At 67.1% G+C, this 107,011-nt stretch carries 118 protein-coding genes, 4 tRNA genes and 1 other RNA gene (2 of these 123 running past the window's edge); 72 read left to right on the forward strand and 51 right to left on the reverse strand.

Annotated features, from left to right (window positions below):
• From DEQ67_RS13685 to nasA, 5 genes are all read right to left on the reverse strand, one after another.
• A protein-coding gene (locus DEQ67_RS13685) for a thiolase family protein (RefSeq protein ID WP_144858351.1) crosses the window boundary here: on the reverse strand, positions 1 to 310 show its start. 824 nt of this gene lie to the left of the window's left edge; only the first 310 of its 1,134 coding nucleotides appear in the window; the start codon lies at positions 308 to 310; its stop codon lies off the left edge, out of view.
• Positions 311 to 437: 127 nt separating this feature from the next.
• Complete coding sequence (locus DEQ67_RS13690; RefSeq protein WP_115861202.1) at positions 438 to 641, reverse strand: hypothetical protein; 204 nt, start codon at positions 639 to 641, stop codon at positions 438 to 440.
• Positions 642 to 643: 2 nt separating this feature from the next.
• The gene (locus DEQ67_RS13695) at positions 644 to 2,392 is read right to left on the reverse strand and encodes a nitrite/sulfite reductase (protein WP_424020137.1); all 1,749 of its coding nucleotides are present in this window, start codon (positions 2,390 to 2,392) and stop codon (positions 644 to 646) included.
• A 265-nt stretch (positions 2,393 to 2,657) separates the two neighbouring features.
• Positions 2,658 to 3,290: a molybdenum cofactor guanylyltransferase gene (locus tag DEQ67_RS13700; protein WP_004062986.1), complete on the reverse strand. Its 633-nt coding sequence runs from the start codon at positions 3,288 to 3,290 to the stop codon at positions 2,658 to 2,660.
• Between the two features lie 58 nt (positions 3,291 to 3,348).
• Complete coding sequence (nasA, locus tag DEQ67_RS13705; protein WP_115861206.1) at positions 3,349 to 5,490, reverse strand: assimilatory nitrate reductase NasA; 2,142 nt, start codon at positions 5,488 to 5,490, stop codon at positions 3,349 to 3,351.
• Between the two features lie 322 nt (positions 5,491 to 5,812).
• Here nasA and DEQ67_RS13710 point away from each other — a divergent pair, with 322 nt between their 5' ends.
• The 3 genes from DEQ67_RS13710 (at position 5,813) to DEQ67_RS13720 (ending at position 8,331) form a co-directional block, all read left to right on the forward strand.
• Positions 5,813 to 7,231 carry an ATP-binding protein gene (locus DEQ67_RS13710; RefSeq protein ID WP_008608504.1) on the forward strand — a complete coding sequence of 473 codons (1,419 nt, stop codon included), beginning with the start codon at positions 5,813 to 5,815 and terminating at the stop codon, positions 7,229 to 7,231.
• Positions 7,232 to 7,297: 66 nt separating this feature from the next.
• The gene (locus DEQ67_RS13715; RefSeq protein WP_115803256.1) at positions 7,298 to 8,122 is read left to right on the forward strand and encodes an MBL fold metallo-hydrolase; all 825 of its coding nucleotides are present in this window, start codon (positions 7,298 to 7,300) and stop codon (positions 8,120 to 8,122) included.
• Positions 8,119 to 8,331, forward strand: a complete 213-nt coding sequence (locus tag DEQ67_RS13720) for a hypothetical protein (protein WP_004062991.1) — start codon at positions 8,119 to 8,121, stop codon at positions 8,329 to 8,331. The genes DEQ67_RS13715 and DEQ67_RS13720 overlap by 4 nt, the downstream gene beginning before the upstream one ends.
• A 4-nt stretch (positions 8,332 to 8,335) precedes the next feature.
• Here the strand turns inward: DEQ67_RS13720 and DEQ67_RS13725 are convergent, their stop codons facing one another.
• Entirely contained in the window at positions 8,336 to 9,319 is a 984-nt protein-coding gene (locus DEQ67_RS13725) for a DUF5787 family protein (RefSeq protein ID WP_115803257.1), read from the reverse strand.
• A gap of 225 nt (positions 9,320 to 9,544) precedes the next feature.
• Between DEQ67_RS13725 and DEQ67_RS13730 the strand changes: the two genes are divergently transcribed.
• The 12 genes from DEQ67_RS13730 (at position 9,545) to DEQ67_RS13785 (ending at position 17,515) form a co-directional block, all read left to right on the forward strand.
• Positions 9,545 to 10,252 carry a hypothetical protein gene (locus DEQ67_RS13730; protein ID WP_004041783.1) on the forward strand — a complete coding sequence of 236 codons (708 nt, stop codon included), beginning with the start codon at positions 9,545 to 9,547 and terminating at the stop codon, positions 10,250 to 10,252.
• Between the two features lie 237 nt (positions 10,253 to 10,489).
• Positions 10,490 to 11,725, forward strand: a complete 1,236-nt coding sequence (locus DEQ67_RS13735; protein WP_424020138.1) for a translation initiation factor IF-2 subunit gamma — start codon at positions 10,490 to 10,492, stop codon at positions 11,723 to 11,725.
• 22 nt (positions 11,726 to 11,747) lie between these two features.
• On the forward strand, positions 11,748 to 12,116 hold the full coding sequence (locus tag DEQ67_RS13740) for a hypothetical protein (protein ID WP_004062994.1): 369 nt from the start codon (positions 11,748 to 11,750) through the stop codon (positions 12,114 to 12,116).
• 7 nt (positions 12,117 to 12,123) lie between these two features.
• Positions 12,124 to 12,696 (forward strand): DNA-directed RNA polymerase, encoded by a 573-nt coding sequence (locus DEQ67_RS13745; protein ID WP_004041780.1) that lies wholly within the window; start codon positions 12,124 to 12,126, stop codon positions 12,694 to 12,696.
• On the forward strand, positions 12,696 to 12,893 hold the full coding sequence (gene spt4 / locus DEQ67_RS13750) for a transcription elongation factor subunit Spt4 (protein ID WP_004041779.1): 198 nt from the start codon (positions 12,696 to 12,698) through the stop codon (positions 12,891 to 12,893). The genes DEQ67_RS13745 and spt4 overlap by 1 nt, the downstream gene beginning before the upstream one ends.
• 13 nt (positions 12,894 to 12,906) lie before the next feature.
• Positions 12,907 to 13,446, forward strand: a complete 540-nt coding sequence (locus DEQ67_RS13755; RefSeq protein ID WP_115803259.1) for a GTP-dependent dephospho-CoA kinase family protein — start codon at positions 12,907 to 12,909, stop codon at positions 13,444 to 13,446.
• A 68-nt stretch (positions 13,447 to 13,514) separates the two neighbouring features.
• Entirely contained in the window at positions 13,515 to 13,820 is a 306-nt protein-coding gene (locus DEQ67_RS13760; RefSeq protein ID WP_004041777.1) for a 30S ribosomal protein S24e, read from the forward strand.
• A 33-nt stretch (positions 13,821 to 13,853) separates the two neighbouring features.
• Positions 13,854 to 15,512, forward strand: coding sequence for a bifunctional N(6)-L-threonylcarbamoyladenine synthase/serine/threonine protein kinase (locus tag DEQ67_RS13765; protein ID WP_115861208.1), 1,659 nt, complete (start codon positions 13,854 to 13,856; stop codon positions 15,510 to 15,512).
• 62 nt (positions 15,513 to 15,574) lie between these two features.
• Entirely contained in the window at positions 15,575 to 15,853 is a 279-nt protein-coding gene (locus DEQ67_RS13770) for a DUF5808 domain-containing protein (protein WP_115861210.1), read from the forward strand.
• Positions 15,854 to 15,907: 54 nt separating this feature from the next.
• A complete protein-coding gene (locus tag DEQ67_RS13775; RefSeq protein ID WP_115861212.1) occupies positions 15,908 to 16,540 on the forward strand; it encodes a non-canonical purine NTP pyrophosphatase in 633 nt (210 codons plus the stop codon).
• Between the two features lie 160 nt (positions 16,541 to 16,700).
• Positions 16,701 to 17,108, forward strand: coding sequence for an ACT domain-containing protein (locus tag DEQ67_RS13780; RefSeq protein ID WP_115803261.1), 408 nt, complete (start codon positions 16,701 to 16,703; stop codon positions 17,106 to 17,108).
• Between the two features lie 233 nt (positions 17,109 to 17,341).
• Positions 17,342 to 17,515 carry a hypothetical protein gene (locus DEQ67_RS13785; protein WP_004041771.1) on the forward strand — a complete coding sequence of 58 codons (174 nt, stop codon included), beginning with the start codon at positions 17,342 to 17,344 and terminating at the stop codon, positions 17,513 to 17,515.
• A 59-nt stretch (positions 17,516 to 17,574) separates the two neighbouring features.
• On the opposite strand, the gene DEQ67_RS13790 is transcribed toward DEQ67_RS13785, so the two are convergent.
• A complete protein-coding gene (locus DEQ67_RS13790) occupies positions 17,575 to 18,051 on the reverse strand; it encodes a PIN domain-containing protein (protein WP_004063000.1) in 477 nt (158 codons plus the stop codon).
• Positions 18,052 to 18,282: 231 nt separating this feature from the next.
• On the opposite strand from DEQ67_RS13790, the gene DEQ67_RS13795 reads away from it, so the two are divergent.
• From DEQ67_RS13795 to DEQ67_RS13805, 3 genes are read left to right on the forward strand one after another with little or no spacing between them, the layout of a single operon-like run.
• A complete protein-coding gene (locus DEQ67_RS13795) occupies positions 18,283 to 19,311 on the forward strand; it encodes a substrate-binding domain-containing protein (protein ID WP_115803262.1) in 1,029 nt (342 codons plus the stop codon).
• A gap of 24 nt (positions 19,312 to 19,335) precedes the next feature.
• Positions 19,336 to 20,034: an ABC transporter permease gene (locus DEQ67_RS13800; protein WP_004063002.1), complete on the forward strand. Its 699-nt coding sequence runs from the start codon at positions 19,336 to 19,338 to the stop codon at positions 20,032 to 20,034.
• Positions 20,031 to 20,897, forward strand: a complete 867-nt coding sequence (locus tag DEQ67_RS13805) for a phosphate ABC transporter ATP-binding protein (protein WP_115803263.1) — start codon at positions 20,031 to 20,033, stop codon at positions 20,895 to 20,897. Before DEQ67_RS13800 ends, DEQ67_RS13805 begins: the two co-directional genes overlap by 4 nt.
• A 309-nt stretch (positions 20,898 to 21,206) precedes the next feature.
• Here the strand turns inward: DEQ67_RS13805 and DEQ67_RS13810 are convergent, their stop codons facing one another.
• Both DEQ67_RS13810 and DEQ67_RS13815 read right to left on the reverse strand, forming a co-directional pair.
• The gene (locus tag DEQ67_RS13810; protein ID WP_004041766.1) at positions 21,207 to 21,860 is read right to left on the reverse strand and encodes a potassium channel family protein; all 654 of its coding nucleotides are present in this window, start codon (positions 21,858 to 21,860) and stop codon (positions 21,207 to 21,209) included.
• 40 nt (positions 21,861 to 21,900) lie between these two features.
• Complete coding sequence (locus DEQ67_RS13815) at positions 21,901 to 22,518, reverse strand: hypothetical protein (protein ID WP_004063005.1); 618 nt, start codon at positions 22,516 to 22,518, stop codon at positions 21,901 to 21,903.
• Between the two features lie 98 nt (positions 22,519 to 22,616).
• Here DEQ67_RS13815 and DEQ67_RS13820 point away from each other — a divergent pair, with 98 nt between their 5' ends.
• Positions 22,617 to 23,228 (forward strand): metal-dependent hydrolase, encoded by a 612-nt coding sequence (locus DEQ67_RS13820; RefSeq protein WP_186372488.1) that lies wholly within the window; start codon positions 22,617 to 22,619, stop codon positions 23,226 to 23,228.
• 242 nt (positions 23,229 to 23,470) lie between these two features.
• Positions 23,471 to 24,475, forward strand: a complete 1,005-nt coding sequence (locus DEQ67_RS13825; RefSeq protein WP_424020139.1) for a pectinesterase family protein — start codon at positions 23,471 to 23,473, stop codon at positions 24,473 to 24,475.
• Between the two features lie 83 nt (positions 24,476 to 24,558).
• Here the strand turns inward: DEQ67_RS13825 and DEQ67_RS13830 are convergent.
• Positions 24,559 to 24,630: transfer RNA gene (locus DEQ67_RS13830), tRNA-Thr, on the reverse strand.
• 246 nt (positions 24,631 to 24,876) lie between these two features.
• Here DEQ67_RS13830 and DEQ67_RS13835 point away from each other — a divergent pair.
• Positions 24,877 to 25,941: a hypothetical protein gene (locus DEQ67_RS13835; RefSeq protein ID WP_170076680.1), complete on the forward strand. Its 1,065-nt coding sequence runs from the start codon at positions 24,877 to 24,879 to the stop codon at positions 25,939 to 25,941.
• 20 nt (positions 25,942 to 25,961) lie between these two features.
• Here DEQ67_RS13835 and DEQ67_RS13840 read toward each other — a convergent pair whose 3' ends face one another.
• Together DEQ67_RS13840 and DEQ67_RS13845 are read right to left on the reverse strand one after the other, a co-directional pair.
• Positions 25,962 to 27,161, reverse strand: coding sequence for a tyrosine-type recombinase/integrase (locus DEQ67_RS13840; protein WP_170076679.1), 1,200 nt, complete (start codon positions 27,159 to 27,161; stop codon positions 25,962 to 25,964).
• A gap of 302 nt (positions 27,162 to 27,463) precedes the next feature.
• A complete protein-coding gene (locus DEQ67_RS13845; protein WP_004063012.1) occupies positions 27,464 to 28,141 on the reverse strand; it encodes a DUF7114 family protein in 678 nt (225 codons plus the stop codon).
• A 60-nt stretch (positions 28,142 to 28,201) separates the two neighbouring features.
• On the opposite strand from DEQ67_RS13845, the gene DEQ67_RS13850 reads away from it, so the two are divergent.
• Entirely contained in the window at positions 28,202 to 28,897 is a 696-nt protein-coding gene (locus tag DEQ67_RS13850) for an enoyl-CoA hydratase/isomerase family protein (protein WP_424020140.1), read from the forward strand.
• A gap of 49 nt (positions 28,898 to 28,946) precedes the next feature.
• Here DEQ67_RS13850 and DEQ67_RS13855 read toward each other — a convergent pair whose 3' ends face one another.
• Positions 28,947 to 29,777 (reverse strand): NAD+ synthase, encoded by an 831-nt coding sequence (locus tag DEQ67_RS13855; protein WP_115803265.1) that lies wholly within the window; start codon positions 29,775 to 29,777, stop codon positions 28,947 to 28,949.
• Positions 29,778 to 30,052: 275 nt separating this feature from the next.
• On the opposite strand from DEQ67_RS13855, the gene DEQ67_RS13860 reads away from it, so the two are divergent.
• Positions 30,053 to 30,123: transfer RNA gene (locus DEQ67_RS13860), tRNA-Gly, on the forward strand.
• 193 nt (positions 30,124 to 30,316) lie between these two features.
• On the opposite strand, the gene DEQ67_RS13865 is transcribed toward DEQ67_RS13860, so the two are convergent.
• The 3 genes from DEQ67_RS13865 to DEQ67_RS13875 all read right to left on the reverse strand — a co-directional run bounded on the left by DEQ67_RS13865 (position 30,317) and on the right by DEQ67_RS13875 (position 31,875).
• Complete coding sequence (locus tag DEQ67_RS13865; protein ID WP_004041759.1) at positions 30,317 to 30,496, reverse strand: hypothetical protein; 180 nt, start codon at positions 30,494 to 30,496, stop codon at positions 30,317 to 30,319.
• A 50-nt stretch (positions 30,497 to 30,546) separates the two neighbouring features.
• Positions 30,547 to 30,843: a DUF7577 domain-containing protein gene (locus tag DEQ67_RS13870; protein ID WP_004063015.1), complete on the reverse strand. Its 297-nt coding sequence runs from the start codon at positions 30,841 to 30,843 to the stop codon at positions 30,547 to 30,549.
• A 114-nt stretch (positions 30,844 to 30,957) separates the two neighbouring features.
• Positions 30,958 to 31,875, reverse strand: a complete 918-nt coding sequence (locus tag DEQ67_RS13875) for an acyltransferase (RefSeq protein WP_115803266.1) — start codon at positions 31,873 to 31,875, stop codon at positions 30,958 to 30,960.
• Between the two features lie 189 nt (positions 31,876 to 32,064).
• Between DEQ67_RS13875 and DEQ67_RS13880 the strand changes: the two genes are divergently transcribed.
• The 3 genes from DEQ67_RS13880 (at position 32,065) to DEQ67_RS13890 (ending at position 33,838) form a co-directional block, all read left to right on the forward strand.
• Positions 32,065 to 33,138 carry an aldo/keto reductase gene (locus DEQ67_RS13880; protein ID WP_163489256.1) on the forward strand — a complete coding sequence of 358 codons (1,074 nt, stop codon included), beginning with the start codon at positions 32,065 to 32,067 and terminating at the stop codon, positions 33,136 to 33,138.
• A complete protein-coding gene (locus tag DEQ67_RS13885; RefSeq protein WP_004041755.1) occupies positions 33,138 to 33,308 on the forward strand; it encodes a hypothetical protein in 171 nt (56 codons plus the stop codon). Before DEQ67_RS13880 ends, DEQ67_RS13885 begins: the two co-directional genes overlap by 1 nt.
• Before the next feature lie 281 nt (positions 33,309 to 33,589).
• A complete protein-coding gene (locus DEQ67_RS13890) occupies positions 33,590 to 33,838 on the forward strand; it encodes a hypothetical protein (protein WP_115803335.1) in 249 nt (82 codons plus the stop codon).
• Positions 33,839 to 34,019: 181 nt separating this feature from the next.
• Here the strand turns inward: DEQ67_RS13890 and DEQ67_RS13895 are convergent, their stop codons facing one another.
• The 3 genes from DEQ67_RS13895 to DEQ67_RS13905 all read right to left on the reverse strand — a co-directional run bounded on the left by DEQ67_RS13895 (position 34,020) and on the right by DEQ67_RS13905 (position 38,079).
• Positions 34,020 to 35,543, reverse strand: a complete 1,524-nt coding sequence (locus DEQ67_RS13895) for a heme-binding protein (RefSeq protein ID WP_424020141.1) — start codon at positions 35,541 to 35,543, stop codon at positions 34,020 to 34,022.
• A 117-nt stretch (positions 35,544 to 35,660) separates the two neighbouring features.
• Positions 35,661 to 37,445, reverse strand: coding sequence for a site-2 protease family protein (locus tag DEQ67_RS13900; RefSeq protein ID WP_006601107.1), 1,785 nt, complete (start codon positions 37,443 to 37,445; stop codon positions 35,661 to 35,663).
• 148 nt (positions 37,446 to 37,593) lie between these two features.
• Positions 37,594 to 38,079 carry a hypothetical protein gene (locus DEQ67_RS13905; protein ID WP_006601106.1) on the reverse strand — a complete coding sequence of 162 codons (486 nt, stop codon included), beginning with the start codon at positions 38,077 to 38,079 and terminating at the stop codon, positions 37,594 to 37,596.
• 130 nt (positions 38,080 to 38,209) lie between these two features.
• Between DEQ67_RS13905 and DEQ67_RS13910 the strand changes: the two genes are divergently transcribed.
• The gene (locus DEQ67_RS13910; protein WP_008574805.1) at positions 38,210 to 38,749 is read left to right on the forward strand and encodes a hypothetical protein; all 540 of its coding nucleotides are present in this window, start codon (positions 38,210 to 38,212) and stop codon (positions 38,747 to 38,749) included.
• A gap of 51 nt (positions 38,750 to 38,800) precedes the next feature.
• Here the strand turns inward: DEQ67_RS13910 and lysS are convergent, their stop codons facing one another.
• Entirely contained in the window at positions 38,801 to 40,468 is a 1,668-nt protein-coding gene (gene lysS / locus DEQ67_RS13915; protein WP_424020143.1) for a lysine--tRNA ligase, read from the reverse strand.
• 1 nt (position 40,469) lies between these two features.
• A complete protein-coding gene (gene pyrH / locus DEQ67_RS13920; protein WP_004041748.1) occupies positions 40,470 to 41,183 on the reverse strand; it encodes a UMP kinase in 714 nt (237 codons plus the stop codon).
• 93 nt (positions 41,184 to 41,276) lie between these two features.
• Here pyrH and DEQ67_RS13925 point away from each other — a divergent pair, with 93 nt between their 5' ends.
• From DEQ67_RS13925 to DEQ67_RS13940, 4 genes are all read left to right on the forward strand, one after another.
• Positions 41,277 to 41,621 carry a hypothetical protein gene (locus tag DEQ67_RS13925; RefSeq protein WP_115861222.1) on the forward strand — a complete coding sequence of 115 codons (345 nt, stop codon included), beginning with the start codon at positions 41,277 to 41,279 and terminating at the stop codon, positions 41,619 to 41,621.
• A gap of 24 nt (positions 41,622 to 41,645) precedes the next feature.
• On the forward strand, positions 41,646 to 42,431 hold the full coding sequence (locus DEQ67_RS13930; protein WP_115861224.1) for a molybdopterin synthase: 786 nt from the start codon (positions 41,646 to 41,648) through the stop codon (positions 42,429 to 42,431).
• A 306-nt stretch (positions 42,432 to 42,737) separates the two neighbouring features.
• Complete coding sequence (locus DEQ67_RS13935) at positions 42,738 to 42,983, forward strand: DUF7123 family protein (RefSeq protein WP_008574797.1); 246 nt, start codon at positions 42,738 to 42,740, stop codon at positions 42,981 to 42,983.
• 467 nt (positions 42,984 to 43,450) lie between these two features.
• On the forward strand, positions 43,451 to 44,590 hold the full coding sequence (locus DEQ67_RS13940; RefSeq protein WP_006601102.1) for a site-2 protease family protein: 1,140 nt from the start codon (positions 43,451 to 43,453) through the stop codon (positions 44,588 to 44,590).
• A gap of 39 nt (positions 44,591 to 44,629) precedes the next feature.
• Here the strand turns inward: DEQ67_RS13940 and thiL are convergent, their stop codons facing one another.
• A complete protein-coding gene (gene thiL / locus DEQ67_RS13945; RefSeq protein ID WP_115861226.1) occupies positions 44,630 to 45,523 on the reverse strand; it encodes a thiamine-phosphate kinase in 894 nt (297 codons plus the stop codon).
• A 151-nt stretch (positions 45,524 to 45,674) separates the two neighbouring features.
• Between thiL and DEQ67_RS13950 the strand changes: the two genes are divergently transcribed.
• From DEQ67_RS13950 to DEQ67_RS13995, 10 genes are all read left to right on the forward strand, one after another.
• On the forward strand, positions 45,675 to 46,703 hold the full coding sequence (locus DEQ67_RS13950; protein ID WP_115861228.1) for a lysylphosphatidylglycerol synthase transmembrane domain-containing protein: 1,029 nt from the start codon (positions 45,675 to 45,677) through the stop codon (positions 46,701 to 46,703).
• A 114-nt stretch (positions 46,704 to 46,817) separates the two neighbouring features.
• The gene (locus DEQ67_RS13955; RefSeq protein ID WP_004041740.1) at positions 46,818 to 47,273 is read left to right on the forward strand and encodes a 30S ribosomal protein S19e; all 456 of its coding nucleotides are present in this window, start codon (positions 46,818 to 46,820) and stop codon (positions 47,271 to 47,273) included.
• Between the two features lie 105 nt (positions 47,274 to 47,378).
• Positions 47,379 to 47,741 (forward strand): DNA-binding protein, encoded by a 363-nt coding sequence (locus DEQ67_RS13960; RefSeq protein ID WP_004041739.1) that lies wholly within the window; start codon positions 47,379 to 47,381, stop codon positions 47,739 to 47,741.
• Between the two features lie 3 nt (positions 47,742 to 47,744).
• The gene (locus DEQ67_RS13965) at positions 47,745 to 48,335 is read left to right on the forward strand and encodes a DUF7411 family protein (protein WP_004063031.1); all 591 of its coding nucleotides are present in this window, start codon (positions 47,745 to 47,747) and stop codon (positions 48,333 to 48,335) included.
• Between the two features lie 106 nt (positions 48,336 to 48,441).
• Positions 48,442 to 49,347: an EamA family transporter gene (locus DEQ67_RS13970; RefSeq protein ID WP_004063032.1), complete on the forward strand. Its 906-nt coding sequence runs from the start codon at positions 48,442 to 48,444 to the stop codon at positions 49,345 to 49,347.
• A 54-nt stretch (positions 49,348 to 49,401) separates the two neighbouring features.
• The gene (hisS, locus tag DEQ67_RS13975; RefSeq protein WP_008606374.1) at positions 49,402 to 50,697 is read left to right on the forward strand and encodes a histidine--tRNA ligase; all 1,296 of its coding nucleotides are present in this window, start codon (positions 49,402 to 49,404) and stop codon (positions 50,695 to 50,697) included.
• A 122-nt stretch (positions 50,698 to 50,819) separates the two neighbouring features.
• Complete coding sequence (locus DEQ67_RS13980) at positions 50,820 to 51,266, forward strand: universal stress protein (protein WP_008606373.1); 447 nt, start codon at positions 50,820 to 50,822, stop codon at positions 51,264 to 51,266.
• Positions 51,267 to 51,336: 70 nt separating this feature from the next.
• The gene (truA, locus tag DEQ67_RS13985; protein WP_115803274.1) at positions 51,337 to 52,188 is read left to right on the forward strand and encodes a tRNA pseudouridine(38-40) synthase TruA; all 852 of its coding nucleotides are present in this window, start codon (positions 51,337 to 51,339) and stop codon (positions 52,186 to 52,188) included.
• A gap of 87 nt (positions 52,189 to 52,275) precedes the next feature.
• Positions 52,276 to 52,923 carry an HAD family hydrolase gene (locus tag DEQ67_RS13990; RefSeq protein ID WP_004063036.1) on the forward strand — a complete coding sequence of 216 codons (648 nt, stop codon included), beginning with the start codon at positions 52,276 to 52,278 and terminating at the stop codon, positions 52,921 to 52,923.
• Between the two features lie 111 nt (positions 52,924 to 53,034).
• Positions 53,035 to 53,361, forward strand: coding sequence for a hypothetical protein (locus tag DEQ67_RS13995; RefSeq protein ID WP_115861230.1), 327 nt, complete (start codon positions 53,035 to 53,037; stop codon positions 53,359 to 53,361).
• Positions 53,362 to 53,370: 9 nt separating this feature from the next.
• On the opposite strand, the gene DEQ67_RS14000 is transcribed toward DEQ67_RS13995, so the two are convergent.
• Entirely contained in the window at positions 53,371 to 54,708 is a 1,338-nt protein-coding gene (locus DEQ67_RS14000; RefSeq protein ID WP_008608377.1) for a M28 family metallopeptidase, read from the reverse strand.
• Between the two features lie 146 nt (positions 54,709 to 54,854).
• On the opposite strand from DEQ67_RS14000, the gene DEQ67_RS14005 reads away from it, so the two are divergent.
• On the forward strand, positions 54,855 to 55,010 hold the full coding sequence (locus DEQ67_RS14005) for a DUF7563 family protein (protein ID WP_013035426.1): 156 nt from the start codon (positions 54,855 to 54,857) through the stop codon (positions 55,008 to 55,010).
• Between the two features lie 84 nt (positions 55,011 to 55,094).
• Positions 55,095 to 56,894: an oligoendopeptidase F gene (gene pepF, locus DEQ67_RS14010; RefSeq protein ID WP_115803278.1), complete on the forward strand. Its 1,800-nt coding sequence runs from the start codon at positions 55,095 to 55,097 to the stop codon at positions 56,892 to 56,894.
• Positions 56,895 to 57,281: 387 nt separating this feature from the next.
• Here pepF and DEQ67_RS14015 read toward each other — a convergent pair.
• Positions 57,282 to 57,355, reverse strand: a tRNA-Lys gene (locus tag DEQ67_RS14015).
• A gap of 86 nt (positions 57,356 to 57,441) precedes the next feature.
• Between DEQ67_RS14015 and DEQ67_RS14020 the strand changes: the two genes are divergently transcribed.
• Positions 57,442 to 58,686: a M20/M25/M40 family metallo-hydrolase gene (locus DEQ67_RS14020; protein ID WP_424020146.1), complete on the forward strand. Its 1,245-nt coding sequence runs from the start codon at positions 57,442 to 57,444 to the stop codon at positions 58,684 to 58,686.
• On the opposite strand, the gene DEQ67_RS14025 is transcribed toward DEQ67_RS14020, so the two are convergent.
• Together DEQ67_RS14025 and DEQ67_RS14030 are read right to left on the reverse strand one after the other, a co-directional pair.
• Positions 58,674 to 59,348: a DUF7119 family protein gene (locus tag DEQ67_RS14025; protein ID WP_004063041.1), complete on the reverse strand. Its 675-nt coding sequence runs from the start codon at positions 59,346 to 59,348 to the stop codon at positions 58,674 to 58,676. The two genes, DEQ67_RS14020 and DEQ67_RS14025, sit on opposite strands and share 13 nt — an antisense overlap.
• Positions 59,349 to 59,444: 96 nt before the next feature.
• Positions 59,445 to 59,615, reverse strand: coding sequence for a hypothetical protein (locus DEQ67_RS14030; protein ID WP_188148408.1), 171 nt, complete (start codon positions 59,613 to 59,615; stop codon positions 59,445 to 59,447).
• 304 nt (positions 59,616 to 59,919) lie between these two features.
• On the opposite strand from DEQ67_RS14030, the gene DEQ67_RS14035 reads away from it, so the two are divergent.
• The 4 genes from DEQ67_RS14035 (at position 59,920) to DEQ67_RS14050 (ending at position 63,700) form a co-directional block, all read left to right on the forward strand.
• A complete protein-coding gene (locus tag DEQ67_RS14035) occupies positions 59,920 to 60,243 on the forward strand; it encodes a hypothetical protein (RefSeq protein WP_004041667.1) in 324 nt (107 codons plus the stop codon).
• Positions 60,244 to 60,331: 88 nt separating this feature from the next.
• Positions 60,332 to 62,110: a nitrite/sulfite reductase gene (locus DEQ67_RS14040; RefSeq protein WP_115861234.1), complete on the forward strand. Its 1,779-nt coding sequence runs from the start codon at positions 60,332 to 60,334 to the stop codon at positions 62,108 to 62,110.
• A gap of 66 nt (positions 62,111 to 62,176) precedes the next feature.
• The gene (locus tag DEQ67_RS14045) at positions 62,177 to 62,461 is read left to right on the forward strand and encodes a DUF6360 family protein (protein WP_004063046.1); all 285 of its coding nucleotides are present in this window, start codon (positions 62,177 to 62,179) and stop codon (positions 62,459 to 62,461) included.
• Positions 62,462 to 62,779: 318 nt separating this feature from the next.
• Positions 62,780 to 63,700: a DMT family transporter gene (locus DEQ67_RS14050; protein ID WP_013035554.1), complete on the forward strand. Its 921-nt coding sequence runs from the start codon at positions 62,780 to 62,782 to the stop codon at positions 63,698 to 63,700.
• Between the two features lie 42 nt (positions 63,701 to 63,742).
• Here the strand turns inward: DEQ67_RS14050 and DEQ67_RS14055 are convergent, their stop codons facing one another.
• The gene (locus DEQ67_RS14055) at positions 63,743 to 64,690 is read right to left on the reverse strand and encodes a DMT family transporter (RefSeq protein WP_004063048.1); all 948 of its coding nucleotides are present in this window, start codon (positions 64,688 to 64,690) and stop codon (positions 63,743 to 63,745) included.
• A 202-nt stretch (positions 64,691 to 64,892) separates the two neighbouring features.
• Here DEQ67_RS14055 and DEQ67_RS14060 point away from each other — a divergent pair, with 202 nt between their 5' ends.
• On the forward strand, positions 64,893 to 65,381 hold the full coding sequence (locus DEQ67_RS14060) for an Lrp/AsnC family transcriptional regulator (RefSeq protein WP_004041677.1): 489 nt from the start codon (positions 64,893 to 64,895) through the stop codon (positions 65,379 to 65,381).
• A 44-nt stretch (positions 65,382 to 65,425) separates the two neighbouring features.
• Positions 65,426 to 65,701: a hypothetical protein gene (locus DEQ67_RS14065; protein ID WP_115861236.1), complete on the forward strand. Its 276-nt coding sequence runs from the start codon at positions 65,426 to 65,428 to the stop codon at positions 65,699 to 65,701.
• Between the two features lie 15 nt (positions 65,702 to 65,716).
• Here DEQ67_RS14065 and DEQ67_RS14070 read toward each other — a convergent pair whose 3' ends face one another.
• Positions 65,717 to 67,825, reverse strand: a complete 2,109-nt coding sequence (locus DEQ67_RS14070; RefSeq protein WP_115861238.1) for a PAS domain-containing sensor histidine kinase — start codon at positions 67,823 to 67,825, stop codon at positions 65,717 to 65,719.
• A gap of 241 nt (positions 67,826 to 68,066) precedes the next feature.
• On the opposite strand from DEQ67_RS14070, the gene DEQ67_RS14075 reads away from it, so the two are divergent.
• The gene (locus tag DEQ67_RS14075) at positions 68,067 to 68,450 is read left to right on the forward strand and encodes an SHOCT domain-containing protein (protein WP_004063051.1); all 384 of its coding nucleotides are present in this window, start codon (positions 68,067 to 68,069) and stop codon (positions 68,448 to 68,450) included.
• Between the two features lie 149 nt (positions 68,451 to 68,599).
• Complete coding sequence (locus DEQ67_RS14080) at positions 68,600 to 68,740, forward strand: hypothetical protein (protein ID WP_004063052.1); 141 nt, start codon at positions 68,600 to 68,602, stop codon at positions 68,738 to 68,740.
• A gap of 49 nt (positions 68,741 to 68,789) precedes the next feature.
• Here the strand turns inward: DEQ67_RS14080 and DEQ67_RS14085 are convergent, their stop codons facing one another.
• Positions 68,790 to 70,022, reverse strand: a complete 1,233-nt coding sequence (locus tag DEQ67_RS14085) for an MBL fold metallo-hydrolase (RefSeq protein WP_115861240.1) — start codon at positions 70,020 to 70,022, stop codon at positions 68,790 to 68,792.
• Between the two features lie 111 nt (positions 70,023 to 70,133).
• On the opposite strand from DEQ67_RS14085, the gene DEQ67_RS14090 reads away from it, so the two are divergent.
• Positions 70,134 to 70,526 (forward strand): hypothetical protein, encoded by a 393-nt coding sequence (locus DEQ67_RS14090; RefSeq protein WP_186372493.1) that lies wholly within the window; start codon positions 70,134 to 70,136, stop codon positions 70,524 to 70,526.
• A gap of 84 nt (positions 70,527 to 70,610) precedes the next feature.
• Here DEQ67_RS14090 and DEQ67_RS14095 read toward each other — a convergent pair whose 3' ends face one another.
• The 4 genes from DEQ67_RS14095 to rnpB form a co-directional block, all read right to left on the reverse strand.
• Complete coding sequence (locus DEQ67_RS14095; protein ID WP_115803285.1) at positions 70,611 to 71,843, reverse strand: digeranylgeranylglycerophospholipid reductase; 1,233 nt, start codon at positions 71,841 to 71,843, stop codon at positions 70,611 to 70,613.
• Positions 71,844 to 72,084: 241 nt separating this feature from the next.
• The gene (locus tag DEQ67_RS14100; protein WP_004063056.1) at positions 72,085 to 72,417 is read right to left on the reverse strand and encodes a hypothetical protein; all 333 of its coding nucleotides are present in this window, start codon (positions 72,415 to 72,417) and stop codon (positions 72,085 to 72,087) included.
• Positions 72,418 to 72,500: 83 nt separating this feature from the next.
• Positions 72,501 to 73,646, reverse strand: a complete 1,146-nt coding sequence (locus tag DEQ67_RS14105; RefSeq protein WP_115861244.1) for a zinc-dependent metalloprotease family protein — start codon at positions 73,644 to 73,646, stop codon at positions 72,501 to 72,503.
• 91 nt (positions 73,647 to 73,737) lie between these two features.
• Positions 73,738 to 74,165, reverse strand: an RNA gene (gene rnpB, locus DEQ67_RS14110) — RNase P RNA component.
• Positions 74,166 to 74,315: 150 nt separating this feature from the next.
• On the opposite strand from rnpB, the gene DEQ67_RS14115 reads away from it, so the two are divergent.
• Positions 74,316 to 74,918 carry a TIGR00296 family protein gene (locus DEQ67_RS14115; RefSeq protein ID WP_004041686.1) on the forward strand — a complete coding sequence of 201 codons (603 nt, stop codon included), beginning with the start codon at positions 74,316 to 74,318 and terminating at the stop codon, positions 74,916 to 74,918.
• A gap of 90 nt (positions 74,919 to 75,008) precedes the next feature.
• On the opposite strand, the gene DEQ67_RS14120 is transcribed toward DEQ67_RS14115, so the two are convergent.
• The 5 genes from DEQ67_RS14120 to DEQ67_RS14140 form a co-directional block, all read right to left on the reverse strand.
• On the reverse strand, positions 75,009 to 76,166 hold the full coding sequence (locus tag DEQ67_RS14120) for a nicotinate phosphoribosyltransferase (protein ID WP_115861246.1): 1,158 nt from the start codon (positions 76,164 to 76,166) through the stop codon (positions 75,009 to 75,011).
• Positions 76,167 to 76,243: 77 nt separating this feature from the next.
• Positions 76,244 to 76,564 (reverse strand): hypothetical protein, encoded by a 321-nt coding sequence (locus DEQ67_RS14125; RefSeq protein ID WP_115861248.1) that lies wholly within the window; start codon positions 76,562 to 76,564, stop codon positions 76,244 to 76,246.
• 37 nt (positions 76,565 to 76,601) lie between these two features.
• Positions 76,602 to 78,035, reverse strand: coding sequence for an Hvo_1808 family surface protein (locus tag DEQ67_RS14130; protein ID WP_424020147.1), 1,434 nt, complete (start codon positions 78,033 to 78,035; stop codon positions 76,602 to 76,604).
• Positions 78,036 to 78,079: 44 nt separating this feature from the next.
• Positions 78,080 to 78,517 carry a hypothetical protein gene (locus DEQ67_RS14135; RefSeq protein ID WP_115861252.1) on the reverse strand — a complete coding sequence of 146 codons (438 nt, stop codon included), beginning with the start codon at positions 78,515 to 78,517 and terminating at the stop codon, positions 78,080 to 78,082.
• Positions 78,518 to 78,613: 96 nt separating this feature from the next.
• The gene (locus tag DEQ67_RS14140) at positions 78,614 to 80,044 is read right to left on the reverse strand and encodes an Hvo_1808 family surface protein (protein WP_115803290.1); all 1,431 of its coding nucleotides are present in this window, start codon (positions 80,042 to 80,044) and stop codon (positions 78,614 to 78,616) included.
• Positions 80,045 to 80,143: 99 nt separating this feature from the next.
• Here DEQ67_RS14140 and DEQ67_RS14145 point away from each other — a divergent pair, with 99 nt between their 5' ends.
• The gene (locus DEQ67_RS14145; RefSeq protein WP_006601083.1) at positions 80,144 to 80,716 is read left to right on the forward strand and encodes a cysteine hydrolase family protein; all 573 of its coding nucleotides are present in this window, start codon (positions 80,144 to 80,146) and stop codon (positions 80,714 to 80,716) included.
• 78 nt (positions 80,717 to 80,794) lie between these two features.
• Here DEQ67_RS14145 and DEQ67_RS14150 read toward each other — a convergent pair whose 3' ends face one another.
• Entirely contained in the window at positions 80,795 to 81,280 is a 486-nt protein-coding gene (locus DEQ67_RS14150; protein WP_004041693.1) for a PaaI family thioesterase, read from the reverse strand.
• A gap of 237 nt (positions 81,281 to 81,517) precedes the next feature.
• Here DEQ67_RS14150 and DEQ67_RS14155 point away from each other — a divergent pair, with 237 nt between their 5' ends.
• Both DEQ67_RS14155 and DEQ67_RS14160 read left to right on the forward strand, forming a co-directional pair.
• Positions 81,518 to 84,097 carry a PAS domain S-box protein gene (locus DEQ67_RS14155; protein WP_424020148.1) on the forward strand — a complete coding sequence of 860 codons (2,580 nt, stop codon included), beginning with the start codon at positions 81,518 to 81,520 and terminating at the stop codon, positions 84,095 to 84,097.
• 60 nt (positions 84,098 to 84,157) lie between these two features.
• Positions 84,158 to 85,285: a hypothetical protein gene (locus tag DEQ67_RS14160; protein WP_115861258.1), complete on the forward strand. Its 1,128-nt coding sequence runs from the start codon at positions 84,158 to 84,160 to the stop codon at positions 85,283 to 85,285.
• Between the two features lie 199 nt (positions 85,286 to 85,484).
• On the opposite strand, the gene DEQ67_RS14165 is transcribed toward DEQ67_RS14160, so the two are convergent.
• Complete coding sequence (locus tag DEQ67_RS14165; RefSeq protein ID WP_424020149.1) at positions 85,485 to 86,168, reverse strand: helix-turn-helix domain-containing protein; 684 nt, start codon at positions 86,166 to 86,168, stop codon at positions 85,485 to 85,487.
• A 222-nt stretch (positions 86,169 to 86,390) separates the two neighbouring features.
• Positions 86,391 to 87,302 carry a hypothetical protein gene (locus tag DEQ67_RS14170; protein ID WP_115861260.1) on the reverse strand — a complete coding sequence of 304 codons (912 nt, stop codon included), beginning with the start codon at positions 87,300 to 87,302 and terminating at the stop codon, positions 86,391 to 86,393.
• Between the two features lie 54 nt (positions 87,303 to 87,356).
• Between DEQ67_RS14170 and DEQ67_RS14175 the strand changes: the two genes are divergently transcribed.
• Together DEQ67_RS14175 and DEQ67_RS14180 are read left to right on the forward strand one after the other, a co-directional pair.
• Positions 87,357 to 88,043 (forward strand): lipoate--protein ligase family protein, encoded by a 687-nt coding sequence (locus DEQ67_RS14175; protein ID WP_115861262.1) that lies wholly within the window; start codon positions 87,357 to 87,359, stop codon positions 88,041 to 88,043.
• Positions 88,044 to 88,179: 136 nt separating this feature from the next.
• The gene (locus DEQ67_RS14180; protein ID WP_115861264.1) at positions 88,180 to 89,469 is read left to right on the forward strand and encodes a dihydroorotase; all 1,290 of its coding nucleotides are present in this window, start codon (positions 88,180 to 88,182) and stop codon (positions 89,467 to 89,469) included.
• Positions 89,470 to 89,501: 32 nt separating this feature from the next.
• Here the strand turns inward: DEQ67_RS14180 and DEQ67_RS14185 are convergent, their stop codons facing one another.
• Positions 89,502 to 89,954 (reverse strand): hypothetical protein, encoded by a 453-nt coding sequence (locus tag DEQ67_RS14185; RefSeq protein WP_004063072.1) that lies wholly within the window; start codon positions 89,952 to 89,954, stop codon positions 89,502 to 89,504.
• A gap of 126 nt (positions 89,955 to 90,080) precedes the next feature.
• On the opposite strand from DEQ67_RS14185, the gene DEQ67_RS14190 reads away from it, so the two are divergent.
• Positions 90,081 to 90,608, forward strand: coding sequence for a DUF7529 family protein (locus DEQ67_RS14190; RefSeq protein ID WP_006601078.1), 528 nt, complete (start codon positions 90,081 to 90,083; stop codon positions 90,606 to 90,608).
• A 65-nt stretch (positions 90,609 to 90,673) separates the two neighbouring features.
• Here the strand turns inward: DEQ67_RS14190 and DEQ67_RS14195 are convergent, their stop codons facing one another.
• Complete coding sequence (locus tag DEQ67_RS14195) at positions 90,674 to 91,426, reverse strand: DUF5806 family protein (RefSeq protein WP_424020150.1); 753 nt, start codon at positions 91,424 to 91,426, stop codon at positions 90,674 to 90,676.
• 120 nt (positions 91,427 to 91,546) lie between these two features.
• On the opposite strand from DEQ67_RS14195, the gene DEQ67_RS14200 reads away from it, so the two are divergent.
• The gene (locus DEQ67_RS14200) at positions 91,547 to 91,915 is read left to right on the forward strand and encodes a universal stress protein (protein ID WP_004041703.1); all 369 of its coding nucleotides are present in this window, start codon (positions 91,547 to 91,549) and stop codon (positions 91,913 to 91,915) included.
• Complete coding sequence (locus tag DEQ67_RS14205) at positions 91,912 to 92,466, forward strand: GNAT family N-acetyltransferase (protein WP_008574696.1); 555 nt, start codon at positions 91,912 to 91,914, stop codon at positions 92,464 to 92,466. The genes DEQ67_RS14200 and DEQ67_RS14205 overlap by 4 nt, the downstream gene beginning before the upstream one ends.
• 51 nt (positions 92,467 to 92,517) lie before the next feature.
• On the opposite strand, the gene DEQ67_RS14210 is transcribed toward DEQ67_RS14205, so the two are convergent.
• Positions 92,518 to 92,973, reverse strand: a complete 456-nt coding sequence (locus DEQ67_RS14210) for a universal stress protein (protein WP_004041708.1) — start codon at positions 92,971 to 92,973, stop codon at positions 92,518 to 92,520.
• Between the two features lie 101 nt (positions 92,974 to 93,074).
• Between DEQ67_RS14210 and DEQ67_RS14215 the strand changes: the two genes are divergently transcribed.
• Both DEQ67_RS14215 and DEQ67_RS14220 read left to right on the forward strand, forming a co-directional pair.
• Positions 93,075 to 93,536, forward strand: coding sequence for a universal stress protein (locus DEQ67_RS14215; RefSeq protein ID WP_186328097.1), 462 nt, complete (start codon positions 93,075 to 93,077; stop codon positions 93,534 to 93,536).
• A 103-nt stretch (positions 93,537 to 93,639) separates the two neighbouring features.
• Complete coding sequence (locus DEQ67_RS14220) at positions 93,640 to 94,929, forward strand: DHH family phosphoesterase (protein WP_115803299.1); 1,290 nt, start codon at positions 93,640 to 93,642, stop codon at positions 94,927 to 94,929.
• A gap of 45 nt (positions 94,930 to 94,974) precedes the next feature.
• On the opposite strand, the gene DEQ67_RS14225 is transcribed toward DEQ67_RS14220, so the two are convergent.
• The 3 genes from DEQ67_RS14225 to DEQ67_RS14235 are packed head-to-tail and all read right to left on the reverse strand — an operon-like array spanning position 94,975 to position 96,321.
• The gene (locus tag DEQ67_RS14225; RefSeq protein ID WP_004041714.1) at positions 94,975 to 95,403 is read right to left on the reverse strand and encodes a DUF5807 family protein; all 429 of its coding nucleotides are present in this window, start codon (positions 95,401 to 95,403) and stop codon (positions 94,975 to 94,977) included.
• A gap of 54 nt (positions 95,404 to 95,457) precedes the next feature.
• Positions 95,458 to 95,895 (reverse strand): DUF7112 family protein, encoded by a 438-nt coding sequence (locus DEQ67_RS14230; RefSeq protein ID WP_004063077.1) that lies wholly within the window; start codon positions 95,893 to 95,895, stop codon positions 95,458 to 95,460.
• Between the two features lie 24 nt (positions 95,896 to 95,919).
• Positions 95,920 to 96,321 (reverse strand): 30S ribosomal protein S6e, encoded by a 402-nt coding sequence (locus DEQ67_RS14235; protein WP_004041717.1) that lies wholly within the window; start codon positions 96,319 to 96,321, stop codon positions 95,920 to 95,922.
• Between the two features lie 154 nt (positions 96,322 to 96,475).
• Here DEQ67_RS14235 and DEQ67_RS14240 point away from each other — a divergent pair, with 154 nt between their 5' ends.
• Complete coding sequence (locus DEQ67_RS14240; RefSeq protein ID WP_004041718.1) at positions 96,476 to 96,778, forward strand: rubrerythrin-like domain-containing protein; 303 nt, start codon at positions 96,476 to 96,478, stop codon at positions 96,776 to 96,778.
• A gap of 96 nt (positions 96,779 to 96,874) precedes the next feature.
• Here DEQ67_RS14240 and DEQ67_RS14245 read toward each other — a convergent pair whose 3' ends face one another.
• Positions 96,875 to 97,969, reverse strand: a complete 1,095-nt coding sequence (locus tag DEQ67_RS14245; RefSeq protein WP_163489211.1) for an aminopeptidase — start codon at positions 97,967 to 97,969, stop codon at positions 96,875 to 96,877.
• Positions 97,970 to 98,060: 91 nt separating this feature from the next.
• On the opposite strand from DEQ67_RS14245, the gene gnd reads away from it, so the two are divergent.
• The 6 genes from gnd (at position 98,061) to DEQ67_RS14275 (ending at position 103,641) form a co-directional block, all read left to right on the forward strand.
• A complete protein-coding gene (gnd, locus tag DEQ67_RS14250; protein WP_004041720.1) occupies positions 98,061 to 98,960 on the forward strand; it encodes a phosphogluconate dehydrogenase (NAD(+)-dependent, decarboxylating) in 900 nt (299 codons plus the stop codon).
• Between the two features lie 180 nt (positions 98,961 to 99,140).
• Positions 99,141 to 99,722, forward strand: a complete 582-nt coding sequence (locus tag DEQ67_RS14255; protein ID WP_049896652.1) for a 2Fe-2S iron-sulfur cluster-binding protein — start codon at positions 99,141 to 99,143, stop codon at positions 99,720 to 99,722.
• Positions 99,723 to 99,909: 187 nt separating this feature from the next.
• Positions 99,910 to 101,376: an MATE family efflux transporter gene (locus DEQ67_RS14260; protein WP_304999731.1), complete on the forward strand. Its 1,467-nt coding sequence runs from the start codon at positions 99,910 to 99,912 to the stop codon at positions 101,374 to 101,376.
• Between the two features lie 62 nt (positions 101,377 to 101,438).
• Positions 101,439 to 101,511: transfer RNA gene (locus DEQ67_RS14265), tRNA-Arg, on the forward strand.
• A 173-nt stretch (positions 101,512 to 101,684) separates the two neighbouring features.
• Complete coding sequence (locus DEQ67_RS14270; protein WP_008610516.1) at positions 101,685 to 101,921, forward strand: DUF7563 family protein; 237 nt, start codon at positions 101,685 to 101,687, stop codon at positions 101,919 to 101,921.
• Between the two features lie 88 nt (positions 101,922 to 102,009).
• A complete protein-coding gene (locus DEQ67_RS14275; protein WP_405001732.1) occupies positions 102,010 to 103,641 on the forward strand; it encodes a MarR family transcriptional regulator in 1,632 nt (543 codons plus the stop codon).
• 256 nt (positions 103,642 to 103,897) lie between these two features.
• Here the strand turns inward: DEQ67_RS14275 and DEQ67_RS14280 are convergent, their stop codons facing one another.
• Positions 103,898 to 104,443, reverse strand: coding sequence for a hypothetical protein (locus DEQ67_RS14280; protein ID WP_144858780.1), 546 nt, complete (start codon positions 104,441 to 104,443; stop codon positions 103,898 to 103,900).
• Positions 104,444 to 104,770: 327 nt separating this feature from the next.
• Between DEQ67_RS14280 and DEQ67_RS14285 the strand changes: the two genes are divergently transcribed.
• Positions 104,771 to 104,998, forward strand: a complete 228-nt coding sequence (locus tag DEQ67_RS14285) for a hypothetical protein (protein ID WP_049967636.1) — start codon at positions 104,771 to 104,773, stop codon at positions 104,996 to 104,998.
• A 52-nt stretch (positions 104,999 to 105,050) separates the two neighbouring features.
• On the opposite strand, the gene DEQ67_RS14290 is transcribed toward DEQ67_RS14285, so the two are convergent.
• Together DEQ67_RS14290 and DEQ67_RS14295 are read right to left on the reverse strand one after the other, a co-directional pair.
• Entirely contained in the window at positions 105,051 to 105,950 is a 900-nt protein-coding gene (locus DEQ67_RS14290) for a DUF6414 family protein (RefSeq protein WP_081606167.1), read from the reverse strand.
• Positions 105,951 to 106,067: 117 nt separating this feature from the next.
• Positions 106,068 to 107,011 carry the 3' portion of a hypothetical protein gene (locus DEQ67_RS14295; RefSeq protein ID WP_152419052.1) on the reverse strand. 85 nt of this gene lie beyond the right edge of the window, so only the last 944 of its 1,029 coding nucleotides appear in the window; the start codon falls outside the window, past its right edge; its stop codon occupies positions 106,068 to 106,070.

Genomic DNA, 107,011 nt, shown 5'->3' on the forward strand with positions numbered 1-107,011 from the left:
CGATGGCGTCGGACGCGGAGATGATGGCCTGCATCGAGGAGGCGCACCAGCGGTTGATGCTCGTCGCGGGCGTCCCCTCCCCGAGGGCCGACAGGAGCGCGATGACGCGGGCGACGTTGTTGTCCTGTTCGGCGCGCTGCTGGGCGACGCCCCACATCAGGTCCTCCACGTCGTCGGGGTCGACGTCGTGTTCGTCGAGGATGTGGTCGATGAGCGTGACCGAGAGGTCCTCGCTTCGAACGTCTTCGAACACGCCGCCCGCCTTACCGAACGGCGTGCGGTACGCGGCCGCGATGACTGGCTCTGGCATGGCACAGCATCGGGGTTCGAACACCATAAATAGTTTAGAACTCGCTATTCGTCGTGACGAGTTGTTCATCGGGTCGAAAAACGCCGAGAGAGCGGAAACGTGGAAACGACGGCCCGACTCTCGGAACTCAGGAACTGGTGGCGGAGTCGCTGTCCGGCCGACCGGGGGTTCCGCCGGTACCCGCGTCGGCAGCCGTTGGTTCCGCCGGGAAGAGCTCCGGCGCGACATCCGCCGAGGCGTGCTCGAACGGCGCGTCGTCGACGCGGGTGTCGGCGTCGGCGACGGCCTCGGCGTCGTCAGCCGGGTCGTCGTGGGCGCTGCGTTCGGTCATGCTCAGTCGCTCGTGACCGCCTGTTCGGACTGCGCTTCGTCCTCGGCGAACGGGTACCACGACTGCTTCGCGTCGTGCATGTACGGCGCTTCGAACTCCGTCTCCTCGGGCACGCAGTACTCCGTGACCGCCTCGGTCCCCTCGGCGTCGACCCACTCGCGGAACGTCTGTCCGGGCTCGCGGCGCTCCGCGAACGCCTCCACGAGCGACGCGATTGCGCCCGGCACTTCGTCGGCCGGGACGCGCTGTTGAATCCAGTCGACGAACGACGGCTCCTCACCGATGCCGCCGCCGACGCCGATGTCCATCGCCTCGACCATCTCGCCGTCCTTCTGGGCGCGCATGCCGAACAGGCCGATGTCGGCCGTGTTCGCCTGCCCGCAGTCGGCGGTGCAACCGGAGTAGTGAATCTTCAGTTGGCTCACGTCGTCGGGCACGTCCACGTTGTCGCGGAGCCACCGGAGCATCCGGGCGGTCCGGGCTTTCGTCTCCGTGAGCGCGAGCGAGCAGAACTCCGTGCCGGTACAGGCGACCGTGCCGCGCTGGAACGGGTTCGGGACGGGCGTGTGTTTTCCGAGGAGCGGCTCTGCGAGCAGGTCGTCGAGCTTCTCCTCCGGCACGTCCATCAGAAGCGGGTTCTGGCGGCGAGTGAGCCGTATTTCGCCGGAACCGTACTCGTCGGCGATGTCGGCCAGTTCGATGGCGTCCGACGCCGTGAGCCGACCGACCGCGACGCTGAGGCCGACGTAGTAGTCGCCGTTGGCCTGCTCGTGGACGCCGATGTGGTCGTGTTTCCCGTCGGACTCCGGGCGACCCGCGTTGTAGGTGTACTCGTCGCGGATGTTCTCGCCCGCAGACCGGAGTTCGAAGTCGACGTACTCCTCCTGAAGCAGGTCGCGAATCTTCTCCGTGCCCCACTCGTCGACGAAGAAGCGACTGCGGGCCCGAACGTCGCGGTTGCCGTGTTCGTGGTAGAGTTCGACGAAGCCGCGGACGACCTCGTAGGCGCGCTCTTCGTCGGCGACGAAGATGTCGAGGTCGCGGGCGACGCGCGGCTTCCGGGAGCCGAGGCCGCCGCCGACGCGGACGTTGAAGCCGGTGACGGTCTCGCCGTCGATTTCTTTGGTCGCGGGTTCGAGCCCCACGTCGTTTATCGAGTCCTGCGCGCAGCCCTCCCGGCAGCCGGTGACGCTGATGTTGAACTTCCGCGGCATGTTCGACAGCGCGTCGTTCCCGCGGAGGTCCTCTTGGAAGCGGTCGAGAAGCGGCTGGGATTCGACGAGTTCGTGCTTGTCGCGGCCGGCGACCGGACAGCCGGTGATGTTCCGCATCGTGTCGCCGCCCGCAGAGCGCGAGGAGACGCCCGCCGCTTCGAGCCTCTCCCAGACCTCGGGGATGTCTTCGAGTTCGAGCCAGTGGAGCTGAATCGACTGGCGGGTCGTCAGGTCGATCCACGCGTCTCCGAACTCGGGGTTCTCGACGGGGCCGGAGGCGTAGTCGCGCGCGACCTCACCGATGGCGCGAAGCTGCCCCGGTTCGAGGACGCCGTTGGCGTTCGTCAGCCGCATCATGAAGTACGAGTCCTGACCCGTCCGCTGCTGGAAGACGCCCCAGAACTTGAAGCGAGTGAACCACTTGTCTCGCTCCTCTTCGGGGATGGCGTCAACCCCCTTTTCCGCGAACTCCTCGATTTTGTCGCGGACCGCGTCGCCGTAGAGCTCCGACTTCCAGGCTTCCTTCTTACTCGCCATTACCGACCACCAGTGGGCAATCGTCCACTATCCGTGTGCGTTTGGTTGCGAACTTGGTCATGTTTCGTGATAACACGACTCGATAGAAGTTGATAAGCGTATTCGTTGATAATGTGTAGAAATAGGCCTTATGTTCACTATTCGTCCATTTTATAACCAAATATTCCGAATATAAGGGCGTATTCTGGGCAGAAAGCCGGCTGTTTATTCGACAATCTAAACCCACTATAATGAACGATAGTGTAGTATGTGCCTCGAACGCGGCTCACCGGCGAGGGGTGAGCGCGCGCAAGTCGTCGAAGGAGTTCACGTTGTGAAACGCGTGCGTCCCGGCGTGAGCCTCCACTTCGCGGTCGTCGAGGACGGTCACGTCGAGCGCGGACATCACGGTCTGGAGGCGCTCGTCGCCGTCGCGGATAGTGTCGGTGCAGGCGACTTCGGCGGCGCGGCAGTGAACGACCGCGGGGAGCGGTTGGGTCGTCTCGGAGACCCGCGGGACGACGCCGGCGCTGCCCTGCAAGCGGCCGAAGAGGTGCGAGATGAACCCGCTCGGGACGAGCGGCATATCGCACGGGAGGACCGCCGCGTACTCGGCGCTCGTCGCCCGCAGGGCGGTTCGCAGGCCGAAGACGGGTCCTCGGTCGGGATGCGAGTCCTCCGCGAACCGGATATCGAAGTCCAAGAGTGCGCCGGCGAGGGAGTCGCGCTGTTCGGCGCGGCAGTTGACGACGAGTTCGTCGACGACGGGGTCGAGCGAGGCGGCGACTCGGTGAATCATGGGCTGGCCGCCGACCGTAGCCGTCGCCTTGTCGATGCCGCCGAATCTGGTCGAGCGGCCGCCGGCGAGGATGATGCCCGCGCGGCCGGTGTCGAGGTGTGGGTGCGACGCGTCTGCCATTCTCAGGCGGCGGTGGGTTCGAGTTCGCGGGACCGTCCGCCGGCGGCGACGAACGCCATCAGTCGCTCACCTCGGCGGCGAGGCGGTCGGAGGCGGCTGTCGTCTCGGGGTGTTCGAGGCGGACGGCGCACTGCTTGAAGTTCGGTTCGTTCGACTGCGGGTCGACCGCAGGGCTTGTAAGTCGGTTTGTCATGGGATGGTGAATAGAGAGCCAGACGAGGCCCGGCGGGACGGCGTCGTCGGGGTCGAGCGTCGCCGGGACCGACGCCCGACGGGAGACGACGGTGGTTCGGCGGTCGCCCTCGGGGTCGACGACCGCGTCGCAGTGCGCGTCGATAGTGTCGGGATGCGCGCGGGCGACCGGCTGGTCCGGCGTGTCGCTCCGCGTGCGGACCCCGGTGTTGTACCCGTCGGCCTCGCGGCCGGTCGTGAGCGTCAGCGGGTACGACTCGTCGGCGGGTTCGGGGAGCGACGACCCCGAGAGCGCGCTGAACTGGGCCTTCCCGGACGCCGTCGGGAACGACCACGTCGGGTCGTCCGACTCCCCGTCGGCGTCGTCGTAGTAGCGGTATCCGCCCTCGCTCGTCGGGTCCGGCGCGGGCCAGCGGACAGCGCGCTCGCCGTCGAGTCGCGTGTACGACAGCCCCGAGCAGTCGGCGTCGGTCCCCTCGGTGAGCGCGGCGAACTCGTCGAACAGTTCGCTCGGTGAGACCGACGGTCTCGGGAGCAACCCGGGCGCGACGCGGGCGGCCACGTCGGCGATGATGTCGAGGTCCTGCCTGACGCCCGGCGGCGTCTCCGTGGCCGGGCGGACCCGCGAGACCGTCCGCTCCATGTTCATCGTGGTCCCCTCGGACTCTCCCCACGTCGCCGCGGGGAGCACCACGTCCGCGAGTTCGACCGTCTCCGACCGGAAGGCGTCCTGCACGACGAGGAACGAGTCGTCGAGGACCTCGCGGGCGGTCGTCGCGTCCGGGAACCCGACGAGCGGGTTGGTGGCGACGGTCCAGATGACCGACGGCGACGACTCGAACATGCCGACCGGTCCCGGGCCGTTGTCGTCGGGGAGCCGAGAGACGGGCACGTCCCACGCCTCGGCGACGGTCCGGCGGTGGTCCGGGTGTTCGAACGGTCGGTGGCCGGGCCACGTCCCCTTCGAGGAGACCACGCGGGTGCCCATCGAGTTCGCCTGCCCGGTGAGCGAGAAGGGGCCGGACCCGGGGCCGAGGTTGCCGGAGGCGAGACAGAGGTTCACGAGCGCGCCGGCGGTCGCGGTGCCCCGGACGCTCTGGTTGACGCCCATGCCCCAGTAGACGAGCGTGGGCGCGTCGAGGAGCGACGCCAGTTTCTCGACCTCGTCGAGGGTGACGCCGGCCTCCGACGCCGCCTCCTCGACCGGGGGGAGTTCGTCGACGACGCGGTCGAACCCCTCGGTATGTTCCTCGACGAACGCCTCGTCAACGCGGTCGGTCTCGACGAGGTGTCCGAGAATCGCCTGCGCCAGCGCGAGGTCGCCGCCGGGGTCGATGGCGACGTGGTCGTCGGCGACGCTCGCGGTCTTCGTCTCGACGGGGTCGACGACGACGAGGTCGCCGTCGTCGGCCGACTGGCGAATCCACCGGAACATCACCGGATGGGCGACCGCCGGGTTCGCCCCCCAGACGAGGTGCGTCTCCGCCTCGGGGATGTCGTCGTAGGTCGGCGGCGGCGCGTCGCTCCCGAAGGCGCGGTAGTAGGCCGTGACCGCGCTCGCCATGCAGAGCGTCGTGTTCGCGTCGTAGTGTCTGGTGCCGATACCGCCGCGAGCGAGTTTTCCGAGGGCGTAGGCGGCCTCGTTCGTCTGTTGGCCGCTGCCGAGGACGGCGACCTCGTCGGGGTCGTCGGCCATCGCGTCGCTGATAGCGTCTCCCGCGCGCGAAAGCGCGTCCGACCACGAGGTCTGCCGGAGTTCGCCGTTCTCCCTGACGAGCGGTCGCGTGAGCCACGAGCCGTCGGGGTCGGCCGACTCGCGGATGCCGCGACCGCAGGCCAGCCCGTTGTTCACGGGATGCGAGGGGTCGCCCCGGACCGCGTCGAGACCGTACGCCGTATCGGAGCCGAGGTGGACGTGGCCACAGCCGACCGCACAGCGCATGCAGGTCGTGGGGACTTGTTTCGCCACGCGACTCACCACCCACCGCTCGCGTCGAATGTACCGCATTCGGGCATATATCCCGTGCCGTTCGTGAATATCATTTCACTTTCTTGGCTCACAGTGGCGGAAGATAACCATAAAGACCTAATCGTTTAATAACGGATATTTTCCCCACGTGTTCCGAATAAAGACACAATATACAATCGAATGAAAGGAATATAATCGCGTAAATCCCCCAATTTAAAATATGTTTTTTGATTGTTTTTCTGAAATTAATGTCTGACGGCGGTTCCGGACCGCGTTCCGTGCCATCGAGGCCGGTCGGTCGCGCGCGGCACCCGGCGGCGCTCCGACGCTCTTATGCGTCTCCCCGGGCAATTTCTGGGGGATGAGTGAACGGGCGCTCGAGGTTGTCGAGTTTCTGCTGACGGCCCACCTCTACACTGACGACCGAACGCTTGACGAAAACGACCTTCCCCCGCGGTATCGACGCGTCTTCTGGGCGGACGCCGAGGACGACGGCGACGAGGACGACTCGTCGGCCGCCGGCATCGAGCGACCGCTCGTCGTGACCGAGTCCGTCGCGCGGAAGGCGACCGGCGTCGAACACCCCTGGGACGCGATTTCCGACCTCATGTTCACCCAACGTGAGGAGTTCTCCGGCCGCCTCTCGCTGACGCAGCCCAAGATGGCGCTGGAGTGGTTCGTCAAGCGAGCCGACTACGACCGGCTCGTGACGAACCCGACGGTGGCGAAGTCGGTCGAGGACCGCGACGACGTGGACGTGACCCACGCGGACGCGAGAGAACAGACCCGGCCGATTCACGCCGACCGCGTGTGGATAGACAGCCTGCTCGACGAGTACTTCGACGACGAGGACGACGCCGAGATGCTCGACCTCGTGCAGGTCCGCGCGCCCGAGGAAATCGAGATGACGCTCGACGACCTCGTGCTCACGACGGACCAAGAGGGCGAGATTCACAAGCTGATGAAGGCCATCGAACACCGCGAGTACCTCGCGGACATCGGCCTCCGCGAAATCGGGAAAATCCTGTTCGTCGGACCGCCGGGGACCGGCAAGACCACCGTCTCGCGGGCGCTCGCCCACGAACTCGGCCTGCCGTTCGTCGAGGTGAAGCTCTCGATGATTACGAGCCAGTACCTCGGCGAGACGGCCAAGAACGTCGAGAAGACGTTCGAGGTGGCGAAGCGCCTGTCGCCGTGTATCCTCTTTATCGACGAGTTCGATTCGGTCGCCAAGACCCGCCGGTCGGACGAGCACGCGGCGCTCAAGCGCGCGGTCAACACGCTGCTCAAGAGCATCGACGACATCTCGCTGATTCGCGACGAGGTCATCCTCATCGGCGCGACCAACCACCCCGACCAGCTCGACTCGGCGGCGTGGCGGCGCTTCGACGAAATCGTCAACTTCCCCAAGCCGGACCGCGGGATGCGCGCCGACATCCTCCGCGTCATCACGAACCGGATGGACATCGACGAGTTCGACCCCTCGGCCATCGCGGACGTGACGGAGGGCCTGACCGGCTCCGACCTCCGACTCGTCCTCCGCGAGGCCGTCCTCGAAGCGCTCACCGAAGAGCGGATGGAACTCACGCAGGACGACCTGCTCGAGGCCGTCGCGGACTTCGAAGAGCGCGACAACCTGAAGAACCTCGACATGATGTCCGACTCGTCGGAACTCGTCGCGGGGTCGGAGTCCGGAGACGGTCACGACCACAGTCACGACCACGACCACGCGGACGAACACGAAGGCGAGACGCAGAAGGACGCCGGCGCGGCGCAGTAGGCGGGCGACGGGAGCGCCCGCCGCCGTCGGCCACGTTTATACCTCGCCGCCCCCGTGGTTGAATCAATGCGCGTGACCCTCCTCGGGACCGGCGACACGACCGGAACGCCCACCGTCGGGTGCGACTGCGAGACCTGCCTCGCGGCCCGCGAGCGAGGCATCGAGCGGACGCGCTTTTCGGTCCACGTCGAAAACGAGCGGACCGGCGAGTCGCTCCTCGTGGACTTCAGCCCCGACTTCCGCCACCAGTTTCTCACGCAGGACGTGCCGCTTCCCGACGAGGCCTTAGTAACTCACATTCACTTCGACCATCTCGACGGCCTCGGCAACGTTTACCGCCTCCTCGACGACCTCGCGGTCCACGCGGCCGACGAGGTCGACCCGGTCACGGGCGAGAGCGTCGCCGACGCGATTCGCTCGAAGTTCGACTACCTCGACCGCATCTCGGTCGAAGACCGGACGCCGTTCGAGTCGTTCCGCGCCTGCGGCCTCGACGTGACGTTCGTGCCGGTCGTCCACCCGCCGCTGGTCTGTTACGGCGTCGCCATCGAGGACCCCGAGACGGGTGCGAAGCTCTCGCTTTCGGGAGATACGACCTACGCGATTCCCGAGGCGTCCCGCGACGTGCTCCGGAATCCCGACCTGCTTCTCGCCGAGGCCATCGTCCCCGCGTCGGTCTGCGAGTACCACCCCATCGGCGGCGACGACTACGACGAAAACGGGGTCGCGCGGACCTTCGGCACGAAGCACATGACCCGCGAGGGGGCCATCGCGCTCGGCGAAGAACTCGACGCCGACGAGACCCGCCTCGTCCACGTCGCCCACTACTATCCCGCCGACGAGGCGTTCGAAGAGCCGCTGGCGGTCGACGGCGAGGTGTACGACCTGTGAAGCTGCGAGCCGTCGCCGAGGACACGGCGTTCAGATATCTCATGGTCGCCGGCGTCGTCGCGGCCGCGGGAAACTTCGTCCTGACGTACGTCGACACGGGTCGGCTAGACCTCGTCGGCGTCGTCGTCCAAGTCGTCTTCGTCGCCGTCATCGGCGTCGCGCTCGTCGCCTACTGGAACTACATGGAGCGGCGGGCGGACGCGGAGTGAGGCGTCAGCGATACCGGTCGAGTCCCGACTGTCTGCGGACCGCGCCGGGCGGGTCAGCGACCCAGTCCGTCCGCGACTCGCGGAGGCCGTCGCGGTCCAGTTCGGGCGGGTCGGCCGCCTCGAACGCCGGGCAGTCCGTGCCGCACTCCGAACCGGGGTCGACGACGTGGTCGAAGTGGTCGCAGACCGGGCGGCCGTCGGCGTCGACGCGGGCGCGGGCACAGCCCGGCAGGTCGTAGGCGCGCCATCCCTTGCCGTAGGCGCGCTCGGCGAGTCGGAGGCGCGCGGTTCGCTTTTCTGCGGGCGAGACGAGCGCCACGTCGGTGTGCAGCGAGTGGTACTCGACGGGTTCGACGCCGGTCGAGTCGGGCGAAAGCGGGCGAGGCTCGCGGACCACCTCGCGGTCGCCGGTGTCGGGGTCGAAGCGCCAGACGCCGACTTCCTCCGGAATGCGGTTGAGGTGCGCGCCGGTAACATAGCTCTCAGTCGTGAGAATCACTTCGTCGAAGACCGCGAGGCTCACGTCGAGGCGAAGCTGTCTGAGCAGGTCGCCGGGGCTTCCGAGGTCGGGTTTGTTCTCGATGCCGACGAGCCGGGCGAACCAGTCGTCCGGGTAGCGGGCGGCGCGGCGGACGTACTCCCTGCTCCGGCGGCGCTCGGACTCGAAGAAGCCGACCTCGACGGCGCGGTCGGTGGCGCGCCGGGCGCGACCGGGGTGGCAGTCGAAGCCGTCGCGCCAGAAGACGGCGCTGCCGGCTCCCACGTCGCTCTCGATGGCCGCCGCGGGAATCGCGCGGTCGGTGATGCGGGCGCGGTCGTCGAACCCCGGCCCCGGGACGACGGCGCACACGTCGATGATGCGGCTCCCCGGCGAGGCGACGGACGCGCCGAGTTGGCGCGCGGGGAGCCAGTCGGTCGTCTGTTCGAGGCGGGCGCAAAGCGCCAGTTCGAAGGCGAACTCCGAGGGCGACGACGCCGGAACGGGCACGTGACACGCTCGGTGGCGGAGCGGCAAAAAGGTCGCTCCCACGGCCGTCGGGTCGTGTCGGTGTTCTCGTATCTGATTTTCGGGGGGGTACCTATTTGAGACAGAGCGCGGCAGTACTGACCGATGAAGGGGGAAAACAACGAAACCCACAGTATCAGGCGGAGAGCGTACCTCGGAATCGCGGCCAGCGCGGGACTCGCAGGTCTCGCCGGTTGTAGTTCCGGAATGACCGCGAGCGCCGCGCGGGCACCGCCGCAGGTTCCCGAGGCGGCGCTCGAAGCCGGCGGCTGGGAGTACATCGGGGGACACTCCTTAGACCCGGCCTTCGAGCAGTCGGTCGGCCCGGCGAGCGTCTCCGCGGCGTTCGAGACGCTCGTCTACGAGGACATGGACCTCTCGGAGACGCTGAAGGAGAAGACGCTCGGACAGGCCGAGGGGCAGTTCTCGCTGTTCTTCGCGACGCGCGTGACGCTCGACCCGAGCCTGTCGAACCTCCCGAAAGCGGCCCGCGGGACGGTCGTCGACGTGGTCGAAGAACACGCGCGGGCGAACTACGAGGGGCAGTTAGAGGACGTGGATGTCACGGACATCGAACAGACGGGCACGCGGTCGACGACGGTCGACACCGGCGAGTCGGCGCGCGTGACCGAGTACGAAGCCACCATCGCCTTCGACGAGATTACGTTCCCGTTCACCGAGGAAAAGGAGTTCACCATCGAGGGACAGGAGTTCGACGTCAGCGGGATGCTGGCCGTCTGGGAGCACGACGGGACGATTCTCGTCGCCGGCGGCGCACACCCCGGCGAGAACATCGAACTCAGCGTGACCAAGGAGCCGACCGAGGCCATCGAGGTCTCGGTCGACATCGACCTCGGCCTCACGCCCGACGCCTACCGCGAGGAGCTTCAGTCGCTCGTCGCGGGCGTCGAATAACCGGCAACGCCCGGAGCCGACAGCGATTCGAGGGGTTACTCGAATCGGTCCACGAACCGTCGTGCCGGGGGGCACGACCACCCATTTTTCGAGCCGTCGCCGGGACCGGGAGACGCCGCTGAATCGCCGCGCGCGGTGTGTGACCGCCCGACGCGGCCACAGCGTCGCCGCTCCGAGAACAGCACCTTTATCAGTCGTTCGGAGCCAAGTTCACGCAAGATTACTCTCAGGAGGTCAATGGTGACGAAAAACCCACAACAACCGGAGGTGAACATCGGACTCGTCGGTCACGTCGACCACGGAAAGACGACGCTCGTTCAAGCGTTGTCCGGCTCGTGGACGGACCAGCACTCGGAGGAGATGAAGCGCGGTATCTCCATCCGACTCGGGTACGCCGACGCGACGTTCCGTCAGATTCCCGGCGTTGACGCGCCGGAGTGTTACACGGTCGAAGAGGAGACGGAAGACGGCGAGGAGACGGACGTACTCCGCACCGTCTCGTTCGTCGACGCGCCCGGCCACGAGACGCTCATGGCGACCATGCTCTCTGGTGCCGCCATCATGGACGGTGCCATCCTGCTCGTGAGCGCGACAGAGGACGTGCCGCAGGCCCAGACGGCCGAGCATCTGATGGCGCTCGACATCATCGGCATCGAGAACATCGTCATCGCGCAGAACAAGGTCGACCTCGTCGACCGCGAGCGAGCCGTCGACAACTACGAACAGATACAGGAGTTCGTGGAGGATACGGTGGCCGAAGACGCGCCCATCGTCCCTATCAGCGCCCAGCAGGAGGTCAATCTCGACCTCCTCATCGAGGCCATCGAGGAGGAGATTCCGACGCCCGACCGCGACGAGACCGAAGACAGCCAGATGTACGTCGCGCGCAGCTTCGACATCAACCGCCCGGGGACGACCTGGGACGGCCTCGCGGGCGGCGTCATCGGCGGCAGCGTCGTCGCCGGCAAGCTCGAAGCGGGCGACGAACTCGAACTCCGCCCCGGCCGCGAGGTCGACGAGGAGGGCCAGACCGAGTGGCGCTCCATCACGACCGAAATCCGCTCGCTCCAGGCGGGCGGCAACATGGTCGACGAGGTCCGCCCCGGCGGGCTCTGCGGCGTCGGGACCGGTCTCGACCCGAGCTTCACGAAGGGCGACGCGCTCGCGGGACAGGTCGCCGGCGAGCCCGGCACGCTCCCGCCGACGCGCGAGCAGTTCACCATGGACGTGGAACTGCTCGACCGCGTCGTCGGCGGCGAGGAAGGCGAGGGTATCGACGAGATATCCACCGGCGAGCCCCTGATGCTCACCGTCGGCACCGCGACCACGGTCGGCGCGGTGACGAGCGCGCGAAGCGGCGAGGCGGAAGTCTCGCTCAAGCGCCCCGTCTGCGCCGAGGAGGGCGCGAAGATAGCCATCAACCGCCGCGTGGGCGCTCGCTGGCGGCTCATCGGTATCGGGACGCTCAAGTGACGTGACCGCCACCGTAGTCGTCATGGACACGAACGCGCTCATGATGCCGGTCGAACTCGACGTCCGCGTGTTCGACGAACTCGACCGGCTGCTCGCGGCCGACGCGGACCTCGTGGTCCCCACGGCCGTCCTCGACGAGCTGGAGAAGCTCTCGTCGGGCGGCGGGACCGAAGGCGTCGCGGCGAGCGTGGGCGCGGACCTGGCGACCCGGTGCCGGGCGGTCGAAACCGAGGAATCGTACGCCGACGACGCGGTCGTCGAACTCGCCGAATCGGGCGAGGTCGACTACGTCGTCACGAACGACAAGCCCCTCCGTGACCGGGTGCTCGACTGCGGGATTCCCGTCGTCGGCATCCGGGGGCACGCCACGCTGGCAATCACGGAACCTTAACGAAACTATGTACAAACGGGTACGACTCAAAGATACAGTCGAAGTCCCACCCCGACACCTGGGCGACGTGACGCCCGAGCGGGTCAAGCGACTGTTGCAGGACAAGTTGGAAGGACGGATGGACGAGGACGTGGGGAGCGTCGTGAGCGTCGTGAACGTCAACGACATCGGCGAGGGCACCGTGCTGCCCAACCGCCCCGGCGTCTACTACGAGGCCGACTTCGACGCCATCACCTACGACCCCGACATGCAGGAGGTCGTCGACGGCATCGTGGTCGAAGTCGTCGAGTTCGGTGCCTTCGTCGGCATCGGCCCGGTCGACGGGCTGCTGCACGTCTCGCAGATATCCGACGAATACCTCGCCTACGACGGCGAGAACCAGCAGCTCGCGTCGACCGAGTCCAACCAGACGCTCGCCGTCGACGACGAGGTGCGCGCCCGCATCGTCACCAAGAGCATCGACGAGCGCAACCCGCGCGACTCGAAGATCGGCCTCACGGCCAAACAGCCGGGGCTCGGCAAGCACGGCTGGCTCGAATCGAAGCGCCAGCAGAGCGAGGCCTCGGCGGAGGGTAACTGATGGCGAAGCCCCGTCTCGCCTGCCGCGAGTGCCACTTCGTCAACGACCCGGACAAACAGACCTGCGAGAACTGCGGGTCGAGCAGTCTCACCGAGGACTGGGCGGGCTACGTCGTCATCACCCATCCCGAAGACAGCGAAATCGCCACCGAGATGAACGTCACCGAACCCGGCGGCTACGCGCTGAAGGTCCGCTGAGGGTCCGCTGAGCATGCTCACCCTGCCGACGGCGCTTCGGGCGGCGTTCAAAGAGCCGTTCGGCCCGGTGTACGCCGAGGCCGACGACCTGCTGGCAGACGCATCCAGCGAGGACGCGGACGCGCCGCTCGTCGCCGTCGGCGACGTCGTCACCTTCCACCTCCGCCGCGCCGGTCGCCCGCCGGACGTGGCCGTCGTCGACGGCAAGACGAAACGCGAGGCCGTCGGCGAGGAGATTCGGCGGGCGGTCGAGACCGGCCGCCTCGTCGAGGTCGAAAACGAACCGGGCACCGTCTCCGTCGCCCTCGTCGAGGCGCTCGTGGCCGCGCTCGACGACCCCGAGCCGACGACGCTCCTCGTCGAGGGCGAAGAGGACCTCGCCACGCTCCCGGCGGTGCTCGCCGCGCCCGTCGGTTCGACCGTCGTCTACGGCCAGCCTGACGAGGGAATGGTCCGCGTCGCCGTCACCGACGCGGCCAAAAGCGAGATGCGGGACCTCCTCGCGCGGTTCGACGGCGACTTCGACGCCGTCGTCGCGCCCATCGACGCCTGAGACGCGGGCGCGCTCGTCCCTTCGAAATCCTTTTACTTGCTTCGGAGGGAATTACGGGTAACTGAACCATGGATATCGAAATCATCTCCGAGGAGGAGAACCCCATGTTGCACCGGACGGACGTTCGATTCGAGATCGTCCACGAGGAAGCGACGCCCTCTCGTCTGTCGGTCCGCGACTCGCTCGCGGCCAAGCTGAACAAGGACTCCGACGAGGTCGTCGTCCACGAACTCGACACGAAGTTCGGCATGCGCAAGACCGCGGGCTACGCGAAGGTCTACGAGAGCCCCGAGTTCGCGCGCGACGTCGAGCAGGACCACATGCTCGAGCGCAACAAGATTACCGACGCCGAAGTCGAAGCCGAAGAGGCGTAGTCTCGGCTTCCGACCGCCGTTTCTTCACACTCGATGCGCATTCTCGGAATCGAAGGTACAGCGTGGGCCGCGAGCGCCGCGGTTTTCGAGACCGACGACCCCGACGCGCTCCGCTCCGGTACCGGACGGACGCCCGACCCCGCGGTCGACCACGTCTTCATCGAATCTGACCCGTACCAGCCCGACAGCGGCGGCATCCACCCGCGCGAGGCCGCAGAGCACATGGGGACCGCCATCCCCGAGGTCGTCGAGACCGCGCTCGAACACGCCGCGGCGCGACACGACGGCGACGGCCCCGTCGTCGACGGCGTCGCCTTCTCTCGCGGCCCCGGTCTGGGGCCGTGTCTCCGCATCGTCGGCACCGCGGCCCGCTCGGTCGCCCAGACGCTCGACGTGCCGTTGCTGGGCGTCAACCACATGGTCGCGCACCTCGAAATCGGCCGCTACCAGTCCGGCTTCGACTCGCCGGTGTGTCTGAACGCCTCGGGCGCGAACGCCCACCTGCTCGGCTACCACAACGGCCGCTACCGCGTCCTCGGCGAGACGATGGACACCGGCGTCGGCAACGCCCTCGACAAGTTCACCCGCCACGTCGGCTGGACCCACCCCGGCGGCCCGAAGGTCGAGGCGGCCGCGGAGGACGGCGACTACGTCGAACTGCCGTACGTCGTCAAAGGGATGGACTTCTCGTTTTCCGGCATCATGAGCGCCGCGAAGGACGAGGCGGACGCGGACACGCCCGTCCCCGACATCTGCGCCGGTCTCCAAGAGACCGTCTTCGCCATGCTCACCGAGGTGGCCGAGCGCGCCCTGTCGCTGACGGGGACGGACGAACTCGTCCTCGGCGGCGGCGTGGGCCAGAACGCCCGCCTGCGCGAGATGCTCGCGGAGATGTGCGACCAGCGCGGCGCGGAGTTCCACGCGCCCGAACCGCGGTTCCTCCGCGACAACGCCGGCATGATAGCCGCCCTCGGCGCGCGGATGCTCGCCGCGGGCGACACGCTCGCGGTCGAAGACTCGACCGTCGACCCGAACTTCCGGCCCGACCAGGTCGACGTGACGTGGCGCGGCGCGGACGAGTCGGTCGCGCGCGCCTACACCGACGACGGCGCGATTCGCGGGGCCGAGGCGACCGTCGACATCGGTACCGAGGAGGTCGTCAAGCGGCGCGTCCCGAAGACGTACCGCCACCCGGAACTGGACGACAGGCTCCGACGCGAGCGTACGAAGGCGGAGGCGCGGCTGACGAGCGACGCCCGGCGCGCCGGCGTTCGGACGCCCGTCGTCCGCGATGTGGACCCCGTCGACGGCGTCATCGCGTTCCAGCGGGTCGGCGATGCCGACCTCGCGGAGCGCCTCGACCCCGAGGCCGTCCGCGTCGTCGGCGAGTACCTCGCGCGACTCCACGAGGCCGGTATCGTCCACGGCGATCCGACGACGCGGAACGTCCGTGTCGGAACGGGGCCGGACGGCGACCCGCGCGTGTATCTCATCGACTTCGGCCTCGGCTTCCACACGGGCCACGTCGAGGACCACGCGATGGACCTCCACGTGTTCGCCCAGAGCGTCCAGGGGACCGCCGCCGACGCCGACCCGCTCATCGACGCGCTCGAAGCGGGCTACGAGGCCGTCGGTTCGGCCGAGGTCATCGCCCGGTTGCGCGAGGTCGAGTCGCGCGGCCGGTACCGGTAGGCCGCCGTCGAACTCGTCGGAAGGCCAAAACGATTTATCCCGAGCCGGCGTATCCGTCACACATGGCAGACAAACCGCAGCGCGGAACGCTTTTCGGCATCCCGTACAACTTCGAGCGCCCGAGCGCCGGCCGACTGCTCTCGTCGTACTGGCAGCCCGGCAAGGGCATGCTGGTCGAAAAGCCGTTCGGCATCGGCTACACGCTGAACCTCGCGAGCTGGCGGTCGTGGGTCGTCCTCCTCGTCGCCGGCGGCCTCCTCTGGAACGAGCGCCAGAAGGCGGAAGGGACGGAAGACGAGGCCGAGGCCGACGACGGCCCCGTCGAAGTCATCGTCGACTGAGGCGACGCGACCGACACCGACGACTTTTCCACGTCCGCCCGCGGAGGGCCGGACGTGCTCCGATACGTCACCACGAACGCGGGGAAGGTCCGCGAGGTGCTTTCGTACCTCGACGACGACGTGACCCAACTCGACTTCGACTACACCGAGGTGCAGGCGTCCGACCTCGGCCCCATCGCGGCCCACGGCGCGCGCGAGGCCTACCGCTACGCCGACGAGCCGGTGCTCGTGGACGACGCCGGCCTCTTCATCGACGGCTTCGAGGGCTTTCCCGGCCCGTACTCCTCGTACGTCGAAGACACCCTCGGCGTCGAGGCGGTTCACCGACTGGCCGCGGCCGAGCTCGACGAGCCCCGCCGGGCCTCGTTCCGCTGCGTCCTCGCGTACTGCGACGGCGAGCCGTTCGAGGCGAGTCCGGACCCGATAGACCGCGACGACCGGACCGTGGCGGCCGCACGCGGCGCGGAACAGGACGCAGAAGAGACGGAGGCGCTCCCGGTGAAGCTCTTTACCGGAAGCGTCAACGGCCGCATCGTCCCGCCGCGCGGCGAGGGCGGCTTCGGCTACGACCCCATCTTCGAGCACGATGGCGCGACGTTCGCGGAGATGAGCGCCGAGGAGAAAAACGGCATCTCCCACCGCGGGCGGGCGTTAGCGAAGTTCGCGACGTGGTACGCCGAGAGATAGCGAGGCGAACGTCGTCGGGCGCGGAGCGTCCGACGGAAGTACGCCGAACGGTAGTGAGGCGTCCGTCGAAAGTCGCTGATTGTCGGCCAGACGCTGAACCGGAGTCGTCGACCGCGTCGCCAGTCGCTACGCTTACCTCGCCGGAGCGACCCCGAAACGCATGGACCCCAGCGACTTCTTCGAGGGCGGGACCGTGACCGTCTCGGCGGCGACCTACGCGGTCGTCAAGACCGAACGGAGTGACCCGGACGCCTTCGCGACGATTCGAGACGGAACCGAGACGACGGTCGTCGTCGAGGAGGGACGCGTCGACGAGGCGGCGGCCGTCGAAATCGAGCGGGGCTGGAAGCGACTCACCTTCGAGATGGTCCTGCCGTTCGAACTCGTCGGCTTTCTGGCGCGGGTCGCGGGCGCGCTCGCCGCGGAAGATATCTCGGTGTTCGCGCTGTCGGCGTACTCGACCGACCACGTGCTCGTCCGGGAGGGCGACGTGGCGGCGGCCGCGACGAAGCTCGAATCGCTCGGGTGTGCCGTCGAGCGCGCCGAGGACTCCGGCGGCGGGAACTAACGCCGGTCCCGGCTCGCGAGCGAACAGTTTGATACGTTCGGCGGTGCCACATTAGCCGTGATGGTTCCCGACTCCGACGACTCCCTCCCACTCGTCACCGACCCCGGCCAGACCGACCGCGCGCGCACCGCCCGAGTGAGAGCCGACCCTCGCCCCGGCCCCGACTTCGACCCCGTCACGACCCACAATCGCGGGGGGTCACGCTCAGGCATCGCGGGCGCGTACGGAGACGCATGAACCGAGCGAACGTCGTCGCCGCCGGCGCGGCCAGCGGCTACGGCATCGCCGTCTTCGCCGCCATCGCGGTGTTCTTCGGCGACGCCTCGCAGGGCCTCGGTGTTGCCGTCGGCTTCGGTCTCGTGACCGTCCTCGCCATCTTCGCGGTGACCCGCGTCCTCAACGACTGACCCGACAGGCGGTCAGCGACAGAGCCGACACGGGTGGTCGATTGGGGCGGCGCGAGCGACTACGCCCGCGGGTCGCGGTCCGGCCCGGGGTACGGCCCGCCTTCGACCTCGGCGTAGAGACTCTCCGGCGCGAACAGCGACGCGAACGCCTTCGGATGGCGGACGCTGACCGGGAAGCGACCGCCGAGCGCCGCGCCCGCCTGCGCCGAGCTAAGCCGGTCGTCGAACGTGAGGAGATGCATCGCGCCGCCGCGGTAGGCCGACGCCAGCGCGGGGTTGTCGCCGTCCGGATGGGCGACGAGTTCGGCCCACGAGTCGGTTTTCTCGCGCCAGTCGGCCGCGAGGTCGGCGTCCGCGAGCGACGAGACGACCGCCTCGGCGTCGTCGAGGAGCGGGTCGCTGGCGACGAGCGTCGTCCACGAGTGTCGCCGCAGGTGGTCGAGCGCCGCTCTCGCGGGGCCATCGACGAGCAGGTCGGCCGCGAGCACGTCGGCGTCGGCGACGACCCGCGCGGGCGAGGGCTCCGTCTCAGGCATCGTCGCCTCGGCGGGCGCGAAGCGCCTCGCTGATGTCGGCTTCGGTGGTGTCGTAGGCGGCGGCGCGGGCGAAAAGCGACTCCCAGCTCATGGCCGTCTCCACGGGGCGAGTCGAAAAGAATCCGACGCAACCGGATTCGGGGTCGAATCGTTACGATGCACCGGTATTGAAATTATTTGTGATTACGTTGCGTGGGAAACAGTTAATTCGCGTTCGGCGAACCACAATGCATGGCGATAGAGCGACGGCGTTTCTTACAGGCTGCTGGTGTCGGTGCGGTTCTCGGACTGAGCGGATGCACGGGGAACACGAGTCCCCCGCAGGCGAACAACGAGACCGCCGAGGGCTCTGGCGGGAGCGAAAGCGGTGACGGTTCGACCCAAGAGCTGACGCTGGCGACGACGACGAGCACGTACGACACGGGGCTGCTCGACGCCCTGAACCCGGTGTTCGAGGAGAAGTTCAACGCTCGGGTGAAAACCATCTCACAGGGGACCGGCGCGGCAATCGAGACGGCGCGAAACGGCGACGCGGACGTGATTCTCGTCCACGCCCGCGGCGCGGAAGACGAGTTCCTGCAAGATGGCTACGGCGTCAACCGCCGCGACGTGATGTTCAACGACTTCGTCGTCGTCGGGCCGGCGGACGACCCCGCGGGCATCTCGGGAATGGAGAGCGCGGCCGACGCCTTTGCGACCGTCGCGGACGCCGGGGCGACGTTCGTCTCCCGCGGCGACGACTCCGGGACGAACAAGAAGGAACTGCTCATCTGGGAGGCCGCCGGCGTCGAGCCGTCGGGGACGTGGTACCGAGAAATCGGCAAGGGCATGGGCGACACGCTCGTGCAGGCCGACCAGTCGGGCGCGTACACGCTCTCCGACCGCGGGACGTTCCTCGCGACGCAGGACAACATCGACCTCGAAATTCAGGTGCAGGGCCCGCTCAAGGGCGGTCCGACCATCCTGAAGAACCCCTACGGCGTCATCCCGGTGAACCCCGCGAAGTACCCCGACGTGAACTACTCGCTGGCGATGGCCTACGCCGGCTTCCTCACGAGCCCCGAGGGACAGGAGATAATCAGCAACTACACGGCCAACGGGTCGCAGTTGTTCTTCCCCAACGCGCTCTCGGAGGACCCGCAGTTCGGCCAGTACGTCCCCGAGAACTACGACGGCGGGGAGAACGCCTCGTCGTCGGCGTCGGTCTCCGACGCGCAGTTCGAGTCGTGGGTGGCACAGCACGTCCCCGAGGACTTTTAGTCCGACCGGACCCCACCACCGCCCGTGTTCGCCCTCGGCGACCTGAACCTCACCTACCTCGTCAGCATCACGGCCGTCTCGCTGTACGTGAGTACCGCGGCGGTCGCGCTGAGCGCCGCGCTCGGCCTACCAATCTCGCTGGCGGTCGGGTTCCGCGACTTCTACGGGAAGTCGGTCGTCACCTCCGTCATCTCGACGGGGATGGGCTTTCCGAGCGTCGTCGTGGGGCTCGTCGTCCTCTTGGTGCTGTCCCGGTCCGGGCCGCTCGGGACGTTCGAACTGCTGTTCACGCCCGAGGCGATGATTCTCTCGCAGACCATCCTCGCGCTCCCCGTCCTCGTGAGCGTCTCGCTGTCGGCGGTCCAGTCGGTTCCGCAGGACCTCAGAGACGCCGCGTTCGCCGCCGGCGGCACCTCGACCGACGTCGCCCTGTTGGTCGTCCGCGAGGCGCGCTACGGCATCGTCACGGCGCTTCTGGCCGCCTACGGCCGCGCCATCAGCGAGGTCGGCTCGGTCCTCATCGTCGGCGGAAACATCGTCTTCTCGGACAGCACGTCGTTCACCCGGACGCTCACGACGGCCATCACCGTCGAGGCGCGGAAGGGGAACATCGAGACGGGCATCGCCCTCGGAGCCATCCTACTCGCGCTCGTCCTCGGCGTGAACGCCCTCGGCGCGCGCTTTCGCGACCGGACCCCGGGACGGAACGGGAGGGGACGATGACGACCGAGCGACCGGGTGCCGGCGATTCGGGTTCCGAGAAGCCCGACGAGACCGCCGCGCCCGACCCGGCGGCGAACGGCGCGCGGCGGAGCAAGACCCGACTCGCGGCCCGCAGCCTCGGCCACGGCTTCGGCGACGGCGCGGTGCTGGAGGATATCTCGCTCGCCGTCGAACCGGGCGAGATTCTCGCCGTCGTCGGCCCCTCGGGCACGGGGAAGACGACGCTCTTCCGACTGCTCGCCATGTTCGAGCGTCCCGGCGAGGGGACGGTCGAGGTCGGCGGCGACGACGTGTGGGACCTCCCCGAGGCCCGCCGGCTGGCGGTCAGACGCCGGGTCGGGATGGCGTTTCAGACGCGGAGCCTCTTTTCGACGACGGTCGAGGAGAACGTCTCCTACGGGCTTCGAGTCCGTCGGTCGTGGTCGGCTCGCGTCCGCGACGCGGTCGAGGGACTGTTCGGCCGCGACGAGCCGTCCGAGACGGTCAGAGACGCGCTTCGGACCGTCGGAATGTTCGACAAAGTCGGCCGCGACGCCGGCTCGCTGTCGGCGGGCGAGGCCCAGCGCGTCGCCATCGCGCGGGCGCTCGCGCCCGACCCCGACGTGTTGCTGCTGGACGAGCCGACGTCGAATCTCGACCCGCGGAACACCGCCGCCATCGAGTCAGCGATGCGGGCGGCGCGGGACCGCGGCATCGCCGTCGCACTCGCGACCCACGACATGCAACAGGCTCGGCGGGTGTCGGACCGGACGGCCGTCATCCTCGGCGGGACGTGCATCGAGTCGGGGCCGACCGACGCGGTGTTCGAGTCGCCGGACGACGACCGAGTCCGCCAGTTCGTCGAGGGGAAACTCGTCTACTGAACGCGGGCTGACCGCCGCGGTCTCGTCGGTGGTATAACAGCACATATTGCGGGTAGATGGCGTGTGACTCCCGTCTGACGCGGATTTAAGGTTCCCCATACGTACCCGAGTATGGGGCGCGTATTCGGCCTTCGTTCCCATCCTCCCACCGGCGCGCCCGGCACGAAAACCACCACCACCATCGTCGTTCTGGTTCCCCCGGTACGACGCGCGGCGCCGCCACCACGGCGCTGTTTTCCGAGGCAGACCGTACCGCAGCGAAGCGTCTCGGTTGCGACGGGTCTCGACAGGAAACTCGTCGTTTCGGCGTCAGCCGAGCAGTTTCGACCGAACCCGGTCCAACGCGTTGCGCTCCGTTAACAGCGCGAGCTGGTCGCCGGGCTCGACGACGGTTCCCGGAAGCGGAATCGTCATCGGCTCGCGTTCCCGGCCGTGGGCGTAGACGCGGCCGTCCGCACCGAGGTCGATGTTGGCGACGTGTTCGCCGACGACGGGCGCGCCGTCGGGGACGCTGACCGTCGTCAGCCGAAGTTGGTCCGTCAGGTCGCCGATGGCGTTGAAGTCGCCGCCGAGAAGCGCCGTCTTCGCCCCGGCCGCGCCGAGGCGTTCGGGGTAGATAATCTCGTCCACGTCGTCGGCGTAGCGCTCGTAAATCTCCTGGCGGTAGTCCTCGCTAATTCGCATGACCGTCCGGCAGTCGTACTCTTTGCCGAGCATGCAGGCCGCGAAGTTGATGTTCGGGTCGCCGGTCAGCCCGCCGATGGCGTCCGCGCCCTCGATGCCGGCCTCCCGCAGCACGGTTTCGGTGCCGCCGTCGCCGAGGACGGCCTCGAACCCCTCGTCGCGGGCGCGGTCGACCTTCTTGTCGTTGTTGTCGACGACCGTCACGTCGTGGCCCTCCTCGCGGAGCACTCGGGCGGTCCGCGAGCCCACGCGACCGTACCCAACGATAACGAAATTCATGGTAGTAGTATGCACACCGGGTGGCTAAAAGATGGCCCCGTCAGGACCGAGTCCGTTCGAGGCGTTCCCTGACTGAATCGATGGTGTCCGCGAGCGGCGGCGTCCCGAAGAGGGCGACGAGCACCGCCCCGACGGTGTCGAAGACGAGGTCGACGATGGTGTCGCTGAGTCCGTACTGGACGAGGACGGCCTCAGAGCCGATGGCTTCTGCGGCGAGGCGCGCGCCGAACTCCAACACCTCCCAGAACACGCCGGCCGCGAGCGTGAAAAGCAGGACGTAGACGAACATGAAGCGGTCGGGGAGGTGGACGGCCTCGGTGTACTCGTCGACGGCCCGCGCGGTGACGTAGCCGACGGCCGCGACCACGGTCGCCGAGAGCGTGTGGGTGACGTGGTCCCACCAGTCGATGTAGTTGTACGGGCCGAGCATGCCGACGGCGTGGAGCAACACCGCCAGCGCCAACCAGAGACCGAGAAGCGGGTGGAGCCGAATCTGCCAGTCGCGGCGGAGCACCGCGGGGAGGAACGTCGCGCCCAGCGCGAGCACCGCGTTGACGACGACGCTCAGATTCCGCGTGTAGATGCCGACGAGCAAGATACACAGGATGGCGGCCTGAATCACCCGCCCCGCGAGCCGTTCGAATCGACGGGAGACCATTGCGGTGTGCTACGGCCTGAGCGCCCTAAATTCGACCGTGGTACTAGCTAGCACGACCACCGACACCGTTTTTCCTCCAGATTGCATACGCCCCACCGATGATGGCCACCACTCACGCCCTCGCGGGTGTCGTCCTCGGCACCGCCGTGTGGGCGCTGGTCCCCGAGGCCGGGATGCTCCCGGTGCTCGCGGCCGCACTCGGCGGCCTGTTCCCCGACTTCGACCTGTACGCGGGCCACCGGAAGACTCTCCACTTCCCCGTGTACTTCAGCGCGCTCGCCGTGCCCGCGGTCGCGGTCGCCGCGCTGAACCCGACGACCACGACGCTCGCCGTCGCACTGTTCCTCGCGGCGGCCGCGCTCCACTCCGCGTCGGACGTGCTCGGCGGCGGCCTCGAACTCAAGCCGTGGCTCGGCACCTCCGAGCGCGCCGTCTACGACCACTGGAACGGCCGGTGGCTCGCCCCGAAGCGACTGATTCGCTACGACGGCGCGCCCGAGGACCTCGCGCTGACGCTCGCGTTTGCCGTCCCGCCGGTCCTCGCCTTCGACGGCCTCGCGGAGACGCTCGTCATCGCCGCGGTCGCCGTCTCCGGCGTCTACGTCCTGCTCCGCAAGCCGATGGTTGCGATTGCCGAGACCGCCGTCGCGGCGATGCCCGACCACGTCGTCGACCTCATGCCCGAGCGGTTCGTCCGCGACTTCCGCTGAATCGCACCCACTTCTGCCCGAGTTCCACCCGCTTTTTCGAACGCGTACGACGGCCTCGCCGCCGTCAGCGCTGCCCCTGATACCGACCAGCGGAGCGACGACGCCCCCCAGTTCCCGACGACGAACCGGGGAGTCGAACCCGTTCGCGTCGGCGCGGTACGGGGGATGAACCGCTCGCGTCCCCGCCGTGGGCTCCACCGGTACCCCCCAAGCGTATGGCGTCGGCGAGAGTGGTACGATGCATGTTCGCACTACTCACGTCGCTCGCCGTCGCGGTCGGCTGTCTCGCCGTCGCCGCCGGGACGGTCGGGACTCTCGGAGGCGCTGACGACCCCGACGACGCCGGCGCGTACGACTACGTCGTCGCGCAGGACGGCAGCGGCGACTACGAGACGATTCAGGCCGCCATCGACGGCGCGAAGTCGTTTCCGCCGGGGCGAGTCCGCATCCTCGTCCGAGACGGCGTGTACGACGAGAAAGTCGAAGTCCACGCGTGGAACCCCGACATCACCCTCGTCGGCGAGAGCGCCACGGAGACGGTCATCACCCACGGCGACCACTTCGAGCGAATCGACCGCGGGCGCAACAGCACCTTCTTCACCTACACGCTGAAGGTCCGCGGCAACGACTTCCGCGCCCGCGACCTGACCGTCGAGAACAGCGCCGGCCCGGTCGGACAGGCCGTCGCCCTCCACGTCGACGCCGACCGCGCCGTCTTCGAGAACTGTCGCGTCCTCGGCCACCAAGACACCGTCTACGCCGCCGGCGAGGGGGCGCGCCAGTTCTTCTCGGACTGCTATCTCGAGGGGACGACCGACTTCGTCTTCGGCGGCGCGACCGCCGTCTTCGAGGACTGCCGCGTCCACTCGAAAGCCGACTCGTACATCACCGCGGCCTCCACGCCGGCGAGCGAGCCCTTCGGCTTCGTCTTTCTCGACTGCGAACTGACCGCCGACGCCGACGTGTCCGAAGCGTATCTCGGCCGCCCGTGGCGGAATCACGCCCGAACTGCGTTTATCCGCACGTGGATGGACTCGCACGTCCGCTCCGACGGGTGGCACAACTGGTCGCGACCGGACGCCGAGGCGACGGTCGAATACGCGGAGTTCGACAGCCGAGGCCCGGGGGCGGAGGGCGAGCGGGTGTCGTGGGCGGCGGCGCTGACCGAGGACGAGGCTGAGCGGTATTCGAAGGCGAACGTGCTGGGTTCTGCGAGTCGTGGGGAGTGGTGGGACTGGGAGGAATGAGCGTGCGAGCGGGGCGGTGTCAGACGGACGTTGAACTCACTCGATGCGGTTCGCTATCGCTCTGTGTGTGAGTTTGTGAGAAGAGCCTAGGCCGGGATTTGAACCCGGGGTCTCGTCCTTACCAAGGACGCGCTTTACCGCTAAGCTACCCAGGCACTCTATGGGTTGATATCCCCACTGATGCGCTTTCTGCATCCGATTTTACTACAGGGCTGTATAAGAATGTGATGAAACGCTTCGGGTGTGTCTCAACGTAACGTGCTAAATGGTGAATCAATTTCCATGGTGAGCTGCGAGGTCAATGAAAAGCAGTCGTTCTTATGTTCATCTCTAACTTAGAATGGCAAACAGCCACCAAGAGTCACCCTAAGTCCTATTATTGGTGGGTTAGAGATGATCCTATGGGAAAATTATCAAAGTGCTATCTTATTGGTGCAGGTGCTTCATTTGGCCATTGTGATTTAGATTCGATTGACACACCACCAACTGGTGAGTGGATATTTGCGGATGCTTGGAAGAAAGGTATTTTAAAGCTTGACGAGTTTGAACCATTCTTTGATAAGTTAGTAAGTTATCTCGATGACCAAGGCGAGCTCAATGAGCTCGAACCAGATGAACTAGAATACAATTCTGAGATTCTATTGAAGGAATTACATGAGGAGGTAGAAGATTCCTACCAGCAAGTGCTCACCGGTGCTGGAAGTCCCACGGATTCATTGAAAGATACACAAGCGGCACTTGGGACGTGTTACTACTTATTATACGAATTGTTTAGAAGATACTCTAACTCATTCTCTCCCGAGCATAGTTATTATACGGACTTAGCTAAGCAGATCGAAAAAGAATCTGCGAGTGTAGTCAGTCTCAATTATGACGTTCTAATGGAGAAGTCAATACGGCACACCGGCCAAAATTTCTACTATTTGCCAGATTCCCAAAATGAGGATGGGGTACCGATTGCAAAAGTCCATGGTTCGATTAATTTGTTAAATGATTTTGGATCGGGTATAAAAATAGATTCGGAGAAGTTTACTGAAAAAGCGAGGAATATTCACTTGAACACCACTCATAATTCGGAGATACGCCAGCTTAGTTTTGAAGAGTTGGAGAGATACGATTTCAGAAACCTTGTTTTCGGGATGGAAACACAATACGAACCAGTCATCATCCCTCCCCTTGCAAAGCACAAAAACTACAACAAAACGAGTATATACAGGAGTATTTGGGATTTTGCCGGTGATATTCTATCTCAAACAAACGAATTGGTTATTATTGGAACATCGTTGACGGCAAATGACGAACAGTTACTCAATTTATTAGAGTCAAATTTACAAGATAATATCAAGATTACTGTGGTTTGCGGCCAACAATCCAAATCGGTGAAAGCTCAACTCAACATGAGGGTTGAAAATCCATCTTTTGATTTGGACTATACGTATTTCAAGGATTACGTCGATAACATATAGCGGTGGTTACAATCGGAAGATTACCAGATTTGTTCCACCGCCGTTGACCGCATCTCAGTATCCGAGTGAAGGTATTTCATCGTCGTCGTCACACTCTTATGACGGAGTTGTTCTTTCGCGTGGTGCGGCCCAACATGGTTCGCCCAATGTGTCGCCACACCGTGGCGAATCGAGTACCACGTAATCTCCTTGTGTTCTGGAATTGGAACATCCCCCTCCTCGATGAGTCGGGTCAGTAGGTAGTTACACGACTTCGAACTGTACGGAGTCGCTTTCTTCGTCAACCACAACTCGTCGCGGTCTTGGTACTTGTCGTAGGATGCACGCTCATCGAGCCAGCGACGAAGCACCTTGACGGTTCGATTCTTCAGCGTGCAGTTCCAGTGAGCCTCGTTCTTCGTCGACTCATCCTTCGGGATGTTCAACTCGTGGGCCTCTATGTTCACCCAATCCACCGTGGCCCGACCCACCTCAATGGGTCGAAGCCCCGTATCGAGCGTTACGGCGAGAAGTGAGGGAACCTTCCACGAGTTCGCGGCCTTGAACTCTTCAGGGCCAATCTCGTCCTTGGGAACCCCGTTGCGTCGGGCGAGGTACGTTTTGATTCGGTCACGCTCCTCGGGTGTCATCGAGGAACTGTGGTAACTCTTGACTGTGCCGAAGTCGAGCGCGGCTTTGTAAAGCGCTTTGAAAGCACGTCGATGAAGGTAATCACGCTCGTCTCCGTTGGATTGGCTCAACTCAACGTCAGGATCCCAGTCGTAGTCCGTTCCGTGGACATGGTTGTGAAACTTGAAGAACCGCTTGATGACCTTGAGATGGTGAAGAACACTAGAATCAATCATCCCGTCGGACATATTGAGGAGATGGATGAAGCGGTCAGCCTTCTCCGGGGTGAGATCAGTCGTATACTTTTGCTCGTAGTCCCACAGCCAGCGGAAGACTGTCTCAAGTTTGTAGTGGGTGGACTGAAGCGTGCTTTCTGCCAGCCCCTCACCTTTCTCGGGGTGTTTTCCGTAGTTGGCGAGCCACGTCAGGACTTCCTCTTTGAAGTCGTAGTAGTCGCCACTCATGTTGACTCCAAATTCCTCTAAGTCTTCCTTTGAGCGCTTGCTCACGAGCGGGAACGAGAACTCAACCGGCGTGCGAGCCGGAGGAAGGTCCGGGGTGCTGTCTCCGCTCAATGCAGGGAAATCATCGAGTGGGTCGTCTCGATTCATACCCATACCTCACGAGAGGTGTGTGTCGTAGTCAGAATGCTAATCGCTATACAGCGGCCTGTCTGTGTTGTAGCGTAATCGTACACTTGAACGCACCTTTTTTCTCTTGTTGAGACGGTGCAGAAAGGGGCGTTAGAGCCTGTAGCCGTCGGTTTGGAACCTCGCGTTCCAATAACGGTCCTCGTCCTTACCAAGGACGCGCTTTACCGCTAAGCTACCCAGGCAGGCATTCCTTGGTTGTCCGGGTTCCTCTTTAGGGGTTTCGATTCGAATCGCCCCGGAACCGTGGTAGCGTATGCCGATTAGCGGTCCGCGGCGGAGGTGACCGCGTCGTCGCCACCGCCGCCTCGGTAGAGCGCCGCGATGCGCTCGACGGTCCCCTCGGAGACGGTCTCGTCGGCCGGGGGGAAGTCGCCGTCGTGGGTGTCGGCCAGTCCCGCGGCGTACTCCACGAGCGCGGTCGGGGGGGCCGAGCCGACGGCCGTGGTGCCGGCGACGACGGCGAGCGTGCAGATGTTCACTTCGAGTTCGCCGTCGAGGTCCGGGCGCTCCGACTCGGCGGCCGAGCGGCGGCGAGTCTGGTCGCGGCCGAAGGCGCGGACCGTCTCGACGGCGTGGTCGGCGGCCTCGGTCCGGGCGAGGAGGTAGAAGCCGCGCGAGACGAGCACGTCCGCCGCGAGGATATCGAGGTCGGCGTCGGTGTCAGCCTCGGGGGAATCGAGCTGCGACCACGGCTCGTCGTGGGCGAGCGACCGGGTGAGTCGGAGACCCTCGTAGATGAGTTGCACTCCGGCCGCGCGGGAGGCCAGCCCGTTCAGGTCGACCTTCGGTTCGACGGCCCGCGCGCTCACGAACGTGAGCACTGCCGGCGTCAAGGAGGCGGCGTCGAGGCGTTCGTCCAGCGCCGCGCGGAGGGCCTCGGGCTCGATATCGGAGAGGGCCTCTCGCGCGGCCTCGCGGGCTCGCACGGCGTCGTCCATCGGCCGAGGCTTACGGTTGGGAGGGCAAAGACCTTTGGAAAACCACGGCACAACGGGCGTATGATACGGACGACGGACGACGGCGACCTCCGGGTCGTGACCATCGACCGCCCGGCGCGACGGAACGCGCTCAGACCGACCGACCTCGACGCCCTCGAAGCCGCGGTCACGGGTGCCGACGCACCGGTCGTGCTCCTCCGGGGGAGCGGCCCGGCGTTCTGCGCCGGCGCGGACCTCGACAGCGTCACCGACCTCGACGACCCCGAGGCGTTCGCAAAGCACGGCCAACGCGTCGCCGACGCCGTCGAATCGGCCGAATCGGTCGTCGTCGCCGGCATCGACGGGGCGGCCCGCGGCGGCGGCGTCGAACTCGCGCTCGCCTGCGACGTGCGGGTGGCCACTCCGCGTGCGACCCTCGGTGAACCGGGCGTCCGACTCGGCCTGTTCGGCGCGTGGGGCGGGACGGTTCGGCTCCCGCGCGTCGTCGGCGAGGGCCACGCCCTCGAATTCTCGCTTTCGGGCCGCGTCGTCGACGCCGACGAAGCCCTCCGGATGGGTCTCGTCTCTCGAATCGTCGACGACCCGTGCGAGGTCGCGGACTCGATGGCCGACAACGACCACCGGTCGCTCCGAATCGTCAAGGAGCGACTGCGCGACCGCGGCAACCGGGACGGACGCTTGGAACGGGAAGCCGCCGGCTTCGCGGAGTTGCATCGGGCGAACGTCGACGACATCGCGGCGTCGCGCGAAAAGTGAATTCCGCGGGCGGGTCGGCGGGCCGGCGGGTCGGCAGAGCCGCGGTGACCTACACGTCCAGCGCCGACGGCGCGGGCGGCATCGACCGCTTGTGGGCGCTCCCCTCGACGAGGCCGACCACGCGGTCGACCTGTTCTTCGGTTACGTCGAGGTGACGAGTCGTCGCGGACTTCGAAAGCGGGCCGTCCACGTGGAGCGCGAGAATCGCGTCGAGCGCGTCGTACGTGAGGCCGAGTTCGCCCTCGTCGGTCTGGCCGGACCACATCTCGGCCGACGGGGTCTGCAACACGAGGTCTTCCGGCACGCCGACGTGGGCGGCCAGCTGGCGGACCTGCTGTTTGTAGAGGTTCCCGATGGGGTTGCAGTCGACCGCCTGGTCGCCGTACTTCGTGAAGTAGCCGGTCATCGCCTCCGCGCGGTTACCCGTGCCGAGCACGATGCGGTTCTCGTGATTGGCGACGAAGTAGTTGAGCACCGCTCGCGTGCGGACGTAGACGTTTCCGGCGGCCATGCGGTCGTCGGCCGCCTCGGGGAACGTGTCGAAGAACGTCTCGGCGATGGGCTGGATTTCGACCACGTCGTACTCGATGCCCAGCATCTCGGCGACGCCCTCGGCGTCGCTCATCATGTCCTCGTCGTTCGCCACGCTCGGCATGACGAGCCCGTGGAGGCTCTCCTTTCCGAGCGCCTCGACGGCGAGGAAGGCGGTGAGCGTCGAGTCGATACCACCGGACAGTCCGATAACGGCCCCGTCGACACCGGCGGCCTCGACGGTGTCTTCGATGAAGGTCGTGATGTGCTCGCGGTGCGCTTCGAGTTCCTCGTCGGACAACAGGAGGTCGAACGGGGCGTCCTCCGAGAGAACGTCGACGGATGTCATGGGCCTCGCTTGGAACCGGGAGCCCAAATAGCCACGTGTCACGCGAAAACAATGGACGGGTGTCCAGTTTTCTCGGGGGCGCGATGGGGTGAAGCGCTACGTTCAAGTGCCCCCGAAGTCTACGAATTTTTGCTTCGGAAGGCGGTTCGAAGCGAAGCGTAGCGCGCCGATGTGTTGTCGAGCGAAGTGAGACAACGCGCGGGGCGAACGAATGTGAGCGCCGATGGTCGACCGAGCAGAGCGAGGTCGAGTCAGGGGCGCAAGCGAAGCGTAGCGCGCCGATGGTCCAGTGGTAGGACACGAGCTTCCCAAGCTCGGAGCCCGGGTTCAATTCCCGGTCGGCGCATCTTCTGAACGGAACCGGACGAGGAGCCGCGAGGCTCCGAGTCCCGTGGAGTGAAGAGATGCGGCCCGAGGGAATTGAAGCAGCGAGCAACGCGGAGCGTTGCGAGTGAGGTTCAATTCCCGGTCGCTCCACTCGCGGGACTCCCGGTCGGCGTACAAACTCTCGTCTTCGAATCGTAACCCGCGCCGCCGACTCAGAAAAACAGGTTCTGCACGTCGTCGAACTCCGGTGACTCCGAGCGGAACACCGGCTCGCGGGCGGTCTGTCGAATCATCGCGTGGCGTTCGAGGGCCGAGTCGAATTCGAGAATCGCCCGCTCGATGTCGCGGGCGAGCGCGTCGATTTCGCCGTGGAGTTCGTCGTCGTCGGCCATGATACGCGTAGTTAGGCGAGGGCTGATAAAACGGACTCGGCTACGAGTCGTCAGCGGAGCCGTCGGGTGCAGTTCCAGCAGAGGTCGAAGGTGGTGTCGGCCTCGTTTTCGGCCCCGCAGTTCGGGCAGATGCGCTCGCCCGTCGGCGTCGTCTGTACGCCGGCCTGCGAGCCGTCGTCGAGCGACGCCGCGATTTCGGGGTGGGTGTAGCGGTCCGTTCGGGCGGAGTCCCGGCCGGACCCCTCGCCTACCGTCGGCTCACCACCGTTGACGAGGTATCGATAGACCAGAAGCTGGAGCAGGGTCAACCCGAGGGCGTAGACGACGATCCAACCCCAGGAGTCCATCACACATTGACTTACGTTAGCATGCTATATCGGTTCTTCGGTCGAACGGGTCTGCTGACGCTCTCGGCGGTGGTCGCGGGTGATGCCGACGCGGCGGGTTCGCGTCGAAACGAGTTACTCGCGCCGGTGGGAGTCCACCGGGCCGTCGAGGTCGCGGTCGAACTCGTCGAATACCTCGATGTCGTCTGGGAGTTCGTAGGGAATCTCGCGCTCGTCGGCGCGGCGCTCGCCCCCGGCGTCGAGCGGTTCAGCGACCTCTTCGAAGCCGGGCTTTACTTTCACGCTCTTGGCGGGCGAGCCGACCGCGATGTGGTGGGCGGGCACGTCGCCCTGGACGACCGACCGCGCGCCGACGATGGCGTTCTCACCGACCGAGACGCCGGCGTTCACCATCGCGTCGTAGGTGACGCGCGCGTCGTCGCCGATGGTCGTGTGGTAGTTTCTGACCTCGGTCTGGTCGACGGTGTCGTGCGAGTGGCTGTATATGTGGGCGCTGTCGGAGATGGAGACGCGGTCGCCGATAGTGAGTTTCCCGCGGTCGTCGAGGTGGACGTCGTCGTGGATGACCGTGTTGTCACCGACGGAGATGTTGTGACCGTAGGAGAACGTGACGCCCTTGAAGATGCGGAGGTTGTCGCCGGCCTCCGCGAACAGGTGGTCCGCGAGCATCTGTCGGAACCGGAGGGCGAAGGCGACGTTGTCGGCCATCGGCGTCGCGTCGAACTGCCGCCAGAGCCACTGGAGGTGCTTCGAGCGCTTGAACTTCGCCTCGTCTTTCTCGGCGTAGTACTCGGCTTCGAGCGTCGCGTTACAGGGGTCGTACCCTTGCAGTCGAACCCGCGTCGCGGGCGAGACGGGCTTGCCGTTCTGCCAGCGCTCCCACGCCTCGCGGTCGCCGAACAGGTCGATGAGGGTGTCCCGAACGACCGTACAGGTGTCTTCGTCCGAGGCGAGCCGACCGTCGACCTCGTCGATGAACGCCTGTAAGCCTTCTTCGGCGTCCTCCGGAAGCGAAACGTGGACCTTCGTCATTGCACCGTCGTAAGCCGTCGAGATTCAAATGGATTCGGTTGTGCGAACCGCGCGTCAGGCTTCCTCCGGGCAATACTGGCTGGTTTCGACCGTTGGTGAACGGAAATCCGAGCGCCCGCCCGCGGCGGGATTCCCAGCGTACGGGAACAAAACACACGGAATAAGTCGCCCCAATTCGTAGGGCCGGCCATGCACTACCGCGAACTCGGCACCTCCGGAATCGAAGTCAGCGAGGTCGGCTTCGGTGCGTGGGTCGTCGGGACCGACTGGTGGGGCGACCGCTCGGACGAAGACTCCATCGAGATGCTCCACCACGCCATCGAGCAGGGCATCGACTTCTTCGACACGGGTGACGTGTACGGCCACGGCCACTCCGAGGAGGTCGTCGGCGAGGCGCTTTCCGACTACCGCGACGAGGTCACCGTCGCCACCAAAATCGGCTACGACTTCTACAACAACCCGCAGGCCGGCCACGGCGAACTCCCCAAGGAAATCACCGGCGAGTGGGTCCGCGAGGCGACCGAAAAGAGCCTCGAACGCCTCGACATGGAGTACGTCGACCTCCTGCAACTCCACAACGCGAACGTCGACGAGGTCACGCCCGACGTGCTCGAAGCCCTCGACGAACTGAAAGAGGAAGGTCTCATCGAGGCCACCGGCTGGGCGCTCGGCCCCTCCATCGGCTGGCTGGCCGAAGGCGACATGGCCATCGAAGAGGAGTTCGACGCGCTCCAAATCGTCTGGAACGCCTTCGAGCAGGACGTGGGTAACCACTTCCTCGACACCATCCGCGAGACCGGCTCCTCGACGAGTCTCATCGCCCGCGTGCCGCACTCCTCGGGCCTCCTGAACGAGCAGGTCCGCCCCGAGACCGAACTCGGCTCCGGCGACCACCGCGGCTTCCGCCCCGACGAGTGGTACGAGACGGGCTGGGAGAAGCTCGAACAACTCCGCTTCCTCGAACGCGACGGCGAGCGGACGATGGCGCAGGCGTCTATCGCCTACCTCCTCGGCTACGACGAGACCGCGGCCGTCACGCCGACGTTCCGCACGAAAGCCGACATCGACGAGTGGGCGAAGGCCTCCGACGTGCCGAAACTCACCGACGAGGAGATGAGCCGCGTCGAGGAACTGTACGCGGACAACTTCGGCATCGACCGCTTCGACGGCATGGACGCGCTCCGCTCGTCGGTCGACGGCGAGGACATCCGCGCGGCCGGTCTCGACAAGCGCGTCGCGAAAGGCGCGCGCAACGAAGCCTGATGGGCCGCCTGAAAACCCTCCTCGGCGTCACCGCGGTCGCCCACGTCGCGCTCGCGTGGCTGGTCAGCCTCGACGCCAAGAAGCGCGGCGACGACGCCGGCAAGTGGATTGCGCTGACCCTCCTCACCGGCGTCGTCGGGGCCGCGAAATACGTCCGCGACGGACGCTGAGGCGCGACCGCCGGAAAAACGGACCCGAAACGACGACGGCAGCGGCAACGAAGCCGTCTCGTTCCGACGCGGTTTTTGTGTTTCAAGCAACACGCTCGACCGATAGTCCTCGAACGAGTCGGTTCGGTTCGTTCCCGCGATGTCCGCGCCGTCACCCGAAATTCGCCCCTCTTGGAGTTATCACCGTGGTGTGGGATAGACGAGTGGACCGACTTTCGGACGGACCTGAAGCCGCTGCGAGACCAAAAAAGACACAACGCTCGACCGAGTTCGGGACGACCATGCGTAGTTCACTCGTCGACGTGCTCCCGGACCTCCTCGAACTCCTCGTCTTCGGCCTCGGCAGCGCGGGGCTTTCCCTCGCCGGCGCGTACATCGAGCGGTTCGCCTTCGTCACCTTCGAACAGGGCAACGTCGAAATCGCCGCGTGGGCGGTCGTAATGGGCGCGGTGGCGCTGTACTTCGCGTACAGCGTCGGCACCGACAAAGTGCGCCCGAAGCTTCGAGACGTTCGCGCCGCGCTCGCGTAGAGAAGCCGCAGTCTGATTTTCGGCGTTCCCGCGTCAGGCGAGGAACACGGTCGCGGCCGGTCCGCGAGCACGCACACGCCACCGTTTCCTGCGCTCGCTCCGCTCGCTGGCAAAAGCTGGACCAAAACGGTTCGTCACCCCCGCATGGGGGTTCCTCACCCCGCTCTCGATGGTCGCGAAGTTACGCTAAGAACACGTGTCGCGGCCGGTCCGCCAGCACGTCGCGGCCCCACTGGACCGTGTCGCGGAACGCGTCGGAGCGGAAGAACTCCATGGCGTCGTCCTGCGAGCGCCACTGGCTGGCGATGAACATGTCGTCTTCGTCCTCGACGTTGACCATCAGGTCCGTATCGAAGTGGCCGTCCATCTCTTCGAGGAGGCCGCCGACGGTGCCGAACTTCTCGACGAAGTCGCCGCGGTGTTCGGACTTGACGGTGTAGAACATCCCCATCGTGCCGAAGCCGGACTCCTCGCCGGCGCGCTCGACGATGCCGGGAAGCTCCGAGAGGAAGCCCGCGGCGGTCTCGGCGGCCGACGCCGTCTCCCAGATGGAGACGACGGCGACCCGGCCGCGCTCGTTGGCCTCGTAGACGGCCGTCTTGACGTGCGTCGGGTAGTGGTCGAAGTTGCCGCGGAGGCCTTCGACCTCCTCGAACAGCTCGTCGGCGTCGGCCTCGGAGTAGAGGACCGTCGCGTACACGTCCTCGCCGTGGGGCTTGCCGGCGTAGATGTTCAGATCTTCGAGCTGACCGCGGATGTCCTCGTCTGCGGCCTCGTCGCCGTCGTCGCCGTGGGGGTGGTCGCCGTCGCCGTCGTCGTGATGGTGACCGTCGCCACCTCCGCCGTGGTGATGACCGCCCTCGCCGTGGTGGCCGCCCTCACCGTGCGCGTGCGCGCCGTGGTGGGACTCGTCGCCGAACTCGCTCGTCGGGACGCCGTCGCCCGCGAGGAACGCGCCGAGGTCCGACGGCGGGAAGCGCCGGCCGACGTAGAACTGGCCGAACTCGCCGTACTTCGAGGACACCTCGTCGAAGCGCATCTCGTAGACGATGTCCTTGATGTCGGTCGGGTCGTCACCGAACAGGGTGACGCCCCATTCGTAGTCGTCGAAGCCGACCGAGGAGGCGATGACCTGCTTGATTTTCCCGGCGTACTTCCGACCGGTGTCGCCGTGGGTGGACATCAGGTCGCGGCGCTCGTCGAACGAGAGGTCGTACCAGTTGTGCTCCTCGCCGCGGCGCTTCGACATCGGGTAGAAGGACATGTAGGTGTCCTCGGGGATGTCGGGCTTGAGTTTGCCCTCGATGTAGCGCAGCAGGCCGGCGTCGATGTCCTCCTCGTTACCCTCGAAGTAGTCGTCCGAGACGTAGCCGGACACCTCGGTGACGGAGACGTAGGAGGTCGGCTGTTCGGTGAAGGCCGCGAGCGCGGTCCGCTCGAACTGCCGTTCGGCGCGGGAGACGTCGTCCAGCGTCGGTCGGAAGTGGACGACCACGAAGTCCGCCTTGTGGCCGAGGACGGAGAAGACGGCGGACGCGCCCGCCTCGGCGTCCTCGACCGCCTCGTGGGCGTCGAGGTACGCGACGCCCTCCTCGATTGCGCGGCGACGCTCGTGTTCGGGCGCGTCACGCCACGCGTCCCAGTCGACGGTTCGGAAGTCGTGCAGCGCGAACCAGCCCTCGTCGGTCTGTGGGGCCTCTACCATACCGTGGCCTAGGGAGTCATCCGGTATTGAAGTTGCGAGTCGTTTTCGCGGTTCGAGAACCGTCGAAGGAAAGCGGGACGGCGTCGACCGAGACGACCGGGGCGACCGACAGGCCGGTCAGCCGAGGAGCGTCGGCCCGAATATCATGAGCACGAGCGACGCGAGCATCGTGAGGCCGATGGAGGTCGTGATGGTGCGGACGACGGTGTGGGGGTCGTCGACCGGGAGCCGCGAGACGACGGCCTCGGCCGAGGTCCGCAGGATGCGACCGCCGTCGAGCGGGTAGCCGGGGATGCAGTTGAAAAGCCCCAGTTGGAGGTTAATCCACGCCGTCCAGAACAGGACGTTGGCGACGATGAAGACGCCGCCGCCGAGGAAGCCGAGCGGGCCGCCGACCTGATAGAAGTTGACGACCTGCCCGGTGAAGCCGGGGAAGTTCGGAATCCCGAGGACGACCGACGCGAGGGGCAAGAGCAGCGACACGTAGACGAGTTGGAGGGGCGAGCCTTCGAAAGCGGTCGCGAGGCCGCCGTCGCCGCCGTCACCGCCGAGAAGCGAGAGGTACGTCCCCGCGGGGTACTCCTGCGTGCCGAAGTCCGTCAGGAGCAGGCCGCTCGTCCCTTGGAAGATGTTGACGCCGAGGAAGCCGTTGCCGTCCTGCTCGTTCACGCCGAGCGTGACCTGAACCGTCTCGAAGCCGCCGTTTCGGTACAGTTCGACGGCGACGGTCTGGTCGGGGTCCGTCCGGTCGAGCGCCGCCTGCAACTCCGTCGACGAGGTGATGCGCTCGCCGTTGAACGACGAGACGATGAGGGGTTGGGTCGTCCCCGTGGCGTTGTACAGCGGGCCGTTCTCGGCGACGTTCGTGATGTATGCGCCGACCGGGATGGTGCGCTCGCCGGCGGAGGTGTCGAGGCGGGCGAACCGCGAGTCGCCGACGGCCGACTCGAAGTCGGCGCGCGTCGAGACGGCGGTCCCGTTGACCGCGGTCACGCGAATCGGGTCGGAGCCGGACTCGACGGTCAGGTTCGCGGGGTTGCCGGCGACGGAGCCGGCGACGACGAGTTCGCGCGTGACCGAGACGGTCCGCTCGCCGTCGAGTTCGACCGACACCGTCCCCGCGTCGGTCGCGAGGAGCGCGGCGTCGAGTTCCCGCGTCGTGTTGACCGGCGTGCCCTCGACGGCGGTCACGCGGTCGCCGCCCGAGATACCCGCGGCGTCGGCCGGCGAACCGGCGTACGCGCCGGAGACGGCGACGCCCGGCGCGACCGAGATAGAGCCGATGACCGGGCCGAAAAGCAGGGCGAACGCGACGAGCGTGACGGCGAAGTTGTTCGTCACGCCGGCGGCGAACATCCGCGACTTGCCGCCGCGGTCGGCGCGGCGCTGGCTCTCCTCGGAGGGTTCGACGAACGCCCCCACGGGGAGTATCGTCAGGAGGACGACGCCCATCGACTCCACGTCGATGCCCTCGACGCGGCTGAGGACGCCGTGGCCGCCCTCGTGGACGACGAGACCGACGAGGAGGCCGAAGAGGATTTCGGGCGCGACCGAAAGCGGGAGGAAGTCGTTGACGCCGGGGATGACGAGGAAGTTCTGCGGCTGGTTCACCTGCGTCGGGGCGGGCGGATTCTGGAGGATGACGACCGCCTGAAAGACGAGGAGGACGAACGTCCCGACCATGATGACGAGGGCGATACCGAGGCCGACGTTGCTCCACGCCCGCCAGAACCGCTTGGGGGCGGCGATTCTGTCGAGGAGTTCGCGGCCGCGACGGGTGTGGACCGTCGTGAGGGGACCCTGGACGCGGACGTACTCGGGGAGGATACCGCGAGCACGCAACAGCGCCGCGAGGAGAGAGTAGGCGATGAAGCCGGCGAGAACCCAAAGCAGCGTGTTCATCGCCCGAAGGGAAGCGGCGCGCGCCAAAAGGCGTTCGGGTTACGGTCCCACCGTTCGGGTCACGGTCCCGCCTTCGAGACCGAGGGCGGGCGTTGGCGGCCGCGAATGACGATCGCAACCGAACCCAACCCGCAACGAGCGCGTCGCGTTACTCCTCGTCGTCGCCGTCGTCGCCGGGCGACTCGATTTCGACTTCGACCGCGCCGTCGTCGTCCGCGTCGGTCTCCTCGTCGTCCGCGTCGCCCGTCTCGGCCGCCTCGGCCGCCTCGTCGTCGGCCGCGGCGTCGTCCGTTTCCGCCTCGGGGTCGTGTTCGACGGTGACCGTGGCGTCCTCGTCGTCGGTCGCGTCGTCGCCTGCGCCGGTCTCCTCGTCGGCCGCCGAGTCGCCCTCGGCGGGGTCGTCGGCGAGCGCGATGTCGGTAAAGGAGTCGCCGGACGACGAGCGAAGCCGCGAGACGGCGTAGGCGACGCCCACGAGGAGCAACGCGACGAGGAGCAGCCGACCCCACGAGCGGCCGCCCGAGGTGTCGTCGTCGACGGCTTCCTGTTCCGAGTCGGCGTCGAACTCCTCCAGTTCGACGTCGAATTCGTCTTGCGATTCCTCCACGGACCGGATGAAGTCGATGAGAGACATGTGAACTGTGATACGGCGAGGCCGCGGTAGGCGTCGTTCGCGGGGAACGAGCCCGTCTCACCGTACGCGCGTCGGGGACATAAGTCGTCCCCCAGAAGGGTTTTAGCCACCCCGGCGACGAACGGAAACCGTGTTCGACAGTTCCCGCTACGAGGTCCGACAGAAGGTGTCCATCAGCAACAAGTACGTCGTCTACGAGGGCGACGACCCCGTCCTCTCGGCGAAGCAAAAGAAGTTCAAACTGAAAGAGGACTTCCGGCTGAACGACCACGACACCGGCGAGGAGCGCTTCCGCGTCAAGGCCGACAGCGTCCTCGACGTGTCGGCGGCCTACGACATCGTCGACAGCCGGACCGACGAGCGCGTCGGCGCGGTCAAACGCGGCGCGTTCTCGTTCGCCAAACACACCTACCAACTGCTCGGCCCCGACGGCTCGGTCGCGGGGCGAATCGTCGAGGACAGCGTTCCGATGGCGGTCGCCAGACGGCTCGTCACGACGCTCATTCCCTTCTCGTACCGCATCGAGGACGCGGCCGGCGAGGAAGTCGGCGCGGTAGACGGGCAGTTCTCGCTCCGGGACAAGTACACCGTCGACGTGGACCGCGAGCGTATCGACCCGCGACTCGCCGTCGTCGGCGCGGTCGTGATAGACGCCATCGAGGAGAACTGACGGACTCCGTGCGAACGCGAGGGAAGCGAAATTGAGGGCGAGAGCGAGGAGTCAGTCCTCGCGGCGGAGTCGCGTGACGACGAAGTCGCGCTCTAGCTCGCCGAGGAACTCGCCGAGTCGCGGCCCCTGTTCGGCGTCGAAGAACAGCCGGTAGCCGGCGGCGAAGAAGTCGCCCATCTCGATGTCGTGGCGGCGCGCAGTCTCGTAGATTTCGCCCTGAATCGCCTCGCCGTCGTGGCCCTCGGCGACAAACTCCGCGAGGTCGTCAAGCGCGGCCTCGACCGCGGGCTCGAAGTCGAATTCGGGGAGGTCGACCTGCAAGCGGTAGTTGTACTGGTTGTCCATCTTCTCGGCCCAGCGGCGGGCGCGTTCGACCCGGTCGAGCGCCTCCTCGACCACCTCGTCGGGAGTGTCCTCGTCGAAGAAGCCCTCGTTGCGGGCCATCTTGACGCGGAGGTCCTCGTCGTCGGTCATGCCGAGGACGGCCGCGAACGTGTACGGGAGTCGAACCCGGTCCTCGCGGACCTCGTCGACGACGAACGGGTAAGCGCGCTCGGCGAAGCGGGTCAGGCTCTCGTCGTCGACCTCGCCGAAGTAGGCGCGCTCGAAGCGGTCGAAGTCGTCCACGAGCTGGTCGAGTCGCGTGAGGTCGAGGTCGCGGGCCTTCCGCGGGTTGAGCGCGAAGAAGTACCGGAGCACCTCGGGTTCGAGCAGGTCGAGCATCTCCGCGACGGTGACGATGTTGCCGGCGGACGACGACAGCGCCTCGCCGTTGAGCGTGAACCACTCGTACACCATCGGCACCGGCGGCTCGATTCCGAGTACGTTCTCGGCGATGTCCTTGCCGGAGGGCCACGAGCCCTCGGCGTGGTCCTTGCCGAACGGCTCGAAGTCGACGCCGAGGACCTGCCACTGGCCGGGCCACTCGAAGCGCCACGGCAGTTTGCCCTCGCGGAACGTCGCGGTCCCCTCGTGGCCGCAGCCGTCGATGGTGTTGTCGCCGACGGTCATGTCGGTACAGACGTAGTCGACGGTTCCCGCGTCGAGGTCGATGTCCGTGACCGTCTCCGTGATTTTACCGCACTCGGCGCAGACGGGGTTGAAGGGAACGTAGTCCTCGTCGACCTTCGACTGGTACTCGCCCAGCACCTCGCGGGCGGTGTCGGCGTGGTCGAGGACGTGTTCGACCACGGGGTCGAAGTCGCCGCTCTCGTACAGTTCGGTGTTGGAAATCATCTCCACCGGGACGCCGAGGCGGTCGGCGTCGGCCTTCAGGAGCGCCGCGAAGTGCGCCGCGTACGACTCGGCCTCACCGAACGGGTCCAGAATCGACGTGTACGGCTTGCCGAGGTTGCGGCCGAGCGCGCCGGCGTCGACCTCGCCGAGCCCGACGATGTTGCCGTCGGCGTCCGCGAGCTTTCGCGGGAGCTTCCGGAGGGGGTCTTTGTCGTCGCTGGTGAACACCTGCCGGACCTCGTGGCCGCGCTCGCGGAGCACCTCGGCGACGAAGTAGCCGCGCATAATCTCGTTGAAGTTGCCGAGGTGAGCCACGCCCGAGGGGGAGACGCCGCCCTTGACGACGACCGGTTCGTCGGGGTCGCGGGCCTCGATTTCGTCGGCGACCTCGTCGGCCCAGAAGCCGTGGTGGGTGGCGTCGGCACCGCCGTCGGTCGCGTCCGCGGCGGGGGCGTCGCCGCGGGAGGGGTCGTCGGTCGTCATCTCAGGGAGCCCAGTAGGTGGGTTCGTCGCCGCCCTCGGGGATGATGTCGGTGCCCGTGTGCTCGCCGCGGAGGACGGCGGGCGTGATGCGGTCGGGGTCCGTGCCGTCGAGGACGATGGTGCGCATCTTCGCGCGCTCGATGAGCTTCGCGGCGAGGAGGTCGACCGGGGCGGACGACCCGGCGTTCATCTCGATGTCGCCGATGACGTCGACGAGTTCCGCGGCGGTCATCTCCTCGAACTTCGTCGCGTCGGGGTCGCTGTTCGGGTCGGCGCTGAAGACGCCGTCGACGCTGGTCGCGTAGACGAGCAGGTCGGCGTCGACGTATTCTGCGAGCGCGGCCGCGACGGCGTCGGTGGTCTGGCCGGGCATGACGCCGCCCATCACCGAGATGTCGCCGCGCCGGATGGCGTCGCCGGCGTCCTCGTAGTCGTGGGCGACCTTGGGGTCGACCTGCGAGCCGAGCGCCGCGATGAGCAGGCGGGCGTTGATTCTGGTCACGTCGATGCCGATTTGGTCGAGTTGGACCTCGTTCGCGCCGAGGTCACGGGCAGCGCCGATGTAGTCGCGGGCGACGCCGCCGCCGCCGACGACCGCACCGATTTCGCACCCGTCCCGCGCGAGCGTTTCGACGACGGAGGCGTGACCCTCCACGCGTCGAGCGTCGAGGTCCGGCGCGAGCACGCTTCCGCCGATGGAGATGACGACTCTCATTGCACACGGGTATCCGTGACCGCATCTTAAGGGTTATCAACTGCGAGACGCCCGTGTCGGGGGCTTTAAACCACTCTCGCGGCGACTACCGGTATGCGACTCGTCACCGTGGAGACGGTTACGCTCGTCGTCGTCGGCTGGGTGCTCGCGCTCGGCGCGATGCTCGTCCGCCACCGCCGCGACGAGGTCGACCGCCGAACCGTCTTCAACTGGGCGCTGGCGGCCTGTTTTTCGGTCGGCTGGGCGCTCTGGCAGTTCGACACGCTGCCCGCGACGGCCGACACGCCCGTCGGCGCGGCGGCCCCGTGGCTGGCGACGCTCCTCGGACTCGTCGGCGCGGCCGTCGCCGTCCACCTCTACCGGACCCGCCCGCGCGCCGAGGCGCGGGAATCGGAGCCGACGCCCGAGGCCGACGAGGCCGGCACGGAGCAATCTTAAACCGGCGCGGGCCGTCCTTCGGGTATGCACGTCCTCGGAATCGTCGGCGCGGGCGCGACAACGCTCTGCGACCGACTCGCCGCGCAGTTGGACGGCCGCGTCGCCACCGTGGAATCGCTCCCCGAGAGCGCGACCGAACCGGAGTCGACAGACGGCGTCGCCGCAGCTTACGGGCTCTCGCCGGACGGTAACTGGGTCGGGTCCGGCGACGACCGCGACCTCGATGGACTCCTCGACGACCTCTCGGCCGAGTACGACTACGCGCTCCTCTCGGGGTTCCCCGACGCGCGCGTCCCGACGGTCGCGCTCGCGGGTGCCGACGCGGCGAACGTCGTCGCGGAGGCCGAAACGGCCGACGCCGCGGACGTGGCGTCTCTCGCCGCCGAAATCGACTCTCACGAGCCGCACGTCACGCTCGAAACGCTGGTCGAGCGCGCGAAGGCCGACCCGCTGGAAGTGTACGCCGGCGCGATTGCGACGTTCACCGGGCGGGTGCGCGCGAAGGAGTCCGAAGACGACGACCCGACGCTGAGCCTCGGATTCGAGAAGTACGACGGCGTCGCGGAGTCGAAGATGGACGCGATTTCCGAGGAACTGGAGGCGCGCGACGGCGTCCTCCGCGTCCTCATGCACCACCGGGTGGGCGTCGTCGAAGACGGCGCGGACATCGTGTTCGTCGTCGTCCTCGCGGGGCACCGCCGAGAGGCGTTCCGGACGGTCGAAGACGGCATCGACCGCCTGAAAGACGAGGTGCCGATTTTCAAGAAGGAGACGACCACCGACGAGGAGTTCTGGGTCCACGACCGCTGAGACGGCGCGGATAACTCAGGAGATGCGGATAGTCCCGACGGGGCGAAAATCGAGCGATATTGCGGGTGTTGTTGCCGCAAAATGCGGCGTCAGACGGGCGAAAAACGGGAGTATTTACCCATATGAAGTCTGACGATATTCTCTGAAAGAATCTCTTAGAACCGGTTCTAAAAAATCTAAGCCGATTTCAAAGATTCCTAAAATGTACCGTTTGCAACGATTCAGGCTGAAAGCGGCCGAACTAATTCTAACGGACCTTCCTTTATAACAGGTAATGGGGCGATAGGTGGAAGTGAGGTGTACCAGATGAGCGCAACAGTACCCCCCTCCACCGACGATAGCTCCAAGGAAGACCGCCTCAAGCAGTACCTGCTCGACCGTGCGAAAGACGGCGAGATGTACTTCAAGAGCAAATTCATCGCCGACGACGTCGGCCTGTCTCCCAAGGAAATCGGCGCCCTGATGGTCAAGCTCCGCGACTCCGCGACGGACCTGACCATCGAGAAGTGGTCGTACACGAGCGCGACCACGTGGCGCGTCGAGACCGCCTGAGAGCACGCACTGCCCGCCCCGACCGACGCCAGCGCCAGGACGGCGCGCACCGCCCGGTCCCCGGACGAAAGAACCCGACCCCGCGACAGCCACTGATAGCCCCTAATGGCCCCGTGACAGCCCCGCCAAGCGCGCTCGGAAACCGAACCGAGACGCGACTCAACAGCCCTCGCGATTCGTGACCCCGGCGAATTGACGCCCCCCCCCCAGGGCGCAGCGACCCGAACTCACGACGCGACCCCGGAACGCCCTCCCCCCGCACGCACCCGTCGACGACCGCCCGACCCGCGAACCAACCCGACCCGCGAACCAACCCGACCCGCGAACCAACCCCGCATTTTCACTTTCGCGTTCCGCTTCGACGCACACCACACGGCCGGAGCGACAGCCCTCTCGCGCCGTCGTCGCCCGGTCGGGTCAGGTCTCCGTCACGGGATTTATGCACGTCGCCCGCCTACTGCACGCCGATGGAACAGTCCGAATCGGCGGACGGACCGCCGGTGGAGGCACTTCGCGCCGTCTTCGACGTTCACGAGGTGCGGTCAGACGGTCGCCGACGTATCTACTACGGCGAGTCGCTCGTCCCCGAGCAGATGCTCGTCCGCGAAATCTGGTCGGCGTTCCGGGGAGCCGGCTACGACGTGGAAGCGCAGGTGTCCGGGCTCGGAGAGACCGACGTGGTCATCGTCGAACCGGCCTCGCAAGGCGTCGAGGAAATCCCGTGGAAGAACATCACGCTGTTCGCGCTGACGATTCTCTCGACGCTGTTCGTCGGCGCGCACGCGTGGTACTACATCCCCCTGTCGGACATCGTCGCGAACCCGCTCGTGATGCTTCGGGCGTGGCCCTTCACCGCCGCCGTCCTCGGCGTCCTGTCGGTCCACGAACTCGGCCACTACGCGGTCGGGCGATACCACGGCGTCAACGTCTCGCTGCCCTACCTCATCCCGTTTATCTTCCCGTTCGGAACGCTCGGCGCTATCATCCGCATGCGCGGGCAGATGCCCGACCGGAAGACGCTGTTCGACATCGGCGTCGCCGGCCCGCTCGCCGGGCTCTGTGCGACTGTCGTCGTCACCGTCATCGGCCTCTCGCTCGAACCGATGACCGTCCCGAGTCGGGTCCTCGCCGGGTCGGCCGACACCATCGTCTTCAACAATCCGCCGCTCCTCGACGCCATCGCGACCGTGCTCGGTCGCCCGACAGAGTACGCCGACCCCCGGACCGTCGTCCACCCCGTCGTCATCGGCGGCTGGGTCGGGATGTTCTTCACCGTCCTCAATCTGCTCCCGGTCGGCCAACTCGACGGCGGCCACATGGTCCGGGCGATGCTCGGTGAGCGCCAAGAATCGCTCGCGGCGGCCGTCCCGCTCGTCCTGTTCAGTATCGCGGGGTATCTCCACTACATCCGGGGGCTCGGTCTCAACCAGTCCGTCGGCCTGTGGTTCTTCTGGGGGCTGATGTCGACGTTCATCGCCTACAACGGCCCGGCGAAGCCGATAGACGAGACGCCGCTCGGCCCTGCGCGGATGGCCGTGGGCCTCGTTACGTTCGCCCTCGGCGCGGCGTGTTTCCTCCTCGTGCCGATTCAGGTCATTCCGGGATAAGGCGGCGCGCGGACTCGACACCGCCGCGAAAACAGGATTCTACTCACCGCCGCCGTGGGTGTAACCGCGGTCCGGCACTGCTTCACCGTCGGCGACGACGACTGCGTCTGCGGATTCTTCGACGGCTTTTCCGACCACCGTGAGCGGCACGTCGGTCGCGTCGCGGGCGGCGTCGAGCGCGGCTTGGGGGAGCGTAAAGACGAGTTCGAAGTCCTCGCCGAAGAACGCCGCGAGGTCGCGTCTGTCGTCGGCGTCGGCCGCGACCTCCTCGACCGCGTCGTGGACGGGGAGCGCGTCGAAGTCGAGTTCGAAGCCGCAGTCGCCGGCCTCCGCGAGCTGGTGGGCCGAGCGGGCGAGGCCGTCGCTGGAGTCCATCATCGACGTGGCCGACCCGCGGAGGCCGACGCCGGCGGCGACGCGGGGCGTGAACCGGAACAGGTCGTTCGCGCGGACGGTCTCGCCCGCCTCGAACAGGCGGACGGCGGCGGCCGACCGGCCGAGTTCGCCCGTGACGCAGAGCAGGTCGCCCGGCTCCGCGCCCGAGCGGCGAACCGGGTCGTCGGTGCGGCCGATGGCCGTCGTCGCCGTCGTGAACTCCCGATGGGTGTCGAGGTCGCCGCCGACGTACGACGCGTCGACCGCCTCGCAGACGTCCCGCGCGCCCCGGACGAAATCCCCGAGTTCAGTCTCGTCGAGTTCGACGGCGGCGTAGGCGGCGACGGCGCAGGTGGCGCTCGCGCCCATCGCGGCCACGTCCGACAGCGACGCGCCGACGGCCCGCCAGCCGGCGGTGTAGCGGGTCGTCCCCGCGGGGAAGTCCGTCGTCTCGTGGAGCATATCGGTCGTGACGACGAGGTCGTCGACGACGGCGGCGTCGTCGCCGGCGTCCGGCAGGTCCGCGGCGAGCAGTCTGAGGGCGGCGCGCTCGTCCATATCCGGACGTGTCGGGCGGAGCGGAAATGTCCATCTATCCGCCAGCGAGCGGCGGCGCGGGCCGCGAGTCCCCGACGGCGGCGACGCGAGACCTGTTTCTCGGCCGTCGAATCCGGTGACTTAATGCCCGTCGTAGACGCATCCCCAGCAAATGGCCCGCGAGAACCTCCGCGCGACGGTGCTCGGTTTCGCAGCGGCAATCGCCGTCTTCGCCGTCCTGTTCTACTTCGCGGGCGTGGACGAACTCGTCGCCCGGGTGACGATGGCCGAGCCGACCTACCTGGCCGCCATCCTCGCCATCACGCTCGTGTGGCTCGTCTCGTGGGGGGCGTCGCTGAAGACCGTCCTCGGCGTGCTCGGCGTGGACGTCTCGCTCGTCCGCTCGTTTCTCATCTTCACGGGCGCGACGTTCTCGAACAACATCACCCCGTTCGGGCAGGCGGGCGGCGAGCCCGTGACCGCGCTGCTCATCTCCCGGAGCGCCGACACCGAGTACGAGACCGGGCTGGCGGCCATCGCCAGCGTCGACACCATCAACTTCGTCCCCTCGATTACCATCGCGCTCATCGGCGCGGGCTACTACGCCACGGAGGTGACGCTCGGCCGCAACCTCGAAATCGCGCTCGTCGCCGTGGTCGGCCTCGCGGTCGGCGTCCCGGCGGCCGTCTACACCGCGTGGAAACGCCGCTACGACCTCGAACGCCGGCTCATCGGCGTCCTGACGCCGGTCATCCGAACCGTCTCGCGGTACGTCCCGCGGGTGTCAGTGCCGTCGAACGACGGCATCGAGCGCCGCATCAACGGCTTTTTCCGCTCCATCGAGCGCGTCGGCCGGAACCCGCGGGGGCTGGCGGTCGCACTCGGTCTGTCGGGAATCGGATGGTTCTGCCAGATGGTCGCGCTCTGGGTTGCGTTCCACGCTATCGGCGCGCCCATCGCCTTCTCCATCGCGCTGTTCGTCGTCCCCATCGGTGCGATAGCCGGCGTGACGCCGCTGCCCGGCGGCGCGGGCGGCATCGAGTGGACGCTCGCCATCCTCGTCGCGGCCGCGAGCTCCGCCGTCTCGTTCGACGTGGCGACCGCGGGCGTCGTCGTCTTCCGCGGGTTCATCTACTGGGTGCCCGTCGTCCTCGGCGGCCTCGTGATGAGCACGGAGAGCGCGCGCGGGTGGCGGTCCTGACGGCGCGATACGGGCTGTCACCCCGGCGCACGCCGGGCGGGGCGCAGGAGCCTCCAACCGCCCGTATCGGGCGAATACGATGCCTTTAAACGCCGCGATTATGAACCAATAGCCATGGTAACCATCTATGACGTCCCGGCGGACGCCCTCATCGAGGAGGTCGCCGGACGACTCGAGGACCGTATCGAGCAACCCGACTGGATGGCCTTCGCGAAGAGCGGCCAGACCCGCGAGCTGCCGCCCCAGCAGGACGACTTCTGGTACGTCCGCGGCGCGAGCCTGCTCCGCAAGGTCGCCATGAACGGCCCCGTCGGCGTCGACCGTCTCTCGACCGAGTACGGCGGCCTCAAGCGCGGCTCCAACCGATACAGCGTCTCCGGTGCGCACAGCGACGCCGGCAGCAAGAACATCATCCGCACGCTCCTCCAGCAGCTCGAAGAGGAGGGCCTCGTCGAGACCGCCAAGGGCGAGGGTCGCCGCATCACCGCCGAGGGGACGAGCTTCCTCGACAACGCCGCGTCCGACGTGCTCTCCGACCTCGACCGTCCGGAACTCGAACGCTACGCGTAGAGCCGCCGACACACACCGAGAGTTCTTCTTCGACGGCGGATTCCCCGAGAGCCGTCTGTATGCGGGTCCGTAATGGTTTTCAGACATCGGACCGTGCGCTAGGGTATGAGTGGCAGTCCCGACGATGAGCGACTGGAGGAGCTTCGAAAGAAGAAGATGCAGGAACTCCAAGAACAGCGGGGCGGCGGCGGACAGGGCTCCGCGGAGCAACAGCAGGCCGAGGAGGCCCAACAGCGCGCCGAACAGCAGAAACAGGCGCTTCTCAAACAGCATCTGACCGACGAGGCCCGCCAGCGCCTCAACGCCGTGCAGATGTCCAAGCCGGACTTCGCGGAGCAGGTCGAACGCCAAATCGTCGCCCTCGCCCAGAGCGGGCGCATTCAGGGCCGCATCGACGACGACAAGATGAAGGCGCTCCTGAAGGAGCTGCAGCCCGAGTCGAAGAGCTTCAACATCCGCCGCCGGTAAGACGTGGAACTCGCGCTCCTCTACAGCGGCGGCAAGGACTCCTCGCTCGCCGCGCTGCTTCTCGACACCTTCTACGACGTGACGCTCGTGACCGCCCACTTCGGGGTCACGGAAGACTGGACTCACGCCCGCGACGCGGCGGCCGAACTCGGCTACGCCTTCGAGACGCTGGAGCTCGACCGCGAGGTCGCGGCGGCGGCGACCGCCCGGATGGTCGAAGACGGCTACCCCCGAGGCGGCATCCAACACGTCCACGAACACGCGCTCGAAGCGGTCTGCGGCCTCGACTTCGACGCCGTCGCCGACGGCACCCGCCGCGACGACCGCGTCCCCTCGATTTCGCGGGCGCAGGCCCAGAGCCTCGAAGACCGCCACGGCGTCGACTACCTCTCGCCGCTTTCGGGGTTCGGCCGCGGCGCGGTCGACCGCCTCGTCGAGTCGCATCTCGACGTGGAGACCGGCCCGTCCGAGGAGATTCCGAAGGCCGACTACGAGGGCGAACTCCGCCACCTCATCGCCGCCGAACACGGGCAGGCGGCGGTCGACGAGGTGTTCCCGGACCACGTCCAGAGCTACGTCCACGGCCGGCGCTGAGGGCGGCCCCGCGTTCTGACGCCGTCCCGGCCCGGACACCCGCTCCCCCGGCGCGCCCCCGATTCGTACCGCGTCGTTTTTCACGCCGCCGCGCGCCGGGTGAGGCATGGACCCCGGCATCGCCTACTCCGTTCTCGCCGCGTTCGTCTGGGGCGTCTACATCTTCGCCCTGAAGCGGTACTTCCCGGGCTACTCCGGGGCGGTTCTCACGGTCGTCGTCAACGCCTTCGCCGTCCTCCTGTACCTCCCGGTCACGGCGGTGACGTACGACCCCGCGGCAGTCCCCTCGCTGGCCGAACTCGGCGCGACGGGCGTCGGAATCGTCGCCGGTACGGCCGCTCTCGTCGGCGTCGCGCTCATCCTGTTCGTCGACGCCCTCGAAGCCGGCGACGTGTCCTACGTCGCGCCCATCAACAAGCTCGTCCCGGTGTTCGTCCTCCCCATCGAGATTCTGTTTCTGAACCAGTTCCTGACGGGTGTTCAGGTCCTCGGCGTCGCGGTCGCCACCGTCGCCGTCTACGTCGCGAACTACGAGGGCGGGGCGTTCCTCGACCCGCTCAGACGCGCCGTCCGGTCGCGGCCCGCCCAACTCGCGCTCGCCAGCGCGGCCTGTTACGCCGTCAGCGACGTGGGCAAACGCGTCGCCCTACAAGAACTCGGCATCCCGACGAGCGTGTTCGTCCCGGTGCTGTTCGTCGGCGCGGCGCTCGCCGTCCTCCCCGTCGCAGTGCGGGAGTGGCCGGGCGTCCGCGGCGACCTCCCGAAGTTCGCCGCGGCGGGCGCGCTCGTCGCCGTCGGAGAACACGTCACCTCGACGGCCTTCGGGCTGGTGCCGGCGAGCGTCGCCTCGCCAATCGTCAACACGCAGGCCATCGTCGCCGTCGTCCTCGGCGGGGTCGTCCTCCGAGAGGCGCGGTTCGGCACGCGCCTCGTCGCCGCCGTCCTCGCGGTCGCCGGCGTCTCGCTCATCGCCCTCGGCGACGCGGCGGCGCTCCGCGCCCTCGTCGGGTAGTCGACGTCGCCCCGAACAACAGGTTTCAAGCGCGACCTGCGCCAACCAACGCCCATGTACGACCGACTCAAGGGATTTCGTGACTTCTACCCCGGCGAGATGTCGGCCCGGCGCGAGGTCGTCGACACCGTCGAGACCGCCGCCGCCCGCTACGGCTTCCGCGAAATCGGGACGCCCCACCTCGAACGGACCCAGATGTACGTCGACAAGTCCGGCGAGGAAATCGTCGAGGAGCTGTACGCCTTCGAGGACAAAGGCGGCCGCGAGGTGGCGCTCACGCCGGAGCTGACGCCGACGGTCGCCCGGATGGTCGTCGCCAAACAGCAGGCGCTGTCGAAGCCCATCAAGTGGGTCTCGACCCGGCCCTTCTGGCGCTACGAGCAGGTCCAGCAGGGTCGCTTCCGCGAGTTCTACCAGACCAACGCCGACATCTTCGGCTCCTCGGAGCCGGAGGCCGACGCCGAGATTCTGGCCTTCTGCGCCGACGCGCTGACCGACCTCGGCCTCACGGCCGACGACTTCGAGTTCCGCGTCTCCCACCGCGACATCCTCGGGGGCCTGCTCCGGTCGTTCGACGCCGACGTGGACGTCGCCGACGCGGTCCGCGCCGTCGACAAATCCGAGAAAGTCGAGCGCGCGGAGTACCTCGGCCTCCTCTCCGACGCCGGCCTCTCGTACGACCAGGCCGACGAGTTCGCCGACCTCATCGAGCGCGGCGACCTCGACGAAATCGCGGCGTTCGGCGGCGACGACGTCGAATCCGCGGTCGAGAACCTCCGGAACGTCCTCGCCGCCGCCGACGACTTCGGCGCGGGCGAGTTCTGCGAGGTGTCGCTTTCGACCGCCCGCGGGCTGGACTACTACACCGGCGTCGTCTTCGAGTGCTTCGACTCCACGGGCGACGTGTCGCGGGCGACGTTCGGCGGCGGCCGCTACGACGACCTCATCGAGTCGTTCGGCGGCCAACCCACCCCCGCCGTCGGCGTCGGCATCGGCGGCGCGACGCTCCAACTGCTCTGTCAGCGCGCCGGCGTCTGGCCCGACGAAGAGCTGGCGACCGACTACTACCTCCTCACCGTCGGTGACACCCGCGGCGTCGCCTCCGACATCGCCCGCGACCTCCGCGCGGCGGGCAACGTCGTCGAGGTCGACGTGTCCGACCGGAGCTTCGGCGCGCAGATGTCCTACGCCGACTCCGTCAACGCCGACACGGTCGTCATCGTCGGCGAGCGCGACCTCGAAAACGGCGAGGTGACGGTCAAGGACATGGCCAGCGGCGACCAGACGACCGTCCCCGTCGACGACGTCCCCGGTGACCGCGACGCGCCGACCTACGAGGACTACGAGTAGGCCGCCTCGCGGGTCGCGCCGGCAACGCCGACTGTCCCGCCGCCCCCCATCGCCGCCGCGATTCTCGCGCCGCGATACCGGCGCGCGCCCTGTTGTTTCCGCCCGTCGTACGGGCGAGCGACATGTACGACAGGATTCTCGTCCCGGTGTACGGGAGCGCCCCCGCCGACGAGGCGCTCGACCGCGCGCTCGACCTCGCGGCGGCGACGGACGCGACGCTGTACGCCCTCTACGTCGTCGACGAGCGCGCCCTCCACGCGACCCAACTCGACGCCGGCGGCCTCGTCCGCGCCTACGAGGCGGAAGGCGAGCGCATCGTCTCCGAGGCCGTCGAGGCGGCCGAGGCCGACGGCATCGAGGTCGTCACGGCCGTCGAACACGGCTCGCCGCACCGGGCGATTCTCCGGTACGCCGAGGAGGTCGACGCCGATCTCATCGTGATGGGCACCCACGGCCGCCGCGGCATCGAGCGCTACCTGCTCGGGAGCGTCACCGAGCGCGTGCTTCGACTGGCCGACGTGCCGGTGCTCTCCGTCCGAAGCGAGGACTCGCCGGTCGAACGCGAGTGAGCGATGCGGTCGGGCGGGCGCGACGGCGCGGGTGGCGTCGGTTAAGTAGTCCGCCGGGCAAGCACCCGCCATGCGCGCCTTCCGCGTCGCCTACGACGGACGCCCGTACCACGGGTTCCAGCGACAGCCGGACGTGCCGACCGTCGAGGACGCCATTTTCGACGCCTGCCGCGCGCTCGGCGTCTGCGACGACGACGAGGAACCGACCGACTACGCCGCCGCCGGGCGGACCGACGCCGGCGTCTCCGCGCTCGCCCAGACGGTCGCCTTCGACTGTCCCGACTGGTGTACGCCGCGGGCGCTGAACTCGGAGCTACCGGGCACGGTCCGGGCGTGGGCCGCCGCCGACGCCCCCGACGACTTCCACGCCCGGCACCGGCCGACTCGCCGCGAGTACGTTTACGACCTCCACGCGCCGACGGAGGGGTTCGACGACGACCGGGCGAAAGCCGCCTTCGACGCCTGCCGCGGCGACCACGACTTCCACAACCTCACGCCCGACGACCACGGAACGGTCCGGTCCATCGACGGCGGCCTGACCCGCGACGGCGACTTCCTCCTCGTGCGCGTCGAGGCCGGCGGCTTCGCCCGCGAACTCGTCCGCCGACTCGTCTCGCTCGTCCGCGCCGTCGGGTCGGGCGCGGCCCCCCTTTCGAAGGTGGACGATGCGCTCGGTCCCGACCACCTCGACGGCCCCGAGGGCATCGCACCCGCGCCGCCGACGCCCCTGCTTCTCACGGCGGTCGACTACCCGGAAGTCGAGTTCGACGTGGACGCGATGGCCGCCGAGAGCGCCGCGGCGGCGTTCGAAGAGCGGGCGCTGGCGGACCGTATCGGCTGGCGCGTCGGCTCGCGCATCCGCGAGGGAGTCGAGCGGGCGGGCGATGCCAGACGCGTCGGCGACGGCGAAGACCGCGGTTGACCGACGCGTGAGGGGTCAATAGCCCTCCGGAGCGGTTGGGGTCGCACATAGCAACGTTATCGTCGGTCGAGGCCGAACGATTCGACCATGTGCTACGACGCTGTCATCTTCGACAACGACGGCGTGCTGACGAAGCCGACGCTGCTCGAAGTCCAGCGGGAGGCGGTCAGGCGGGCGTTCGACGAGTTCGACGTGGAGCCGACGACCGAGACGGTCGACGGCGTCATCAACGGCGGCCTCACGCGCCTGCGCCGCATCTGCGCGGTCCACGACGTGCCGGTCGATGACTTTTGGTCGCACCACGAGACCCACGCCGCGGCGACCCAGCGGGCGTGTCTCGAAGACGGGACGAAACCGCTGTACGACGACGTGGCCGCCCTCGACGACATCGACCACCCGCTGGCGGTCGTGAGCAACAACCAGCACGCGACCATCGAGCACATTCTGGACGTGTTCGACATCGGTGACCGATTCGAGGTGGCCTACGGCCGCGACCCGACCGTCGAGGGCGCGCGGGTGAAGAAGCCGGACCCGCACTACATCGAGCGCGCCATGGGCGAACTCGGCGTCGATTCGGCGCTCTACGTCGGTGACAGCAACGTCGACGTGGTCGCGGCCGACCGCGCCGGCATCGACTCGGCGTTCATCCGCCGACCGCACCGCGACGGCTACCGGTTGGCCGCCGAGCCGACCTACGAACTCGACTCGCTCGACGAACTGCTCGCGGTGTGCTGACGCGCGGGAGAACCTCGCGGCCCCTGCAACCCTCACCCCGCGACCTTCACCGCGGGTCCGCGCCGCGTATCGACCAGTAGACACATCACGCGGCTCGCCGTCGGCTCACGCATGGACCGGTCCGCCGCGTGGGACGCCACCCTCCGCATCGTCTTCGGCCTGTTTATCATCGGCGTCGGCAACGCCGTCGGCGGCTTTCTCGCCGGCACGACGGGTATCGCCGGCCTCGCGCTCTACCTCCTCGTGGCCGTGCCGACGTTCGTCTACGGGATGTTCTACGTCGTCATCGGGGCCGGAATGGTTGTCGAGGCCGCGACCGAACGCGCGCTCGAAGCGGCGGAGCTAACGGTCGAAGTCAGCGACGGCGACGACGGCGGCGAGGGACGCGACTCGGGCGGCGACAGAGGAGACGACACCGAGTCGTCCGCGCGCGACTGACCGCCGGACTCACTCCCAGCCGTCGGGCCAGATGCCCGCCGCCTTCATTCCCGTCTCGAAGTCGGCGTCGCGGAACGCCGCGGCGAGGTCGTCGTCGTCGAGCCGCGGAATCTCCCCGTCGGCGGCGGTCGCCGCGAGTTCGCGGACGATAAGTGCGGTCAGCATCCCGTGTTCGCGGACGTTTCTGTCGTCGACCTTGTCGCGGGTGTCGGCGTGGGTGTGGCCCCAGCCGCGGCCGCGCTCGCCGCTTTCGCTCCTGAGTTGGAGCGCCGGGACGCCGGCGCGGACGAACGGCCACTGGTCGCTGAACGGGTGCGGTTCGGGTTCGATGTCGACCGGGTGGCGCGTCTCGTTGCCGACGCGGGTCGCCACCGCGGCGGTCGCCTCCGAGGTGTGGCTGTGGGCGACGAGGTCGCGGAACCGACCCGCGCCGTCGACGTTGACGACGGCGGCGACGCGGTCGAGGTCGAGGCGGTCCGCGAGGTGTTCGGAGCCGGTTAGCCCCAGTTCCTCCGCGCCGACGCCGACGACGCGCACGCCGAGAGCGAGGTCCATCTCGGCGAGGAGTCGCGCCGCGGTGACGACGACCGCGATGCCACAGCCGTTATCGAGCGCGCCTTCAGCGATATCGTGGGCGTCGAAGTGGGCGCACAGGAGGAGTTCACGGTCGGTGTCGGGGCCGACGCGCCCCTCGACGTTCCGGCTCTCGCCGGGCGTCGTCTCGGCGTCGACCGCGAGGGTCGCTTCGCCGCCGCGGGCCGCGTAGTCGGTCAGCCACGACCCGGTTTCGGCGCTCACGCCGACCGCGGGGGCGGCGGCCTCCTCGTCGTAGCGGAGCGCCCCGGTCGGCGGGAGTTGGCCGGGGACGTGGTTGACGAAGACGAAGCCGACCGCGCCGGCGTCGATTGCGTAGTTGAACTTCTCCATCCGGTGGACGAACCGGCCGCCGGCGGGGGTGGTCGTGCTGGCGACGACGAGCGCGCCGTCCACGTCGGCGGCGTCGATTTCGCTCGGCGTGCCGTAGCCGACATCGACCAGCGGACCGGAGACGGTCGCCGGGGGCGCGTACGGAAGCGCGACGGCCTCGAAGCGCCGTTCGTCGGGTGCGGTGAGGTCGAGCGTCGTGTCGCCGCGGGTCCAGCGGGCCATCTCGAAGGGATCGAACTCGACGCGCCGGACGCCCGCGTCGGTGAAGGCGTCGGCGACGAGCGTGCTCGCGCGTCGGTCGCCCGGCCCGCCGGCCATCCGGTCGCCGATGGCGGTCAAGTCGGTGAGGAACGCCCACGGGCGGTCGTCGACCCACGTCCGGGCGAACGCCTCGCGGACCGCGGGAGAGAGGTCGTCCATGGCAGTTCCACACGCCCGCCGGTCAAAGTGGTTTGCGCCGCCGGGGGCCGCGTCGACTCGGGCGGCCCGCCGCGGTCGGGGTCGGTGTCGGATGCCGAAAATCGCCCACAACATCTAACTCAGTTGACGTGGTACGCACGACCGCCATGCCTACATGTCAGAACTGCAATTCTTTCGTCACGGAAGGTTACGTCAGGGTGTTCGCCCCGGAGGGCATGGACGCCCCCCGCGTCTGTCCGCACTGTGAGGACTTAGTCCGGGACGGTTCGCAGGTCCGAGAAGCGAGAGCGACCCGACACTAACCGCGACGCGGCCGCCCTCCTCGTCCCCGCTTCGCCGGTCGATTGATAAGGCTTACCAGCCGCGCGCGCGTCACAGTACCCGACATGAGTTCGGTTCCCGAGCGGAGCGACATCGACGAGGAGTACAAGTGGGACCTCGACAGCATCTACGCGTCCGACGACGAGTGGGAGGCGGCGTACGAGGACGTCGCAGAGCGCGTCCCCGAACTGGCGAGCTACGAGGGCCGCGCCACCGAGGACCCCGAGACGCTCCTCGAACTCCTCGAAACGATGGAGGAGGTGCTCCGCGAGGTGTCGATGGTCGTCTCCTACGCGAACCTCCGCAGTAGCCAGGACACCCGGAATCAGGAGTACCAGGCGCAGGCCGGCCGCGCCGAGGCGCTGGCGTCGAAGGCCCGCAGCGCGGTCAGCTATCTGGACCCCGAACTGCAGGAACTCGGCCGCGACGGCGTCGACGAGTTCGTCGAGGAGGAGCCCGAGCTGGCGGCCTACGAGCACTACTTCGACGACGTGCTCCGGACGAAAGAACACACCCGCTCCGCCGAGGTCGAGGAGGTCCTCGCCGACCTCTCGGACGTGACCGGCGCGTCCAGCGACATCTACTCGATGCTCGCCAACGCCGACTTGGAGTTCCCGACGGTCGAACAGCCCGACGGCACGTCGGTCGAAATCACGCAGGGTAACTTCACGAAACTCCAGAAACACCCCGACCGCGAGTTCCGCCGGACCGTCCACGAGGAGTTCTACGACCGCTGGGCCGACGTGCGCAACGCGGTCGGCACCTCGCTGAAAAACAGCGTCAAGAAGGACGTGAAGACCGCGCGCATCCGCGACTACGAGACCGCTCGCGAATCCGCCCTCGACGGCCCCAACGTCCCCGTCGAGGTGTACGACAACTTACTCGACACCGTCCGCGACAACCTCGGCCACCTCCACCGCCACGCCGAGTTGAAACGGGAGGCTATCGGCGCGGACGAACTCAAGATGTGGGACCTGTACGTGTCGCTCACCGGCGACCACGGCCCCGAGATTCCGTACGAACAGGCGAAGGAGTACATCGTCGAAGCCGTCGAACCGCTCGGCGAGGCCTATCAGGAGCGGATGGCCGAGGGCCTCGACGACCGCTGGGTCGACGTGTACGAAAACCGCGGCAAGCGCTCCGGGGCGTACTCCGCGGGCACCTACGACACCCAGCCGTTCATCATGATGAACTACCAGGACGACCCCGCATCGATGTTCACCCTCGCCCACGAACTGGGCCACTCGATGCACTCCGAACTCGCCAACGACGCCCAGCCGTGGCACGATGCGAGCTACGACATCTTCACCGCCGAGGTCGCCTCCACGGTCAACGAGACGCTCCTGACCGAGTACCTACTGGAGAACGTCGACGACGACGAACTCCGGACGCACGTCCTCGACGAGTACCTCGAACGCTTCCGCTCGACGCTGTTCCGCCAGACGATGTTCGCGGATTTCGAACTCCAGATTCACGAGATAATCGAGAACGACGGCGCGCTCACGCCCGACCGCTTCGACGAGCTGTACGGCGACCTGAAGGCGACGTACTACGAGCCCGCGGCGACCGACGACCGCATCGCCCGCGAGTGGGAGCGGATTCCGCACTTCTACTACAACTACTACGTCTACCAGTACGCGACGGGCATCTCCGCGGCGGCGGCCATCGTCGAGCGCATCCGCGAGGAGGGCGAGTCGGCCGCGGCGGACTACCGCGAGGCGCTCGCGCTCGGCGGCAGCGAGTACCCCCTCGACGTGCTCCGAACCGCCGGCGTCGACATGACCGAACCCGAACCCATCGAGGACGCGATGTCGGTGTACGCCGAGTTCCTCGACGAGGCCGCGACGCTCCTCGACCTCGAATAGGCGAAAAATCGCAGGCCGGGCTCAGCCGACCTGTCGTTGCATATCCGGCCTGCAATCGACGGTGATTGCGTGGGAAGTGTCGGATTCACTCCCGCCCTAAGCGGCGGGGTTCTCTCCTTATAGAAAGATACTCTCACAAAGTGCCAGTTTGACGAGAGCGACAGCCACGGAGTGGAAGTAGCCAACGCAATGTGCAACACGGCTTGGCGAAGCTATCACTCGGAGACGTAGGAATCAGAAAGCCGTGTCACTCCGCACGTACTTCGTCGCAGAAACGGGCTGGGAGGGACTTGAACCGGGCCCAGACGTGCTCGCTTCGCTGTGCGCGACTGGTCGGGTTCAATCTCTCGAAGCCGTTTCACTCCTCACGGTTGTTCGGAGTAGAAACGGGCTGGGAGGGACTTGAACCCCCGACCGTCTGGTTAAAAGCCAGACGCTCTGCCTAACTGAGCTACCAGCCCTCGACGTTTCTTTAAATGGGGATACTGATAAGCGTTTATTTTCGCCGCCCCCGCCTGCTTTGTACCCCGTTCCCGTCCCCCACAATATGGACCTTCGCGACTTCGTGGACGCGCTGCTCCGGTTCGAGAGCGTCGCCCGCGCCGAAGCACCGGCTCAACAGTGGGTCAAAAACCGCCTGCACGACTTCGGGTTCGAGACGTACGAGTGGACCGCCGACCCGGAGCGACTGGCCGAACATCCCTCGTTCCCGGACGACCCCGACGACATCGACACCGCGAACCGGCCGAGCGTCGCCGGCGTGGTCGAGTTCGGCGACCCCGACGCGGGACCGACGCTCGTCCTCGACGGCCACGTCGACGTGGTGCCAGCCGACAGGGAGTTGTGGTCCCACGACCCGTATTTGCCCGACTGGGACGACGACGCCGGCACCGTCAGCGCCCGGGGCGCGGCCGACATGAAAGCGGGGCTCGCGGCGTGCGTCTTCGCCGCGCTCGACCTCCGCGACGCCGCGGCGGCGGGCGATGTTGCCCTCGACGGGCGGGTCGTGGTCGAGAGCGTCGCCGGCGAGGAAGACGGCGGTATCGGGGCCGCGGCGGCCGCGCTCGACAACCCCTACCCGTTCGAGCGAGACGCCGCGCTCGTCGCCGAGCCGACGCGGCTCAAGCCGGTCGTCGCCACCGAGGGGTCGGTGATGAAGCGACTCCGACTGACCGGGCGGACGGCGCACGCGGCCTCGCGGTGGCGCGGGGTGGACGTCATCGAGAAGTTCGAGGCGATTCGGGCGGCGTTTTTCGACCTCGAAGCGGAGCGGACCGACGCGGTCGACCACCCGCGTTTCGACTACCCGATTCCGTGGCCCGTCTGCGTCGGCCGCGTCGAGGCGGGGTCGTGGGCGTCGAGCGTCGCGGGGACGCTCACCGCGGAGTGGCGACTCGGCGTCGCGCCGGGCGAGACGGTCGAAGAGGTCGAAGCCGCGTTCGAGGAGCGACTGGCGCGCGTCGTCGCCGCCGACGATTGGCTCTCGGCGCACCCGCCGGCGTTCGAGCGGTTTTCGGTGCAGTTCGAGCCGGCGGAAATCGACGCCGACGAGCCGGTCGTGGAGTCGCTGCGGGCGGCGCTCCGGGCCGACGGCCGCGACGACGACCCGGTCGGCGCGACCTACGGCGCGGACTCCCGGCACTACGTCGAGGCGGGTATCCCGACGGTGCTGTTCGGGCCGGGCGATATCGACCAGGCGCACTTTCCGGACGAGACCGTCGAGTGGGACGAAGTCGAGGTGGCGCGCGAGGTGATTCGGGAGACGGCGACGCGGTTCCTTCAGTCGAGGTAGTCGTCGAGCGCGTCGGCGACGACGTCGCCGGGCGGCGTGTCTTCGAGCGAGGCGCGGCGGCGGAGTTCGAGGTACACGTCGGCCGGCAGCGTCACGTCGAGCCGGCCGATGTCGACGCCGTGGTCGGCGAGGGCGTCCACGGCCGGCGTGCCGTCGTTGACCTCGCTGGCGAGCCGGCGGACCTCGCGGACGGTCAGGCCGGCGTCGAGCGTCGCCCACGCGAGGTGGAGTCGGGCGTCGCCGGAGACGCGGGCGATGTGCTTTGCGGCCGTGGGCGCGATGCGGCCGCGGGCGACGTGCCGGCGGACCGACTGCGGGAGGTCGTGGACGCGGGCCCACTTGCGGATGAAGGAGACGGACACGTCGCCGCCGGCGCGCTCGGCGGCGCGCTTGTACGAGCCGACGCCGCGGACGAGCGCGGCGCAGGCGGCCGCCCCGCGGAGCATGAACACGTGGTCGTCGTCGCCGGCGGTGGACTCGGAGAACGAGCGAACCGTTCTGGCGGCCTCGGCGAGGCTGTCGGGGTCGGTGGGGTCGAAGCCGACGGCCTCGCGGGCGCGGTCGCCCGTGACGGCGGGGTCGCCGCGGACGACGGGTTCACCGACCGGTTCGCGCCGGTCGGCCGGAACCTCGGTCGTTCGTCGGCGTTCGTCGTTCGTCATCTACGAATCGGTAACGCGTTCGGGCTTAAAAACGTCTCCCCGAGAGGCGAGATTCGCGCCGCGGGCGGCCCGCGAGCGAAGACAGACGGCGGAGCGTTACTCCTCGCGGGACTCAGAGAGATGTGACCAGATTTCGGTGCAGCCCGCGCCGTCTTCGAGGTCCTTGAGGTGGGCCGCGGGGTCTTCGTCTTCCGCCTCGGCGGACGGGTCCGCCTCGGCATCGGGGTCGCGGTCGAGTTCGGATTCGAGTTCTGCCTCGCCGGTCATGCGTTTCCCTCCTGGGACTGTTCGAACAGCTCTGGGGCGACGTCGGCGGAGGCGTGTTGTCGGACGGCGGTGCGGTGGTCACTCATCACCACCACGTACCGGTCGAACCCGCATAAGGGAATCCGCACCTGTAATGTGTACCCCCACTCCCGGCTACCGGAACGGGTTGCCCCTACCTCTGACGGCCGGTTTCGGGGACAATCGCAGGACTCCGACCGAACGACCGCCGAAACGGCCGTCGCGCTCCCCCGCGGGGATTGCGGGCGTCGTCCCGCATAGGTAGCCGGAGCGACGAGGGTGAGGTATGAGCGTCTCCCTGCGCGTCCTCGACGACGGGGCGTGGGTCTCCGTGAACGACGCCAGAGAAGTGAGCGTGAGCGAGCTCTGGCGGCTCGACGACCCGTCATTCTGTGGGTGCGAGCTTCCCGACTTCGTCGTCGAGAACGTCCTCGACGTCGGCGCGGACGGTAGAACCGTCTCCGCGAAAGTGTACGGCCAGTGCATCGCCTGCGGCCAGACGGGCGTTCCCGGCTGGGTCCCGGTCGGCAGGCTCCGCGAGGGCGAATTCGTCGATATCGACCGCGAGCGGGTCGTCCTCCCGGTTCGACGCGGCGACGACGACGAATAAGCAATATTCTCCGCTTTTGGGCAGCACCGGGAAGGGTTGACGGTACGCTCGGGGCCTTACGTGGGCACGTATATGGACATTCATACGAATGCCCACGGACGTCGAACGCTGGAAGTCGGAGGTCTACGGTAACGAGATACGAGAGCACCTGCTGGAGTTCGCTGAGCAGGGCTGGGACTCCATCCCGGAAGACGAGCGAGACGCCTGGTTCGAGCGCTTCAAATGGTGGGGACTGTACCACCAGCGCAACGGCCAAGAGTCGTACTTCATGATGCGCATCGGGACGCCGAACGGCGTGCTGACGCCCGGCCAGACCGAAGTCGTCGCGGAGGTCGCCGACGAGTACGCCCGCGGCCCCGCCGAGAACCCCATCTTCGGCAACGGCTACGTCGACTGGACGACCCGCCAGTCGATTCAGCTCCACTGGATTAAGCTGGAGGACATCCCGGAAATCTTCGATAAGCTCGAATCGGTCGGGCTGTCGACCCAGCAGGCCTGCGGTGACTCGTGGCGGAACATCGTCGGCTGTCCCGTCGCCGGCAAGGACAAACACGAGCACGTCGACGCGCTCCCCGTCGCGATGGAGCTCAACGAGACGTTCAAGGGCAACGACGACCACTCGAACCTCCCGCGCAAGTGGAAGGTCTCCGTCACCGGCTGCCGCGAGGGCTGCGGTCAGGGCGATATCAACGACCTCGCGCTCGAGCCCGCGACCAAGGAAATCGACGGCGAGGAGACGAAGGGCTTCAACATCCGCATCGGCGGCGGCCTCTCGCGGAACGAACCGCGGCTCGCCCGCGACATCGACGTGTTCGTGACGCCCGAGCAGGCCCCCGAGGTGTCGGGAGCCATCTCCGCGCTGTTCCGCGACAACGGCGACCGCGACAACCGCTACAACGCCCGCATCAAGTTCCTGATGGACGAGTGGGGCGCGGAGAAGTTCCGCAACGTCCTCCAGGAGGAGTACGTCGACTTCGAGCTGGAGACCGCCGGCGAGGACCTGCGCTCGGAGTACTCCTACAACTCCGGCTACGCCGACGGCGGCCACTCCGACCACGTCGGCATCCACGAGCAGGCCGACGGCAACTACTACGTCGGACTCGACGTGCTCGTCGGCCGCATGGGCGTCGACGACACGAAGGAACTCGCCCGCGTCGCCGACGAGTACGGCTCCGGCGAGATTCGCATCACGCAGCGCCAGAACGTCATCATCACCGACGTGCCCGAAGAAAAGCTCGACGCGCTGCAAAACGAGGACCTTCTCGACCACTACTCGCCTGACCCGCACCCGTTCATGCGCGGCTCCATCGCCTGTACGGGCACCGAGTTCTGTTCGCTCTCCATCGTGGAGACGAAAAACCGGCAGGTCCGCTACGCCCGCTGGCTCAAGGAGAACGTCGAACTCCCCGCGGGCGTCGAGGACTTCCACATCCACCTCTCGGGCTGTACGGCCTCCTGCGCCCAGCCGCAGATTGCGGACATCAGCCTCCGCGGCATGAAGACCCGCAAGGACGGCGAACCGGTCGAGGCGCTCGACATCGGCCTCGGCGGCGGCCTCGGCGAGAACCCGAACTTCGCCGAGTGGGTCACCCAGCGCGTCCCCGTCGACGAGGTGCCGGGTGCCATCAAGAACCTGCTCGCGAACTTCGAGGAGCGCCGCGAGGGCGACGAGACGTTCCGCGAGTTCGTCGCCCGGACGGACGAAGAGGAGCTGGCCGAACTAGTCGAACCCGAAGAGACCAGCTACGAGGACCCGATGATGCACAACACGAAGCGCACGTGGTACCCCTACGCCGACGACGACGGCCTCGACGCGAGTCCCGCGCCGACCCGCGCCGACGGCACGCCCATCGCGAGCGACGACTGAGCGGGTCGCCTCGGTGACGACGCCGCCGCGCTACCTATTTACGACGACACCCAACAGTACTCACAGATGCCAGACCGAATCCTGAAGGTCAACGCCTACACGACGCTGGACCTCGTCGACGCGTCGGCGACGGGCCACGACTTCGAGGAGTCGGCGTTCGCCGTGTGCAACGTCACCTCGCCGCGGAAGCACCCCGACGAGATTACCCTCGAACTCGAACTCGACTGGACGCAGCTCGACGCGCTCGCGCCGCACGCGGACAAACTGACGCTGTCGCCCGAGGAGGCCCGAAAAATCGCGGCCGACCTCGAAAAACACGCCGACCGCGTCGAAGCCGAACAGCAGGACTGACCGCCGTCCCCCGATTTTCGACGACAGTTCGACGCCCCGAGCGACGCGACTGTCCGTACGACCCCGACGGTTCGTGGCAACACCACCCATGAGATATTCTCCCCCGGTTTGGTCAACGAATCGTGTGAAACCGTGACTCGAATGGTCGAATCGTATTGCTACGAGCCCAATCGTTAGACATATGCCTTCGGGAGTCGCAGAACGTGTTGTGATACAGACGACGCCTCTACGCTGTCCACGCACCGAGCGTCGACCGCACTCCACCTCCCGCGCCCGCCCGGCGAATCGAACGCCGGCCACAGCGCGGGGGGTGATGGCGTGAGCCGTCATCGGACCCTCGTCCTCTTCGTCGCGGCCGCGGTGCTGTTCGGAACCTCCTTCGTCGGCATCAAAGCCGCCATCGGGTCGGTCCCGCCGGTGCTGTTCGCCGCCTTCCGCGTCGACGTCGCCGCCGTCGTTCTCCTGACGCTCGTCGCCGTCCGCGGCGGCTACTGGCTCCCGCGGACCCGCGCCGACGCCCTCGGCATCCTCGCCAGCGCCGCGTTCGTCCTCGGGGCGAACAACGTGTTCCTCTTCCTCGGCCAGCAGCACGCGACGACCGGCGCGGCCGCCGTCATGTACAGCATCATGCCCGTCGCCTCCCCGGTGTTCGCCGTGTTACTCCTCGACGACGCGCGCATCTCGGCTGTCGACGCCGCCGGCATCCTGCTCGGACTCGTCGGCGTCGTCGTCATCGTCGGCCCCGAGAGCGTCCTCGGCGGCGGGAGCGTCGGACAGGCGCTCATCGTCTGTTCGGCGCTGTCGGTCGCCTTCGGGACCGTGCTCCTCAAGCGCGTCGGGCCGTCCATCGGGACGCTCCCGCAGACCGCGTGGGCGATGGCGGCCGCCGCCGTCGGCATCCACGCCGCCAGCCTCGGTCTCGGCGAGTCGGTCGCGCAGGTCGCGTGGTCGCCGGAGCTCGTCGCCGCGATTCTCTACGTCGGTATGCCCGCGACCGCCGCGGCCTACCCGGTCTACTTCGCGCTCCTCTCGGAGGCCGGCCCGGTCCGCGGCAACCTCGTCGCCTACGCGATGCCGGTCGTCGCCACCGTCACCGGGTGGGCGTTCCTCGGCGAGGCCGTCTCGCCGGCGACCGTCCTCGGCTTCGGGGTCATCCTCTCGGGGTTCCTCCTCGTGCAGCGCGAGAGCGTGGCTCGGTTCGTCGGCCTCCGGGGGAGCGTCCCCGCGGAAGCCGAATAGGAGAAGAAGAGAACAGCACAGAACTCGAAAGGCGGACCGACTTCAGGCCGCGACCCGCCGCCGGACCGCGACGGCGACGGACACCAGCGTCTCCTTTTTCATCGCCGCGAAGCCGAAGAAGATGGCTCCGAAGCCGACGAGCGCCGTCGTGTCGATGACGTGGCCGAGGAGCACCCAACTCATGAGCGCCGCGACCACGGGCTCGACGTAGCCGATGAGGTTGAGTTCGGTCGGGCCGAGGCGGTCCAGAAGCTCGAAGTAGAGGAGGAACGCCACCGCGCCGGAGACGAGCGTCAGGTAGAGGAACGACGCGATGCCGACGGGGGCGAGCTCGATAGTGGAAAGCGACTCGCCGCGGACGAGTGCCCAGCCGTGAAGCAGGACGCCGCCGCCGAGCATCGACCACGCCTGCATCGACTGGACCGGGAGGTCACTCCGGAGCGGGCGGGTGAGGACCGCGCCGAGCGCGAACGACACCGCGGCGAGGAAGATGAGGACGATGCCGAGTCCCTGCGCCGACCCGGACGACCCCGAGAACGCCGAGACTGGGTCGGCCACGAGCACGGCACCGGCGAAGCCGGCGAGCAGCCCGACCGTCCCGGTCTTCCCCAGCGACCCCCTGGCGAGGATAACGGAGGCGAAGACCGCAGTCAGGATAGGCGAGAGGCTAATGATGATAGAGGCCACCGCGCCGGGGACGTGTTCCTGTCCGAGGTAGAGCAGGCCGTGGTAGGCGGCGATGATGAACACCGCGCCGATGGCGGTCGCGAGCAGTTCGTCCCTCGTCTTCGGCCGCCAGCGGTCGGTCGAGTAGCAGGCGTACGCCAGCATCACGAGCCCCGCGAGTTCGTAGCGGAGCGCGGCGAAAGAGAGCGTCGGGAAGAACTCCAAGCCGACCTCGATGGCGACGAACGAGGTGCCCCACATCGCCGCGAGCGCGACGAAAAGCAGGGGCGTCGTCGGAACGTTTCTCCAAGTGGTTCGCGTCATAGTCGAATCTGTTTCAGCTCTCAGAGACGCACGCTGTTAAATCTTTCTACAAGAGATTTGTTTTGAGTTGGAGATTAGAATAGATATTCTATATTTTGCTGTACCAATCGCTCTATAATTCGTGAAGATTCGAGAGGCCGCGAGAGGTGGCGAAAACGGCGGACAGAACAAGGACTTACGTCACCGACCGCAACGGGAGGGTATGGACGAACGCGACGTGCGCCTGTTGAAGGCCATCGCGGACCTCGGGACGGGCAGTCCCGAGAAGCTACACGAAGCGACGGACATCCCCGTGTCGACCATCCACTACCGTCTGAACAACCTGAAAGACGACGGCGTCATCGAAAACGACCTCTACGACATCGACTTAGAGGCGTTCGGACTCGGCGTCACCGTGGTCGTGGAAGTGCTGGCGGATTACAGCGGGTCGTACGAGGAAGTCGGGAACAAACTGCTGGAGATAGAGGGCGTCACGCAACTCTACTTCACGATGGGGGAGACGGACTTCATCGTCGTCGCCCATCTCGCGGACTCCGACCGCGTGGAGCGCCTCATCAGCGACTTCGAGGCGACGCCGGAAGTCGAGCGAACGAACTCGACGTTCGTCATCTCCTCGATGCGCGACAGCCACCGGGCGCTCCAGAGCTACACGCTGGAGACGCTCCTCGACGAGTTGGGTATCGAGGACTGAGAGTCGGCCGAGGGAGTATCACGGGTGGCCACGTACTACCGACCATGTCGAACGACGTGCGGACGTGGCTGGTCGAACGGACCTACTCGGACGGCGAACAGAACATCATCATCCTCGTGTACGCGACCCCCGACGGGACGCGCTACCACCGGAAGGAGCGCTCGCTGACGAGTTTCGAGTCCGACGTGCGCGACACCTACGCCGCCGTCGACGTGCCCGAAGACGAACTGGGTCGCGTTGCCGACGAGGAGACGAGGGAGTCGTACGCGGCCGCCGCGACCGAGATGGCCGAGTCCCACGAGCCGACCGACACGGTCTGAGACCGGGCGGTCGGCTCAGTCCACCGACGCGAGCGGGAGCGAGACGACGACGACCGTACCCGTGGGTTCGTTGTCCTCGAAGTGGACCTCGCCGCCGAACGAGTCGACAAGCTGGTGAACGAGGTAGAGTCCGAGGCCGGTCCCGGTGCTTTCGAGTCCCTTTTCCCCCTTGCCGAAGACCACCGACTTCCGCGCGTCGGGGATGCCCGAGCCGTCGTCGGCGATGCGGATGACCGCCATGCCGGCGTCGTCGTCCACGGCCGCCGAGACGGTGACGACGGTGTCGTCGGCGTTGTGCTGGACGGCGTTGTTGAGGAGGTTCCCGAGCACCGACGCGATGAGCGGGTTCGCGCGCACCGCCACGTCCGGTATCTCGCCGTCGACCGCGAACGTGGCGTTGGGAAACGCCTCGCGGCGGACCGCGAGCTCGCGGTCGACGGCGCTGGCGAGCGACATCGGGCGGGTCTCGACGCCGCCGCCGCTCATCGTCTCCATGAGGTCGCGGGCGACCTCGGTTATCTCGGTGGTGTGGCGGCCCGTCGAGAGGATGCGCGAGAGGATGTCCGCGCCCTCCTCGTCGACGTGTTCTCTGAGTAGCTCCGCCCAGCCGACGACGACGGCCATGTCGTTGCGGATGTCGTGGCGGACGATGCGGTTGAGCGCCTCCAGCTCGGCGTTCGTCCGTTCGAGTTCGCGCTCGCGGGTGCGACGGGCGGTCACGTCCTGTATCGTCCCCCTGAGCGCCGCCACGCGTCCGTTTCGGATGACCGGCTCGCCGTGGGTGCGGACCCACAGCTCCGACCCCTCGGCGGTCACCAGTCGGAACTCTTCTTCCCAGGGAACGCCCTCGGACCGACAGCGGTCCAACAGCTCGCGGATTCGGTCCCGGTCGTCGGTGACGTAGAACTCGATGGCGTCGTCGACCGTCGGCTCGTAGTCGAGCGGCACCTCGTGGATGCGCTTCGTCTGGTCGGTCCACGCCAGCGTGTCGGTCACGAGGTCGAGTTCCCAGCCGCCGACTTTCGAGATGCGCTGGGTCCGTTCGAGGAAGTCGCGGCTCCGTTCGAGTTCGTCCTCGCGCGCTTTCTGCTCGGAGAGGCTCTGGAAGACGACGACGTTGCGGTCGCCTTCGAGGGACGTGATGGAGAACCGAACCGGAACGCGTTCGCCGTCGCGCCGGCGAATCGCCACCTCGCCTTGCCACTCGCCGTCGGCTTCGAGCGCGGGGGGAATCGTCTCTCTGAGGCGTTCGAGTTCCGGCTCGTCGTGGAGGTGGCCCCAGCCCGTCCCGAGCATCGACTCGGGGTCCGAGTAGCCGCAGATGTCGGCCGCGGTCTGGTTGACGTACACGTGTCGGTCGTGCTCCGTGATGGTGACCCCGGCGTCGACGGCGTCGACCGCCTCCTTGAACGCCGCAAGGTCGCGCTCGCGTCGGCGCTCTTCGGTCACGTCCTCGACCGTCGAGATGAGTCGGTCCCGTCCCGAAATCTCGGCGACGGTGAGGCTGACGCGAATCCAGACGGTGCCGCCCGACGCGCCCTCGATGGGCCACGTGAAGGCGGCTCCGCCCTCCTCGCGGGCGGCCTCGACCTCGCGGAGAGCGCGCTCGGCGTCGTAGCCGGCGATATCCGCGGTCACGTAGAGGGGACTCGTATCGATGACCGACTGGCGGTCGATACCGAGGATGTCCAGATAGTGCTGATTGATGTCGACGAGTTCGAGCGTTTCGAGGTTGCGAACCGCGAGGCCGACGTTGACGGCCTCGAAGAGCGCGCGGTAGTCGAGCGAGCCGACGGCGCTGTGGGCGGCGTCGTAGACCTCGCGGCCGAGCGTGTCGAGGTCGCGGTCGGCAGCGGTCGACCCCGCTACCGAGACGCGCGGGACGCCGTCGGCGCGGAGTTTCGAGGCGAGCGAGAGACCCTCCGCGTCGGTGACCTCGGCCGAGACGACGGCACAGTCGATACGAGCGCGTTCGAGTTCCGCGTGGACCGCGTCGAGGCTGTCGGCGGTCGAGACGCTGACATCGGTCGTCGCGTCACCGACCGAGTCGGGAAGCTCGTCGGCGAGACGCTCGCGAACGGCGGCGTCCTCGCTGACGACGAGGACGTGTAACCGACCAGGCATACCGGCGAGAGGACAGCGAGGTTCAAGTATGAACCGACAGCTGTCGGCGGGAAATCATGACCGGCGGGGAGCGCGAACGCCGCGCCCCGCCCACGTCGAAGATTCCAAACTTCGGGCGGCGAAAACCGGAGAAATCCAATCTTTGCCGGCGTCGGAGCCGAAGCCCCGAAGCGACAATCGACCTAAACGTGGAGCGCGTACTGTCACCTGTGAGGCGGCACCCGCCGCCTCGGTGAACACTATGACGACGACAAACGACTCGACGCGACTCGCTGGCATCGTCCTGCTCGCGCTGGCCGCGCTGTTCGCGTTCCCCGCCCTCGTCGGGATGGCCGGCTTCGGCGGCGGCATGCCGATGGGGTGGGGCGGCGGCTGGATGCACGACACGTGGATGCACGGCGGAACCGGCGGGACCGTCCCGTGGTGGATGTGGGGGATGGGAATCTTCGGGCAACTGCTCGTCCTCGCAGTGGTCGTCGGCGGCGGCGTCCTCCTGTTCCGCGCCCTGCGCGACGGGGACGACGGGAGCGACGGCGCGCTCGACGAACTCCGCCGGGCCTACGCCCGCGGCGACATCGACGACGAGGAGTTCGACCGCCGCCGCGAACGACTCGACCGCGACTGACGCGTCGGAAATCGAGATACTCCGGACGTTGCAGGCGAAACGAAGGGGTTCCCCGGGAGGCGGTCGCGGGGAGTCGGCGCGCGGCCGACCCGCTGAAGGCAGTGCGCACTCACCGCAACGACTATGGTCATTTAGGCCAACCTAAAACCATGGCTTCGGATGCATCCGACGGGAAGTTCCGTTCGTTTATCGGTCGGTTCCGGTCGCAGCGGACCCGACTCCGCGTGTCCGCGTGCGTCGCCGCGAGCCGGTCGATAGCGGTTCCGGACGACGACGAGCACGCCGAATAGGTCGGGGGAGCGGTCGGTTCGACCCGCTACGGGTCGCCGCCGGCGCGTCTCAGACTTCGACCGTCGCCCCGATGTCGGGAGCCGCGGCCTCGTAGCCGTCGGCGCTGAGCTCCCCGGCGAACGCCGCACAGCGGTCGCCGTGGTTGACGAACACCGGCGCGTCGCGGTAGTCGTCGAGGAACGACAGAAGCCCGTGGCGGTCGGCGTGGGCCGAGAAGTCGTACATCTCGGCGCGGGCGGCCACCGGGACGACGCCGCCGTTGAGTTCGCACCGGCCGCGTTCGACCAGTTCCCTGCCCGGCGTCCCCTCGACCTGATAGCCGGTGAGACAGATTTTGTTCGTCGGGTCGCCCCGAATCTCGGGGATGTACGTCATCGCCGGCCCGCCAGAGAGCATCCCGCTCGTCGTCACGATGACCGAGTTCTCCCGGGCGATGCGCTTTCGCTGGCCGTCCCGGCCCGAGACGACTCTGGCGTTCGACTTCGCCCGCTTGAGCGCCGCCGCGTCGCGGACGTAGTCGGGGTGATTTCCGAGCATCTCCAGCACGCGGACCCCCATGCCGTCGACGTAGCAGTCGATGTCGTGGGCGTCGAGCACCATGAGAAGCTCCTGCGTCCGGCCGATGGCGAACGCGGGGACGACGACGGTGCCGCCCTCCCAGACGGTCGTCCGCACCGACTCCACGAACCGCTCTTCGACGGTCGCGCGGTCCTCGTGCTCCACGTCGGAGTAGGTGGACTCGCAGATGACCACGTCGGCGTCCGGGCGGGCGGTCGTCCCCGAGACCAACCGCTGGTCGTCGGTGTGGAAGTCGGCGGTGTACAGCAGGCGGGTCTCGCCGTCGTCGACGAGGACGTGGGCGCTGCCGGGGATGTGGCCCGCGTTGTAGAACGTGACCTCGTGGCCGGCGGCCTCGAACGGCTCGCCGTAGTCGTGGTGTGCCGACTGCTGGGTCATCCGCCGGACGTGCGTCTCGGTGAACGGACAGTTGTAGCTGCCGCCGTGGAGTTTGAGCGTGTCGCGCGCGAGGGTCCGAGCGAGTTCGTCGGTCGGCGGCGTCCAATGGACCGCCGGCCAGTCGTCGCCCGAGAGGAGCGAGGGGACCGTCCCGACGTGGTCGAGGTGACCGTGCGAGACGACGACGGCGTCGGGCTCGACGGAGCCGACGGGGAACTGCGGGGGGTTCCCGGTCAGCATCCCGTAGTCGAGCAACAGCGAGTCGTTGACGAGAATCGCGCTGCGCCCGACTTCCTCGGCCCCGCCGAGGAACTGGAGTTTCATTGGCGGCAGTACCGACCGGAGGGGCTTTTGCTCGTCGGTCCCGCGAGGCCAGCGGGACTCGGCGGGCTCGCGGGCTCGACGCTTTTCACGCCGGCCGCCGTCTCCCGAGGCGTGACCGGCTCCGACCCTGACCCTGACCCCGACGCCAGTGCCGACGCCGACGCCGATACCGACGCCGAATCCGACCGCGACGACCTCGACCGACTGGTGACGACGCTCCACGACCGCCTCGCCGCGACGGCGACCCGCCCCGTCCGCGAGGACGCGAGCCGATGGCTCGGTGAAGCGGAGGCAGTCGCCGGCGACCTCGCAGTCGGCCCGCTCCCGGACGACGAGGTGGTCCGGACGCGCCTCGGCCACGTCGAACACCTGCTGTCGAACGTCGACGGAACCGAAGACGAGGCGGCCGACGAACACGTCGCGTCGGCGCGGGCGGCGCTGGCCGACGCACTGGCGATGCTCGGTGACGGCGACGGCGGGAGCGACGGCGACAGAGCCGGGTGAGCGGCTCGACGAGAGAAACGAGAACGGAGGCGAGAGACGAGCGGGGACACCGGGGACGGAGAGACGCGCGTGTCGCCCGGCGGCTCAGTTCGAGAACCAGTCTTTCGCGGTGGACGCGAGGATGGAGAGGTCTTCGAATTTGAGCATCCGGAACATGGCGAGCGGGCTACCGCCGTTCGCGGCGTCTAACTGCTCGTCGGGGAGGCGGTGGAGGTCTTCGAGCAGTTTGTCGTAGCGCTCGTTGGAGGCGCGGTAGAGCATCTCCGTCATGAACAGGCGGTTTTTCACCTTCGGCGCGACGCGGTCGTGCCACAGCTGGTCGTAGATGGCGAGTTCGGACGCCGAGGTGTCGCGCTCGGAGTTGGTGAGCGCGCGGTCGGCGGTCGCGGCCGCGACCCGGCCCGAGCGCATGCATTTGTCGATGCCCTCGCCCCACAGCGGGTCGACCGTCGGGACCGTGTCGCCGATGGCCATGAAGTTGTCCGTGCTCATTCGACCCGGCAGTTGGATGTGCGCGGAGCCGCGGTGCTGTTTGCCCGCGATGCGCTCCGCGTTCGCAAAGCGCGGGTCGGACTCGGTCCAGTACTGGAGGTAGTCGTCGATGGTGTAGCCCGACTTGGCGTTGTGGCGGTGGCCCTCGTTTTGGATGTAGCAGACGCCGACTTTCGCGGTGTCGCCGCCGGTGTGGAATATCCACGAGTAGCCGCCGGGCGCGATGTCGTGGTCGAGACGGAGCATCATCGCGTCGGTGAGGTCGCCGTAGCCGTCGGGCGCGAGGTCCATGCCCTCGAACTCGTACTCGATGCCGATGGCCTGCTTCTCGCGGCGGAGGTCGCAGACGTCGAGGGCCTTGGCGAGCGGCGCGCTCGGTCCCGTGGCGTCGATGACGATGTCGGCGTACACCTCCTCGTCGCCGTTGTATCGGACGCCGACGATTTCGCCGCCCTCCATGATGGGCTTGGAGACGCGCGCGTCGAAGCGGTACTCCGCGCCGTCGGCCTCCGCCTCGTCGACGAGCCAGTTTTTGAAGTCGGCAAACTCGAGGACTGCACCGGGCTGGTGGCGGTGGTAATGGTCGTTCGGGGACTCCAGGACGACGTCGTCGGTGAAGTTCATCACGACCTCGTCGGGGATGTTGAACGAGGCCATCGTCGACGGGAACGTCCCGGCGGTCGATTTGTTGCTTCTGGAGGGGAACTCGTCTTCGGACTCGGTTTCGAGGACGCACACGTCGTAGCCTCGGGCGGCGAGGTCTCGTGCCGCCTGTCCACCTGCGGGGCCCGCGCCCGCGATAATCACGTCGTAGTTGTCAGTCATTGTAGAGTAGGCATCACCGGTAGGGTTGGTCGTACGCGTTACACACCTTTTCTGTAACAAGCGTGTAATCTGCTTTGGTTTTGAACGGTCGGGAACGGGGACCGTTCGACGGAATCCGTCCTCGGAGGGGCGACAGATGACTGCGGGAGGCGGCGGCCGAGCGGGGGGTGGCCGCGGCGCACCGCTGGACAGCAGCGAAAACGACGACCGACAGGGCCGCAACGCGAGCGAGCGGCGACGGTCAGGCTTTCGGGATGCGGCGGACTTGGAACTCGCGGTAGCCGCCGTAGGCGGCTTCGAGCGCGCCGAGCCACCAGTTCCAGCGCGTCGCGGGGCCGCCCTCGGGCGCGTCGCGCATGTTCCGCACGATTTCGTCGCCCGTGAGCGGCGCGCCGCGGTCGGACTCGGCCTGCCCCGAGTCCGCGAGGTCGCGGGCCTGCCGCGCGACGACCCGGCGCTCGGCGTCGGTACCGCCGAACTCGGCGAGGGCGTCGCGGAACGACTCCTCGTCGAACGCGGGATGGGTGTCGCCGTGCCTGTCGGTGGGGGTCACGACTCTCTCTACGGGGGCCATGCCAAAGAAGGACTCGGCCGATTCGTCCGGGTGAAAACCCCGTCTGCGGCGCAGAGCGCTCGGCTGGCGACGCGACGCCGGCGCTACGCCCACCACTCGCTCCGGCGCTCGCCGTACGTCGCGTTCTGGAACGGTTCGGGCTTGTCGTCGTCGGCCTCCGCGCCGAGGTAGTGGGCGGTCCAGTAGCCGACGTGCCAGCCGACGGCCTCGGTGTCGAGGTCGACGAGGACGACCCGGTAGCTGCCGTAGGTCTCTAACGAGCCGTCGCCGTCCGGGTCGTAGCCGCCGGCGATGGCGCAGGAGGCCGCGCCCGCGGCGCACGGCGAACTGTCCGCAAAGGAGATGCGCACCTCGGCGTCCGCGGGGTCGTCGACGTAGGTGTAGGAGAGGTTGTCGGGCATCCCCGGCGCGCCGCCTTCGAAGTAGTCGAGCGCGTGGCGAACCTGCTCGCGGGCCGCGTCGGGGTCCGAGGCGTTCGTGTCGTCGATGTGGACCGTGAAGTTCGGGTCGTCCCACGGGAACGCCTTCTCGGTCGCGTTCGTCCGCGGGAGCGTGTAGAGGATGCCCGTGGCGTTCATCAACTCTGCGGGTTCGTTGCCGTGGGCGAGTCCGAGCGTGTGACCGAGTTCGTGTGCGACGATATCGACCGTCGAGTCGTCGCCGTATCCGGTTCGGACGTAGACGGTCTCGGGGCGGTCTATCTGCCACGCGTCGGTGAGGTAGGGCGCGCAGCCAGCCGCGTCGTCCAGCCCGCTGCACTCCGGGATGTCGTCGGTAAAGCGGACCACGAGGTCCGGGTCGCGGGCGTCGGCGTCGACCTCGTAGTCGATTTCGTACTCCAGGTAGCGCGAGTCGTTCCCCTCCCAGAACGCCGTCGCCTCGCTCACGAGGGCGGCGTAGTCGCGGCCGTCGTCGGGCGCTTCGACGGCGACGACGACCGGCTCGGACCCCCACGGCCCGTAGCCGGGCGCGGGCGTGAACGCCGTTGTGGGTTCGGGCGTCGGTGACTCGGTGGGCGCGGCAGTCGGGGTCACGGTCGCGGTCGTCGACGGAGGCGAAGTCGTCGGGGTCGCGGTCGCCGCGGGCGACTCGGTTGCCGAGTCGGTGGTCGGCGGCGAAGCCGCAGACGTGGCAGTCGTCGCTGTCGTCCCGTCGGTTCCCGGCGACACCGGCGCGGCACAGCCGGCGAGGACGACGAGCACCGCCACGAGGAGAGTCGAGCCGCGCATACCGAGACTGCGGCGGCGAACGGTCAAGAGCGTTTCCCGACGGCGCGAAAACGGCTCGACCGACAAAGCGGTCGCTCGGCGGTTCGAAAGCGGCTGAGAGGAGTAAGCCCCCTTCTGTTCGTCCCAGCATTCGGCTCAGCGTCCGCGTCCTTCTCGGGGCGAGCCCCCGAGGGCGCGACGGGCGAACCCGACGCGCCGTCCGAACTACCTTCGCGGCGCGGACTTGCACCGGTGAGGATTCGCCGTTCCATCCGTTCTCGACCGTCGGAGATGGCGACGCCACCTCATCCCTCTGCGGGTTAGCTCCCTTCCCTTACGGGTCGGTTCGCACGCGGCCGTGACGGCCGCGCCGGCGACGGCGGAGCCGTCGCGCGCGCATCATCGGTCGGGTCGAGCGGTCTCGTTTCTGTTCCAGCGCCAGCCGTCTCCGACTCCGGGCTTGCGCCCGGTCACCCGTTCGGACGGTGGGGGGACTTTCCTCATGCCCGTCTCGGGCACGGGAACTGGGCTCTCTCTGCCGACCTACCCTAGTCAGGTCGGTCGGATAAGCGGTTCGATTAACGGGGTCCTACCGGGGTTTAGCCGCACGTTATGTTGCAACGAAACTACATAACAACGGGATAACATCCGAGGGAAGCGTTGAAGTCACCACAGAACTTGAATGGTAATATGTCCGAGGCGCAGACCGTACACCTCACCTACGATGATGGGGCGCGGGCGGTCGAACTAGCGCGGGAATCGGTCGAATCGTACGTTCTTCACGGGCAGAGAGAACAACCGGGCAGCATGCGCGACGCGTTTTACGCTCGAACCGGGGCGTTCGTCCGCATCAAGTCGACACGGGGGCGCGGTCGACTGCGGGGCTGTGCGGGCGCGTATCGGGGGAAAGACCAACTCGGTCACGCCATCGTCGACGCCGCCATCAAGGCCGCGTCGGGCGACTCCTGTCAGACCGAAATCGAAGCACCCGAACTGCCGAACCTGAACATCTCTGTCTGTATCGTCAACAACTACACGCTGACTAACGACCCAGTCGCAGACATCGAACTCGGCACTCACGGCATCGCCATCGACGCCGGCGGCACCCACGGCTGGATGTATCCGACGCTGCCCGTCGAACTCGGGTGGTCGAAAGAGGAGTTCCTCACGAACGCCTGCCGCAAAGCCGGTCTGTCGCCGCTTGCGTGGCAGGACGACGACACCATGATTACCCTGTTCGAAGGGCAGGTCTTCCGCGAGCGCGACGACGGCGGGAGCGTCGAAGCGCTGTAAGTCGTCGCGGCGACGACTCGACTCCTTGGGGGAAGAGAACTGACCGGCGAGCGGCGGCTCTGAGCGTCGCCGCAGAACGAGAGCGCGACCTTACTCCGCGCCGAATCCGACCGACTCGGCGTCTTCGCTGGCCCGCGTCGCGGCCGCGTCGATGTCGAAGTCGAACTCGGAGACGACTTCGCCGTCGCGGATGAGCGGTTCGAGGAGCGACTCACCGTCGGTCGGGCCGGGCCGCCCGCGGAGGCCGACGTGGTGGCCGCCGTCGGCCGTGCGGTAGACCTCTTTGACGCCCGAGAGCTTGCCCCGCTTGGCCGCGGGTTCGCCGTTTACCTCGACGATGTCGAGCGCGAAGTCCACCGGGTCGGCGTTCGAGATGTGGCCGCCGACGCCGAAGCCCTCGACCACGTCGCGGAGGTGCCGAAGTTCGGCCGGGCCGAGACCGCCGCTCACGAAGATGCCCACGTCCTCGTGGCCGCGGGCGTCGAGTTCCCAGCGAACCTCGCGGACGATGTGACGGAAGTCGCCGCGGCGCGAGGAGGTGGTGTCGAGGCGGACGCTGTCGAGGTCGTCACCGAGCGCTTCGACCGCCTGGAGCACCTCCTCGGTCTCGTCGCCGTAGGTGTCACAGAGGGCGACCCGCGGCACGTCTTCGTCGACGGCCTCGTCGAACGCGCGGAACGCCTCGGCCTGATTGCCGCGCCCGAAGGCGATGAGGAGCGCGTGCGGCATCGTCCCCGACGCCTCCTTCCCGAGAATCTCGCCGGCGGCGACGTGCGAGAAGCCGTCGAGACCGGCGACGAGGGCGCTCCGCTCGACCATCGCGGCGATGGCGGGGTGGACGTGTCGCGCGCCGAACGAGAGAACGGTCGAGTCGGGGGCCGCCGCGCGGGCTTCGAGGGCGGCCGTCGCACAGCCCGAGGCGTGCGAGAGGAAGCCGAGAAGCGAGGTTTCGAGCCGGGCGAACTCCAGATAGTCGCCCTCGATTCGCATCACGGGGCCGCCGTCGAACAGCGTGCCCTCGGGCATGGCGTCGACGTCGATATCGCGGCCGGCGAGGAGTTCCGCGGTGTCTTTCACGCCGGCGAACAGCTCGAAGTCGCCGTCGGGGAACTGGTCGGCCGTCACCTCGGCGACGACGCGGGGGTTCTTGCCCGCGTGTCGGAGGGTCGCCTCGGTCCGCTCGAAGTAGGCGTCGGTCGCGACGCCGTCGCGGATGGCCTCGGGACCGACGATATCGAAGTCACTCATTGGCGCGGATTCCACCCGGCCGATGAAAAAGCTGTATAATCGGTCACGTGCGTCGAAGACGAATTGTCTTCAACGGGTCAGCAGACGGCGATTGTCGCGTCGTAGACCGTCCCGTTCTTGCGGGCGTAACTGGGTCCCGGCGACCACGGCCGGTCGTCGAGCGAAACCATCGAGTCCGAGGCCAGCGCGTCGTCGAAGGCGGCCTGTTCGGCGGGCGTGAGCGACTCGTAAGCGACTATCTCCGCGTCGGCGGGAACGTCGTCGGCCGGGTCCACGCCGAGTTGCGGCGGGCAACTGTTCGACCACGGAACGAGCGACCCGGTGACGAAGAGGAAGGCCGCGACGAACAGGACGAGCAAAGAGGCGACGAGCGCGAAGCGACCGAGCCGGCTGGACATACGGAGCGACTGTCAGCCGAGAAACAAGTGTTTTCTCCTAGCTTCGCTCGTGAATCTCGTCCACCTGCGCCACGGTCGGCGCGTTGACGACGGTGACGGTGTTCCCCTCCCTCGTTACCCGATAGGCGTCCGCGAAGGGGCCGTCGTCGACGCGGTAGGTGTCCTCGCCCGCCTCCGACGCGTTGAGGCTGCGCTCCAGCGTGTCGGTCACGTACGCCCGCTCGAACTGCTCGGCGTCCGCCTCGGTATCCCAGACCGTCCGCCAGACGTAGCCGCGCTCGTGGGGGTTCGCCTCGTACGTCTCGTCGGACGCCGGGCGGTAGGGAACCACCGCGTCGCCGGCCCAGCCCTCGGAGGGTTCGGCGGTGTAGTTGTACGGCGAGTACGCGCCGGGGGCCTGCTGGAGGCTCGCCCGGTCGACGGCGCGGTGCTTCCAGAACGTCGCGAAGATGGACGCCTCGCCGACCGTGTCGGCGGCGGGGTCGGTGTCGTAGCGCGTCCACGCCGCCGACGAGCGGTCTTCGACCGTCACCTCGACCGGTCGCTCGTCGGGGTAACGGGTCGGGTGGAGCACCTGCTCGGTCGAGGTGGGGCGGTCGGCGTAGGCCGCGTCGACGGCCGCCCAGCCGCCGCGGTCGCGCAGGTCCGAGACGAACGTCGGCCCCTCGCTGTACGGCGTGTAGATGGTGATGAACACCGGGTAGTCGACCGACCCGCCGCCCGAGCCGCCGCCCGAGGGCCGGGGGACGCAGTCCCAGTCGGCCTCACAGCGGGCTTCGTACAGGCCGTCGACGTAGCGGGCGTCGCCTTCGACCAGCCCGCTGTGGGCGAGTTGGGCGTCCTGCGTCGACGGCGAGCGGTCCAGACCGAACTGCTGGTCCTGTGCGGCGTGGACCAGTTCGTGGGCGAGCGTCCGACGGTCGATGGTCGGTTGGCTGTCGTCGCTCACGACGACGATGCGGCCCTCTGAGGGGGAGTAGTAGCCGAGCACCACGCCGCCGTACAGCTCGTCGAACACCTCGTCGATGGTCCGGTCCTCACCGACCAGCAACAGCGCCTCCCACACCTGGTCGTTCCAGTCGCTGTGGACCGGGTCGGTCGACGCGTCGGACTCGTTTCGGTACTCGGCGCGCGAGACGACCTCGACCGGCACGGACTCCTCGAACTCCAGTTCGCGGACGACCTCGACGCGAGCCATCGTGCGGGCGACGAACGCCTCCATCTCGGAGTCGTTCAGGCCGTCGGACTGGTCGACTGCGATGGACTCGTTGTACCAGTAGCCGGCCTCCCAGCCGAGTCGGTCGGTCGACGGGTCGTCGGGCCACGACCGGTCGGCGTCCGGGTCCGGGTCCGCGCCCCCGACCGCGGCGTCCGAGTTGTCGTTCGCGGCGCTCGGGTCTGCGACGGGGGCGGCACAGCCGGCGACGACGAGCAGAAATGCGGAGAAAACGGCGGCGAGGCGGCGGTTCATAGCCAATTCACGGGCGGGAGTCGAAAAAGCGTCCCGGCGCGGGGTCAGCAGATTGCGACGACGGAGCTGTACGTCTCGTTTTCGTACCTGACGTACGGGCGCTCCACCCAGAACTCGTAGGCGTCGGTCCGCTCGGAGAACGACGCGGCGTCGGCGCTCTCTGCGGAGTTTGACCCGCCAACCGCCGCGTCGAACTCCGCGCGCCGCTCTGTCGAGAGGTTCGCGTAGTCGAAGACGGTCGCGTCGCTCGGAACCTCATCCGCGGGGTCGACCGAAAGCGAGGCGTTGCAGTCGAAGTACCACTCGTCGGTTTCCGTGGGCGTCGCCGGGTCGGTCGGTGTGGGTTCCGTCGTCGCAGTCGGCGTTTCCGCCGTCACCGACGGCGACTCACCCGGCGCGTCGGCAGTCGGGACGCCGACACAGCCGGAGAGGACGGCGAGCGCGGCGAGCGCCGCCAGCGGGAGGGCTCGAAAGCGGGCCATATCCCGGTTGGCGTCGCCCCGCGGCAAGTGCTTTGTCACCGGGCGGGCGGGAACGCGAAACGGAACGGGAAAATCAGCGTGAAACGCGGAGTCGACTCAGCCGGCGAGTCCCGGCCGAATCTCGTCCACGTCGGCGGGCGTCGGCCCGTTGACGACGACGACGCGGTCGCCGGTGCGGACGACCCGGAAGGCGTCGTTGAACGAGCCGTCCGCGATGACGTAGACGCCGTCGTCCCGCTGGGTGGCGTCGTGGGCGCTGAGGATGTTCAGGTACGCGTCGTGGAACTCCCGCGCGTCGTCGTCGGTGTCCCACTCAGTCATCCAGACGTAGCCGTAGTCGGTCTCCGCGCCGGCCGCGTTGCGGTAGGGGAACAGGCGGTCGTTCGCCCAGCCGTTCGACGGCTCGGCGTCGTAGTTGTACGTGTCGTACTGCGAGTTCGTGTCGAGGATGGACTGGACGCGGACGGTTTCCGCGCCGGACGTGCGGGCCTGATACCAGAACATCGCGAACATCGACGCCTCTCCGACCGTGTCCGAGCCCTCGACGCCCTGGTCGGGGAAGGTGGTCCAGCCGTTCGTCCCCTCGTCGACGAAGGAGATGGGACGGGGCGATTCGTCGGTGACGTGGATGGTCTGTTCGGTGGACGCCGGCGGGTCGCGAAGGGCGTCGTTGACGGCCTCCCAGCCGCCCCGCTCGTAGAGGTCGTGGACGTACACCGGGCCGTCGGAGTACGGCTGGAAGATGGTAATCAGGACGCCGAGGTTCGGGCTGCCGCCGCTGTTTTCCGTGTCGGGCGTGGCGACGCAGTCCCACGTCCCGGCCGCGCACCGCTCGCTGTACTGTCGTTCGACGTAGCTGGCGTCGCCCTCGACGATGCCGTCGGTGGCGAGGTCGCCGTCCTGCGTCTCGCTTCGGAATCGGGCGTCGGTCAGGTCGAACCGCTGGTCCTGTGCGGCGTGGACCAGTTCGTGGACGAGCGTGGCGTTGTCGATGGTCGGCTCGCCCGGGGAGTCGGTGACGATTTTGATTTCGCCGTCGGACGGCGAGTAGAAGCCGAGGACCGAACTCCCGGTCGTCTCGGAGATGGCGCTCGCGCTCGCGGTCGACTCACCGGCGATGAAAAGCGCCTCCCACACCTGGTCGTTCCAGCGGTTGTACTCGGAGTCCGAAGCGGCAGAGCCGCCGGCGTTGGCGCTCCGGTAGTCGTCTCGGGAGACGACGCTGACGGGGACGCGCTCGTCGAACTCCAACTGCCGGAGCTGTTCGACGCGGGCCATCCCGCGGGCGACGTACGCCTCCATCTCGGAGTCGTTGAGGCCGTCGGACTGGTCGACGGCGATTGGCTCGTCGTACCAGTAGCCGTTCTCCCAGCCGAGCACGTCCTGGTCGGGGTCGTCGAAGCCGTCTCTGTCCGGGTCGGGGGTCGCGGGCGACGCGTCGCCGCCGGGCGCGGCCGTGGGGGCGGCACAGCCGGCGAGAACCAAGAGTACGGCGGCGAAAACGGCGCGGAGACCGGTGGTTCGCATATCGTACCCTTAGACTCCGGAGTGAAGTACCTTGTCGGGTTCGGGCGTCGAATCGAACCGGCGCGTACTGTTTTGGTCGTCCCGGCGCAACCCACGCGCATGGAACTCGACCCGACCCGAACCGCGGTGGTCGTCGTGGATATGCAGAACGGCTTTTGTCACCCCGACGGGAGCCTGTTCGCGCCGGGGAGCGAATCCGCAATCGAGCCGGTTACGGGACTCGTCGCCGCCGCCCGCGACGCCGGCGCGCGCGTCGTCTACACCCGCGACGTGCACCCGCCGGAGCAGTTCGACGGCAACCACTACTACGACGAGTTCGAGCGCTGGGGCGAACACGTCGTCGAGGGGACGTGGGACGCCGCCCTCCACGGCGACCTCGACGTGCGCGACGAGGACCTCGTCGTCGAGAAGCACACCTACGACGCGTTCTACCGGACGCAGTTGGCGGGCTGGCTCGACAGCCACGGCGTGGACGACCTGCTCATCTGCGGCACGCTGGCGAACGTCTGCGTCCTCCACACCGCCGGGAGCGCCGGCCTGCGGGACTACCGACCGATTCTCGTCACCGACGCGCTCGGCTACATCGAGGAAGAACACAAGGCGTACGCCGTGGACCACGCCGACTGGCTGTTCGGCGAGACGGCGACGCTCGCGGACGTGACGTTCGAGTAGACCGGCGGCCCCGCCGAGCGCGAGCGGAACCCTGACTCTAACCCCGACTCCGACGCTGACCGCGACTCCGGCCGCGTCTCACTCCCGAAAGAGCCGATACGCGCCCTGTCCGGTGGCGACGGCGTCGTTCCAGTCGCTCGACGGCGACTGCCGGGCGGCCACGTCCGAGTCCTCTTCCGGGTCGGTGCTGACGACGGTGATGGTGCTCACGCCGACCGAGCCGCCGGCGCGGACGACCTCAGCGACCGCGGTCAGGTCGCCCGACGCCCGCCGCAGGTAGTTCACGTTGAGATTGATGGTGGCGACGCCGCCGGCGAGCGGGTCGTCGAGCATCGTTCGGAGGGCGATGCCGCCCGCGGTGTCGATGAGCGTCGCCGCGATACCGCCGTGAATCGTCGGCGGCGACACGGTGTTGGTGAGCTTCTCGTCGTACGGGATGGTCATCACGATGCGGCCGCGCTCGATGGCGTCGACGCGGGTGTTGAGCCACGACAGGTAGCCGTGTTCGTCCTCGATGTGTCGCTGGACGATTGCCGCGGCCTCGGCGGGAAAGTCGTCGGCCATATCACGAACGAGTGTGTCAAATAGTATGTAACCGACGGTCGGTGGCAACCCCGGCGGACCCGCGAGCAGCGCGAGCAGGCGGTCGCCTCGCCGGTCCCGCGAGCAACGAGTGGGCCGCACCGAGGCGACTGCGAGCGGGAAACCGACCGGCGAGTGAGCCGAGCGGACGGGAGCCGTAGAGCACTTGTCAGTCCGGTGGTGAGTGAAATATATACACGTTCACGGAGTGATACGGGTATGAGCGACACCCGCGTCGTACTGGTCGACGAGTGCCCCGACGGCCTCGTCGACGCCCTCGGACGACGCGGGTTCACGACCGAGACGTGCGCCGACCGCGGCGACGTGTTCAGTGCCCTCGACGCCGGAGTCGGCGGCGTCGTCGTCCGCGGCGCTCTCGACGCCGAGTTCGTCTCCGGCGTCCGCGACCGAGTCGGCGTGGTCCCGGTGTTCTTTCTGACCGAAAGCACCCCGGAATCGGCCCACGACGGCGGCGCAATCGCCATCAGCGACCCGGAGACGCCGGAAGCGGTCGCCTCGGTCGCCGCGCGGGTCGAGCGGGCCATCGAGTTCACGCAGTGGGCGTCGGCCGGGCGGAACTCGGACTCGCTGTATCGGACCGTCGTCGAACAGAGCCACGACGCCATCTTCGTCGCGCAGGACGGCGAGTTTCGCTTTTGGAACCGCCGGCTGACCGAGCTCACCGGCCTGCGCGACGGCGAACTCGACGAGCGGTCGGTGTCGAGTATCGTCCACCCCGACGACCGCGAGCGGGCCGCCGCCATCGCCACGACGCGACGACAGGGCGTCGACGCACCCGCGAGCTACGAGATTCGTCTCGTCGACGCCGACGGCGCGGCCCGCGAGTGCTCGACGAACGTCAGAGAAATCGACTACCACGGCTCCGACGCCGTCCTCGTCTCGATGCGCGACGTGACCGAGCAGCGGGCCACGGAAGCGCAGTTCCGCGGGCTCGTGGAGCTGGCACGGGACCTCGTGACCCTCGTGGGAACCGACGGGCGAATCAAGTACCAGAGCCCCTCCGTCACCGAGGTGCTCGGATTCGACGAGGACGAACTCGTCGGAGAGCACGTCGCCGACCTGATTCACCCCGACGACTGGGACCGCGTCAAGGCCGTCTTCGAGCGCGCGCTCCAGACCGGGGCCGACGGGACCGACCCCGTCCGGTACCGCCAGCGGAACGCCGAGGGGTCGTGGACGTGGCTCGAATCCGTGGGGAGCAATCAGGCCGACACCTCGGTCGACGGCTTCGTCGTCACCTCGCGGAACGTGACCGAACAGCGGAGCTACGAGCAGCGGCTCAAGCGCTACGAGACCATCGTCGAGAGCATCGGCCAAGGCGCGTACGTGCTCGACGAGGCGGGTGTCGTCCAGTTCATCAACGAGGCCGCGCTCTCGCGGACGACCATCCCCATGTCGACGTTCGTCGGCCGACACGTCTCGGCGCTCCGCGACGCCGGCTATCTCGCCGCCGACCAGTACGAACGCGCCCAGTCCGCGCTCGACGCCGTCCTCGGCGGCGAGAGCGAGCGCGAGCGGTTCGAAATCGAACTGTCGTTTCCCGAGAAAAACTACGTGGCCGAGTTCACCGTCTCGCCCATCGTCGACGACGGCGGGGAGGTCGCGGGCGCGGTCGGCATCTCGACGGACGTGACGGAGCGAAAGCGGTACGAACAGCGGCTCAACGCGCTGCACGCGTCGACCCGACGGCTGACGGGGGCGACGAGCCGCGAGGAAGTCGCGGAAATCGTCCGCGAGGCCGCCACCGAAGTCCTCGACTACGCGATTAGCGGCGTCCTCCTGTACGACGAGTCGCAGGACGCGCTCGTCCCGACGGCGTTCACCGACGAGGCGTGGGACGTGTTCGGCGACGTGCCGCCGATTCCGCGAGGGGCCGGGCTGACGTGGGAGGTGTTCGAACGCGGCGAGCACAACCTCTACCGGGACGTGGACTCGAACCCGCGACGGTTCGTCCTCGACGCCGGGGTCAAAGAGGAACTCATCGTGCCGATTCCCGACCACGGCGTGTTCTTCGTCGCGTCCGTCGGCGACGACTCGCTGGCCGACCAGCGCATCGCGTTGGCGAAGGTGTTGGCCGCCAACACCCGCGCGGTCTTGGACCGGGTCGAACGCGAACAGCTCTTGCGGCGGCGCGAGCGCGAACTCGCCAGCCAGAACGAACAGCTCGAATCGTTCGCGTCGGTCGTCTCGCACGACCTCAAGAACCCGCTGAACGCGGCGATGGGCTATCTCGACCTCGCCCGCGAGCAGTACGACGGCGACGAACTGGACCGCGTCGCCGACGCCCACGAGCGGATGGCCGGCATCGTCGAGGACATGTTGGCGCTCGCGCGCAACGGTCAGACGGTCGAGGAGGCCGAGCGACTGTCGCTCGGGGGCGTCGCCGAGGCGGCGTGGACGACCGCCGCGAGCGACGCGCCGGAAGCGACGCTCGTCACCGACGGCGAAATCCCGGTCGACGCCCACCGCGGGCGGCTCAGACAGCTCCTCGAAAACCTCTTTTCGAACGCGATTCGCCACGGCGGCGACGACGTGACCGTCCGGGTCGGCCCCCTCGACGACCGCGCCGGCTTCTACGTCGAAGACGACGGCCCGGGGATTCCGCCGGACGACCGCCCCCGCATGTTCGAGGCGGGCTACACCACGAGTTCCGAGGGGACCGGTTTCGGCCTCAGCGTCGTCATGAGCGTCGTGAACGCCCACGGCTGGAGCGTCTGGTTCGTCGAGAGCGACGACGGCGGCGCGCGGTTCGAAATCACGACCGAAAGCGACCACTGACGGGCCGAGAGTGTCGCCGCCGGCGGCAACACTAATTGCGGGTCGTCCGAACGGAGCGCCATGGAAACACCGGACGAGACGACGGTCCGCGCGGCCGACTCGTGTCGGGAGTCGCTGCCCGAGCGCGTCGACGGCGGGCGGGTGCTGTTCGGATTCGACGGCTACATCGACCGCGTTCGGGAGTGCGTCTCCGAGCGACAGTCGGCAGATACCTACGAGCGGGTGCCGACGCTCGACGCGTTCGCTGAGCGCGTGAACGACTCGGTCGAAGCCGAGAGTTCGCTCACCTTCGAGTGGATTCAAGACGGCGTCCGCACCGGCGGACACGTGAGCCACCTCGCGCGCGCCTTCGACCGGATGGGGTTCGAGCCCGGAGTCGTCGGCTGTCTCGGCGACCCGGTCGAAGAGCCGTTCGTCGAGGAGTTCGGCCACCTCCCGCTGGAGACCCTCGGGTCGCCGGGCTACACCGACGCCGTCGAGTTCGGCGACGGGAAGCTGATGCTCACCGAAATCGGCGCGCTGATGACGCTCGACTGGGCCGGAATCGAGTCGCGCGTCGGCTTCGACCGACTGGCCGAACTGGTCGACGGGGCCGAACTCGTCGGGATGGGCTACTGGTCGGAGATGCCCGAGCTACCGGACGTGGCCCGCGGCCTCCGCGAGGAGCTGTGGCCGACGCTGTCGGACCCGCCGGAGACGCTGCTTTTGGACCCCGGCGACCTCAGAAAGCGAGAGCCCGACGTGGTCGCCGCGGGCGTCGAGCAGGTGTCGGCGCTGGACGACGCGGTGCGCGTCGTCGTCTCTGCGAACCGCTACGAGACGCGCTATCTCGCGCGGCTGGCGGGCGTCGAGAGCGACGACTTCGGCCGCGAGTCACAGGCGGCGTTCGACCACCTCGGCGTCAGTCGGTTCGCGGGCCACGGCATCGAGGAGGCGCACCTCGTCGACGAGGCGGGAACCGCGACCGTCGGGGTCCCCCGGACGGACGACCCGGTGTTGACGACGAGTTCGGGCGACCACTTCAACGCGGGCCTCGCGCTCGCGCACGTCCTCGACCTCGGTCGCGCGGAGTCGCTCGTCGTCGGCAACGCCGTCGCGGGACACTTCGTCAGAACCGGGTCGCCGCCGACGTACGACGAACTACGGGCGTTCGCCTCGGGGTATCTCGATTACTTCGACGCCGCTTAAATACCGATTGTCCACACAAGGGTCAGATATATTACTAGAATCGGCGTACCGATATGCGTCGGTGGCACCCCCCACACGGGCGCACCGCCGGAGAGCCGCGAGTCGCGCCGTTCCGGCGGCGAAATCGACACCCGCCGTGGCATCTCGCGCCCGGTTGCCGCGCCCCACCACGGTCCCGTTTTGACGCATCATCGGCTCCTCACTCGGACCGCGAACCGCGGTCGAGGTCGTCTATCGTCGACCCGACGAGGTTTCGGAGGGCCCGACGAAGCCGCTGTGAGAGCGCCTGTTCGGTGATACCCAACCGGCTCGCGATGTCGTCGAGACCCGCCTCTTTCGGCGTCTCGAAGTAGCCCCGTTCGAAGGCGAGCCGAAGCGCCGTCAGCTGTTTCTCCGAGAGGCCGGTGTCCGGGGGGTGACGCTCGTCGAGGCGGGCCGGTTCGACGCGGCGCACGTCGATGTCGATATCGCGGGAGAGACAGGCGTCGTGGAATCGGGTGGTCAGCTCGTTCGACGGGAAGTACACCGACAGCGACCAGCCGTACCTCGTGCCGACCATTCGCCGGACGATGCCGTCGCACTCGCGGATGGCCGAGAGGATGTCGCCGTCGCGGGTCGCCCACTCGCAGCGGTAAAGCCGTCCCTCGGGTCCGTCCGATATCGGTTCGAAGCGCTCGATGCTCGCGTGGTCGTCGAGCAGGTTGTCGAGCGCCTCGCGGTCGCTCCCGCGGGCGACGAAGTAGGGAACCGGCTCGTCCGTCACCGGGATACCGCCGACGAACGTGAGTTCGAACTCGGGGTCCTCGAACGTTCCGTCGGGCGAGGCCCCGGCCAGCGGGTGGCCGAGTTCGACCTCGTACCCACTGGCGTGGTCGCCGGTCATCGCAGCGCGGAGGCAGCGGCTGCATCGAACACCGAAGCGACGGCACACGCTCGTATGTCGGATCTCACGAACGGAGAAAAATACGGGCGACCGAAGGATATTTTTTGCGGAGACTAATCCTTTCATAGTAAAGGTGTTTAAAAATGGTGCCACAAAGTGGAGGTGTCGGGCAGTCGCGCCGGAGAGGATTTAAAAAGCAGTTTCATGACACTTCTGCCGCCGTCAGTCGAGTCGAATCGGGTCGGCGCTGGGGCGAATCTCGACCGACACCTCGTCGCCGGTGGCGAAGCCGTGACCGGGACAGACGAGTTTGCTCCCGAAGTCGACGCGAGACGCGAACAGTGACAATCCAGTGACTCGAACGCCGTCGACGAGCACGTCGAAGTCGGCCCACGGAACATCGCGGCCGGCCGCCCGGCCGACCCGCTCGCCGAGGAGCGACAGCGATTGTCCGTCTTCGACGGGCGAGAGCGCGCCCCCGAAGCCGTAGTGGGCGAGCCCGCCGTCGAGGACGACGCCCTCGTCGCTGGCGAGACCGACGAACCCGTCCGGGCCGACCGCCGCGTCGGCGCGGGTCGGGGCGTCGAGAACGACGAACGTCTCGGCCGTCTCGACGACGGTTCCCGTCCCGTCCCAGTCGAGCGGCGAGACGGTCACGTCGGGCGACACCGGGAGCGACCCCCGAGCCCGGTGGTGGTTCGCGTCCGCGGCCCGAAAGCCGACGTGGACGTGGTTCGAGACCCACGGCGCGAAAAAGCCGGAGCGGACGAGCCGTCCCAGCGAGTCACCGACCGCGACCTCGTCGCCCGCGTCGACGCCGGGGTCGACGTGGAGGATGCGCGCGACCAGTCCGTCCCGGGGGTCGTCGTCGGGATCGCCGAGCCAGTCCAGTCCGGTGGCGTCGGCGTCGACATCGACGAGGATGAGGTACTCGTCGTCGTGGGCGTAGGGCTTGTCGGGCGCGCGGACGGTCCGCGTCTCGCGGACGACGCCCGCGACGGGCGAGCGGGCCACCGGGTCGTCGGCGGCGACGTAGAGGTCGATAGCACACCCGCTGTCGTGGGCGGGGTACGGCGAGTTGTAGAGCGAGAAGCGCTCGAAGCGCGAGAGCATCGGCCGCGGCAGTCGCAGCATGGTCGTCGGGACGGGACGGGTGCGCTTAGGTACGTCGGGGTGGTTCTCTCGGGCATGCGCGTCATCCGCGGCCGCGGGCCCGACCGGGAGGCGGACCGGGCGGTCACCGCGGCCATGCTCCGCGAGGCGGGCGACACGGACGAACCGGCGTTCCGCGCGTGGACGCCGCACCGACAGCTCGCGTTCGGCAGGCGCGACACCCGCGCCCCGCGGTACGGCGAGGCCGTCGCCGCCGCCGAGGAACGCGGTTTTCCCGCTGTCGAGCGCTCCGTCGGCGGCCGCGCGGTGGCCTACACGGGAACCACCGTCGCGTTCGCCCACGCGGTTCCCCTCGACGACGCCCGGAGCGGCCTCGACGCGCGGTACGAGGCCGGAACGACCGCCGTCGTCCGCGCCCTGCGAACCCTCGGCGTCCCCGCGCGGCGGGGCGAGCCCCCGGCGTCGTACTGCCCCGGCGACCACTCGGTCCAAGCGGGCGGGAAGCTCTGCGGCCTCGCCCAGCGCGTTCGAAAAGAGAGCGCGCTCGTCTCCGGCGTGGTCATCGTCACCGACCGCGACGAGATAGCCGACGTGCTCGCGCCCGTCTACGAGGCCATCGACGTTCCCTTCGACCCGGATTCGGTGGGGAGCGTCGCCGACGCCGGCGGCCCGGCCAGTTCCGACGCGGTCTGCGACGCCCTCGAAGCCGCCTTCGTTGGCGACGCGGAGACGCGCGTCGAAGGCGCGGCGGACCTCGCGTGAGCGACTGACTGCGACCGCTCCCCGAACCGCCGGCCCCGTCACTCCCCGAACCGCCGGCCCCATCACTCCCCGAACCGCCGGCCCCGTCACTCCCCGAACCGCCGGACTTAGCACCCGGCGCGTCGCACCCCCTCGTATGCGAATCGAGAACGCGACGCTGGCCGACGGCCGCGCCGTCGACGTCCGCGTCGAGGACGGAACCGTCGAGGCGGTCGGTGACCTCGACCCCGTCGCCGACGAGGAGACCGTCGACGCCGAGGAGAACCTGCTTCTGCCGGGCGCTATCGACGTGCACGTCCACTTCCGCGAACCGGGATTCGAGCACAAGGAGACGTGGGAGACCGGCGCGCGGAGCGCCGCCGCGGGGGGCGTGACGACCGTCGCCGACCAGCCGAACACCGACCCGACGACGACCGACGGCGCGGGCTTCGACGTGAAAGCGGAGTGCGCCGCGAACGCCTGCATCGACTACGGTATCAACGGCGGCGTCACCGCCGACTGGGACCCGGACAGCCTGTTCGACCGACCGCTTTTCGCCCTCGGCGAGGTGTTTCTGGCCGATTCGACCGGCGACATGGGCATCGAGGCCGACCTGTTTGCCGAGGCCGCGGAGCGCGCCGGCGAGGCGGGCGTGCCCGTCACGGTCCACGCCGAGGACGCCGACCTGTTCGACGAATCGGCCATCGAGGGCGACCTCGGCGGGGTCGGCCGCGACGCCGACGCCGACGCGTGGAGCGCCTACCGGACCGCCGAGGCCGAAGCGGTCGCCGTCGAGCGCGCCGTCCGCGTCGGCGGCGAGACCGGCGCGCAGATTCACATCGCCCACACGAGCACGCCGGAGGGCGTCGACGCCGCCCGCGACGGCGGCGCGACCTGCGAGGCGACGCCGCACCACCTGTTTCTGTCCCGCGACGACCTCGACGAGTTGGGCACCTACGGCCGGATGAACCCGCCGCTCCGCTCCGAGGCGCGCCGCGAGGCCATGTTCGAGCGCCTCGCCGACGGCCGCATCGACATGGTCGCCACGGACCACGCGCCGCACACGCGCGAGGAGAAAGAACGGTCGCTCCTCGACGCCCCGAGCGGCGTCCCCGGCGTCGAGACGATGGTGCCCCTGCTTCTCGGCGCGGTCGTCGCCGGCGACCTCACCGCCGAGCGCGTCCGCGACGTGGTCGCCGCGAACCCCGCCGACGTGTTCGACCTGCCGCGCAAGGGCCGCATCGAGGCGGGCGCGGACGCCGACCTCGCGCTGTACGACCTCGACGCCGCCCGCGAGATTCGCGGCGCGGACCTCCACTCGAACTGCGAGTGGACGCCGTTCGAGGGCCACACCGGCGTCTTCCCCGAGTGGACGATGCTCCGCGGCGAGTTCGTCTGGGACGGCGACGAGTTCGGCGCGGTCGCCGGCGAGAACGTCCGCGACTGAGCGCAACTGAGCGCGACTGCGGCGCGAAAATCTCAGAACCGCGCGGCCGCGACCTGTGCGCCCTTCCAGCCGACGCCGACGAGCACCGCCAGCGGCGCGGTCAGTGCGACCAGCGAGACTGCCGACCCGGCGAGGCCGCCGAGACCACCGAGGCCGGCCGACAGGACGACCGTCCCGAGGAAACCGCCCACGGCGAGCGCCGGGGCGACCAGCGCGTACGCGAACAGCCAGCGCTGTCTGCGAGTGAACCGGACGCCGTATCCCGGTCCCGGCGGGATGAGCAGGCCACCAGCGAGGAGGACGAAGCCGGCGACCCCGAACACGAGGAGGAAAAAGCCCGCGAGCCCGTGGGCGAAGCCGTCGCTTCCGGGCGGCGGCGGGGGCATCGTGACGGCGGTCCGCCAGACGAACGCGAGAAGCGCGACCCCGGCCCCGGCGACGGGGAGTTGGAGCGACCCGAGGACCGCGCGGAGTGACCATCGCATCGGGCCGACTGTCGGCGGGGAGACAGATAGCAGTTCCGCCGTCGGGTGTCGGGACCCCCGCCGGACCGGACGAACCCGACGCAAGCGAATCTTTTTCCCGTCCGACTCCCCGAGGGAGTGACACGCATGACCGACGAGCGGACGCCGCCGCGAGGCCGCGACCCGAACGCGGACGCCGACGAACCGCACGCACTCACGGGACTGCTGTCGTTCTGGGAGACGGTCGTGGAGGACGCCGAGGCGACCGCGGCCGAGTACGAAGACGAGGGCTGGGAGACGCTCGTGCTCCATCCCGGCGACGTGTCGGTGTTGCCGCCGGCGAACCTGCCGGAGGCGACGGAGCGCGTCGGCTTCGACGTGCTCGTCCCCGGAAGCGAGTTCGACGCGCTGTCGTCGTGGGTCGAGTCGGCCGAGTTCGACCGCTACGACGTGTACCGCGCCCGCGAGGACGACACCGTGTTCGTCGTCTCGGTCGTGCAGGACGCCGCGGCGTCGAAGGCCGTCGTCGTCCCGCTGTACTACGAGCTGGGCGAGGTGGACGCGATGGCGACGAAGGCGCGAAAACAGGACGAACTCCGGCTCTACGTTCGGCCGGTCGAGGCGGACCGACGCGTCGAGTTAGTCCAGTCGGAACCGGACCCGCTTTTCCCCTGACTGCGAGTCGGCGCGGCGTCGGTCCGGGGGCAAAACCGGTGCGGAGTCGCACGGACCGCGGGGCCTCACCCCTCGTCAGACAGTTCCTCTTGCCGCAGTTCCGTGCTCGCCTCGCGGACCTCGCGCATGACGCTCGAAATGCGCTCTTCGGCTTCGAGTTCCTCTTCGACCGAGAGGTCGACGCCCTCGACTTCGAGCAGGAACTTGGCGATTTCCGTCACCTCGTACATCATCTCGTCGAGTTCCTCGGCCGTGAAGAACCCCGACATCGCGCCGTAGAGGAACGTCGCGCCCGACTTCCGGACCTTGTCGCGGAACGCAGACCGGGCCTGATTGACCGCCTGCGGCGTGTAGGTATCGGTCATGAAGGGGACGAGTTCGGGGAGGTTGTTCCCGATTTTCGTCATCTCGACGCCCGTCTCGGTCCGGAAGTCGGCGCAGAGTCGCGCGATTGCCCACTCGCGGGCCGTCACGTAGGTCCGCTCGCGGAGGAAGTCGTTGACGCGGTCGTACTGCGCGCCGTCGACCTTCTTGAACCGGGCGTACTTCTGTACGTCCTCGGGAACCGCGTCGTCGGCGTCGGCTCCGGCGTCTGGACCGGCGTCGCCGGCCTCGGATTCAGTCGCGGTTTCGGCGTCGGCATCGGCTCCGGCGTCGTCTCTCGGTTCCGCGCCCGCAGTCTCCGAGCCGGTGGCCGGGTCTGCTGGCTCCGTGTCTCCCGCCGCTTCGTCCGCCGCCGCTCGCGGGTCCGCGTCGGGGCGAGCCGTCTCCTCGGCGTCGCTCGCGCCCGTCTCGAACTCGTCGGACTCGTCTGTCATACCGCGGGCTACCGCGGCACGGCCGAAAAGGGTTCCGCGACGCGCGGTCCCCCGCCGGCGGGGATGTCGCCCCCCGTTTCCGGGTAAGGGTTTTCTATCGCGCCCGCGAGATTGGGAATCATGAAGGTACTGCTCGGAATCGGTGGCAGCGACGATTCCATGCGGGCGCTCGAAACGACGGTCGAACGGACGGCCGAGGTCGGCGACGACCTCACGGTCGCCATCGTCGACAACCCGTCCGGCGAGCGCTCGCGCGAGGAGATGGAAACGCGGGTGACGGAACTGCTCGACGAGCGCGGCGTCGACGCGACCGTCCGCGCGCTCGACGGCGACCCGGGGAGCGCCCTCGTGGACCTCGCCGAGAACGAGGGGTTCGACCAACTGGTGCTCGGCGGCGGCGAGACGAGCCCGATGGGGAAGATACAGATCGGCAACATCGCGGAGTTCGTCCTGTTGAACTCCCACGTGACCGTCACCCTAGTACGATGAGCGACCGAACGTTCTCCGACGCCGTCGCCGACCCGTACGACGCGCCGCCGCTGTCGTTCACCGACGGGGAAGACCGCACCATCGAGGTGCGCGCGCACGACGGCTCCGACGAGGAGTTGGAGGCGCTCGTCGAGATGTACGACGCGTTCGACCCCTCGGACCGCGCGCAGGGCATCCCGCCGGGCCGCGAGGACCGCATCCGCGACTGGCTGGAGAACATCCTCGACGAGGACTGCCTGAACGTCATCGCGTGGGACGGCGACGAGGTGGCCGGCCACGCGACGCTCGTCCCCGACGGCGACGCCTACGAACTCGCCATCTTCGTCCACCAGACGTACCAGCGCGCCGGCATCGGGACGCGGCTCATCAAGGCGCTGCTCGGCCACGGCCGGGAGGCCGGCGTGGAGAAGGTGTGGCTCACGGTCGAGCGGTGGAACCGCGCGGCGGTCGGCCTCTACCAGACCGTCGGCTTCGAGACGAGCGACGCCGAGAGCTTCGAGTTGGAGATGACCATCCGACTCGCCGAACCGCCGGACGACGAGGGCGGCTGAGGGCGGCGGCGAGCCGCGACAACGACCAACAATTCAGGATTCAGACAGGATTCAGACCGAAAGCACGGGCTGGCTGGCGTACAGGAGGACGTACTCGGCGGCCTTGGCGAGCACCTCGCCGGGGTCGCCCGAGACGGGCTCTCGGGGCACGACGATGAAGTCCGCGTCGAGTTCTTCTGCGGTGTCGAGGACGACGCTGCCGGGGTGGCGGAGCTTGCTCGTCCGCGAGAAGCCGTAGGCGACCGACGTGGTGACGGGCACGTCGGCGGTCTCTGCGAGCGCCGACACCGTGTCGGTGACGGCCTTGCTGTCCTCGGCGACGGCGTCCTCGTCGACGACGCCCTGCTCTATGGCGCGGACGACGTCCTCGCCGAGGACGTGGACGGCGTGGACCGCGGCGTCGTACTCGGCCGCGACGGCGGCGGCGTACTCCGCCGCGCGCGTCGCCTCCTCGCTTTGGTCGACCGGCACGAGAACGAGGTCGATAGAGAGCGGGCGCGGTGACATGTCCCCACCTGCGTCGGGGGACGACAAAAAACTCACCCCACGGTCCCGCCGGCCGACCGCCCCAGACTGGTTTTATGCCGCCGCGCCGTGAACCCGAAGCCATGTTCGACACCATCGTCATCGCCACCGACGGCTCGGCGAGCGTCCGCCGGGCGGTCAGCGTCGCCGTCGACCTCGCAGAGCGGTTCGACGCGTCGGTCCACGCGCTGTACGTCATCGACGCCGGCGACGTGGAGACCGCGCCGGACCGACTCCGCGACGAGATGCGCGACGCGCTCACCGAACGCGGCGAGGAGGCGCTCGCCGAGGTCGAGGCCGCGACCGACCGCGAGGTGACCGTCGCGGTGCGAGAGGGCCGCCCCGCCGCCGAGATTTCGAACTACGCCCGCGAGGTCGACGCCGACGCCGTCGCCATGGGAACACGGGGCCGCCACGGCGAGAACCGCTTTCTCATCGGCAGCGTCGCCGAGCGCGTCGTCCGGACCTGTCCGGTGCCGGTGCTGACGGTCCGCCAGCTGGAGGAGGGGACGACGGACTCCCTGCTGAGCGACGAGGCGGCCTGAGCGGGCCGCGTGGCTCGGTTCGGTCGCGGCCCGCGGGACGTTCGGCGCGGTCTCCGCCGACGGAATCGGGAGGAGTTTTCCCCGTCGCGCCCGAGTTCGGCGTATGGAAGACGAGCTCATCGACAGTTCTCAGCTCTCGCTCCCCCGCAAGTCCGTGCTCCCCGGAGCCGGCTTCTTCTACCCCGAGTCGTTCGACGAGGAACGCGCCGAAGAGCGCGCCAAGGCGAAACTCGAAGACGCGTCGGTCGCGGTCGTCACCGACACCGACGCCGACGGCCTCGGCTGCGTCGCCCTCCTCCGGGAGGCGTACGACGCCGCACTCGACGTGGCCGACTTCGAGGAACGCATCGAGGAGAAACTCGCAGACGACGAAGGCGACGAGGACGACGAGGACGAATCGCCCCTCAACGAGGAAGCGGAAGAAGAGCGCCCGAAGTCGCCGGTCGCGCTGATGGGGTCGAGTCCGTACTCGTTGGAAGACGACCTCCAGCGCGTGGCCGACTACGCCCCCGAGGGCGTCGAGGTGTACGTCTGCGACCTCTGTCCGGACAAGTTCGAGTACGTCGAGGAGGAACTCGCCGCGCTCGTCGAGACGGCGGGCGAGATTCACTGGTACGACCACCACCAGTGGAAGCCCGAGGTGGCCGAGGCGGTCCGCGAGGCCGGCGTCGACCTCGTCGTCGGCGAGTCCGACGAGGAGTGTTCGACCGACGTGACGCTCCGCGAACTCGACTACGAGTTCGACGAGCGGTTTTCCGAACTCGCGGCCGTCACCCGCGACCACGACCTCTGGCTGAACGAAGACGAGCGGAGTCAGGACCTCGCGGACTACGCCTACTGGACTTCGAAAGAGGAGTACGTCGCCGTCGTCGGCGCGTACGGCGCGGACCTCCCGCCGGTCGTCGAGGAGTACATCGCCCACCGCCGCGTCGAAAAGGAGAACCTCATTCAGGCCGCCGTCGACCGCGCCGAACTGAAGACCGTCGGCGACTGGACGGTCGGCGTCACCTACGGCCGCTGCTCGCAGAACGAGGTCGCCGACGCCCTCCGCGAGGCGGGCGCGGACGCGGCGGTCGTCGTCAAGCCCGCCGGAAGCGCCTCCATTCGCGGCTCCGACGACTTCGAGCGCTGTCACGAGGTCGCGGACCTCGTCAACGGCGGCGGCCACCCGAAGGCCGCCGGCTGTAAGCCCGACATCTACGACGACATGCTCGACTACGCTCACCACTGGACGACGCAGGGCGCGACGACGAAGCGCGTCATCCTCCGGGCGTTCGAGCAGGTCGCAGACGCGGTCGCGGAGGCGGAAGCGGAAGCGGAAGCGGAAGCCGCGGCCGACGCGGAAGCCGACGATGACGCCGAAGACGACGAAGGCGTCGAAACCGAGCGCTAACGGCGAAACTAAACTCGAAACGCGGCGTCGAAAAACGGGGGTCGATTACGCGTCGTCGACGACCCAGCGGTCGGAGTACGTCGTGCCGCAGGTACACTTGGCGTAGGCGTGGACCACGTCGCCCTCCTCGTAGATGCCGCCGACCTCCTCGTTTTGCGCCTCGGCGAACGAGAAGATGAACTTCACCTCGTGGTTCTCCTCGGCGGCCGCCTCGGGGCAGGTGCCGCCGCTCAGGTCGTCGTCGATGTCGCCGTCGTTGCCCATGGCGGTCTGGGCGAACTCCATGGCGTCCATGCCCGTGCCGGCCGCGAAGGCGCGGCGGCCGTCGTCACCGGGGACGACGAGGACGTAGCCGTTGTCGACTTCGACGCCCATGTTCGGGAGTTTGCCCTGACTGTCGAGGTACTCGTGGGTGAGATAGAGCGCCACGTCGTCAAGGCGCTCGCCTGCGAGATACTCCGTTACCTTGCTCATACCCCGCCTAGGGCGGTCGGCGCGTAAAAGCGGCGTGTCTCGGAGTCCGACCGGTCACTCGTCGGACGGGCCGAACTGCTCCGCGATGCTCGAAAGCGAGTCGTTCGGCCGTTCGGTGATGCGGTACACCTGCCGGACACCCGGAACCCGGAGGCCGTACTGGTAGCCGTCGTCCAGTTCGTCGAGTTCGACGGCGTCGCCGTCGGCCCGGTCGTGTTCGCGGCACCACTCGACGAGTCGATTCTCGCCGTCGTTCGGGGTGCGCGCGAGGCGCTTGTTGTCGTACGCGCCGCGAATCACGAGTCCCGAGGCGTCGGCCGAGAGACGGGCGTGGTAGGCGGTGCCTCCGAGGTGGAGGCGGACGAAATCGCCGTCGGCGGCGAGCACGTCGTCGGGGACGCGCAGGCAGGGGCGACGGGTGCCGCCGCTTCGGGCGATGTTCGCGCGGAACGTCTGGACCGACGGATGGTCGGAGGGCAGTTGCTCTGGCACGGGGAAGAGAGGAGTGAGACGGCGTTATTCGTCGGCTTCTTCGTCGTCGCCCTCACCGAAGGCGGCGGCGACGTCGCCCTCGCCGGCGACGACCTTCGCGTTGATCTGGACGGTCTCGTCGGAGACCTCGCGGCCGCGGACGGTGACGCGCTTGCGCTCGCCGTCGCGGGACGGCTTGTAGCCGATGCCGTCTTCGGCGAGGATTTCCTTGAGCGCGCCGCCGGGCACGTCGGGGTGCATCGGTCGGCCGGCCTTGTCCGAACCGCCCGTCAGTTCGAGCGTGAAGCCGTCGAGACCGACGGCCGCGCCGTCGACCTCGTCACCGAGGTCGCGGCCGAGGAATCGGTTTGCGTCCTGTCCTTCGACGTCGACTTGGTAGGTCGCACCGGAGTCGGGGTCGGCGACGACGACCATGAATTCTGCCATGCGCGGATGAAAACGGTCGCGGATAAAAAGTACGTCGAAAGCGCGTCTCGGGACCGCACCCACCGAATCGGGGTGAAACGGCCGAATTCGGCGTCGTCAGGGAGAACGGAGAACCTAGGTAAGAGTTAACATTCAACATATCGTACACCGTAACATGAGCAAGGATATCGACACGCGTGGGGTCGTAGCCCTCGTCAAAGCCAAATCGAGGGCGCTGGTCGGCCCCGAGCCGACGGACCTCGTCGAACGACGCCCGGCGGAGTTGGTCGAGCGCCGGACGGAGGCGTTGGTCGAGGCGGAGCCGACGACGCTCGTCGAACCCCGGCCGACAACGCTCGTAAAACAGCGACGCCACGAATGTCCCACCTGCGGCTACAAGTCCGAAGAGGCCGTTCACGAACGAGTCTGCCCGGAGTGCGGCGGGACGCTTCGCAACGCCGGCACGGGTCGGGACTGAGTCGCAAGCGGCGGAGTCCAGGAGGAGGCACAGACACGACGTTCGCGGTGGTTCGTGCTCGCCGCACCGAGAAGACAGAGACGGCGCTGCGGCGGGTTAAAACCCGTCTTCCCACCGGAACGTGCCGTTCCGCTGGACGACCTCGCCGTCGACCTCGATGCGCGAGTCCTCGCTCATGTCGGTTATCATGTCCGTGTGGACCGCGGACTGGTTGCCGTCTTCGCCCTCCGGGAGACACGCGCCGTAGGCTCGACCGACCGCGAGGTGGACGGTGTCGCCCATCTTCTCGTCGAAGAGGATGCTGTCGGTGAAGCGGTCGATGCCGCGGTTCATGCCGATGCCGAGTTCACCGAGTCGGCGCGCGCCCTCGTCGGTGTCGAGGATGCCGGCCAGCGCGTCCTCGCCCGCGCCCGCGGAGAAGTCCACGACCTCGCCGCCCTCGAACGTCAGGTGGACGTTCTCGACGCGCTGACCCTCAAGCGTCATCGGCACGTCGAAGAACACCTCGCCCTCGACGGCGTCCTCGACGGGCGCGGTGAACACCTCGCCCGACGGGAGGTTGTGGGAGTCGTAGGCGACCGACGCCGCGGAGTTGACGGCGGTCCGCCCCTCGATGGACATCGTGAGGTCGGTGTCGGCCTTGACGATGCGGACCTCCGACCCGGCGTCGAGCACGTCTTTCATGTTCGCCATCTCCTCGGCGAGCGCCGACCAGTCGCGGAGAATCGCGTCGTAAACGAAGTCGGCGTACGCCTCGAAGGACATGCCCGCCTGCTGGGCCGCCGCGCGGGTGGGGTGGACCGTCGAGACCCAATCGGTGTCCATGCGCGCCTCTTTGACCTCGCTCGTGGCGCGGCCGTAGGCCTGCCGCGTCTCGGTCGGTACGTCGGCGGTCGCCGCCGTGTTGCGGGTGCCGCCGAGAAAGAGCACCGAGTCGGCGGCCTCGTAGAGGGCGAGTTCGTGTTCGGGAAGTTCGAAGTCGCCGTCGTGCGCGCGGAGGTACGCCCGCTGGACCTCCTCGGAGGCGTACGTCGTGACGACGTTCGCGCCGCGCTCGCCGAGTGCGTCGGCGACGGCGACCGCGAGGTCGTGAGCCCCCTCGCCGACGGAGACGACCACGTCGTCGCCGGCCTCGATTCGCGCGCTCCAGTCGACGAGCACCGCGGCGTGCTCGTGGATGCGTTCGTCCATACGCGACCCTCGCGCGCGGCGGTAAAAACGTCGGCGTCCGCGAACGCGCCAAACCACAACCACTACCACCCCCCGCGGACGATGCCGACGCATGCAACTAGGCGTCATCGGCCTCGGCCGGATGGGACGCATCGTAGTCGACCGAGTGCTCGATGCCGGGCACGAGGTCGTGGCCTTCGACCTCTCGGCGGAAGCCGTCGCGGCGGCCGCCGACGCGGGTGCCGAACCCGCGGACAGCGTCGCCGACCTCGTCGACCGACTCGGCGACGACAAGCGAATCTGGCTCATGGTCCCCGCGGGCGACGCGGTGGACGCGACCCTCGACGACCTCGACCCGCACCTCGACGGGGACGACGTGGTCGTCGACGGCGGCAACTCCCACTTCGAGGAGTCCGTGCGGCGCGCCGAGGCGTGCTCGGCGGCCTACCTCGACTGCGGGACCTCCGGCGGCCCCGCCGGTGCCGAACTCGGCTTTTCGCTCATGGTCGGCGGCCCGCAGTGGGCCTACGACGAGCTGACCCCCGTCTTCGACGCCGTGGCGACCGGCCCCGACGGCCACGGCCACATGGGCGACTCCGGCTCCGGCCACTACGTGAAGATGGTCCACAACGGCGTCGAGTACGCGCTGATGCAGGCGTACGGCGAGGGCTTCGAACTGCTCGCCGAGGGTCGCTACGACCTCGACCTCGAATCGGTCGCCAAGACGTGGAACAACGGCGCGGTCATCCGCTCGTGGCTCCTCGAACTCTGCGAGGAGGCGTTCCGCGAGGAGGGCAGCGACCTCGGTGACGTGGACGACCACGTCGCGGGCGGCTCGACCGGCACGTGGACGGTCCAAGAGGCGCTCGAACAGGAGGTCCCGGTCCCGCTCATCTACCAGTCGCTCGCCGAGCGGTTCGGCTCCCGCGCCGACGACCGCTTCTCCCGCCGCCTCGCCAACCGGCTCCGGTACGGCTTCGGCCGCCACGAGGTCGCGCGGAAAGACGACTGACGCGGCCGCGAACTACCGGCCGTGCCCGGCGACGCTCTCGGCGCGCCCGAGACGGACGCCGTTCTCGCCCCCGATATTGTGGGAACCCCGGTGAAACCCTCGTCTCGGCGGCGAAATCGACCGCCCGCGGGTGCCGCCACAATCACAATTTCCTTAACCCCTCCCTCCATATCCGCCGGTATGGCAGTCATCAGTCTGGTGGGTGTCGGGGCCGGATTGGTCCTGGTACTCCTCGCCGTCGCCCTGCACTACTCGAAGGGCACCGGCTGGGAGCCGACCGCCGACATCACACAGGAGGTCCTCGAACGCCGCGCGGCGACCGTCGCAGAGACCGACTTCCCCGAGCCGATGAACCGCTCTATCGGGGGCGGCGGCGGCGTCGCCGCGGTCGGTGGCGGCGAAGAGGGCGCCGAACTCGAAGGCGAGGAAGCGGAAGAAGAGCCGAGCCCCGCCGACATGCCCGAAGACGAAGTCGAGTACTTCGAAGTCGAGTTCGTCAAGCAGGGCGAGACCATCGAGCTGGCGAGCAACGAGACGGTGCTCGACCAGGGCGAAGACGCCGGGATGGACCTCCCCTACGCGTGCCGACAGGGTTCCTGTGTCTCCTGTGCCGCGAAGATTACCGACGGCCCGGCCGAAGAGTACATCACGCACCACACCCAGGAGACGCTCTCCGACGAGGAGATGGACAACGGCTACACGCTCACCTGCGTCGCCTACCCGAAAGCCGACTTCGCCATCGAGACCGGCGAAGCGCCGTAACGCGACGACCGCAGCCACCCACCTTTTCTCGCGACGCCACCCATCCCGGTGAGCCGCGGTCGCCGCTCGTGCGGCCGACCGCCCCGCCACGACTCGCCCAGTCGCACTCGTTCGGTGCCGGGACGTTCCAGCGTTCGAAGACGCCTATCGACGCTTTCAAACGGTCTCCGCGTGTCTCACCTGTTCAGTGTCCCTCCCCGAAGGAGGTTCCCTCACCGAAGGCGACCTCAAACGGCCGATGTTCGAACTGGCGTGGCCGATTATCGTCACCGAACTCCTCCAGGTGGCGTACAACCTCGCGGACACCGTCTGGCTCGGCCGGCTCTCGACCGACGCCGTCGCCGCCATCAGCCTCGCGTTTCCGCTCATCTTCCTTCTCATCTCCGTCGGCGGCGGCTTCACCGTCGCCGGCAGCACGCTCGTCGCGCAGTACACCGGCGCGAAAAGCGAAGGCTCCGCCGGGACCGTCGCCGGACAGACGCTCACGTTCATCACCGTCATCGCCGTCGTCGTCGGCGTCATCGGGTTTTTCGCCACCGACGCGATGCTCGGCGTCCTCCCGAGTTCGGAGGCGACCGCCGGGCAGGTCATCCCCCTCGCCGGCGACTACATGCGGGTGTTCTTCCTCGGCCTGCCGTTCCTGTTCGGCTTCTTCGTCTTCTCCGCGCTCATGCGCGGCTACGGCAACACCCGCGCTCCGATGGTCGTGATGTTCATCAGCGTCATCATCAACATCGTCATCGACCCGGTGTTCATCTTCGGCTTCGACGCCAACCCGCTGTTTTCGATGCTCGGAGTAGAGGGCTTCCAGGCGAGCCTCTTCGCCGCCACGGGTTTCGACGGCTTCAAAGTCGCCGGCGCGGCGTACGCGACGGTCCTCTCGCGCGCCGTCGCCACCGTCATCGGCATCTACGTCATCTTCGGGACGAGCGCCGGCCCCGACGTGCAACTCGCCGACTTCCGCCCGCAGTTCGAGTACATCAAGCAAATCGTCGATATCGGCGTCCCGAGCGCTATCGAGCAGTCCGCCACCGCCCTCGGCTTCATCACCCTCACCGCGATGGTCGTCACCTTCGCCCCCGAAGTCGTCGCCGCGTTCGGCCTCGGCAACCGCCTCACGTCGCTCGTGTTCCTCCCGGCGCTCGGCCTCGGGCGAGCGACCAACACCATCGTCGGCCAGAATCTCGGCGCGGGGAAACCCGACCGCGCCGAGAGCGCCGTCTGGCTCGCCGCCAAGGTCGGCGCGAGCGTCATGCTCGTCACCGGCGTCCTCGCGTACGTCTTCGCCGAACCCGTCGTCGCGTTCTTCCTCCAGACCGGGACCGCCTCGGCCGCCCAAACCATCGACCTCGGCGTCGAGTACATCCGCATCCGCGCTGTCGAGTTCGGCTTTATTGGCGTCCTCCAGGTCGTCCTCGGCGCGTACCGCGGCGCGGGGAACACGAAAACCGCCCTCGGCTTCTCGCTTTTCGCGCTCTGGTTGGGCCGAGTGCCCATCGTCTACCTGCTTTCGTTCCAGTTCGGCTTCGCCGAGACCGGCATCTGGCTCGGAATGGCCGTCGGACAGATTCTCGGCGCGATTGCGGCCACGGCGTGGTTCACCCGCGGGACGTGGAAACACAGCGTCGTCGACGCCGACGCGGCCGGAACGTAATCGGCCGCCGGCGCGGGTTCCACAACGGTTTTACGTCGGTGCCGTGTAGCTCTCTCCGCTGAGGGCCCGTAGCTCAGTGGACAGAGTGCTTGGTTCCGGACCAAGATGTCGCGGGTTCAAATCCCGTCGGGTCCGTCCAAATTTTTGGCGTTTTCTATATGTAGAAAACGTCCGACTCACGTCTTCTACCGGCGGGTCTCATCGCGGGTATATATACTCGCGAGCGGGGGCCGAAAAAGAGTCCACCACGAAACGGAACGCGGGTCGCCGCTGTCTTGCGGTCTGGCCGGGCCAACGGGGTGGTCAGCATGATGCTGCTCGACTCGGAGAGCCGAAAGAGCAGCTGTCTCAACTGCGGGTCACACGTCACCCGCGACTTCCGCCGCGTCTACGGTGACCGCGAGGACCGCGCACACCGCTGTCACGAGTGCGACACGCTGGTTCGACTACAGCGCGGTTCCGCGGGCGGTCTCGACGTTCCGATTCCGGACCCGTGGGACGGTGCCCCCGGTCGGCACGGCGGTAACCCGGAGCGGTGGCAATGACGGTCCGCTGTCCGTCCTGCAGCCGCGACAGCGACTGCATCTTCCGCTGTGAGTACTGCGGCCGCGATCTCGCGGAGGAGGACCGGCGGTGAGTTCCGTCGCGAGCGCGCCCCACGAGACGCGCGGTGATCTCCTCTACGGCGAATACGGTTCGTCGCCGTACTGGGCGGTTCGCCAGCTGTACAACCACATCGACGGCGGTATCTCGAAAGTCGAAGTGGAGGTTCCCCGCCTCGAGGAGGACGGAACCGAGACGTGGGAAGTCTCGATGGGGTTCCACCAGTCGGGACTCTCCCCGCGCGAGGCAGACACGGTAAACTCGCTTCTCGAGTACGACATCAATGCGTACGGCGAGGGAGAGCGGAAGCTTCCGGTCTGTGTACAGCCGCGTCTCGCGTGGTCCGACGAGAACCGACCTGACAGCGTCCCTGCGACGCTCGGGCCTGCCACGAACGTGAAACTGCAGAACGTCGTCAACCTCGAGTTGGACGAGATTCCGCACGTGTTCAAGTGGGTGATGCGGCGAGTGTGCGAGAAAGTCGGTTTCGACTGGTCGCGCAAGTACTTCGCTGAAGAGCCGCACAAGTTCTCGACGATAACCCAGCACGAGCGGTACCTGCGGATCGACCGCGATCAGGCGAAGAAACTGGTTCGGCGCGATGGCGTCTTCATGCGCTTGTTCATGCTCTCGGCCGATATCGAGGGCTCGCACGTCGTCTACGATTCGAACAACGAGGACGTGGTTGGCTACAACCACCAGCTCCGGCTCGATCGGTCGGCTATTGCTGATCTCTTCCCGAACAGCCAGCACCGTCCTCGAGGGCTTCAGCTGAAGCACTACCACCCGCAGTACGTCCGTGAAAGTTCGGACGGTGACCCGCTGTACCACCCGAAACTCGGGGCGCTGTACAAGAAGAACCTGAACCGCGATCAGGCGGTCGCGTGGGACGACCGGCACGATCTGGTTGGCGACCTGGAAGAGAAATTGCTGAACGTCCTTTCGTGGGCGGACATCCCAACTCAGCCTGGTATGTGGTTCGTCGCTGACGACCACTTCAGCGCGGTCGCGTCCGACCGGACGATTGCGCTGTGGGATGACCCGACCCCACAGATCGAAGCGTCCCAAGAGTCGGTCATCATGCGCACGCTCTCGCGGCTCACCGACGCGGACCACGACGTGCTTGAGCACTTGGCGCTCACCGACGGCGGCACGAGAGTCGGTGAACTCGAAGACGGAACCGGTTGGTCTTCCACGACGATCTACCGTGTTCTCCAGCGTCTCTCAGGTCTACTCGAAAACGACGGCGGTGTCGTGAAGTGGGTCTCCTCGAAGATCGCGCAGGAAGTGCGCGAGCTGGTGAGCATCGCGGACGACGTGGTAGACTCAGTCGCCGGTCGAATCGAGAACGTGCTGAACGTCGACCCGCGCGACCTGGAGCGGTCTGGCCGAGCGCTGCAGAACTGGCTGAACCGCTACGGCGCTGAGGTTGTCGCCGGGATGGATGACCGTGACGACCGCGTTCGGATTCGCATCCGGACGGTGCTCACTCAGTCGAAGAACTCCACGGCGACCGGCGAGTACCTTCCCGACGTGCTCGAGGAGGGATACAGCGCGTGGTGTGACGCAGGTCTCGACTCGCGGCGGTTCCTCAACGCGATCATCACCTACGACCGGGCGTACGGTCCCGTGCAGAACACGGTCGCTCGGAAGCACCTGTAGCCGGTGGCCTCCTGAGTGGCAACACTCTCGGTCAGTTCCTTCTTTTATATACTACTCTCCGATTTTAGGCCGAACCTTGTTTTCGGGTGGAGTCTCGATTCCCCGTGAGCGGCCGCGCTCGAGGAGATCGAGCGGGTGCTCTCCCGCTGGATGGGAAAGCCCCCTTAGGGAGTGTGACTAACGTCACAACTTCGAAAAAATAACCCTCCGCCTCCGCAGCTCCAGTTGATGCACGCGAAAAGCATCTCCACCCTGATTAGTTGGAAGTGGTGTTGGAGCCGAGGAGTTCGTCAATCTCTCCCGCAGTTACCGCAGATTGGAGGTCGCGGATTTGCAGCATAATTTCTTCAGTAGCTTGTTTCACTTCGACTGCGTTCCGAGAAGGAATCTTCACAATGACTTCGGGTTCGTTAAACTCTGCTTTGGAGACCAGATCTCTTTGTTCTAAGAAGGACTCCATTTCGGAATTCCTTGAATCGTGAAACAGAGAATTGGATGTGACGTACTGACTGGCAGTAGATGGATTCTGGGCTGCACCTAATATCCGAAATTGTACCGTCGATCGTGGATTTAGAATGCCAAAATCGAAGTCATGTAGGGCCGGTTTGATTTTCGTACTGTGGTTGATCTCGAGATCGTCCAATTGCTCAATCGACTCGCGCACAGACATTCTGGCTTGTGAAGAATAAGACGAGACGCTCAGCACGATAGTAATACAGAGTAGAACGAGGTTTAGTGCTGAGATGGGATTATCTACAATCAAATTGGTGAGGTATTGAGACAAGGTCATCTCGTCAGACACCCTAGAACATCCATTTGGATATCTACTGTCCTTCCGATTCAATTAACTGCTATGTTTTGTTTGACCCACGTCACTTTCAGGTCCCATAGAACGCCTGAAGAACCAAAATCGCGTCCTCACCGGAGACCGGACACCACCGGAACCCCGCCAAATCGAACCATACTGTAAGTAATTATACGTCGCCAAGGGGGTGTGTGGTGGTGGCCGTTTCTCGAAGTGTACGCGGTCTAGCAATTTCACGTTTGACACCGACCACGGCCTGTATTCGTGATTGGTGACTTAGGAGATAGAACTAAGTAGGATTGGGTGGCCGATGAGGTGTCAGCAATGGTATTCCGAAAGCTCCGAAACCACGACGGCACCCCGCTTGTTGCACTCGACCGTGACGATCTCGTCCTCGACGGCGTCATCGTTGCCGATGAAGACGAACGTGAAGAACAGAGCATGCACGTCCAACGGCTCGGAAAAGGCGTCTACGTCGTTCGGCCGGTGCCGGAGGACGGCCCGATCCAACCGCTTCACGAGACCGAGTTGCTGCAGGGGCTTGTCAAATAGAAGTGCAGTCACCACCAACCAATCTGAGGACTAACTGGAGAGTGAAAGAGTTCTACCAGTAAAGTGCGATTGGATTCAGAATCGTTGCTGGACCTTCTACGAACATTTCACTCGGGTCTAATTCGGGTAGTTCGAAACCATCGTTGTCTTGTTCGTCAATCGCTCTCAGAAGTCTACCAATGATCTCTGCTCTGAATTGGTCTGCCTCTACATCTGGACTAATTCCAGCAATGACTCGTAGGGCTTCAACTAAGTCCCACTTTTCGCCTTCTTGAATTTGATCCTGTACTCTGGCGAGCACGGTGTATTCATTTAACCCCCGAAACTCACGATAGCAGTCCACCGTTGTGAGATCCTCATTGATCGCAAGTCCAAAGTTATGACCATTATTGTTCGGTGTCAGTTCTAATCCGACCCATCCGCCGTACAAAAGTTGGTAGAATTGCTGTACTTGGCCAAAGTCAGATTGGCTCTGAATCAACTGCGCTACTAATCCACTTCCACTCGGTGCTTCACTCGTTGCTTCGGTGATATGCTCCAACGCACCAAGTAATGGATAAAGAGGGTCTGTCGTACAGAACCCAGATATTTTGACCACATCGCCTGGTTTTAGCTCAGAGAAGTCCTCAGTATTGTCTAAATCATAGACCTCCGTCGTGTCGCTCTCCTGTAAGGCTCTCTCAAGAATATCATAACGATATTGACTGGTAATATACCTCTCAATCTCGGAAAGATCACGGGAACGTTCACTTTGTGTTGTCTTTCCGCCACCACCAAACGTGATGAACGAGGGGAGATTGAGTTTCGCTTCACCACTCACTTCATCACCTTCTTTTTCAGTTTCTTCTACAACCTCCCGGATCCGTTCAGGTACTGCCATCGACATTGATGCAAGAAGGCTGTTGACCGCTTGAGAATCAAGATAAATAAACTGGCGAACATCTGAGGACATATTGTCCTAATGATCATCCCAGCATAAATTCATATTGGTTATACAAACAGTATGGTTTGGAAAGATTTTCTCTTTGTTTGCCCGGGTTGGAATCTTTTGTGAAAGGGAAAGAACACTCTATTCAATATTGCCCTCAGGTGTATCTCTACGTTGTTGGAATTCTTCTGTAAGTAGGATGACCACAGCAAACGCTATTGAGATACCAATGGTGGAAAGATACACGTTCTGAAGTAATATTGCTGAGATTGTTGGACTAATACTATCGAGGATAGTTGCTGCCACCGTTTTGAATGACTCAACCCACCAAGTATGGCCTACGAGAGAGACAAAAAGGACGGAATACACACCTAATACACCGAGGATTACCTTAAGAGGAAAGATGCCGGAGAACAGTCGGCTCAGAAGTTCTTTGATGTACTCAATCGCCTTTTCTGTGAGGTCTGAGTCTGTATCTCGTGCTGAGAGAATGACTTTCATTGCCCTCACCAACCTACCTGTTACATAGGCGGTGGAAGTCGTGATCAGTATAATCAGCCCAAAAAAGTCAAACATACCCACTAATCGCGGGTCACTAGCAAGAGAAAACGCGATTAATAAGATTCCAAACACCAAGAATGAAATAGCAGATTCTGTTGCGGAAAACGCGTTATCGAAGTGTTCAGTCTGTTCAGATAGAAGGTGAGAGAGAGCAGAGATCTGTTTCTTGTATCCTGCCTCTGTGTCACTTTTTTGAACGCGGAACTCATTTGCATCAAGAGGCTCTTTACCAATTAGAAGGTCTGGAACATCAAGGCGAAGAACCTTCCAAAAATACGAGATGCATACGAAAAATAACCCAAGAGAAACAAATAGAGCGACCGTTCCAACTGCGATATTCACCGATTTTGTTAATATAATAATGTCATCTGATAGTTGAGCATTCTCTGGAACATCCCTTGCAAGAGTAAGAAACGTGTCAATTAGGCTGGGTTCCTTTGCAACCGACAATACTGCGGACAATGCAGATAAGCCAGCTGTTATTCCGAAACCTCGTATGAATTTCTCTGCGAGAACCTCATTGT

Source organism: Haloferax sp. Atlit-48N (assembly GCF_003383015.2).
GTDB lineage: Archaea > Halobacteriota > Halobacteria > Halobacteriales > Haloferacaceae > Haloferax > Haloferax volcanii.

Excerpts from the sequence above, each read along its gene's own strand:
- DEQ67_RS13690 (WP_115861202.1), bottom strand. The coding sequence starts at position 641 with ATGACCGAACGCAGCGCCCACGACGACCCGGCTGACGACGCCGAGGCC.
- DEQ67_RS13695 (WP_424020137.1), bottom strand. The coding sequence starts at position 2,392 with ATGGCGAGTAAGAAGGAAGCCTGGAAGTCGGAGCTCTACGGCGACGCG.
- DEQ67_RS13700 (WP_004062986.1), bottom strand. The coding sequence starts at position 3,290 with ATGGCAGACGCGTCGCACCCACACCTCGACACCGGCCGCGCGGGCATC.
- nasA (WP_115861206.1), bottom strand. The coding sequence starts at position 5,490 with ATGCGGTACATTCGACGCGAGCGGTGGGTGGTGAGTCGCGTGGCGAAA.
- DEQ67_RS13710 (WP_008608504.1), top strand. The coding sequence starts at position 5,813 with ATGAGTGAACGGGCGCTCGAGGTTGTCGAGTTTCTGCTGACGGCCCAC.
- DEQ67_RS13715 (WP_115803256.1), top strand. The coding sequence starts at position 7,298 with ATGCGCGTGACCCTCCTCGGGACCGGCGACACGACCGGAACGCCCACC.
- DEQ67_RS13730 (WP_004041783.1), top strand. The coding sequence starts at position 9,545 with ATGACCGCGAGCGCCGCGCGGGCACCGCCGCAGGTTCCCGAGGCGGCG.
- DEQ67_RS13735 (WP_424020138.1), top strand. The coding sequence starts at position 10,490 with ATGGTGACGAAAAACCCACAACAACCGGAGGTGAACATCGGACTCGTC.
- DEQ67_RS13740 (WP_004062994.1), top strand. The coding sequence starts at position 11,748 with ATGGACACGAACGCGCTCATGATGCCGGTCGAACTCGACGTCCGCGTG.
- DEQ67_RS13745 (WP_004041780.1), top strand. The coding sequence starts at position 12,124 with ATGTACAAACGGGTACGACTCAAAGATACAGTCGAAGTCCCACCCCGA.
- spt4 (WP_004041779.1), top strand. The coding sequence starts at position 12,696 with ATGGCGAAGCCCCGTCTCGCCTGCCGCGAGTGCCACTTCGTCAACGAC.
- DEQ67_RS13755 (WP_115803259.1), top strand. The coding sequence starts at position 12,907 with ATGCTCACCCTGCCGACGGCGCTTCGGGCGGCGTTCAAAGAGCCGTTC.
- DEQ67_RS13760 (WP_004041777.1), top strand. The coding sequence starts at position 13,515 with ATGGATATCGAAATCATCTCCGAGGAGGAGAACCCCATGTTGCACCGG.
- DEQ67_RS13765 (WP_115861208.1), top strand. The coding sequence starts at position 13,854 with ATGCGCATTCTCGGAATCGAAGGTACAGCGTGGGCCGCGAGCGCCGCG.
- DEQ67_RS13770 (WP_115861210.1), top strand. The coding sequence starts at position 15,575 with ATGGCAGACAAACCGCAGCGCGGAACGCTTTTCGGCATCCCGTACAAC.
- DEQ67_RS13780 (WP_115803261.1), top strand. The coding sequence starts at position 16,701 with ATGGACCCCAGCGACTTCTTCGAGGGCGGGACCGTGACCGTCTCGGCG.
- DEQ67_RS13785 (WP_004041771.1), top strand. The coding sequence starts at position 17,342 with ATGAACCGAGCGAACGTCGTCGCCGCCGGCGCGGCCAGCGGCTACGGC.
- DEQ67_RS13790 (WP_004063000.1), bottom strand. The coding sequence starts at position 18,051 with ATGCCTGAGACGGAGCCCTCGCCCGCGCGGGTCGTCGCCGACGCCGAC.
- DEQ67_RS13795 (WP_115803262.1), top strand. The coding sequence starts at position 18,283 with ATGGCGATAGAGCGACGGCGTTTCTTACAGGCTGCTGGTGTCGGTGCG.
- DEQ67_RS13805 (WP_115803263.1), top strand. The coding sequence starts at position 20,031 with ATGACGACCGAGCGACCGGGTGCCGGCGATTCGGGTTCCGAGAAGCCC.
- DEQ67_RS13810 (WP_004041766.1), bottom strand. The coding sequence starts at position 21,860 with ATGAATTTCGTTATCGTTGGGTACGGTCGCGTGGGCTCGCGGACCGCC.
- DEQ67_RS13815 (WP_004063005.1), bottom strand. The coding sequence starts at position 22,518 with ATGGTCTCCCGTCGATTCGAACGGCTCGCGGGGCGGGTGATTCAGGCC.
- DEQ67_RS13820 (WP_186372488.1), top strand. The coding sequence starts at position 22,617 with ATGATGGCCACCACTCACGCCCTCGCGGGTGTCGTCCTCGGCACCGCC.
- DEQ67_RS13825 (WP_424020139.1), top strand. The coding sequence starts at position 23,471 with ATGTTCGCACTACTCACGTCGCTCGCCGTCGCGGTCGGCTGTCTCGCC.
- DEQ67_RS13835 (WP_170076680.1), top strand. The coding sequence starts at position 24,877 with ATGGGAAAATTATCAAAGTGCTATCTTATTGGTGCAGGTGCTTCATTT.
- DEQ67_RS13840 (WP_170076679.1), bottom strand. The coding sequence starts at position 27,161 with ATGAATCGAGACGACCCACTCGATGATTTCCCTGCATTGAGCGGAGAC.
- DEQ67_RS13845 (WP_004063012.1), bottom strand. The coding sequence starts at position 28,141 with ATGGACGACGCCGTGCGAGCCCGCGAGGCCGCGCGAGAGGCCCTCTCC.
- DEQ67_RS13850 (WP_424020140.1), top strand. The coding sequence starts at position 28,202 with ATGATACGGACGACGGACGACGGCGACCTCCGGGTCGTGACCATCGAC.
- DEQ67_RS13855 (WP_115803265.1), bottom strand. The coding sequence starts at position 29,777 with ATGACATCCGTCGACGTTCTCTCGGAGGACGCCCCGTTCGACCTCCTG.
- DEQ67_RS13865 (WP_004041759.1), bottom strand. The coding sequence starts at position 30,496 with ATGGCCGACGACGACGAACTCCACGGCGAAATCGACGCGCTCGCCCGC.
- DEQ67_RS13870 (WP_004063015.1), bottom strand. The coding sequence starts at position 30,843 with ATGGACTCCTGGGGTTGGATCGTCGTCTACGCCCTCGGGTTGACCCTG.
- DEQ67_RS13875 (WP_115803266.1), bottom strand. The coding sequence starts at position 31,875 with ATGACGAAGGTCCACGTTTCGCTTCCGGAGGACGCCGAAGAAGGCTTA.
- DEQ67_RS13880 (WP_163489256.1), top strand. The coding sequence starts at position 32,065 with ATGCACTACCGCGAACTCGGCACCTCCGGAATCGAAGTCAGCGAGGTC.
- DEQ67_RS13885 (WP_004041755.1), top strand. The coding sequence starts at position 33,138 with ATGGGCCGCCTGAAAACCCTCCTCGGCGTCACCGCGGTCGCCCACGTC.
- DEQ67_RS13890 (WP_115803335.1), top strand. The coding sequence starts at position 33,590 with ATGCGTAGTTCACTCGTCGACGTGCTCCCGGACCTCCTCGAACTCCTC.
- DEQ67_RS13895 (WP_424020141.1), bottom strand. The coding sequence starts at position 35,543 with ATGGTAGAGGCCCCACAGACCGACGAGGGCTGGTTCGCGCTGCACGAC.
- DEQ67_RS13900 (WP_006601107.1), bottom strand. The coding sequence starts at position 37,445 with ATGAACACGCTGCTTTGGGTTCTCGCCGGCTTCATCGCCTACTCTCTC.
- DEQ67_RS13905 (WP_006601106.1), bottom strand. The coding sequence starts at position 38,079 with ATGTCTCTCATCGACTTCATCCGGTCCGTGGAGGAATCGCAAGACGAA.
- lysS (WP_424020143.1), bottom strand. The coding sequence starts at position 40,468 with ATGACGACCGACGACCCCTCCCGCGGCGACGCCCCCGCCGCGGACGCG.
- pyrH (WP_004041748.1), bottom strand. The coding sequence starts at position 41,183 with ATGAGAGTCGTCATCTCCATCGGCGGAAGCGTGCTCGCGCCGGACCTC.
- DEQ67_RS13925 (WP_115861222.1), top strand. The coding sequence starts at position 41,277 with ATGCGACTCGTCACCGTGGAGACGGTTACGCTCGTCGTCGTCGGCTGG.
- DEQ67_RS13930 (WP_115861224.1), top strand. The coding sequence starts at position 41,646 with ATGCACGTCCTCGGAATCGTCGGCGCGGGCGCGACAACGCTCTGCGAC.
- DEQ67_RS13935 (WP_008574797.1), top strand. The coding sequence starts at position 42,738 with ATGAGCGCAACAGTACCCCCCTCCACCGACGATAGCTCCAAGGAAGAC.
- DEQ67_RS13940 (WP_006601102.1), top strand. The coding sequence starts at position 43,451 with ATGGAACAGTCCGAATCGGCGGACGGACCGCCGGTGGAGGCACTTCGC.
- thiL (WP_115861226.1), bottom strand. The coding sequence starts at position 45,523 with ATGGACGAGCGCGCCGCCCTCAGACTGCTCGCCGCGGACCTGCCGGAC.
- DEQ67_RS13950 (WP_115861228.1), top strand. The coding sequence starts at position 45,675 with ATGGCCCGCGAGAACCTCCGCGCGACGGTGCTCGGTTTCGCAGCGGCA.
- DEQ67_RS13955 (WP_004041740.1), top strand. The coding sequence starts at position 46,818 with ATGGTAACCATCTATGACGTCCCGGCGGACGCCCTCATCGAGGAGGTC.
- DEQ67_RS13960 (WP_004041739.1), top strand. The coding sequence starts at position 47,379 with ATGAGTGGCAGTCCCGACGATGAGCGACTGGAGGAGCTTCGAAAGAAG.
- DEQ67_RS13970 (WP_004063032.1), top strand. The coding sequence starts at position 48,442 with ATGGACCCCGGCATCGCCTACTCCGTTCTCGCCGCGTTCGTCTGGGGC.
- hisS (WP_008606374.1), top strand. The coding sequence starts at position 49,402 with ATGTACGACCGACTCAAGGGATTTCGTGACTTCTACCCCGGCGAGATG.
- DEQ67_RS13980 (WP_008606373.1), top strand. The coding sequence starts at position 50,820 with ATGTACGACAGGATTCTCGTCCCGGTGTACGGGAGCGCCCCCGCCGAC.
- truA (WP_115803274.1), top strand. The coding sequence starts at position 51,337 with ATGCGCGCCTTCCGCGTCGCCTACGACGGACGCCCGTACCACGGGTTC.
- DEQ67_RS13990 (WP_004063036.1), top strand. The coding sequence starts at position 52,276 with ATGTGCTACGACGCTGTCATCTTCGACAACGACGGCGTGCTGACGAAG.
- DEQ67_RS13995 (WP_115861230.1), top strand. The coding sequence starts at position 53,035 with ATGGACCGGTCCGCCGCGTGGGACGCCACCCTCCGCATCGTCTTCGGC.
- DEQ67_RS14000 (WP_008608377.1), bottom strand. The coding sequence starts at position 54,708 with ATGGACGACCTCTCTCCCGCGGTCCGCGAGGCGTTCGCCCGGACGTGG.
- DEQ67_RS14005 (WP_013035426.1), top strand. The coding sequence starts at position 54,855 with ATGCCTACATGTCAGAACTGCAATTCTTTCGTCACGGAAGGTTACGTC.
- pepF (WP_115803278.1), top strand. The coding sequence starts at position 55,095 with ATGAGTTCGGTTCCCGAGCGGAGCGACATCGACGAGGAGTACAAGTGG.
- DEQ67_RS14020 (WP_424020146.1), top strand. The coding sequence starts at position 57,442 with ATGGACCTTCGCGACTTCGTGGACGCGCTGCTCCGGTTCGAGAGCGTC.
- DEQ67_RS14025 (WP_004063041.1), bottom strand. The coding sequence starts at position 59,348 with ATGACGAACGACGAACGCCGACGAACGACCGAGGTTCCGGCCGACCGG.
- DEQ67_RS14030 (WP_188148408.1), bottom strand. The coding sequence starts at position 59,615 with ATGACCGGCGAGGCAGAACTCGAATCCGAACTCGACCGCGACCCCGAT.
- DEQ67_RS14035 (WP_004041667.1), top strand. The coding sequence starts at position 59,920 with ATGAGCGTCTCCCTGCGCGTCCTCGACGACGGGGCGTGGGTCTCCGTG.
- DEQ67_RS14040 (WP_115861234.1), top strand. The coding sequence starts at position 60,332 with ATGCCCACGGACGTCGAACGCTGGAAGTCGGAGGTCTACGGTAACGAG.
- DEQ67_RS14045 (WP_004063046.1), top strand. The coding sequence starts at position 62,177 with ATGCCAGACCGAATCCTGAAGGTCAACGCCTACACGACGCTGGACCTC.
- DEQ67_RS14055 (WP_004063048.1), bottom strand. The coding sequence starts at position 64,690 with ATGACGCGAACCACTTGGAGAAACGTTCCGACGACGCCCCTGCTTTTC.
- DEQ67_RS14060 (WP_004041677.1), top strand. The coding sequence starts at position 64,893 with ATGGACGAACGCGACGTGCGCCTGTTGAAGGCCATCGCGGACCTCGGG.
- DEQ67_RS14065 (WP_115861236.1), top strand. The coding sequence starts at position 65,426 with ATGTCGAACGACGTGCGGACGTGGCTGGTCGAACGGACCTACTCGGAC.
- DEQ67_RS14070 (WP_115861238.1), bottom strand. The coding sequence starts at position 67,825 with ATGCCTGGTCGGTTACACGTCCTCGTCGTCAGCGAGGACGCCGCCGTT.
- DEQ67_RS14075 (WP_004063051.1), top strand. The coding sequence starts at position 68,067 with ATGACGACGACAAACGACTCGACGCGACTCGCTGGCATCGTCCTGCTC.
- DEQ67_RS14080 (WP_004063052.1), top strand. The coding sequence starts at position 68,600 with ATGGCTTCGGATGCATCCGACGGGAAGTTCCGTTCGTTTATCGGTCGG.
- DEQ67_RS14085 (WP_115861240.1), bottom strand. The coding sequence starts at position 70,022 with ATGAAACTCCAGTTCCTCGGCGGGGCCGAGGAAGTCGGGCGCAGCGCG.
- DEQ67_RS14095 (WP_115803285.1), bottom strand. The coding sequence starts at position 71,843 with ATGACTGACAACTACGACGTGATTATCGCGGGCGCGGGCCCCGCAGGT.
- DEQ67_RS14100 (WP_004063056.1), bottom strand. The coding sequence starts at position 72,417 with ATGGCCCCCGTAGAGAGAGTCGTGACCCCCACCGACAGGCACGGCGAC.
- DEQ67_RS14105 (WP_115861244.1), bottom strand. The coding sequence starts at position 73,646 with ATGCGCGGCTCGACTCTCCTCGTGGCGGTGCTCGTCGTCCTCGCCGGC.
- DEQ67_RS14115 (WP_004041686.1), top strand. The coding sequence starts at position 74,316 with ATGTCCGAGGCGCAGACCGTACACCTCACCTACGATGATGGGGCGCGG.
- DEQ67_RS14120 (WP_115861246.1), bottom strand. The coding sequence starts at position 76,166 with ATGAGTGACTTCGATATCGTCGGTCCCGAGGCCATCCGCGACGGCGTC.
- DEQ67_RS14125 (WP_115861248.1), bottom strand. The coding sequence starts at position 76,564 with ATGTCCAGCCGGCTCGGTCGCTTCGCGCTCGTCGCCTCTTTGCTCGTC.
- DEQ67_RS14130 (WP_424020147.1), bottom strand. The coding sequence starts at position 78,035 with ATGAACCGCCGCCTCGCCGCCGTTTTCTCCGCATTTCTGCTCGTCGTC.
- DEQ67_RS14135 (WP_115861252.1), bottom strand. The coding sequence starts at position 78,517 with ATGGCCCGCTTTCGAGCCCTCCCGCTGGCGGCGCTCGCCGCGCTCGCC.
- DEQ67_RS14140 (WP_115803290.1), bottom strand. The coding sequence starts at position 80,044 with ATGCGAACCACCGGTCTCCGCGCCGTTTTCGCCGCCGTACTCTTGGTT.
- DEQ67_RS14145 (WP_006601083.1), top strand. The coding sequence starts at position 80,144 with ATGGAACTCGACCCGACCCGAACCGCGGTGGTCGTCGTGGATATGCAG.
- DEQ67_RS14150 (WP_004041693.1), bottom strand. The coding sequence starts at position 81,280 with ATGGCCGACGACTTTCCCGCCGAGGCCGCGGCAATCGTCCAGCGACAC.
- DEQ67_RS14155 (WP_424020148.1), top strand. The coding sequence starts at position 81,518 with ATGAGCGACACCCGCGTCGTACTGGTCGACGAGTGCCCCGACGGCCTC.
- DEQ67_RS14160 (WP_115861258.1), top strand. The coding sequence starts at position 84,158 with ATGGAAACACCGGACGAGACGACGGTCCGCGCGGCCGACTCGTGTCGG.
- DEQ67_RS14165 (WP_424020149.1), bottom strand. The coding sequence starts at position 86,168 with ATGACCGGCGACCACGCCAGTGGGTACGAGGTCGAACTCGGCCACCCG.
- DEQ67_RS14170 (WP_115861260.1), bottom strand. The coding sequence starts at position 87,302 with ATGCTGCGACTGCCGCGGCCGATGCTCTCGCGCTTCGAGCGCTTCTCG.
- DEQ67_RS14175 (WP_115861262.1), top strand. The coding sequence starts at position 87,357 with ATGCGCGTCATCCGCGGCCGCGGGCCCGACCGGGAGGCGGACCGGGCG.
- DEQ67_RS14180 (WP_115861264.1), top strand. The coding sequence starts at position 88,180 with ATGCGAATCGAGAACGCGACGCTGGCCGACGGCCGCGCCGTCGACGTC.
- DEQ67_RS14185 (WP_004063072.1), bottom strand. The coding sequence starts at position 89,954 with ATGCGATGGTCACTCCGCGCGGTCCTCGGGTCGCTCCAACTCCCCGTC.
- DEQ67_RS14190 (WP_006601078.1), top strand. The coding sequence starts at position 90,081 with ATGACCGACGAGCGGACGCCGCCGCGAGGCCGCGACCCGAACGCGGAC.
- DEQ67_RS14195 (WP_424020150.1), bottom strand. The coding sequence starts at position 91,426 with ATGACAGACGAGTCCGACGAGTTCGAGACGGGCGCGAGCGACGCCGAG.
- DEQ67_RS14200 (WP_004041703.1), top strand. The coding sequence starts at position 91,547 with ATGAAGGTACTGCTCGGAATCGGTGGCAGCGACGATTCCATGCGGGCG.
- DEQ67_RS14205 (WP_008574696.1), top strand. The coding sequence starts at position 91,912 with ATGAGCGACCGAACGTTCTCCGACGCCGTCGCCGACCCGTACGACGCG.
- DEQ67_RS14210 (WP_004041708.1), bottom strand. The coding sequence starts at position 92,973 with ATGTCACCGCGCCCGCTCTCTATCGACCTCGTTCTCGTGCCGGTCGAC.
- DEQ67_RS14215 (WP_186328097.1), top strand. The coding sequence starts at position 93,075 with ATGTTCGACACCATCGTCATCGCCACCGACGGCTCGGCGAGCGTCCGC.
- DEQ67_RS14220 (WP_115803299.1), top strand. The coding sequence starts at position 93,640 with ATGGAAGACGAGCTCATCGACAGTTCTCAGCTCTCGCTCCCCCGCAAG.
- DEQ67_RS14225 (WP_004041714.1), bottom strand. The coding sequence starts at position 95,403 with ATGAGCAAGGTAACGGAGTATCTCGCAGGCGAGCGCCTTGACGACGTG.
- DEQ67_RS14235 (WP_004041717.1), bottom strand. The coding sequence starts at position 96,321 with ATGGCAGAATTCATGGTCGTCGTCGCCGACCCCGACTCCGGTGCGACC.
- DEQ67_RS14240 (WP_004041718.1), top strand. The coding sequence starts at position 96,476 with ATGAGCAAGGATATCGACACGCGTGGGGTCGTAGCCCTCGTCAAAGCC.
- DEQ67_RS14245 (WP_163489211.1), bottom strand. The coding sequence starts at position 97,969 with ATGGACGAACGCATCCACGAGCACGCCGCGGTGCTCGTCGACTGGAGC.
- gnd (WP_004041720.1), top strand. The coding sequence starts at position 98,061 with ATGCAACTAGGCGTCATCGGCCTCGGCCGGATGGGACGCATCGTAGTC.
- DEQ67_RS14255 (WP_049896652.1), top strand. The coding sequence starts at position 99,141 with ATGGCAGTCATCAGTCTGGTGGGTGTCGGGGCCGGATTGGTCCTGGTA.
- DEQ67_RS14270 (WP_008610516.1), top strand. The coding sequence starts at position 101,685 with ATGATGCTGCTCGACTCGGAGAGCCGAAAGAGCAGCTGTCTCAACTGC.
- DEQ67_RS14285 (WP_049967636.1), top strand. The coding sequence starts at position 104,771 with ATGGTATTCCGAAAGCTCCGAAACCACGACGGCACCCCGCTTGTTGCA.
- DEQ67_RS14290 (WP_081606167.1), bottom strand. The coding sequence starts at position 105,950 with ATGTCCTCAGATGTTCGCCAGTTTATTTATCTTGATTCTCAAGCGGTC.